Annotated in this window: 83 protein-coding genes and 1 pseudogene (1 of these 84 only partly in view); 38 read left to right on the top strand and 46 right to left on the bottom strand. The window is 64.6% G+C overall.

Translation table 11 applies throughout. The features are described 5' to 3' along the window. Positions 1–494: 494 nt before the first annotated feature. Genes CH294_RS16545 through CH294_RS16535 form a run of 3 tightly spaced genes read right to left on the bottom strand, consistent with a single transcriptional unit; the run spans position 495 to position 1987 of the window. Entirely contained in the window at positions 495–950 is a 456-nt protein-coding gene (locus CH294_RS16545) for a 6,7-dimethyl-8-ribityllumazine synthase (protein WP_037171563.1), read from the bottom strand. A 10-nt stretch (positions 951–960) separates the two neighbouring features. After that, on the bottom strand, positions 961–1392 hold the full coding sequence (locus CH294_RS16540) for a DUF1810 domain-containing protein (protein WP_032403008.1): 432 nt from the start codon (positions 1390–1392) through the stop codon (positions 961–963). 10 nt (positions 1393–1402) lie between these two features. Beyond that, the gene (locus tag CH294_RS16535) at positions 1403–1987 is read right to left on the bottom strand and encodes a TetR/AcrR family transcriptional regulator (protein ID WP_094738542.1); all 585 of its coding nucleotides are present in this window, start codon (positions 1985–1987) and stop codon (positions 1403–1405) included. Between the two features lie 61 nt (positions 1988–2048). On the opposite strand from CH294_RS16535, the gene CH294_RS16530 reads away from it, so the two are divergent. Next, a complete protein-coding gene (locus tag CH294_RS16530) occupies positions 2049–2810 on the top strand; it encodes an SDR family oxidoreductase (protein WP_249305334.1) in 762 nt (253 codons plus the stop codon). On the opposite strand, the gene CH294_RS16525 is transcribed toward CH294_RS16530, so the two are convergent. Next, on the bottom strand, positions 2785–3225 hold the full coding sequence (locus CH294_RS16525; protein ID WP_094738540.1) for a MarR family transcriptional regulator: 441 nt from the start codon (positions 3223–3225) through the stop codon (positions 2785–2787). The genes CH294_RS16530 and CH294_RS16525 overlap by 26 nt on opposite strands. A gap of 59 nt (positions 3226–3284) precedes the next feature. Between CH294_RS16525 and CH294_RS16520 the strand changes: the two genes are divergently transcribed. Then, entirely contained in the window at positions 3285–3986 is a 702-nt protein-coding gene (locus CH294_RS16520; protein WP_094738539.1) for an SDR family NAD(P)-dependent oxidoreductase, read from the top strand. 14 nt (positions 3987–4000) lie between these two features. Here CH294_RS16520 and CH294_RS16515 read toward each other — a convergent pair whose 3' ends face one another. From CH294_RS16515 to CH294_RS16495, 5 genes are all read right to left on the bottom strand, one after another. After that, positions 4001–4486 (bottom strand): CoA-binding protein, encoded by a 486-nt coding sequence (locus CH294_RS16515; protein ID WP_094738538.1) that lies wholly within the window; start codon positions 4484–4486, stop codon positions 4001–4003. Beyond that, the gene (locus CH294_RS16510; RefSeq protein WP_094738537.1) at positions 4483–5781 is read right to left on the bottom strand and encodes an O-acetylhomoserine aminocarboxypropyltransferase/cysteine synthase family protein; all 1299 of its coding nucleotides are present in this window, start codon (positions 5779–5781) and stop codon (positions 4483–4485) included. The genes CH294_RS16515 and CH294_RS16510 overlap by 4 nt, the downstream gene beginning before the upstream one ends. A 4-nt stretch (positions 5782–5785) precedes the next feature. After that, positions 5786–6298, bottom strand: coding sequence for an OsmC family protein (locus CH294_RS16505; protein ID WP_032380590.1), 513 nt, complete (start codon positions 6296–6298; stop codon positions 5786–5788). Positions 6299–6501: 203 nt separating this feature from the next. After that, complete coding sequence (locus CH294_RS16500; RefSeq protein ID WP_094609673.1) at positions 6502–7164, bottom strand: SDR family oxidoreductase; 663 nt, start codon at positions 7162–7164, stop codon at positions 6502–6504. A gap of 83 nt (positions 7165–7247) precedes the next feature. Then, complete coding sequence (locus tag CH294_RS16495; RefSeq protein ID WP_094738536.1) at positions 7248–8663, bottom strand: acyl-CoA synthetase; 1416 nt, start codon at positions 8661–8663, stop codon at positions 7248–7250. Positions 8664–8665: 2 nt separating this feature from the next. Here CH294_RS16495 and CH294_RS16490 point away from each other — a divergent pair, with 2 nt between their 5' ends. Next, positions 8666–9088 carry a hypothetical protein gene (locus tag CH294_RS16490; protein ID WP_032403001.1) on the top strand — a complete coding sequence of 141 codons (423 nt, stop codon included), beginning with the start codon at positions 8666–8668 and terminating at the stop codon, positions 9086–9088. A gap of 12 nt (positions 9089–9100) precedes the next feature. Here the strand turns inward: CH294_RS16490 and CH294_RS16485 are convergent, their stop codons facing one another. The 5 genes from CH294_RS16485 to CH294_RS16465 form a co-directional block, all read right to left on the bottom strand. Further along, a complete protein-coding gene (locus CH294_RS16485; RefSeq protein ID WP_032403000.1) occupies positions 9101–9718 on the bottom strand; it encodes a LysE family translocator in 618 nt (205 codons plus the stop codon). A gap of 125 nt (positions 9719–9843) precedes the next feature. After that, positions 9844–10947 carry a succinyldiaminopimelate transaminase gene (gene dapC / locus CH294_RS16480; protein WP_037153461.1) on the bottom strand — a complete coding sequence of 368 codons (1104 nt, stop codon included), beginning with the start codon at positions 10945–10947 and terminating at the stop codon, positions 9844–9846. A 4-nt stretch (positions 10948–10951) separates the two neighbouring features. Next, positions 10952–11275: a ferredoxin gene (gene fdxA / locus CH294_RS16475; RefSeq protein WP_008714223.1), complete on the bottom strand. Its 324-nt coding sequence runs from the start codon at positions 11273–11275 to the stop codon at positions 10952–10954. Between the two features lie 113 nt (positions 11276–11388). Next, the gene (locus tag CH294_RS16470) at positions 11389–12147 is read right to left on the bottom strand and encodes a hypothetical protein (protein WP_032402998.1); all 759 of its coding nucleotides are present in this window, start codon (positions 12145–12147) and stop codon (positions 11389–11391) included. A 37-nt stretch (positions 12148–12184) separates the two neighbouring features. Further along, the gene (locus CH294_RS16465; protein ID WP_170944749.1) at positions 12185–14725 is read right to left on the bottom strand and encodes a bifunctional FO biosynthesis protein CofGH; all 2541 of its coding nucleotides are present in this window, start codon (positions 14723–14725) and stop codon (positions 12185–12187) included. A gap of 122 nt (positions 14726–14847) precedes the next feature. On the opposite strand from CH294_RS16465, the gene CH294_RS16460 reads away from it, so the two are divergent. The 3 genes from CH294_RS16460 to CH294_RS16450 are packed head-to-tail and all read left to right on the top strand — an operon-like array spanning position 14848 to position 17543. Then, positions 14848–15327 (top strand): PH domain-containing protein, encoded by a 480-nt coding sequence (locus tag CH294_RS16460; protein ID WP_094738535.1) that lies wholly within the window; start codon positions 14848–14850, stop codon positions 15325–15327. A 59-nt stretch (positions 15328–15386) separates the two neighbouring features. Further along, positions 15387–16835 (top strand): PH domain-containing protein, encoded by a 1449-nt coding sequence (locus CH294_RS16455; protein ID WP_249305337.1) that lies wholly within the window; start codon positions 15387–15389, stop codon positions 16833–16835. A 6-nt stretch (positions 16836–16841) separates the two neighbouring features. Beyond that, positions 16842–17543 carry a uracil-DNA glycosylase gene (locus CH294_RS16450; protein WP_094738533.1) on the top strand — a complete coding sequence of 234 codons (702 nt, stop codon included), beginning with the start codon at positions 16842–16844 and terminating at the stop codon, positions 17541–17543. Here the strand turns inward: CH294_RS16450 and CH294_RS16445 are convergent. The 5 genes from CH294_RS16445 to typA all read right to left on the bottom strand — a co-directional run bounded on the left by CH294_RS16445 (position 17470) and on the right by typA (position 23011). Continuing rightward, the gene (locus CH294_RS16445) at positions 17470–17922 is read right to left on the bottom strand and encodes a hypothetical protein (RefSeq protein ID WP_032380580.1); all 453 of its coding nucleotides are present in this window, start codon (positions 17920–17922) and stop codon (positions 17470–17472) included. The genes CH294_RS16450 and CH294_RS16445 overlap by 74 nt on opposite strands. 66 nt (positions 17923–17988) lie before the next feature. Beyond that, positions 17989–18147: a hypothetical protein gene (locus CH294_RS27525; protein ID WP_008714214.1), complete on the bottom strand. Its 159-nt coding sequence runs from the start codon at positions 18145–18147 to the stop codon at positions 17989–17991. A 43-nt stretch (positions 18148–18190) separates the two neighbouring features. Next, positions 18191–19084, bottom strand: a complete 894-nt coding sequence (gene mshB, locus CH294_RS16440; RefSeq protein ID WP_037153827.1) for an N-acetyl-1-D-myo-inositol-2-amino-2-deoxy-alpha-D-glucopyranoside deacetylase — start codon at positions 19082–19084, stop codon at positions 18191–18193. Between the two features lie 77 nt (positions 19085–19161). Then, positions 19162–20970 (bottom strand): ABC transporter family substrate-binding protein, encoded by a 1809-nt coding sequence (locus CH294_RS16435; RefSeq protein WP_094738532.1) that lies wholly within the window; start codon positions 20968–20970, stop codon positions 19162–19164. A 103-nt stretch (positions 20971–21073) separates the two neighbouring features. Further along, positions 21074–23011 carry a translational GTPase TypA gene (typA, locus tag CH294_RS16430; protein WP_032365354.1) on the bottom strand — a complete coding sequence of 646 codons (1938 nt, stop codon included), beginning with the start codon at positions 23009–23011 and terminating at the stop codon, positions 21074–21076. A gap of 175 nt (positions 23012–23186) precedes the next feature. Between typA and CH294_RS27520 the strand changes: the two genes are divergently transcribed. Beyond that, complete coding sequence (locus CH294_RS27520; RefSeq protein ID WP_094609726.1) at positions 23187–23363, top strand: hypothetical protein; 177 nt, start codon at positions 23187–23189, stop codon at positions 23361–23363. On the opposite strand, the gene CH294_RS16420 is transcribed toward CH294_RS27520, so the two are convergent. Then, entirely contained in the window at positions 23329–23754 is a 426-nt protein-coding gene (locus CH294_RS16420) for a (deoxy)nucleoside triphosphate pyrophosphohydrolase (protein ID WP_032380578.1), read from the bottom strand. The two genes, CH294_RS27520 and CH294_RS16420, sit on opposite strands and share 35 nt — an antisense overlap. Before the next feature lie 14 nt (positions 23755–23768). Here CH294_RS16420 and CH294_RS16415 point away from each other — a divergent pair, with 14 nt between their 5' ends. Then, complete coding sequence (locus tag CH294_RS16415; protein WP_032402993.1) at positions 23769–24050, top strand: 4a-hydroxytetrahydrobiopterin dehydratase; 282 nt, start codon at positions 23769–23771, stop codon at positions 24048–24050. On the opposite strand, the gene CH294_RS16410 is transcribed toward CH294_RS16415, so the two are convergent. Continuing rightward, complete coding sequence (locus CH294_RS16410) at positions 23995–25173, bottom strand: mannosyltransferase (RefSeq protein ID WP_052077608.1); 1179 nt, start codon at positions 25171–25173, stop codon at positions 23995–23997. The genes CH294_RS16415 and CH294_RS16410 overlap by 56 nt on opposite strands. 339 nt (positions 25174–25512) lie before the next feature. Here CH294_RS16410 and CH294_RS16405 point away from each other — a divergent pair, with 339 nt between their 5' ends. After that, positions 25513–26373, top strand: coding sequence for a hypothetical protein (locus CH294_RS16405; RefSeq protein WP_094738566.1), 861 nt, complete (start codon positions 25513–25515; stop codon positions 26371–26373). A 128-nt stretch (positions 26374–26501) separates the two neighbouring features. On the opposite strand, the gene CH294_RS16400 is transcribed toward CH294_RS16405, so the two are convergent. Next, entirely contained in the window at positions 26502–27251 is a 750-nt protein-coding gene (locus tag CH294_RS16400) for a DUF1906 domain-containing protein (protein ID WP_094738531.1), read from the bottom strand. Between the two features lie 228 nt (positions 27252–27479). Between CH294_RS16400 and CH294_RS16395 the strand changes: the two genes are divergently transcribed. Continuing rightward, positions 27480–28058: a TerD family protein gene (locus tag CH294_RS16395; RefSeq protein ID WP_032380864.1), complete on the top strand. Its 579-nt coding sequence runs from the start codon at positions 27480–27482 to the stop codon at positions 28056–28058. A 133-nt stretch (positions 28059–28191) separates the two neighbouring features. Continuing rightward, positions 28192–29013, top strand: coding sequence for a hypothetical protein (locus CH294_RS16390; RefSeq protein ID WP_094738530.1), 822 nt, complete (start codon positions 28192–28194; stop codon positions 29011–29013). A 61-nt stretch (positions 29014–29074) separates the two neighbouring features. On the opposite strand, the gene CH294_RS16385 is transcribed toward CH294_RS16390, so the two are convergent. After that, entirely contained in the window at positions 29075–30427 is a 1353-nt protein-coding gene (locus CH294_RS16385) for a sialidase family protein (protein WP_141216515.1), read from the bottom strand. Between the two features lie 194 nt (positions 30428–30621). Here CH294_RS16385 and CH294_RS16380 point away from each other — a divergent pair, with 194 nt between their 5' ends. Together CH294_RS16380 and CH294_RS16375 are read left to right on the top strand one after the other, a co-directional pair. Next, positions 30622–31995 carry a WS/DGAT domain-containing protein gene (locus CH294_RS16380; protein WP_141216514.1) on the top strand — a complete coding sequence of 458 codons (1374 nt, stop codon included), beginning with the start codon at positions 30622–30624 and terminating at the stop codon, positions 31993–31995. Positions 31996–32070: 75 nt separating this feature from the next. Beyond that, on the top strand, positions 32071–32952 hold the full coding sequence (locus CH294_RS16375) for a PE-PPE domain-containing protein (protein WP_094738528.1): 882 nt from the start codon (positions 32071–32073) through the stop codon (positions 32950–32952). Here CH294_RS16375 and CH294_RS16370 read toward each other — a convergent pair. The 4 genes from CH294_RS16370 to CH294_RS16355 all read right to left on the bottom strand — a co-directional run bounded on the left by CH294_RS16370 (position 32918) and on the right by CH294_RS16355 (position 36721). Next, on the bottom strand, positions 32918–33391 hold the full coding sequence (locus CH294_RS16370) for an SRPBCC family protein (protein WP_094704128.1): 474 nt from the start codon (positions 33389–33391) through the stop codon (positions 32918–32920). The genes CH294_RS16375 and CH294_RS16370 overlap by 35 nt on opposite strands. 10 nt (positions 33392–33401) lie before the next feature. Further along, positions 33402–33761, bottom strand: coding sequence for a VOC family protein (locus CH294_RS16365; protein WP_037153490.1), 360 nt, complete (start codon positions 33759–33761; stop codon positions 33402–33404). A gap of 16 nt (positions 33762–33777) precedes the next feature. Further along, positions 33778–34734, bottom strand: coding sequence for an alpha/beta hydrolase family protein (locus CH294_RS16360; protein ID WP_037153491.1), 957 nt, complete (start codon positions 34732–34734; stop codon positions 33778–33780). Between the two features lie 73 nt (positions 34735–34807). Beyond that, positions 34808–36721: an alpha-amylase family protein gene (locus tag CH294_RS16355; protein WP_094738527.1), complete on the bottom strand. Its 1914-nt coding sequence runs from the start codon at positions 36719–36721 to the stop codon at positions 34808–34810. Between the two features lie 71 nt (positions 36722–36792). On the opposite strand from CH294_RS16355, the gene CH294_RS16350 reads away from it, so the two are divergent. After that, positions 36793–37782 (top strand): SDR family NAD(P)-dependent oxidoreductase, encoded by a 990-nt coding sequence (locus tag CH294_RS16350; protein ID WP_094738526.1) that lies wholly within the window; start codon positions 36793–36795, stop codon positions 37780–37782. Here the strand turns inward: CH294_RS16350 and CH294_RS16345 are convergent. Beyond that, the gene (locus tag CH294_RS16345; RefSeq protein ID WP_249305332.1) at positions 37768–39537 is read right to left on the bottom strand and encodes a helix-turn-helix domain-containing protein; all 1770 of its coding nucleotides are present in this window, start codon (positions 39535–39537) and stop codon (positions 37768–37770) included. The genes CH294_RS16350 and CH294_RS16345 overlap by 15 nt on opposite strands. Before the next feature lie 49 nt (positions 39538–39586). Here CH294_RS16345 and CH294_RS16340 point away from each other — a divergent pair, with 49 nt between their 5' ends. After that, entirely contained in the window at positions 39587–40960 is a 1374-nt protein-coding gene (locus CH294_RS16340; protein WP_094738525.1) for an FAD-linked oxidase C-terminal domain-containing protein, read from the top strand. Between the two features lie 13 nt (positions 40961–40973). Here the strand turns inward: CH294_RS16340 and CH294_RS16335 are convergent, their stop codons facing one another. Beyond that, a complete protein-coding gene (locus CH294_RS16335) occupies positions 40974–41198 on the bottom strand; it encodes a hypothetical protein (RefSeq protein ID WP_242640198.1) in 225 nt (74 codons plus the stop codon). A gap of 162 nt (positions 41199–41360) precedes the next feature. Between CH294_RS16335 and CH294_RS16330 the strand changes: the two genes are divergently transcribed. Together CH294_RS16330 and CH294_RS16325 are read left to right on the top strand one after the other, a co-directional pair. Beyond that, a complete protein-coding gene (locus CH294_RS16330; RefSeq protein WP_094738524.1) occupies positions 41361–41927 on the top strand; it encodes a DUF2716 domain-containing protein in 567 nt (188 codons plus the stop codon). A gap of 59 nt (positions 41928–41986) precedes the next feature. Then, a complete protein-coding gene (locus CH294_RS16325; protein WP_094738523.1) occupies positions 41987–42520 on the top strand; it encodes a hypothetical protein in 534 nt (177 codons plus the stop codon). A gap of 11 nt (positions 42521–42531) precedes the next feature. On the opposite strand, the gene CH294_RS27265 is transcribed toward CH294_RS16325, so the two are convergent. After that, entirely contained in the window at positions 42532–42789 is a 258-nt protein-coding gene (locus CH294_RS27265; protein WP_141216513.1) for a hypothetical protein, read from the bottom strand. A 332-nt stretch (positions 42790–43121) separates the two neighbouring features. Here CH294_RS27265 and CH294_RS16320 point away from each other — a divergent pair, with 332 nt between their 5' ends. Further along, positions 43122–43706: a hypothetical protein gene (locus tag CH294_RS16320; protein ID WP_094738522.1), complete on the top strand. Its 585-nt coding sequence runs from the start codon at positions 43122–43124 to the stop codon at positions 43704–43706. A gap of 288 nt (positions 43707–43994) precedes the next feature. Next, positions 43995–44405 carry an ABC transporter permease gene (locus tag CH294_RS16315; RefSeq protein WP_249305331.1) on the top strand — a complete coding sequence of 137 codons (411 nt, stop codon included), beginning with the start codon at positions 43995–43997 and terminating at the stop codon, positions 44403–44405. Positions 44406–44465: 60 nt separating this feature from the next. On the opposite strand, the gene CH294_RS27845 is transcribed toward CH294_RS16315, so the two are convergent. Together CH294_RS27845 and CH294_RS16305 are read right to left on the bottom strand one after the other, a co-directional pair. After that, positions 44466–45104 (bottom strand): hypothetical protein, encoded by a 639-nt coding sequence (locus tag CH294_RS27845; RefSeq protein WP_249305329.1) that lies wholly within the window; start codon positions 45102–45104, stop codon positions 44466–44468. Between the two features lie 83 nt (positions 45105–45187). Next, the gene (locus CH294_RS16305) at positions 45188–46531 is read right to left on the bottom strand and encodes an MFS transporter (protein WP_094738521.1); all 1344 of its coding nucleotides are present in this window, start codon (positions 46529–46531) and stop codon (positions 45188–45190) included. Between the two features lie 170 nt (positions 46532–46701). Between CH294_RS16305 and CH294_RS16300 the strand changes: the two genes are divergently transcribed. The 4 genes from CH294_RS16300 to CH294_RS16285 all read left to right on the top strand — a co-directional run bounded on the left by CH294_RS16300 (position 46702) and on the right by CH294_RS16285 (position 50094). Continuing rightward, positions 46702–47469, top strand: a complete 768-nt coding sequence (locus CH294_RS16300; RefSeq protein WP_094738562.1) for a metallophosphoesterase family protein — start codon at positions 46702–46704, stop codon at positions 47467–47469. 4 nt (positions 47470–47473) lie between these two features. Continuing rightward, the gene (locus CH294_RS16295; RefSeq protein WP_094738520.1) at positions 47474–48646 is read left to right on the top strand and encodes a winged helix DNA-binding domain-containing protein; all 1173 of its coding nucleotides are present in this window, start codon (positions 47474–47476) and stop codon (positions 48644–48646) included. Between the two features lie 300 nt (positions 48647–48946). Further along, positions 48947–49693, top strand: coding sequence for a hypothetical protein (locus CH294_RS16290; RefSeq protein ID WP_170944748.1), 747 nt, complete (start codon positions 48947–48949; stop codon positions 49691–49693). Beyond that, on the top strand, positions 49690–50094 hold the full coding sequence (locus tag CH294_RS16285; RefSeq protein WP_094738519.1) for a GNAT family N-acetyltransferase: 405 nt from the start codon (positions 49690–49692) through the stop codon (positions 50092–50094). Before CH294_RS16290 ends, CH294_RS16285 begins: the two co-directional genes overlap by 4 nt. A 45-nt stretch (positions 50095–50139) precedes the next feature. On the opposite strand, the gene CH294_RS16280 is transcribed toward CH294_RS16285, so the two are convergent. Next, entirely contained in the window at positions 50140–50757 is a 618-nt protein-coding gene (locus CH294_RS16280) for a class I SAM-dependent methyltransferase (RefSeq protein WP_094738518.1), read from the bottom strand. Between the two features lie 138 nt (positions 50758–50895). Between CH294_RS16280 and CH294_RS16275 the strand changes: the two genes are divergently transcribed. Beyond that, positions 50896–51525, top strand: coding sequence for a DUF4190 domain-containing protein (locus CH294_RS16275; protein ID WP_094738517.1), 630 nt, complete (start codon positions 50896–50898; stop codon positions 51523–51525). On the opposite strand, the pseudogene CH294_RS27260 reads toward CH294_RS16275, so the two are convergent. The 5 genes and pseudogenes from CH294_RS27260 to CH294_RS16255 form a co-directional block, all read right to left on the bottom strand. Then, a pseudogene (locus CH294_RS27260) lies at positions 51434–51721 on the bottom strand (hypothetical protein); the annotation flags it as partial. The gene CH294_RS16275 and the pseudogene CH294_RS27260 sit on opposite strands and share 92 nt — an antisense overlap. Before the next feature lie 116 nt (positions 51722–51837). Continuing rightward, positions 51838–52833, bottom strand: a complete 996-nt coding sequence (locus CH294_RS16270) for an alpha/beta hydrolase family protein (RefSeq protein ID WP_094738516.1) — start codon at positions 52831–52833, stop codon at positions 51838–51840. 226 nt (positions 52834–53059) lie between these two features. After that, the gene (gene ychF, locus CH294_RS16265) at positions 53060–54139 is read right to left on the bottom strand and encodes a redox-regulated ATPase YchF (protein ID WP_032380545.1); all 1080 of its coding nucleotides are present in this window, start codon (positions 54137–54139) and stop codon (positions 53060–53062) included. Positions 54140–54151: 12 nt separating this feature from the next. Further along, positions 54152–54946: a TIGR03620 family F420-dependent LLM class oxidoreductase gene (locus tag CH294_RS16260; RefSeq protein WP_094738515.1), complete on the bottom strand. Its 795-nt coding sequence runs from the start codon at positions 54944–54946 to the stop codon at positions 54152–54154. 34 nt (positions 54947–54980) lie between these two features. Continuing rightward, positions 54981–55817 carry a helix-turn-helix transcriptional regulator gene (locus CH294_RS16255; RefSeq protein ID WP_094738560.1) on the bottom strand — a complete coding sequence of 279 codons (837 nt, stop codon included), beginning with the start codon at positions 55815–55817 and terminating at the stop codon, positions 54981–54983. Between the two features lie 102 nt (positions 55818–55919). On the opposite strand from CH294_RS16255, the gene CH294_RS16250 reads away from it, so the two are divergent. Next, complete coding sequence (locus CH294_RS16250; protein WP_094738514.1) at positions 55920–56690, top strand: SDR family oxidoreductase; 771 nt, start codon at positions 55920–55922, stop codon at positions 56688–56690. Positions 56691–56712: 22 nt separating this feature from the next. Here CH294_RS16250 and CH294_RS16245 read toward each other — a convergent pair whose 3' ends face one another. The 3 genes from CH294_RS16245 to CH294_RS16235 all read right to left on the bottom strand — a co-directional run bounded on the left by CH294_RS16245 (position 56713) and on the right by CH294_RS16235 (position 59352). Next, positions 56713–57045, bottom strand: a complete 333-nt coding sequence (locus CH294_RS16245; protein ID WP_052077602.1) for a CD225/dispanin family protein — start codon at positions 57043–57045, stop codon at positions 56713–56715. 75 nt (positions 57046–57120) lie between these two features. Continuing rightward, entirely contained in the window at positions 57121–58200 is a 1080-nt protein-coding gene (gene ugpC, locus CH294_RS16240) for a sn-glycerol-3-phosphate ABC transporter ATP-binding protein UgpC (RefSeq protein WP_094738513.1), read from the bottom strand. Positions 58201–58278: 78 nt separating this feature from the next. Beyond that, entirely contained in the window at positions 58279–59352 is a 1074-nt protein-coding gene (locus CH294_RS16235; RefSeq protein WP_249305327.1) for a LacI family DNA-binding transcriptional regulator, read from the bottom strand. A 100-nt stretch (positions 59353–59452) separates the two neighbouring features. Here CH294_RS16235 and CH294_RS16230 point away from each other — a divergent pair, with 100 nt between their 5' ends. Genes CH294_RS16230 through CH294_RS16215 form a run of 4 tightly spaced genes read left to right on the top strand, consistent with a single transcriptional unit; the run spans position 59453 to position 64334 of the window. Next, positions 59453–60799 carry an extracellular solute-binding protein gene (locus CH294_RS16230; protein WP_094738511.1) on the top strand — a complete coding sequence of 449 codons (1347 nt, stop codon included), beginning with the start codon at positions 59453–59455 and terminating at the stop codon, positions 60797–60799. Then, entirely contained in the window at positions 60796–61743 is a 948-nt protein-coding gene (locus CH294_RS16225; protein ID WP_094738510.1) for a sugar ABC transporter permease, read from the top strand. The genes CH294_RS16230 and CH294_RS16225 overlap by 4 nt, the downstream gene beginning before the upstream one ends. A gap of 2 nt (positions 61744–61745) precedes the next feature. Then, the gene (locus CH294_RS16220; protein WP_094738559.1) at positions 61746–62570 is read left to right on the top strand and encodes a carbohydrate ABC transporter permease; all 825 of its coding nucleotides are present in this window, start codon (positions 61746–61748) and stop codon (positions 62568–62570) included. Positions 62571–62609: 39 nt separating this feature from the next. Next, positions 62610–64334, top strand: a complete 1725-nt coding sequence (locus tag CH294_RS16215; RefSeq protein WP_094738509.1) for a glycoside hydrolase family 13 protein — start codon at positions 62610–62612, stop codon at positions 64332–64334. Here the strand turns inward: CH294_RS16215 and eda are convergent. Both eda and edd read right to left on the bottom strand, forming a co-directional pair. Further along, complete coding sequence (gene eda, locus CH294_RS16210) at positions 64327–64953, bottom strand: bifunctional 4-hydroxy-2-oxoglutarate aldolase/2-dehydro-3-deoxy-phosphogluconate aldolase (RefSeq protein ID WP_094738508.1); 627 nt, start codon at positions 64951–64953, stop codon at positions 64327–64329. The genes CH294_RS16215 and eda overlap by 8 nt on opposite strands. A gap of 30 nt (positions 64954–64983) precedes the next feature. Continuing rightward, positions 64984–66807, bottom strand: a complete 1824-nt coding sequence (gene edd, locus CH294_RS16205) for a phosphogluconate dehydratase (RefSeq protein ID WP_094738558.1) — start codon at positions 66805–66807, stop codon at positions 64984–64986. Positions 66808–66949: 142 nt separating this feature from the next. Between edd and CH294_RS16200 the strand changes: the two genes are divergently transcribed. The 6 genes from CH294_RS16200 (at position 66950) to CH294_RS16175 (ending at position 74066) form a co-directional block, all read left to right on the top strand. Beyond that, entirely contained in the window at positions 66950–68131 is a 1182-nt protein-coding gene (locus CH294_RS16200; RefSeq protein WP_032380540.1) for an ROK family transcriptional regulator, read from the top strand. 134 nt (positions 68132–68265) lie between these two features. Then, a complete protein-coding gene (locus CH294_RS16195; protein WP_094738557.1) occupies positions 68266–70539 on the top strand; it encodes a carbon starvation CstA family protein in 2274 nt (757 codons plus the stop codon). Beyond that, complete coding sequence (locus tag CH294_RS16190; RefSeq protein ID WP_072692145.1) at positions 70540–70710, top strand: YbdD/YjiX family protein; 171 nt, start codon at positions 70540–70542, stop codon at positions 70708–70710. 57 nt (positions 70711–70767) lie between these two features. After that, positions 70768–72234, top strand: coding sequence for an AlkA N-terminal domain-containing protein (locus CH294_RS16185; RefSeq protein WP_094738507.1), 1467 nt, complete (start codon positions 70768–70770; stop codon positions 72232–72234). Continuing rightward, positions 72231–72728, top strand: coding sequence for a methylated-DNA--[protein]-cysteine S-methyltransferase (locus tag CH294_RS16180; protein WP_037153512.1), 498 nt, complete (start codon positions 72231–72233; stop codon positions 72726–72728). The genes CH294_RS16185 and CH294_RS16180 overlap by 4 nt, the downstream gene beginning before the upstream one ends. Positions 72729–72824: 96 nt before the next feature. Next, positions 72825–74066, top strand: a complete 1242-nt coding sequence (locus tag CH294_RS16175) for an AI-2E family transporter (RefSeq protein WP_032402970.1) — start codon at positions 72825–72827, stop codon at positions 74064–74066. Here CH294_RS16175 and CH294_RS16170 read toward each other — a convergent pair. Both CH294_RS16170 and CH294_RS16165 read right to left on the bottom strand, forming a co-directional pair. Beyond that, positions 74048–77056 carry an SMC family ATPase gene (locus CH294_RS16170; RefSeq protein ID WP_094738506.1) on the bottom strand — a complete coding sequence of 1003 codons (3009 nt, stop codon included), beginning with the start codon at positions 77054–77056 and terminating at the stop codon, positions 74048–74050. The genes CH294_RS16175 and CH294_RS16170 overlap by 19 nt on opposite strands. After that, positions 77053–78237 (bottom strand): exonuclease SbcCD subunit D, encoded by a 1185-nt coding sequence (locus CH294_RS16165; protein WP_094738505.1) that lies wholly within the window; start codon positions 78235–78237, stop codon positions 77053–77055. The genes CH294_RS16170 and CH294_RS16165 overlap by 4 nt, the downstream gene beginning before the upstream one ends. A 125-nt stretch (positions 78238–78362) precedes the next feature. On the opposite strand from CH294_RS16165, the gene CH294_RS16160 reads away from it, so the two are divergent. Both CH294_RS16160 and CH294_RS16155 read left to right on the top strand, forming a co-directional pair. Further along, positions 78363–79529 carry a DNA recombination protein RmuC gene (locus tag CH294_RS16160; RefSeq protein ID WP_032380535.1) on the top strand — a complete coding sequence of 389 codons (1167 nt, stop codon included), beginning with the start codon at positions 78363–78365 and terminating at the stop codon, positions 79527–79529. 20 nt (positions 79530–79549) lie between these two features. Next, positions 79550–80722, top strand: coding sequence for a DUF6542 domain-containing protein (locus CH294_RS16155; protein WP_212709806.1), 1173 nt, complete (start codon positions 79550–79552; stop codon positions 80720–80722). A 36-nt stretch (positions 80723–80758) separates the two neighbouring features. Here CH294_RS16155 and CH294_RS16150 read toward each other — a convergent pair whose 3' ends face one another. Then, positions 80759–81766: a 4-hydroxy-3-methylbut-2-enyl diphosphate reductase gene (locus CH294_RS16150; protein WP_032402967.1), complete on the bottom strand. Its 1008-nt coding sequence runs from the start codon at positions 81764–81766 to the stop codon at positions 80759–80761. Between the two features lie 88 nt (positions 81767–81854). On the opposite strand from CH294_RS16150, the gene CH294_RS16145 reads away from it, so the two are divergent. Further along, positions 81855–82318, top strand: the 5' portion of a protein-coding gene (locus CH294_RS16145; RefSeq protein ID WP_094738504.1) for a lipid droplet-associated protein. Its footprint extends 136 nt past the window's final position; only the first 464 of its 600 coding nucleotides appear in the window; the start codon lies at positions 81855–81857; its stop codon lies off the right edge, out of view.

Below are 82318 nucleotides of genomic sequence, written 5' to 3'. Positions count from 1 at the left end.
GTCGGGCTTCGAGCAATTGGATTCGGTGGGAGACATCGGCAGCGTCGGCGAGGAGTTCGCTTTCGCTCAGTTGCCAGATCTCCGTTGTCATGGGCCAAGTGTATCGAACATGTGTTCGACCGGCAATGTTAGTCGAATCGAAAACTATTGCCGTGCTTCACTATTCACGAAACGGAACCTGTCGGTAGCTCGTGGTAAAGGTCAACTCATCCGTCACACTCCATGATTCGTGTCGAGCCGACCGCTCGGGTCGGACGAGTACCGATGTTCGAGGACCGACCAGACGTGTTCGCGACTGTAGAGCCGACCCGAAGCTCCGATCTCCCAGAAACTTGGATCGGTGAGGCGCTCGAAGTCTTCCCGCGTGGTGCCGTACTCGCGGCGATGGAAGATCGGTTCTCGCCGTTCGAGTTCCGCGAGTACTTCGTGAAGCTCAGGCGCAGTGTGGCAATCGGGCCCGCGCACAGAATCGGCCACGACGTCGGCCCCCAGCGTCAGCCGATGGTTCCCAGCGACGCCAGAGTTTTGACGACAGCTCTCGCCGCCTCGGCACCTTTGGTTTCGAGATGCGCGGTGAAGAAGGCCTTGTGGTCGGCGTGCTCGTGGAAATGATGGGGAGTGAGCACCACCGAGAACACGGGGACGTCGGTATCCAGCTGCACCCGCATGAGACCGTCGATGACCGCCGTCTCGACGAAGTCGTGTCGATAGATTCCGCCGTCCACCACCAGTGCGGCGGCAACGATCGCCGAGTACTTCCCGGTCTTGGCCAGCCGCTGCGCATGCAGCGGGATCTCGAATGCTCCCGGGACCTCGAAGACGTCGATGGACGTCCCGGCCTGGCCGAGCCGCTCGAGTTCTGCTGCGAAACCCACTCGCGCGCGGTCGACGATGTCCAGGTGCCAGCTGGCGTGAACGAAGGCAATGGATCCGGCGAGTGGAGTCGTCATGGGTGCGATGCTAGCGGTATCGCTCGTCGAGCAAGTCGAGTGTTCCGCCATCGGATTCACCGTCGAAATACTTTTGCAACACTTCACCGAAAACGGACGTGCCCTTGGTAGCTTCGGCAAAAAGGGTCATGGACGAGTGCAGTTTCAGATTGTCCGGATAACCGAAGATCTCGTCGACCGTCCGGCCCTCGATTCCAACGGTCAGCCGAGCTGCCTTGCTCAGGCGCGGCCCCAACACCTCGTGAGACAAGTACAGTTCCGCCTCGGTCAGATCGGCGATGCCGAAGTGCTGAGCAGTCGCACTGCGGCCCAGCCCCGCCAACTGCGGGAACACGAACCACATCCAGTGCGTCTGCTTGCGTCCCGCTTTCAGTTCCTTCGTCACTGCATTCCAGACGGGATCCTGGGCGTCGACGAAGCGTTGCAGGTCGTATTCGGTCATGCCGTTCAACTTAGGTGAACCCGCGCATCAGGGTGTCGACGGTTGCGTCCAGTAGATCCTCGACGGGGACGCCGTCGAGGAGATCACCGGTGGCGAGCACCGCGAGGCCGTGCACGCTCGCGAACGCCACCCGCGCGAGTATCGCGGGGGGTGCCTCGGTGATCAGGCCGGCGCCAATGGCGTCCTTCAACAACGCTTCGGTTGCCGTCATGCTCTGGCCCGCAGCAGCTTTCAGGTCGTCGCTGGCATCGGGGTGATGTTTGGTGCTGTACATGACATCCAGTAGTTCCGGATGCTCGACGGCAAATCCGAGATACGCACGTGCGACGCCACGAAACCGCGACATCAGCTCGCCGGGACCGGTCGCGGCGGCGGCCATCCGGCGGTTCATCTCCTGAAAACCGTGTAGCGCCAGCGCATCCAGCAATGCCTGTTTGTCTCTGAAATGGCGGGCCGGGGCAGCGTGACTGACTCCGACGTCTCTGGCCAGCTGCCGCAGCGAGAGCGCGTCGACCCCACCTTGCGCAATGCTCCGTTCCGCCGCGTCGAGCAGTACCGCCCGCAAATCACCATGGTGGTAGCGCCGCGTTGCCATGCACTCACCCTAAGGGATGTTGGCATTGACAACAATGCTGACACTGCCTACATTTGCGTTCATGACTTCCACAGTGCTCATCACCGGAGCAAGCTCAGGCCTCGGCGAGGAATTCGCCACCCGATTCGCCGCACGCGGCGAGAACGTCGTCCTCGTGGCGCGGCGGGCCGACCGACTCGAGGCGCTCGCTCGCCGCATCGAGGCCGACCACGGCGTCACTGCCACCGTCGTGGCGATGGACCTGGGCGTACCTGGAGTCGGCGCAGCACTGCGAACCACGTTGGCCGAGAAGGGGATAACTCCCACTTCCCTGGTCAACAACGCTGGCTTCGGAACGCACGGCCGGTTCGCCGACGAGGATCCGGAGCGCGTGGCCGCAGAAATCGCCCTCAACGTCAGTGCGCTGGTCGACCTCACTCACGCATTCCTGCCGAACCTGACCGGTGCGCTGATCAACGTGGCGAGTACCGCTGCGTATCAACCGACGCCCAACATGGCCGTGTACGGGGCGACCAAAGCGTTCGTCTTGAACTTCACCGAAGCTCTGGCATTCGAGTACCGCACCTCGTCGCTGAAAGTCCTCGCACTCTCCCCCGGCCCGACGCGCACCGAGTTCTTCGACGTCGTGGGATCGAAAGACGCCGCGGTGGGCAACTTTCAGACATCCGAGCAAGTTGTCTCGACGGCATTGCGCGCGTTGGATTCTCGTCGCACTCCGGCCAGTGTCGTGTCCGGTCTGTCCAACAAGATCAGCGCGGGCAGCGTGCGCCTCGCCCCGCGCGGTCTGGCAACAGTGATCAGCGGTCGCCTGCTGAAAGCGTGAGGCCGACGAGGATGCGCTCGAATGCCGCTCGCTCGGAAGCCGGGATCGCGTCGAGCAGATGCCGTCTGACCGCCTCGGCGTGAACGGGCCGAGCGCGCACGACGGCATCGCGTCCCGCGGTGGTGAGAAATACCTCCACTCCCCCGTCGACCTGACGTCGAGCGATGAGTCCGCGGTCGGCCATTCGGGTCAGATGGTGCGACAGCCGGCTGCGATGCCACTCGAGCAACGCGGCCAAGGCGCTCTGCCGCAGCACCCCAGCCCCTATCTCGTGCACTCGGGTCAGAACCGCGAAATCCTGGTCCGACAAGCCAGTTTCGTCCGCAATCTCCGCGGTGACGCGAGTCCACACGGTGTCCTGCGCCCGCTTCCATACGTGCCACAGGGCCATCTCGGATTCGTTCAACAGCGTCATTGCGCAAGCCTATCCACCCACTGTTGACATGACAACACAACCGCGTGCATTGTGTTGACATGACAACACACACCGCTCTCGTCACGGGTGCCAACCGAGGCATCGGCCTCGCCATCGTCCGCGGCCTCGCCGCCCAGGGCTTTGTCGTTTATTTGGGCTCGCGAGATCTCGCCGGGGGCGTCACAGCGGCCACCGGGATCGACGGAGACATACGCCCGATTCGGCTCGACGTCACCTCGACCGACGACATCGACGAGGCCGTCCGACACATCGACACCGAAGTGGGCCACCTCGACGCTCTGATCAACAACGCCGGCGTCAACGTCGGGTATCACCGCCCTACCGAGGAGAATTCGTCGGATCTGCGAAAGGTGTATGGCGTCAATGTCTTTGCCGTCGTCGATGTGACCAACGCATTCCTGCCGCTACTGAGAAAGTCCCCGGCCGGTCGGATCGTCAACGTCACCAGCAAGCGCGGTTCCATCGGCGACGACGATGCATGGGTGGGCACGCCGTCGATGGCGTATTCGAGCTCGAAGACCGCTCTGAACGCCCTCACCGTTCACTACGCCCGAGACCTTGCCGATACCCCGATCAAGGTCAACGGAGCAGCCCCCGGGCACGTCGCCACCGACTTCAACGGATTCCGCGGAACACGATCGCCGGACGAGGGTGCGGCCGTCGCGATTCGGCTGGCCGCCCTCGACGCCGATGGACCCACCGGACTGGTATTCGAGGACAACGCCGTCCTGACGTGGTGAGGCGTGCGGCGCACCTACCCCCGTGTACGACGCGAATCGATCACTCCCGTATCGAATCCGGCCAGATGCAATCCACCGTGGAATCGCGCGTGTTCGATCTTGAGGCAACGGTCCATGACGACGTTCAATCCGGCGGCTTCGGCGTCGTGGGCCACCTGCTCGTGCCACAGCCCCAGCTGCAGCCAGATCGTCTTCGCCTGCACTGCAATGGTTTCGGTGAGAACCGCAGGAAGGTCGTCGTACTTGCGGAAGACGTCGACCAGATCCGGCGGCTTCGGCAGGTCTGCGAGCGTCGGATAAACCGTTGTTCCTTCGATCTCGGTGATCGTCGGATTGACGAGAAAGATCTCGTAGTTGCTCGTCGACGACAGATATCGGTTGACGAAATAGGATGCCCGCGAGGGGTTCTTGGACGCACCGACGATTGCCACCGTCCTGGTTTCCCGCAGAATGCGCTGGCGCTCTTGGGCGGATGGGCCCTGCCAGGTGCGTTCGGTCACGAGCGTGCCTTTCCGGTTGCCAGCGTCAGGGCCTGATCCAGATCCCAGAGGATGTCCTCGACGTCTTCGAGTCCGACGCTGATGCGGATCAATTCCGGGCCGACACCCGCTCCGCGAAGTTGATCGTCGGTCAGCTGCCGGTGGGTGGTGCTGGCCGGGTGAATCACGAGCGTACGCACGTCGCCGATGTTGGCGACATGGCTGGCAACTCGGACACTTTCGACGAACGTCTGACCGGCGTCGCGACCCCCGTCGATTCCGAAGGCGAACACCGCACCGGGTCCGGCGGGCAGATATTTCAAGGCGCGGTCGTGATGCGAATGACTTTCCAGCCCAGCCCATCTCACGTAGTCGATGCGCGGATCCTGTTCCAGCCACTCGGCGACCGCTCGGGCATTGGCAACATGTGCGTCCATACGCTGCGGCAACGTCTCGACACCCTGGATCAGGGTGAAGGCCGACTGTGGTGCCAACGCACCACCGATGTCGCGCAGTTGCTCGCTGCGCAGCTTGGTCAGAAAGCCGTACTCGCCGAAGTTTCCCCACCACGACAGGCCCCCGTACGAGGCCACCGGCTCGGTCATCTGCGGGAATTTGCCAGAGCCCCAGTCGAATCGACCGGATTCGACCACCACTCCACCCAGCGTCGAACCGTGCCCACCGAGAAACTTCGTCGCCGAGTGGATCACGATGTCGGCACCGAACTCGATGGGCCTGCTCAGCCACGGGGTCGCCATCGTCGCGTCGATCACCAACGGGATCCCGTGCTCGTGCGCAACGGCGGCTAGACCGTCGAGGTCGGCGATCTCCCCCGACGGGTTCCCGATGATCTCGGCGTACATGAGTTTGGTCGAATCCGTAACCGCAGCAGCGTAATCCGCCGGATCGGTGCCCGGAACGAACGTGGTCTCGACACCGAAGCGGCGGAGTGTGACGTCGAGTTGGGTCACCGTGCCGCCGTAGAGACCGGCCGCCGCGACGATGTGGTCCCCGGTGCCCGCGAGAGCAGCGAACACCGCGAACTCGGCCGCCAACCCACTGGCGAACGCGACCGCTCCGATGCCGCCTTCGAGGCTCGCGATGCGCTCCTCGAAGGCGGCGACGGTCGGATTGCCGATACGGCTGTAGACGTTGCCGTACTTCTGCAGAGCGAACAGATCGCCTGCGTCAGAAGAATTCTCGAACACGTAGCTCGCCGTCTGATAGATCGGCACAGCACGCGAACCGGTGGAAGGATCAGGCCTTGCTCCGGCGTGAATTGCTCTGGTACGTAGGCCGAATGTCCGTTCGCTCATGACCTCAGGCCGTTTCGAGAACGGTGTGGATCGGGGTGGGGTTGCGCGTCAGATCCAGCACGGGGCAGTGATCGTCGACGGCCTGTTGCAGCTCCTCGTACCGTTCCCGCGTCTCCGGCCCCGTGACCGTGACGACAACACGCACCTCACCGAACCCCGGGCGCACCGCGTCGTCGAACCCGAAGAATCCGCGCACGTCGAGATCTCCCTCGGCCTTTGCGCTGATGTCGTCGACGACGATGCCCAGCTTCTCGGCCCAGACACGATAGGTGACCACCTGGCAGGACAGCAGCGACGCGAGGTAGTACTCCACGGGATTGGCGGCCTTGTTCTCCCCGCCGAGGGCCGGCGGCTCGTCCACCTCGACGCTGTATTTGCCGAGTGTGACGGTGCTGGCGACGGCGTCGTGTGCGGTGGCCGAACCACGAAAGACGACCTGGGCGTTCTTCGCGTCGGCCTGTACGGCGTCATCGGTGGCAGCGATGACGCCGCCGAGATGAGAGACAGATGTGGTCATGAGAATTCCTGTTCGATTCGAGGGTTGCCGGAACTACCCGAGGAGCGCAAAAGCCCGTCGGGAATGGGTTCGATCGACTGTTACGAACAGGAGGAGGTGCAGACGAGACCGAAGTCGATGGTGCGACGACGAACGAGCCTTCTGGCTGCGTCGGTCACATGTGTCTCGGTCACGAAGCCGACAATAGCCTAGGAACGTCTCGCCTACGAGAACTGGTCCGCGCCGACGTCGGTCTCGTCGTCAGTGATGGCCGCGACGATGCGCGCTGCCACCGACTCCGGGGTCAGCCCCTGTGGCAGTTTCGGTGCCTGCCCGGCGATCGGCCTAGTGGCCAAGCCGGTCTCGGTGTGCGGTGGCCGCACATCGACGATCCTGATCTTCGACTTACGGGCTTCTGTGCGAACACTTTTCAGCAGCGCACTCACCGCGGCCTTGCTCGCAGAGTAGGCACCCATATTCGGCATCGGCTTGTCGGCCACCACCGCACTGATGTTGAGGACGAAGCCGCCCTGATCGAGTGTGGTCAACGCTTCGCGCATGATGCGCAGCGGCGCGAGGTAGTTGAGCAGCAGCAGTTCGTCGACGGTGTCGTCGTCCACTTCGGTCACCGGCCCGAACGCCACGACACCGGCGGCGATCACGATCCCGTCCAGACCGCCGTGGTGTTCGACGGCCTCTGCGATCACCGAGCGAGCCGAATCCGGAAGCGTCAGATCGGCATTCACCACGTGATGATCCGAGGACTCGAGGCTGCGACCGCTGACGGTCAACCGCGCACCGGCTTCTGCGAGCTGGTCGACTATCGGGGACCCCAGCCCACCACTGGCACCGAATACGAGAATGCGTGCGCCGTCGAGTGAGGTCATACCCCGAACTTAATCGCCGCCTCGTACCCCGCGCTGACGTTGAGCCATTTTGGGTCATTCCGCAGGCTCCACTCCCGCGACGACTAGCTCAACAACTTCTTCTGTACCTTGCCCATGGCATTGCGCGGCAGCGAGTCGACCACGCGAATCTCGCGGGGCCGCTTGTGAATCGACAGCTCGGTGGCCACCAGATCGATGAGCACCCGATCCTCGACATCGGTGCCCACGACGAAGGCCACGATGCGCTGGCCCAGGTCGTCGTCCGGCAAGCCGACGACAGCGACCTCGTCCACGCTCGGATGCCCCAGCAGCACCGTCTCGATCTCCCCCGCGCCGACGCGATAGCCGCCGGATTTGATCAGGTCCGTCGACGCGCGCCCGACGATGCGATGAAAGCCGTCCGGCTCGATCAGAGCGACATCTCCGGTGTCGAACCAGCCGTCCTCGGTGAAGGTCTTCGCTGTCGCCTCCGGGTTGTTCAGGTAGCCGTCGAACAGCATGGGGCAACGGATCTGGAGTGCTCCGATCGATTCACCGTCGTGGGGCAGGATTTCGCCCTGCTCGCCGCGCAGTCGGGTTTCGACGCCTGCGACCGGTAGTCCCACCGAGCCCGGGCGACGCTCACCGTCGGCGCGGGTGCTGATGGTGATGAGGGTTTCGCTCATGCCGTACCGCTCGATCGGGGCCTGGCCGGTGAGCTCGCGCAGCTTCTCGAACACCGGTACCGGAAGCGGCGCACTGCCGGAGACCAGCAACCGGGCTTCCGCGAGAGCTCGGGCGGACGTCTCGTCGGCGGCGACCCGCGACCACACCGTCGGCACCCCGAAGTAGAGGGAACCACGCGCTTCCGCGTAGAGCTCCGGAGTCGGCTTACCGGTGTGAATCAGTGGGCTGCCGACCCGCAGAGGACCGAGGACCCCGAGGATGAGACCGTGCACATGGAACAGCGGAAGCCCGTGCACCACAGTGTCTTTCCACGTCCAGCTCCACGCATCCGCCAATGCGTCGAGGCCGGCCGCGATGGCGCTGCGAGAGATCAGGACGCCCTTCGGCGGGCCGGTGGTACCGGAGGTGTAGAGCACGAACGCAACGGAAGACGGCTGCGGTTCGGCGTAGCTGTGCCACGACCGCGCGTGCTGACGCACCGGTAGAACCTCGAGCCCGGCGGTATCGGGCGGAGCTTCGCCGAGCCACGCCTGCGCACCCGAGTCCCGGAGGATGTGCTCGCGTTCGGCGACACCCGCGTCCGGCGGGACCGGCACCACGGTGACTCCGGCGATCAGGGCACCGACGACCGCGAGCACCGTCTTGACCGACGGCGTTGCGTAGATCGCGAGCCGATCTGCCCGCGCGATACGTTCGGCAACCGAGGTCGCAGCACCCAGGATGTCGGCGCGAGAAAGCGAGACTCCGTCGATGGTGATGGCGTCGGGAATATCGTCTCCCCGCGCAACGGCGAGTGGGTTCAGTGAACGAAGCAGCACATGGCTACCGTACATACATGGACGTGGACGGAATCGACACCGGCGATTACGCCGAGTACATGACGGTCGCCGCCGGTGACCTGCAGGCGGGCGTCTATCTCATCGGAACCGACGCCGAGCAGGACACCGATTCCGAGGACGACCTCGACCTGGATCTCGAAGACGAGGATTCGGACGACGACGCCATCGACATCGCGCACGTCACCGACGGCGCGCCGAGGCTGGTCTACTCGGTCCAATCGGACGATTTCTGGACGCGGGTGGAACTGGCCGATCTGCGAGCCACTCAGCTCTACGAGGAAGCCCACGCACGCAATCCCGAGGTCAACACCGAGCCGAAGCGCTTCACCACCGTCGAAGCGTTCGGCAGCAATGAACTGGTCTACATCCTGCGCATCAGACGCGGCGGCTGGGACGTGGGCGAGCCCGACCTCGATTGACCGCTGTCGCCGCTAGGCCGAGGACGCGACGGTTCCGACGCCGAGGGCGACCAGGAATCCGGCACTGATGCGGTCCAGCCAGTCGGTCACCGCGGGCTTGCGCAGCAACGCGACCGCGCGTGAGGCGACGACGGAGAACACTCCCATCACCAGGGCTGCCACCACCACCTCGACCAGACCGAGCGTCATTGCACCGGTGAACGTGACCACGGTGAGGAACTGCGGCACCACGGCCAGGTAGAACAGTCCGACCTTGGGATTGAGCGCGCACGAGAGAACTCCGGCACCGAACGCCGACCATGCGGCCGCCGCTACCGGCACCAGCGGCTCACCGGCCACCTTGTTCTTTCGGCGTGCCCGAAACGCCTTCACGCCCAGGTACAGCAGATACAGCCCGCCGAGGATCTTGACCACGCGATACGCCGTCGCCGACTGCTCGACGATCGCCGCCAGCCCAACAGCTACCAGCACGGCCCAGAACAGTCCGCCGATCGCGACGCCCATCGCCGCCGCGATCCCGGGCTTGAGGCCGCCGATGCTGTACCGCAGCACCAGAAACGAATCGGGCCCGGGCAGGATCGCCAACAGAAAACACACGCCGGCGAAGCTGAGCAGCAGGGTGACGGTCATGCGTACATGAGAACACCCAGGCGGAGCCGGAGCCAACTGACTCAAGTGTCCACAATTTGGGTCGAGAAACGGGATCCCGTGCGCCGAACCGAATTGTGGACGCTCAGCGCGCTGGAGAAACCCGACTACCCGCGCAGGCGAGTGGCCGCAGCCTCGATGCGCTCGTCCGTAGCCGTCAGTGCGATACGCACGTGCTGTCCGCCGTCCGGCCCGTAGAACTCTCCCGGAGCGGCGAGGATGCCGCGTTCGGCGAGCCAGTCGACGGTGTCGCGGCACGGTTCGCCCCGAGTGGCCCACAGGTAGAGCCCGGCCTCGGAGTGATCGACGGTGAATCCTGCTGCCTCGACGGCAGCTTTGAGCACCGTTCGCCGGGCCCGGTATCGCTCGCGTTGGATGCTCTCGTGCTCGTCGTCGGCCAGAGCCGCGGTCATGGCGGCCTGGATCGGCAGCGGCACCATCATTCCGGCGTGCTTGCGCACCTCGAGCAACTCGGCCACGAGGGACGCGTCGCCGGTGACGAAGCCGGCGCGATAACTCGCCAGGTTCGAGGTCTTCGAGAGTGAGTGCACGGCAAGCAGATTGGTGTGATCGCCGTCGCACACGCGAGGATCCAGCACCGACACGGCGTCAGCATCCCAGGTCAGTCCCAGATAGCACTCGTCGGAGACGACGATGGCATCGCGCTCGCGGGCCCAGTCGACGACCTTGCGCAGGTGATCGACGCCGAGCACCTTGCCCGTCGGGTTGGACGGAGAGTTGACGAAGACCAACGACGCCCGCTCCGGCCCGAGCCGCGACAGGCCGTCTGCCCGCAGAATACGCGCACCGGCAAGCAGAGCACCCACTTCGTAAGTGGGATAGGCCAATTCGGGGATGACGACCAGGTCGTCGGCACCCAGACCCAACAGAGTCGGCAACCAGGCGATCATTTCCTTGGTGCCGATGGCCGGCAGCACCGCGTCGACCCCGATGCCGGTGATGGAGTAGCGGCGCTCGAGCGCAGCCACCGCGGCCTCCCGCAGCGCAACGGTACCGACGGTCGTCGGGTATCCGGGTTCGTCCGCAACCGAATTCAGTGCGGTGCGGATGACCTCGTCAACCGGATCCACCGGCGTCCCGACCGACAGGTTGACGATGCCGTCCGGGTGCGCCGACGCCTTCTCCTTGGCAGCGGTCAACGAGTCCCAGGGAAAATCGGGCAGCGCCGCTGCCACCGCTCTACGTGCCAAGGCGTCAGTTCTCGCCCATGGGAGGCAGAGCCTTGATGAACGGCGGGTCGTAGTCGGTCTTGCCGAGCTTCGCGGCACCGCCGGGAGATCCCAGGTCGTCGAAGAAGTCGACATTGGCACCGACGTAGGCGCTCCACTGCTCGGGAACGTCGTCCTCGTAGAAAATGGCCTCGACGGGGCACACGGGCTCGCAGGCCCCGCAGTCGACGCATTCGTCGGGGTGGATGTACAGCATTCGGTTACCCTCGTAGATGCAATCCACCGGGCACTCTTCGATGCACGCTTTGTCCAGTACATCTACGCACGGTTCTGCAATCGAGTAGGTCACTGCTGCTCTCCCCTCCTGTATCGATCGTGGGCGCTCGCGCGCCCTGAGCATCCTAGTATCGCCGTCCGAACATGGGGCAAATCGACCAGGGTGGCCTCACCTGCCCCGAACGGCTATCGCCGCAGCTGCTTCGCGGGCACGTCTGCACCGCGTGCGGACGCCTTCTTGTGCGCCGCGAGCCACTTGCGGCCCTGCTTGGCGGCGCGCGAGAGCGCGCCCCGCTCACCGAGGTATCCGGCGACGCCGCCGACGAGCGGAATGGCTCCGAGTACGCGGTAGAACCCACGGGGGTGCGGGCGCTTCTCCAGTTCGCCGGCAACGTCGCGCAGCACGTTGGCGATCTGCCACATTCCGCGCAGCAGTGCGAACGGGCCGGATTTCGGCGATTCTTCCTTCTTCGCGGGAGCGCTGTCGGCCAAGGACGTCAGGTCGCGCTTGCACAGCACCGACCCGAGTAGCGCCACGTGCGTCTCGCGGTCGGTCACTCCGGATTCGCGGGCCACCGCCACGAGCACCATCGCCTGGTTGGCGAACCCGAGCAGATCCTGGATCGGCAGACGGTTGACCAGGATGCCGAACACACCGGGGAATGCGACGGCAACGGTGTTGAGAGCTCCGATCCGATTGACCCACCACTGCGAACGAGCGTCACTGTCGAGCTTTTCCCAGCCGGCGGTGCCCGGGAAGTCGGTGGTGTCGAAGGCTTTCGCGAGAAAGTCGATGACGTTGTCGAGGGTCGAATCGTCCGCAGAGGACTCGCGGAACGTCCGACCCTTGAGACCGATCGGGTCACGTGTGGCAAGGATGTCGAGCACAGGATGAATGATGGCGACGGCGCTGCTCAGCACCGCGGCGACTCGACGGTCGTCCATGTCAGACAAGCTCCATTTCGAAAATCAGGACCCAGGGTCAGATCAGGCCGGCGACCGACACCTCTGGTGCCGGGCCGTACGTGGTGGTGCGCTGACGAACCGGTCGTCCGATGCCGTCGGCGATCTCGTGCAGTTCCGCGACGGTCTTCTCCGAACCGTTCTGCGAACCCGCCATCCGCGAGATCGTCTCTTCCATCAGGGTCCCGCCCAGATCGTTCGCGCCTCCGTTCAGCATCGCCTGTGTACCCGTGATTCCCAATTTCACCCACGATGTCTGGATGTTGTCGATCCGGCCGTGCAGCATGATCCTGCCCAGAGCATGCACCGCGCGGTTGTCCCGGTTGGTCGGTCCGGGCCGCGACGCCCCGGCCAGATACAACGGTGAGGACTGGTGCACGAACGGCAGCGGCACGAACTCGGTGAATCCACCGGTCTTGTCCTGGATCTTCTTGAGCACGTTCAGGTGACCGACCCAGTGCGACGGGTTGTCGACGTGCCCGTACATCATCGTCGAGCTCGACCGCAGCCCCACCTCGTGCGCGGTGGTGATCACTTCGATCCACTCGGCGGCAGGAAGCTTGCCTTTGGTGAGCACCCACCGGACCTCGTCGTCGAGGATTTCCGCGGCGGTACCCGGAATCGAATCCAGGCCGGCGGCCCGGAGCTCGGTGAGCCACTCGCGGATCGACTGACCACCGCGCGAGGCCCCGTTGACGATCTCCATCGGCGAGAACGCATGCACGTGCATCGAGGGCACCTTGGCCTTGACCGCCCGTACCAGATCGGCATATCCCGTCACCGGCAGTTCGGGGTCGATTCCGCCCTGCATGCACACCTCGGTGGCTCCGACGACATGCGCTTCCCACGCCCGATCGGCTACCTCTGCGGTGGACAGGGTGAACGCGTCGGCGTCGCCCTTGCGCTGAGCGAACGCGCAGAAACGGCACCCGGTGTAGCAGATGTTGGTGAAGTTGATGTTCCGGTTCACCACGTAGGTGACGGTGTCCCCGTTGACCTGCTTGCGCAGATCGTCGGCGAGCGCAGCGACGGCATCCATGCCCGGGCCCTCGGCTGTGGCCAGCGCGAGGTACTGCTCGTCGGACAATCCGGCCGGGTCCTTCTCCGCTGCCGTGAGCGCTGAGACCAGGTCGCGGTCCACCCGCTCGAGCCCGGCGAGATCACGGACCTGCTCGCGGATCGATTCCCAGTCGCCGAACGCATTCGCCAGATCCGAGCGGGTCTCGGTGTTGCGGCCCTGGGTGTCGATCTCGGTGTTCAGATCCACCCGACCCGAGGACTCCCACTCCTCGTCCGGCTCCTGCCACGGCAGACCCGTCGGGTTCACACCCTCGCGAGCCATGCCGGTCTCCGGATCGGCCACCGCCCGCACGTGCGCCGAGATCCGCGGATCGATCCACGGCGCGCCGGCGAGAACGTACTGCGGCTGCGCGGCGGTGCGCTCGACCAACCGGTATCCGGCCGTTGCCGACAGCTCGGCGAGAGTGTCCAGGTTCGGCCACGGCCGCTCGGGATTGACGTGATCGGGCGTCAGGGGCGAGACCCCGCCCCAATCGTCGACGCCCGCCCCCAGCAACGCGGCAGTCTCTTCCGGTGCGACCAGATTCGGCGGAGCCTGAATCCGCATCGAGGGGCCCAGCACCATGCGCGTCACCGCGATGGTTGCCAGGAACTCTTCGAGACCGGCGTCGGGCACCGATCGCATCGCGGTATCGGACTTGGCCAGGAAGTTCTGCACGATAATTTCCTGAACGTGCCCGAAAGACTTGTGCACCTTGCGAATTGCCATGATCGACTCGGCGCGGTCGCGCAACGTCTCGCCGATGCCCACCAGAATGCCGGTGGTGAACGGGATATTGAGCCGGCCCGCGTCGGTCAGGGTGCGCAGCCGAACCTCGGGATCCTTGTCAGGGCTGCCGTAGTGCGCCTGCCCCTTCTCCTCGAACAACCGACGCGAGGTGGTCTCGAGCATCATGCCCATCGACGGGGCGACCGGCTTGAGTCGCGAAAGTTCCTGCCAGGACATCACTCCCGGGTTGAGGTGCGGCAGCAAGCCGGTCTCCTCGAGCACCCGGATCGACATGGCACGCACGTAGTCCAAGGTCGAATCGTAGCCGCGGGAATCGAGCCACGCCTTGGCCTCGGGCCACCGCTCCTCCGGTCGGTCGCCCAGAGTGAACAGCGCTTCCTTGCACCCGAGCGCGGCACCCTTGCGAGCGACGTCGATGATCTCGTCGGGATCCATGAACATCCCGTGCCCGGCGGCATTGAGCTTGCCCGGCACCGTGACGAACGTGCAGTAGTGGCACTTGTCGCGGCACAACCGCGTGATGGGTACGAATACCTTGCGGGAGTACGACACCGTCTTCGGCCGGCCCGCGGATTCGAGCCCGGCATCGCGTACCCGGGACGCCGACGCCATCAGATCGGTCAGATCGTCACCGCGGGCGTGCAGCAGTACCGTGGCCTCGTCGACGTTGAGAGACACTCCATCGCGGGCACGACGCAACACTCGTCGCATCGCAGAGGGGGCTGGTACGGGATCCGGTAGAGAAGTCACCCGTCGATCATGCGCCTTCCCGGTACGCCCGTGCCACTGCAGGGTCTTCGGGCTGCCGCCCCCACTCCGACTCGGGGTGGTGGATACCAAAAGACACCTCTAGGTTTGTAGCCGTGACAACGATGACCGACCCCCAGTGGCAACCGTCTCCACGTGCACGTCTTCTCTGGGCTCTGAGTGCCGGTCTGCTGTGGCTACCGGTCTTCGTCGCCCAGATCGTCTGGGCCGTCGTCGACTCGACGTGGACCTCGTGGCCGCATGTCGCCGTCCTTGTGGCATCGATAGTGCTGGCGGCCCTGCACATCACGATCGTTCCTCAGTGGCGGTACCGCGTCCATCGTTGGGAGATCAGCGACACGGCGGTCTACACCCGCACCGGCTGGCTCAGTCAGGAGCGCCGCATCGCGCCGATCTCGCGAGTGCAAACGGTCGACACCGAGCGTGGACCGCTCGATCGGTTGCTCGGATTGGCCACGGTCACCGTCACGACGGCGTCGTCGGCCGGAGCAGTGAAGATCACGGCACTCGATCGAGACGTCGCAGACAAGACAGTGGCCAGACTGACCGATATCGCCGGCCGCACCGTCGGAGACGCAACGTGACAGATCAGGAGCTCCTCGCCGTCGAGGAAGAGCAACCGTGGCTACGCCTGGACAAGCGAATGTTGTTGGTGCACCCGGTGAACGAGGGCATCAAGATCCTGCCGGTGCTGCTGATCTCGTTCTTCGTCGGCAGCCAGAGCGGTAACCACTACTGGAGTCTCGGCATCCTCGCGGTCGTGGTGGTGTTCGCAATTCTGCGCTGGTTCACCACCAGCTACCGGATCGGCCCGGTACATGTGCAACTGCGCACCGGAGTGCTGCAGAAGAAGGTTCTGTCCATCCCGCGCAACAGGATTCGGTCGGTCGACGTGGAAGCGAACGTGCTGCACCGGATGCTCGGATTGTCGATCCTGCGGATCGGAACCGGCCAGCAGGCGGGCAAGGGCGAGGCCTTCGAGCTCAACGCCCTCGACACCTCGCTGGTCCCCGCACTGCGTGTCGATCTGCTGCAGCGAGTGTCGGGACAGATTCCGGCAGCCGACGGTATCCCCACCGCAGCACCGAATCCCGAAGTGGAGATTGCCCACTGGCAGTTCTCGTGGGTGCGATTCGCCCCGTTCTCGATCACCGGCATCGTCACCATCGCCGCTGCCGTCGGCGTGCTGTTCCAGTACGGACTGGGGCAGACGCTGGCCGAGTCGTCGGTGGTCTCGAACAGCATCGACTCCGCCGAGCAGTTCGGAATCGCCGTGTTCGTCGTCGTAGCCCTCATCGCCCTGCTCGTCGTGTCGAGCATCTTCGCGTGTGTCCGCTACCTGTTGACCTACGCCAATCTCACTGTCACCGACCAGGGTCGCACCCTGCACGTCAGCCACGGACTGCTCCGTACCCGTCAGTCGACACTCGACCGCAAGCGGCTGCGCGGCACCTCCCTGTCCCAACCGCTGCTACTGCGTTCCGTCAGCGGTGCCCGCCTGGACGCCATCATGACCGGCGTCAGCGCCGAGAAGAAGGAATCGTCTCTGCTGCTCCCCCAGGCCCCGCAGGCCGAGGCTCTACGAATGATGACCACGGTGCTCGGCGACGCCGGTCTGCACGGCGGCGCCGACCGGCCACTGCTCGAGCACGGCCCCGCAGCGCGACGTCGCCGTTACACCCGGGCAGCGCTGCCGCTGCTGGTCATCGCCGCCGGCCTGGGCGTTGCACAGTATTTCGGCGCGCCGATTCCGATCCTCGCGTGGACAGCGATCGGGGTGTTGTTCGTCGCCGCGGTCGGCCTGGCTCACGATCGCTACCGAGGCCTCGGCCACGCAGTGCTGCCCGGCTGGCTCATCACCCAGCACGGCTCACTGGACAGAACTCGGCACAGCCTCGAGGCCGCGGGCATCATCGGCTGGACGGTGCGGCAGACGTTCTTCCAGCGCCGCGCCGGGGTGGCGACCATCGTCGCGGCAACTCCGGCAGGCGTCGGCCACTACGAGGTGATCGACATCCCGGTGGAGAACGCGTGGGCCATGATCGACGCCGTCACCCCGGGAGCCGGAGACATCTGGCTGCGACGCACCTGACCCGCTATGAAGAAGGCACGCCCGCAAACCATCGAACAACTCGACATCGCGGTATCGCAATGTCGCGCCTGCCCGCGCCTGGTGCGGTGGCGCGAACAGGTGGCCGCCGAGAAGCGTGCAGCATTCGCAGACGAAAGCTACTGGGGCAAGGCGGTTCCCGGATTCGGACCGGCCGATGCGGCGATGCTGATAGTGGGCCTCGCTCCGGCGGCACACGGGGCGAACCGCACCGGCCGAATGTTCACCGGCGATCGAAGTGGTGACGTGTTGTACCGAGCCATGCATGCCGTCGGGCTGGCAAGCCAACCCACCGCGACACATATCGGCGACGGGTTGACGCTCAACGGAGTTCGCATCACGGCCCCGGTGCATTGCGCGCCGCCGCAGAACAAGCCGACTCCGGCCGAACGAGACAGGTGCACACCGTGGTTGGAAGACGAACTGCGGTTGCCTCGTCCGACGTTGCGATCGGTGCTCGTTCTCGGCGCCTTCGGCTGGCAGTCCCTGCTTCCGATACTGGCCGCCAACGGATGGGAAATACCCAGGCCTGCTCCGAAATTCGGCCATGGAGTTCGACTGGAGCTGGGCTCGATCACGGTGTTCGCCAGCTACCACGTCAGTCAGCGAAACACCTTCACCGGACTGTTGACGCCGACGATGATCGAGGATGTCCTTCGGGATGCGGGTCGGCATGCACGCTTGCTGTGATCGCCTTCATCCGGAACGTGAACAGCAGAACACCGGCCGGGCCCGCCCCTGCAATGATGAGCAGCATCGTGCGCCAGTCGGCGAGCAGCAGCACATCGTTGCCCGGGCCGCCCAGCATGCACAGCACCACCGCGACGAACCAACCGATCAGGGGTGACGCCACCCAGATCGACCGCTCGGCTACCTTACGCGCGGCCAGGATCAGCGCGACGTTGGCGATGCCGCCGAGTAGTGCGCTGATGGGGAATTGCACCGAACCGAGGTAGGTCGGCAAGAAGAAAACCGACAGAATTCCGGAGAGAAAGCCGTCGAACACCAGTACTGCGACGGTCGCCCAGGACACCAGGGCGACAGTATTGGATGCGGCCTTCGAGATCATGCGCCCAATACTGCCTTGACCCGGGTTGTTTCAGTGCATCGCATTCGAAAAACCGGGCACCGGCACTCAGGAAACCGGCGGATAGCCCAGCGAGGTGAGCAAGTTGCTCGCACCCATGGCGATCTGACCCAGAACGTACTGGTACAGATCTGCCTGCGCGCCGAACTGCGGCTTGAGAGAATCGACGAACGCGACGATGGCGTCCTGCACTACCCAGTTGTACATATGTGTTCCGCCCCTGCTGTGATGAGATCGACCCTGTGGTCATTCAGTGATGCGAAGCACAGCCTAGTACGCCGGCGAACAGGTCGGTCTCCCTGCCCGTCCCATCGACGCCGAGTGTGCCCCGAACCAGCACGTACTGCTCGTCCAGCAGGATCGGCTGGGCGATGTCGTTGGAGAGTGCGTACTCGCGTCCCGACGGTGCGACGGTCACCTGAGTGGCGTGTGCGCGCAGCGCGTCCCGCTTGGCATCGAGCACACCGCGAATGTCGATGCTGGTCGTGATCGTGCTCTCGGGCACGCTGGGCAACTCACCGTCGAGGGGCAGTCGCCATCCGGCCGGAATGTCGTCGATCGCGGCGAGTCCCGACTGCAGTTGGTCCTGACCGGTGACGGTCCAGTAGAACTTCGACACCTCCCAGGGCGACCCGGCCCGGGGGTAGGAATCCGTTCCGCAGACCTCGACGGCCTCGGTCACCAACGAGTGCACCTGCTGATGATCGGGATGGCCGTAACCGCCCTCGGGGTCGTATCCGATGACGACCTGCGGCCGAAGCTCACGCATCACTGCCACGAGCGCTCCGAGAGCCTCGTCGCGGTCCGCGTTGACGAACGCACGCGGCTTGCGGGCAGCAGACGTCCCGGCCATTCCGGAATCCCGCCAGCGGCCGGCTCCGCCGAGAAAGCGCGGCGGATTGCAGCCCAGCGCCGCGAGAGCGCGGTGCAATTCCAGAATCCGATAGCCGCCCAGCTGATCGGCACGATCGACGACCAGATCGGCCCACGTCTCGCCGATCACCTCGCCCTCCTCGCCGAGCGAGCAGGTGAGTACCGTGACGTCGGCCCCGGCACGAACGTAGTGGGCAATGGTGCCGCCGGTGGTGATGGTCTCGTCGTCCGGATGCGCGTGCACGAGAAGAAGCCGCTGCGGCTCCGTCATCGCCTGCTCCGTCACTGCCTCTGTCATCGATCCAGTGCTCACTTCGTCATTGGTCGCGGTGTCGCCGCGGCGATCGGTCACGAGGGCGGCCGTATCCACTGCGCGGCGTCGGCGAAGATGCCGACCTCGATCGGGCCGGTCAAGGAGACGCCGGTGATGCCGGGAACTGCGGCCACCACCGACGAGTCCTGCATGATCGGCAACGTCGACGCCAGGGACCACAGCTTGGGCTCGACGTCGTTGGTGGCGACGGACGGATCGAGTCCGTTCACGAGAGCCCTGTCGATGGTCGGCCCGAGTTCGGGAACACACAGGCCGGACAGATTTCGCGGGGCCGCCGCGCGGTCGCCGCTGCCTGCTGCAGGCTCCTGGACACAGCCGAACCGTGATGCCAGCGCCGTCGCCGGGTCCACTCCTGCGCTGTTCCAGCCCACCACCGCATCGACGGTGCCCTCGGTCAACGCCGTCGAATACAACTCGTCGGCGGGCAGTGGGGTGACGGTCGCATCGATTCCTGCGCTGACGAGCTCGTCCGCAGCCGTCCCCGCGACAGCGAGCGCGATGTCGTCGTTCTCGACGGCACCGATCACGAACCGCAACGCGGTACCGGTCGCGTCGGCAAGACGGGGCACCCCCGGAACCGGAGCACTCGTGGTCGCCGGGTCGGCGGTCGGGGTACCGGTTGCCGGGGCGGTTGACGTCGGCGCGGTTGCAGTGGTCGGTGCGGTTGCATTCGGTGTCGATGTCACCACCGCGTCGGGCGTCGGAACGAAGCCCGCGCGTCGCAGCAGGTCGAGGGCCGCGGTTCTGCCGATGGGAGCGGGCGACGTCGCGGTGTATCCGGGGTCGGAGGGAGAGAGGAGCTGCGCTGCAGCTCGACGATCCGTCGCGCCACCACCTGCCCCGACGGTGGCGAGCAGATTGGGATCGAGCAAGCCGAAAATACCCTGGCGCACAATGGAATCCGACATATTGGCCGCTCGCCCGTTGACCGTCATCGACAGCACCCGAGATTGCCGGATCGTGTCGGTGCGGACGCCGGGAATTGCCGAGAGCTGCGCTCGCAAGGCCGCGTCACCACGAACCTGGGCGATCTGGGCGTCGGCCGACCGCAGAGAATCGGCCAGTTGCGCGGGGGTACCGCCGCGGCGGATCAGGATCTGATCGGGCGACGCGGGCTCGCCCCAGAAGCGGTCGTTGCGCTCGAGCAGAATCTCGTCACGACCCTGGTCGACGGTTTTGATGTTGAACCGGGATCCGGAGACCGGCACGTTGTCGGTGAGACCACCTTGGAAACCGCCGGGCGAGTCCTTGAGCAAGTGCGAGGGCACCAGGTCCGTGAACAAGCGCTGCCACGCCGGGTACGGCGATTCGAGAGTCACGTCGACCGTCTTGCCCCCGCCCGAGGACGCGATGTCGCTGATCAGGGCATACCCGGCGGAATCGACCACACCGGGTTGGGTGATCATCTGCTGCCACAGGTAGCGGAAGTCCTCGGCGGCGATCGGTGCGCTGTCGGACCACTGCGCCTCGTTGCGCAGCTGATAACGAATGGTGAACGGCGACTGCGAGGTCACCTCGGCCGAGATCATCAGCGACAGGTCGGGTTCCCAGGTGGTCACCCCGGTGTCGGCGTTGCGAATCGGCCGAAACGGGCTGGGTAGCACCAGGGAACTCACCGCGGCCGTTGCGGGCGATTGATCTGCCAGCAAGTGCGGGTTGAATCCGATCCCGACGTCGTCGATGGCGACGACCACCGGATCACCGGTCTTGGCCGGAACCATCGTCGTGCTGACCGGCGTCTCCACGCTCTCGATGGGAGGTGGCGGATCCGCGGTGCACGCAGTGAGTACCAGTGCGATGGCAGAAACCAGAACCGCCGGCATCAGCACGTTGCGCAACGAGGATCTCCTTCGTGATCGGCTACCGGTACAGGAGAAGCGACGCCCCACAAAAGTGACACGTCGCTTCTCCCGCACGAGATGAGTCTTACAGAGCAGCCTTGTCGCGAGTCTTGCTGCGTGAACGCTCACGGGCGCGCTCATTGGAATCGAGGTGCACCTTGCGGACGCGGACGACCTCGGGGGTCACCTCGACGCACTCGTCGCCTGCACAGAACTCCATGGCCATTTCCAGGTCCAGCTTCTTGGGCTTGGCCAGGGTCTCCATGACGTCTGCCGAGGACTGACGCATGTTGGTCAGCTTCTTCTCGCGGGTGACGTTGATGTCGAGGTCTTCCTGACGCGGGTTGATGCCCACGACCATGCCCTCGTAGGTGTCTGCGCCCGGCTCGACGAAGAACGTGCCGCGGTCGGCCAGCTGGATCATCGCGAACGGGGTGACGGTGCCGTGTCGGTCCGAGACGAGCGAACCGGTGTGGCGGGCGCGGATCTCGCCGGCCCACGGCGCGTAGCCGTGGAACACGGCGTTGGCGATGCCGGTACCGCGAGTGTCCGTGAGGAACTCGGTGCGGAAACCGATCAGGCCACGCGAGGGAACGATGAATTCCATACGAACCCAGCCTGCGCCGTGGTTCGTCATCTGGACCATCTTGCCCTTGCGTGCGGCGAGCAGCTGAGTGACCGCACCGAGGTACTCCTCCGGTGTGTCGACCATGAGCTCTTCGAAGGGCTCGTGCAGCTTGCCGTCGACCTGCTGGGTGACCACCTGGGGCTTGCCGACAGTGAGCTCGAAGCCTTCACGACGCATCTGCTCGACGAGGATGGCAAGTGCGAGCTCGCCACGACCCTGAACCTCCCAGGCATCGGGGCGACCGATGTCGAGGACCTTGAGCGAGACGTTGCCGATGAGCTCCTGATCGAGGCGGCTCTTGACCATGCGCGAGGTGAGCTTGTGGCCGCTGACGCGTCCGACGAGCGGGCTCGTGTTGGTGCCGATGGTGACCGAGATGGCGGGCTGGTCGACGGTGATACGCGGGAGAGCGACCGGGTTCTCCAGGTCGGCGAGCGTGTCACCGATCATGATGTCCGGGAAGCCCGCGACGGCGACGATGTCTCCTGCGACACCCTTCTCGCCGGGAACGCGCTCGACGCCGATCGTGTTGAGCAGCTCGGTGATCTTGGCCTTCTGGACGACGGGCTCGCCGTCGACCTCACGCATCCAGCTCACGGTCTGGCCCTTGGAGAGCTGACCGTTGTGGATGCGGACCAGGGCGAGACGGCCGAGGAACGCAGATGCGTCGAGGTTGGTGACGTGCGCCTGCAGTGGCGCGTCGACGTTGCCCTTGGGCGCTGGAACGTAGCTGAGCAGAACCTCGAACAGCTCGTCGAGGTTCTCGGCGTCGGGAGCGTGTCCGTTCTGGGGCTGGACCTTCGAGGCCTTGCCCTCACGACCGGAGGCGTAGAGGACGGGGAGGTCGAGTGCGAGCTCGGCTGCCTCGGACGCTTCGTCGTCGAGATCGGACGCCAGATCGAGCAGCAGGTCGTGGCTCTCCGAGACGACCTCTTCGATACGCGCGTCGGGACGGTCGGTCTTGTTCACGACCAGGATCACCGGCAACGACGCGGCGAGCGCCTTGCGCAGCACGAAACGGGTCTGCGGCAGCGGGCCCTCCGATGCGTCGACGAGAAGGACGACGCCGTCGACCATGGACAGGCCGCGCTCGACCTCTCCGCCGAAGTCGGCGTGGCCGGGGGTGTCGATCACGTTGATGACGGTGATGGTGCCGTCGGCATTGCGCTTGTGAACGGCCGTGTTCTTGGCCAGGATCGTGATGCCTTTTTCTTTTTCGAGGTCACCCGAGTCCATGACGCGGTCGATCGCTTCGGCACGTTCCTCGAACGCGCCGGACTGCCGAAGCATGGCGTCGACCAGGGTGGTCTTGCCATGGTCGACGTGTGCAACGATGGCGACGTTGCGAAATGTAGTGGTGCTGTCGATGTTGTCTGCACTGCTTGGGGCGCTCACGCGAAAAATTCTCCTGGAGTCGAATGCGGGCTCTTGTTCGCTAGCGGGCTTATGTCGCTAGAGAAGCGCGCTGCACCGCGAGGTTCTCGCGACTGATCGAGTTTACCCGTAGTTCGACAGTGCCCCGCGCCACCCTCAGGTCTGTGACCTGCGCCACCCATTAGTCTTGGTGCTCATGGGCAAGATAAAGGCCGCAGATGTCTCGGGGATGAAGCCCAAGAAAAAATGCTGCCGCAAGAAGGTTCGGTGCATCAAATGCCCGGTCGTCATCATGCGAATGAAGAAGCTCGAATCGGCGGGTGCAACCAAGAAAGACCTCAAGAAGGGCCTGAAGACCGCTCGGGCGAAGTGAGCAGGATGTCCAGGAGCTCGGGTAGCCAGAGTCGGTCGGCATCGACCAGATCCATCGTCGGCAGCGTCTCGGCGTCCACCCACCGCAGAGCCGAATGTTCCAGCGCCGCAGGGGTTCCCGAGACGAGCGCCGCGCGGTAGGTGCGAAGCACCAGTCCGCCGGGGAGATCGACATCGCCGTTCAGCGCGGCACCGATGGAGCACTCGACTCCCAATTCCTCGCGAAGCTCACGCGCGAGCGCTGCGTCCTCGGACTCCCCCGGCTCCACCTTGCCGCCCGGCAGTTCCCAGCGGCCGGCCAGCTCCGGCGGACGGGTTCGTTGCGCGAGCAGGAGTCGGCCGTTCTCGATCAACGCGGCAGCGACAACCACGGCGGTAGGGGTACCGGACATGCCACCATCTTTCTATGACCGAACTGCTGACCGACCGCGACATCGAGGACGCCCGGCTCACCGACTGGACGGTGGTGGAAAAATCCCTGACGCGAACCGTCGAACTGGGCTCGTTCCCAGCAGCCATCGAGGCGGTGAACCGCGTGGCCGACGCCGCGGAGGAGGCGGACCATCACCCCGATATCGACATCAGGTGGCGGACGCTCACCTTCACGCTCTCGACGCACTCTGCCGGCGGTCTCACGCAGAAGGATGTGGATCTGGCGCGTCGGATCGACGAGCTGATCGCGCACTGATGCGTCCCGCACAGACGACCCAGCCGAGGAAGAGAGCAGAGCCGATCACGTCGACGGCCCCCGCCCATGCCTCGAACCCGGGGCGAGGGATGGTCCAGATCGATTCCTGGAAGAAGCTCAGCAACCACGGCACCCCCACCGTGACCGTCACCAGCCAGTATCCCGCGACGAGTCTGGCACCGGCGATGTTGCGCAGTGGACCGTGCACCAGCCAGATCACCATCGGAATCACCCAGATCCAGTGGTGCGACCACGAGATGGGCGACACCAACAGGCCGAGGAGTTGGACGATGACAAGGGTTCCCAGGTAGTCGCGGCGATCGAGTGCTCGCCATGCCGACACGGCAAGGACCGTGGCGATCACTGCGGCGGCGATCCACAGCGGCCCCTGGCCGACGTCCTCGCCCACGATCCGGCTCAGCGCTCCGCGCAGAGACTGATTCCAGACCGAACCGACGGGCCCGATGCGGTCGGCGTCGCCGAGCAACGTGGTGAAGTAGGTGGCGGCCTGATGCCCGAGCACCGCGTAACTGACCGCCACCGTCAGCGCGAAGGCCACGGCCGAGAATGCTGCGGCCTTCCACCTGCGCGTGGCCAGGAAGTACAGGCCGGTGATGGCCGGGGTCAGCTTGATTCCCGCGGCGAAGCCGACCAGGCCGCCTGCGACCCACCACCGCGAGCTGCGTACGGCCAGTAGCGCCAGCAGCACCAGAAAAACGTTGACCTGGCCGTAGTCGAGAGTTGTCCGTACGGGTTCGGACCACAGCCCCAGGGCGGTCCACAGCATCGCGATCCGCACCCAGCGCGGTTCTGCGGCACGCCCGTCACCCAGCACCATCGACAGCGCCAGCCGAACCACCGCGAACAACGCGGCCATGGTCGCGGCCTGCCAGACAACGCCGACCACCGTGAACGGCAGGTAATGCAGTGGGAAGAACACCAGGGCTGCGAACGGTGGGTACGTGAACGGAAGCGGAAAGTCCGGGGTCTGCACCGAGTAGGTGTAGTCGTACAGGTTGTCGCCCAGCAGCGCCGCCGAGCCCTCTACATACACGTGCAGATCGACGAGGTTCATGCCGTTCGGTGTCACGAAGGCCCAGACGAAGCGGCTGATCACCGACATCGCCAACAGAACGGGGGCCAGCCGAACGAGTCGGTTCACTGTGCGTGCGGTTCCGTTCGGTATCGGTGCTGTATATCGATAACGAAGCTTATAGGTCGTCACAGGCCTTCCCTAACCACGTGGGTAGACGAGTAACATTTGCATCACCTTTAACACTGATAACTCCAGTAACAGGCTATTGTTTGTCCCTGCGGAGAATTCGCAGCGTGGACCACATAGACTGCCCTGGCACAGTTGCGACGGGGAGGGTTCGACGTCAACGGCTGTACATCGGGGATCGCGCTACATAGAGTGACCCCTCGAGCACCGGCTGTCGCCGGGGCCCGCGTCATGATCAGAATGGGGATTATCACCGTGCTTCGTACCCGCGGAACGCGTCGCGTAGTGACGGCATTTGCCGTTGCAGCAGCCGCCGCACTCGTCGTGCCGACCAGCGCATCCGCACAGCCTCTGGTGCCCATGGCGCCCGCCGATCTGCCTGCTGCACCGGCCGATCCCGCCGCGTTGATCGCTCAGTTCCTTCCCGCTCCCGGTGAGCCCATGCCCAACCTGGCCGACATCGAGGCGCTCGCCTCGTTCGCGCCCGCGATCGTCGGTGCTGCCGCTGGACCCGCCGATGTCGGAGCCGCTCCGGCCGCAGATCTGTTGAGCCAGGCTCGCGCTCTGCTCGAAACGGCGCAGCTGCCAGAGCAAGTCAAGTCGCTGCTCGAGTCCGTCATCACCTTCCTGGACGGATCCGGCGGCGGTGGTCCGGAACTGCCCGCCGACGGACCGGCCATCGCTCAATTCCTCTACCCGACGCTCGGCAAGGGGTGCATCTCCGACACCGCCGATTCCGTCGGAACTGCTCTCGCCGTACCGGGCCCGGCCACGTTGCCTCCTCCCGGACCGGCCGCGGGCCAGGCCGGTTTCGTGTTCACTGCGCTCGGCACCGCCCCCATCGCCGCCGAGCAGCCGGCTCCGCTCACCGTCACCTGGCTCAACATCGACAACCGCCGCTCGGGAACACAGGACCTGACCGGCGCGGCGAAGATCAACGCCGACGGCCCGGCTACGTTGTCGGCCATTGCCGATACCGGTCCCGGACGCGTTCTGTCGGTGGTCTCCGGCTCGATCACCACGCAGTCGAAGGAAGATCCCGCGGCCGCTCCCCGCAGCTGCACCTTCCTGCCTACCATCGGAACGGTCTACGTTCCGTAGTTCCTGCGCACGACGCATTTCGCCCCCGGCTGTTCGTCAGCCGGGGGCGAAATCCTTTCGAAGATGTTTCGGACAGTCGACTTACATAATGGAATGCAACAAACACCGTGGAATTACATCGATGTAATTCAGGTGATATCGGCGGCGGATTTCGACCACTGCCCGTAATCGGTTTTGAGAATATTGTTGATGTCCACTTTGACTCCGCCGACAGAATCCTTGTCGATCCGGATCTGATGAATATGCGCCGCCGGGTGAACGAAGCCCTTCGGGGTCCCCCAATTGTGCTGCCAATACCACTGGCCGAGACCGGCTACCGAGGCCAATTCGATAGTAGGCGAATTGGCATAGATGCCGGTGTTCTCGGCCCCGATCACCGACTGCCAACCCAGGATGTACGGCGCGATCAGAGTCGCGAACTCCACCGCGGAGGGATTGTCGTCGATCGACGCGTAGATCGGGCGGTCCGCGGGACCTCCGGCAGCCGTGTGGAGTTCGAGGCCGCGCTTGGCATGCTTCACCCCCGCTGCGTACCCACCGCGCCAATCCGACGTCGCTCCTTTTCCGAACTGGTAGTTCGAGACCACCTCCAGTCCGGCTGAGGTCAGCGAGTCGGCCTCGGACTTACGCATCGGCTTGCCGATCATCCAGTTCGCGTCGGGTCTGCGATCGGAGACGTACCGCACCGCCCCGAGGTGACCGGCCTGCTTGATCGCCGAGGCCGACGGCACCCCGCCCGAATAGTCGACGAGTGTTCCCAGTCCGGCGTCCGCGTGCGCGGTCGCCGTCCCCAGCGCAACCAGACCGACGGCGGCAGCGGACCCTGCGGCGGCGTATTTGAACAGTTCACGTCGCGAAACCTGCACTGAAATCTCCATCGTTCGATCGATCGCCGCGGCGCGCCTACTCACAGAACTGCACCACCACTGATAATTTGTGATCTTTTGTCGTATCCCACCACAAACCCATCGGTACCGCCAGCCCCACTGTTCACACCCCTCACACTCCTCCCGTGGTTCACACCGGCAACTCGGGCACCGCGACGGCAGGCATGAATAGGGTGGGTACGACGATGCACGGACGAACCTGCGAAGGAGTGGATGGACATGGGCGTAACTCTCGCCAAGGGTGGAAATGTCTCACTGACGAAGGAAGCACCGAACCTGACCGCTGTCTCCGTCGGACTGGGCTGGGACGTCCGTGCAACCACGGGCGGCGACTTCGATCTCGATGCCAGCGCCATCGGCCTCGGCACCACCAAGAAGGCGCTGAGCGACCTCTACTTCGTCTTCTACAACAACCTGCGCTCCCCCGACGGTGCCATCGAGCACACCGGCGACAACCGCACCGGTGAAGGCGAGGGCGACGACGAGAGCATCGATGTGGACCTGGTGGCCCTGACCCCGGAGGTCGACTCCATCGTCTTTCCGGTGTCCATTCACAACGCAGACGCGCTGGGGCAGAACTTCGGTCAGGTCGTCAACGCCTTCATCCGCGTCGTCGACAAGTCCGACGGACGCGAACTCGCCCGCTTCGACCTCAGCGAGGATGCCTCCACCGAAACCGCCATGGTGTTCGGTGAGCTCTACCGCCGCGGTGCCGAATGGAAATTCCGCGCCATCGGCCAGGGCTACGCATCGGGCCTGGAAGGAATCGTTCGGGACTTCGGCATCGACGTGGGCTGAACTGTTCGTGGACCGTCTCGATCGGACCGTCTCGATTGAACAACGGATTCCGGCAGAACTTGTGAGGTCGAGATGATGTGTGGTGATATCAGCGCAACCGCAACATAAGCCACATCAGTCACAGGAGTCACACATGTCTCGACGCCTCAGCCGTCTGGCGGGCGCGCTCGCGCTCTCCTGCGCAGCATTGCTCGCAGTCCCCGCTACCGCGACAGCGGAGCCGGCACCGGTAGATCCGCTGGCTCAGGCAATTGCCGCACTGCAGGGTCAGGGCGGTGCATCTCTCGAGGCCGCGAATGCCATCGCCGACTCACGCACCCCGGTCGCCGAGGATGCGAGCACCGATCCGTTCGCCGCGCTGAACGCAGCCAACAAGGCGTTGACCGATTTCGGCATCACCCCGTTCTTCTACCCGACTGCGGCCGTCAACTGCGCGGCGACGGGTGCCTCACCCCTCGGCATCGTCCCGGGCGTCGCCGGTGGCGCCGGCGGACCGTGGCCCCAGCTGACCGTGCCGCCGATCGCCACTCTGCCCGGCCTGCCCTCCATCGCCGTGCCCGAACTCAACGCGGTGAACAAGGGCGAGACGATGTTCGCATTCGTTCCGGCCGGCATCGTGAACGACTCGGCCGACAAGTCCGGCATGCAGGTGGCGTGGTTCAACGTCAACACCCTGCAGGGCGGCTTCGCCGACTTCGGTGGGCTGGCCACCACTCTCGCCCAGTCGATCCTCGACAACTCCGGCATCCCGGCAGAGTTGAAGGAATTGGCCCGGCCTCTCGTGGTCAACGCACTCAATGCATTGCCCGCTGCCGGTGCGCGCGCCGTGCCCGTGGAAACCGGATCGGGAACCGTCCTTGCGGCGGTGTTCGGCACGGTGAACCACAAGGGAATCGACGGCACCGACAAGAGCTGCTTCTTCTTCCCCACCGTGGGTCTGGTCAACGTCGCCTGATCAACGTCGACTGATATCGAAAGCGAAGGCCCTGCAGCGCGCGCTGCAGGGCCTTCGCTGCTCATGCTCCGACTGCTCGGCCCAGCCTCCCCACTACTGCCTGCATCTCGGTGCGTTCCGAGCGCACCGCCCAGGGACGCTGCCGGTTCCTTCCTCGCATCTGCATCGCGGCTCCCGTGAGCAGGTCACCGTTGGGGGCGAAGTGCACCCGAACGATGTCGTCGAGTGAGCGTCCCAACGCGAAATCCTTGACGCCACCGCGGAAGCCATGCGGAAACAGTGGTGCGTCGGGTTCGTTGTACTTGCCGCCGACGAACACCGGGCGGCCGGTGCGAAAGTCACGACACTGTGCGATGAAACCGTGGAATGCGCGCCCTCGCTCACGCCCGTAATAGGCGATGCCCACTCGCCCGGACCCGGTGGCGGTGATGGCGGCGAGGCGGGCATCGCGCACTCCGGGCGCGGAGACGACCACCGGCCTCGACCAGGTCACCGTTCCGTCGAAGGACCAGGCGGCATGGAGCACTCCGTCGCGGTCCGGCCACACCACGTAGACGTTGCCCTCGTCGTCGACGGCCGTCGACTCCGGCAGCCGATAGCGCGAACCGCGCAGCAGAAAATGCAGTGGGTTGTGGTACCGCGCCAGTGCCGACCCGGGGACCATGCGGACATCCCAGGTCAGACCCTCGTCGTGACTGACTGCCACGGCGAACCGTCGACCGTAACGGCCGCCGATGTAGACCGTTCCATCCGGGCCGACGACGCCCTTGCCGAACGTGACGTACTCGCGGCTCGGTAGACCGGGGATGTTCTTCGGATCGATGTCGAATCCGCCGGCCACTTCCCACTTCACGCCGCCGTCGTAGGACCGCCAGATCACCTGACGGGTCACGTTGATCAGCGGTCGTACACGTAGCACGAACGGCGTCGGAGCAGACAGGTACGTCACCCTCGCACTGCTCGAATTACGTGGTCCAGCAAAGATTTTCGCGTTCGTTCTGGCTTTGGACGCCACCTTGCGGATGCGCCAGGTTTCACCTCGGTCGTCACTGACCCCGAGAGCGAATCCCGTCCGAAACAGGCGCTGCGGTGCCGCGCCGAATGTGCCGGCATGGAGAAACAGTCGGTCGTCGACATCGTCGAAGTACAGGTACGGCCGACGTCCACCGTTCTGCATGCCCTCCGGAACCGATGCGCGCCATGACTTTCCGAAGTCCGACGACCGCAACACACCGATCCCGTCGACGGTGAAGGCAGGGGCGAGAAAAACGGTGTTGTCCGACGCGACCCCGAGGGTGCAGGCCGCCGAGCCGTACTCCGTGTAGGAGATGTCGGTGACGTAGTCGGCCGAGGCGGCAGCGTTGGTCGAGGAACGCAGACCCGCCCGATAGCCCGAAGCAACTCTGGGCGTCACGACACCGACCATGCCGGTTCGCGGCGTTGCGTACGGAGGGCGAGGCGATGCATCGACCCAGGCTAACGGGGATTCGGCGAGTAATCGCCGAGGCAATCGAAGAAGTCCTCGGCCCGTGGTGGTGAGAGTTCACAGAACCGAACTGGTCAGTTCGTAACCGGTCCGGTCCGGCCGCGGCGCTTAGGCTCTACCGTGTGCCCCGCGATCGCCCCGACGCCAATCGCCCCGGGCCGATGCGTCTGCACCCGGCCGATGCACGGGCGTACTGGATGGCGTCGAAGATCCCCAGCGACCAGTTTCTGCTGTACTGCTTCGACACCGGGCCCGACGACCTCGATGCCGAGGTGGTCCGACTGCTCGAACGTAGCGCTCGCATCGACGTACTGAGCCGACACGTCACCGATGCGCCTCTCGGCCTCGACCATCCCCGGTGGACGTCCGCGAATCCGTGCACCGACGCGATCATCGTGCACCGGGCACCGCGCACCTGGTCGGAATGCCTCGATGCGATCTCGTCGTCGTTCGAGCATCAGGTGGACCCCCGAGTATCGGTGTGGTGTCTGCAGCTGCATTCGCAGGTCTCCGACGCTCCTGGCGGAGCAGGACCGGCTATCGTTGCTGTACTTCAACTTTCGCACGCAGCGGCCGACGGGGCCCTGGCATCGAAGACCGCCCGCGACCTCTTCGGCACACATCGACTCCCGCCCGCAACCGAGAGCACCTCGCGTTCCACCGGGACCGAACTGGCCTCCGCAGTGCGTGCCGCTGCAGTCCTTCCGCTGCGCATGGCGCTGATGGTCCGCGGCGGTCTACGCGCTCGACGGGACGCGCTGGCCCTCGGGCGAGCCACCGACTCGGGTTCGATCCCGCCGCCTGCTCGGTCGCGGGCCCTGACAACCCTCGACGTACCGCCCACCGGCCGGACGTCCGTGCGGACCATCGTTCTTCCGAAGTCCGATCTGCACGCCGAGGGCACCACGGTCACCGCGTTCGCACTCACCGCCATATCGATTGCACTGCAAGCCTTTCTCGACACTCCAGGCGATCTGGCCGCAGAGGTGACTCTCGCGCGACAGACGCGTGGATCCGCGCGCAACAACTTCGGCAACGTGGGAGTCGGGCTGTTCACCGCAGAGCCGGATATTCGCACACGCATGCGCCTCATCTCGGACGACTTGGCCGCACGGAGAGTTCGCGCCAGTCATCCACTGACGGAGGCGGCCCGCGCCTCCCAAGACGAGGTCGAAGTACACGTGCCGGCGTTTCTGGCCGAATGGGGAGTCGCGCAGTTCGATCCGACCGCGACGCCACCGACGGTCACCGGCAACACCGTCGTGTCCAGCGTCTCGCGTGGTGCCGCGGATCTGACGCTCTGCGGCGGTGCCGTCCGGTTCACCACAGGCTTTCCCGCCCTCTCCCCCGCCATGAGCCTGACCCACGGAATACACGGCATCGGCACTACCGTCACCATCGGAATCACGTCCAACAGCGCCGCCGTACCCGACCCGGACCGCTACGAGGCGCTGCTACGCGACGCCCTCGAACAGGTGCGCGCTGCCTTGACCTGATCGGGACCGAACTGCCAGACAGTTCTCAGCATTTGCCGGGCGACGAGCTCAGGTTCGACCGCCAGACTCGACACCATGAACCACGATCAGGTCACCGTCCTCGCAGTCGGGGGTACCGGAGAATCGCATCCGTCCGACCACCGGACGTCGGTGACCGGACTGCTCGCCTGTGTGGTCGGTGAACTCGACGACCGTTTCGTCGGCCGATGGGTCGGCTACCCGGCGTCGTACGGTCCCGTCTCACTCGGCGGACTGTGCTTCCGGCACAGTGCCGACATCGGCGTCCGACGCCTCCGTCGCGCAGTCGAAGGCACCACCGGGCCGATCGCACTGATCGGCTATTCCCAAGGTGCGACCGTTGTGCGCGAGGTGCTCGGACTCGTCGCCGACGGAACGATCGACGGCACCCGAATCGTCGCTGCGGGCTTGGTGTCCGATCCCCAGCAACCGGCCGGCGCGGTGAGCGGATGCGCTGGACGAGGGGTCGCAGGCACGGGTCCGGCTCTGCCCGAGTCGATTCCGGTTCGGTGGATCGGCCTCGAGACCGACATGATCTGTAACGCCAGCGACGACAGCCTGATTCGCGACATCGCCGACCTCACCCGCTGGATGTCGTTTCGCACCCCGAGAATCTGGCTTCGCGAACTGTGGACCTTGCTGCGCAGCAACAGTTTCCAGAATGCGACCCGAACTCGCCTGCGACCCTCCCAGTGGGTGAAGGATGTTCGACGCCTCCGCACCGCGGCCACCGAGGTGGCCGGCTATCTGCCGCAGTCGATGCGCTGGCACCGATTCGAATGGGCCAACCCCGGCGGCGGCCGCCACATCGCGTACGCGCGTGAACCGTACGACGGCGAACTCACCGGATGCCAGGTACTCGCGCGCTGGCTGAGCGAGCGGGCAGACCGCCTCGAGGACCGATTCAGCCCTTCTCGGCCACAGCCGCGAGCTGCCTGAGGCCCTTCTCGAAATCCGGTCCGACGAGCTTGTCCATCGAGAACACTTTTCCGATCAGAGCGAAGAGCTTGTTCTGTTTTCCCGACATTCGCCAGGTCACTCGGGTTCCCTCGGCGTCAGGCTCGAGCAGGAACGCCGTGACGTTCCGGTTCTCGAACGGCTTGGTGAACGCAAGATCGAGCACCACTCGTTCAGCCGGAATCGACTCGGTGATGGTCATCGTCCCGGCACCGGCCTTGCGGTTACCCGACCACGAGTACGACGCCCCCACCCCAGCGTCGGGACCGGTGTAGGTGCGCTGTAGACCAGGGTCGAGTCCCTCGTAGGGCGACCACTTCACCCACTCGTGAAAGTTGTCGATCAGTCCGTGCACGGTTGCGGCGTCGGCCCGGACGAGGGCCGATCGCTCGACGAGTACCGGGTGGGTTTCGCTGGCCATGACGGTTCCTTCATTTTCTTTTGCACAAGCAGAAGATGTGCCCCGCGGGATCGCGGTACACCCAGAACGAGGACTGCGCGTGGTCGATGAGTGTCGCCCCCGCGTCGACGACGAAGTCCCGTGCTTGTTCCATGTCGTCGACCACCAGGTCGAGATGGATCTTGATGCCCTCGCTCGGCCAGTCGATCGGGGTGAAGTCCGGTGCCCGCTGAAACGCCAGGCGGAGTTCACCGGGACCATGGACGACCACCCAGTCGCCGTCGTCGTCCACCGATCCCCAGCCGAGGATGGTGCTGTAGAAGCGAGCCAGCTCAGCGGGTTCCGGGCAGTCCAGCACCGTGTAGTCGACGGTGATTCTCGGGGGCGTCATGGCGACAGAGTAGCTATCAGCCGCCGAGCGCAGGGGCAATTGTCTCGAACCATGCCTCGTGCAGATGCTGCTCCCAGTGGTTCCACCAGTGCACACCGGTACCGGTGATCTTCACGTTGGGTCGCCCGCCTGCGGCCTGCAGCAACGGAACGAATGCACGGCTGCTCATGCCGGCGGCGGTCTCCAGCGGAACCATCTGCGCGAACTTGACCGGGTCGAAGCTGCTGCTGGCCGGGTTGAACACAGGGTCCGTAGCCGGTGAGCCGCTCCCCGAAGAGACGAAGACTGCCGTGTTGCGCAACGCGCCGACGTTGAGGGACGGGTCGTTGCGGATCCAGTCCGCGGACGGCCAGCTGCCCCACATGTTGCGAGCGTTGCCGCCCATTTCGCCGACGGCCACCGAGATGCCCTGCGCAAATCCGGGGCTGCTCGCGGTCGGATAGCCACTGAACGATGCCACCGCCTTGTAGAAATCCGGACGATGCGCGGCCAGGTTGAGCGCGGAGGTTCCGCTCATCGACAGTCCTGCGACGGCATTGTTGACGTTGTCACTGCCGAAACGATCGGCCATGACGGGCGGCAGTTCCTGAGTGAGGAAGGTTTCCCACTTCACTCGTCCGAGCTTGGGGTCGTCGCGCTGCCAGTCGGAGTAGAAGGTTCCGCCGCCACCGAACGGAATGACCACGTTGACGTGCTTGTCGGCGAAGAAGCTCTCGACGTCGGTCTCGATCAGCCAACCGCTGTTGTCCTCGGGCGCGCGCAGCCCGTCGAGCAGATACAGGGTGGGCGCGGGTCCCCCACCGGCAGCTTTGAGCACCTTGATCGGGATGTCCTTGTCCATCGACGGCGAGTAGACGTAGACGAGCTCGGAATCGGCCTTTGCCACACCGGTCCCCATCAGCACCGTTGCCATCGTGGCTACCAATACCGCCACCACAGCGAGCACCAGACTTCGTATCCGAGCATGCAGCATGGAGATTGTCCCCTTGTTCGTATCGACCGACCGTCTCGGGGAGGGTAACAGCCCGGTCACGGTAACGCTCCTTCTAGCGCAGCGGGCTGTCGACGATCCACCACGCCGCGTACGGGGGCAACCACACCGATCCGGAGTCGTCGACGTGCAGATCGTGTTGCGAGAGCACCTCGGTCGGAGCCGGGATGCCGAGCTCGATCAGCTGCGCGTGGGGAAACGGTCGATGGTCGGCCGTCACGTTGTAGAGGCCGACCAGGGTGCCGCTCGGATGACGCCTGCGCACGACGAGCAGACCGTCGTCCGACTCGGTCTGCACGTCCACCGGTGCCTCGGCGTGCAGCATCGGCAGACCGGCGCGTACCTTCGCGATTCGAGCGATACCGTCGAACACCCGCTGCGCGTCGCTTCCCTGCTCGAACCGACCGGCGCGGTCGGCGTCGGTGACGCGGGGGCGATGCACCCACCTGTTGTCCTCGGCATGAGCCGGTTCGTCTGCCCATTTCGGGTCTCCCGGGGAGCCGAGCTCGTCCCCGCTCCACACGACGGGAATACCGCCCCAACCGGCAATGATGGCGTGCGACAGAAAGATTCGCCCGAACGCGCCGTCGGGATCCAGGCGGGACGGGCCAAGGCCGGTGAGCGCGGCCGCGGTTCCGCTGATCCGGCGGTCCCCGGTGTCCGGGTTGTACTGGAACACGAGACCTTCGGCCCAGGAGCCCTCGAATTCACCGGAGTACCAGTCGGCCAGAAAGTGCCGATGCCCTGCGCCCGAAAGTCCGAGTGACGCTGCGTCGCCGTCGTCGATGGCCCAGCCGATGTCGTCGTGGCAGCGAACGTAGGTCACCCAGGTGCCACTCGGCGGCGTCGGGGGCAGCGACGCCAACGCGTGACGCGCCAAAGCCGTACTGCCCGTAGCCAACATCGACCAGACCTGCACCATCAACGAGTTGTGGTAGGCGATGTCCGAGACTCGTCCGGTGTGCCGCCCCTGACCCAGGTACGGCAGCAGATCGCGGGGTCCGACGATTGCCTCGGCCTTGAACAACGTGGCCGGAGCAGCCAGTCGAGCGGTGGCGCGCAGGGCCTGGGTGACCGCATGCACCTCGGGTTGATTCTGGCAGTTGGTGCCGAGCCGCTTCCAGAGGAACGCGATCGCGTCGAGGCGCAGCACCTCCACCCCCAGGTTGGCCAGATGCAGCACTACGCTCGCGAACTCTTGCAGCACAGCAGGATTGGCCCAGTTCAGATCCCACTGCCATTCGTTGAACGTCGTCCACACCCATTCGCCGAGCTCGTCGTCGAACGTGAAGCTGCCGGGAGCGAAGTCGGGAAATACCTCGGGGAGAGTGCGCTCGTACGAGTCCGGAGTGGTCCGATCGGGATAGATCAGGAAGTAGTCACGGTATTTCGGATCACCGGCACGCGCCTTGGCTGCCCACTCGTGCTCGCGAGCAACGTGATTGAGAACCAGGTCGACCACCAGGCTGATACCGCGTCGACGCAGCGTCTGCGCGAGGGTGCGCAGATCCTCGTTGGTTCCCAAGTCTTCTCGCACGGCGCGGTAGTCCATCACCGCGTATCCGCCGTCGTTGTCGCCGGGCCTTGGCTGCAGCAACGGCATCAGGTGCAGGTAGGTGACACCGAGGTCGGTCAGATGGTCGAGCCGCTCGCCGACCCCGCGCAGCGTCTGTCCGTACCGGTCGACGTAACAGGCGTAGCCGAACATGTCGGGCTGCTGAAACCAGTCGGGCTCGAGCAGTCGACGCTGATCGAGCCTGTGCAGATCCTCGGCTCGGGCGGCATAGGCGCGAGCGGCGATGTCCACCAGTCCGGCCGCCACGGCGTCGGGATCGGGATAGACGGCGGTGACCGCGTCGTGCAGATCGGGAAACCACTGCTCGAGACGCAACTCGAACGTCTCGCGTCGGTGTGCGGGAAGTTCGGCGAGTATCTCGCGGGTGACGTCGGAGACGGCGGGGTGAACCATGGACTCATTCTGGCATCGACCCCAGCGTGCGGACGCGCATACATCCGGTTACCGCGGGGTATCAGAGCGGCATGTCATTGCTGAGCCGCACGGTCGACACGATCCTCGACAGAGCAATCGTTCCCGGATACTCCCGCATCGGTGCCACGGTGCGTCGACGATTCTGGGCCGCGGATCCGACGCCGTTCCCCTCCCCCATCGACATGGTGGTGACCGGCGCGTCGTCCGGTTTGGGAGCCGCCACCGCGAAAGAACTCGCGCGGCTCGGGGCTCGGGTGCACATGGTCGGCCGATCCGCCGACCGACTCGAGTCCGCCGCCGCGGCCATCAGAACCGAGGTGCCCGACGCCTCTCTCGTAGTGCACGAGTGCGACATCAGCGATCTCGATTCCGTGGCGGCGTTGATCGCGACGTTGGCCTCCGAGCTCACGGCCGTGCACGCGCTCGTACATTGCGCCGGGGTGATGCCGGATGGACGGCAACTCTCTGCGCAGGGACACGAATCCGCTTTCGCTACCCACGTTCTCGGGCCGGTCGCGTTGACCGTGGGATTGCGCGAGCTCTTCGACGCCGGATCGCGAGTTGTGTTCGTCTCGAGCGGCGGCATGTATGCGGTGCCGCTGCAGAACTCGGACTTCGAGTACGAGAACGGCAAGTACTCCGGCATGACGGCGTACGCGCGCACGAAGCGCATGCAGGTGGTGGTGGCCGAGCAACTGGCCGAACGCTTTTCACTCGAGAACGACCCGGTGGTGCACAGCATGCACCCCGGCTGGGCGGCCACTCCCGGCGTCACCGGATCGATGCCACTGTTCGGTTCGGTGATGAAGCCGATTCTACGCAGCGCCGACGACGGGGCCGATACCATCGTCTGGCTCGTGGCAGCCGATCCCGCGTTGACCAGCACCGGCACATTTTGGCACGACCGTGCGCCGCGCCCGACTCATTACCCTTCCTGGCGTGGAGATTCACCTCGCGTGCGAGATGCTTTGTGGGCCGGCGTGGTCGAGGCAACGGGAATCGAGATCGAACCCGCGGCCGGTGACTCACAGACCGAGTAGGTCGGCCGATCTGCGCAACCGCATCAGCACCTGAAGATCGAGGGCGTCGTCCGGGTCGCGCCACTGCGTACCGATCAGCCGATCGATCGCCTCGAGTCGTTGGTAGAGCGTGTTGACGTGCACACCCAGGTTCGACGCCGTAGCCGAATGGTGCCGTCCGTGTGCGAGATACACCGACAGCGTCTCCATCAGCGGAACCCCGCGCTTGTTCTGCTCCGCCATCAAGGGGCCGAGCAGTTCCTCGGTGAGCTCGTCCAAGTGCTCACGGGCCATGTGGCTGAGCAGGATTCGATAGATCCCCAGACCGCGGGCCGAGGACACTTCACCGTCCCTGCCCAGGGTCGTCAGAACATCGACGGTTTGTTGCGCCTCGCGGAATGCCGTTGCCAGGGCGTCGGCACCTCGCGCGGGCTCGGAAATTCCTACCGTCGCACGGGTGTTGATCATGCGGCGAACGGCAGCGGATTCTCGGGCAGGCACGACCAGCAGAACCCTCGAACCCTGCTCCGCCACGACTGATCCCGGAGGTAGTGCAATGGCTTCGAACTCGGCTCTCGACGCATTCCCTTGCCCCACTGCCACGCAGTACGTCACGTCCGGCGTCAGTCCGGCACGGTGGAACTGCCTGCGTTCGTCATCGGGTGACGAGATGGGATGAAGAAGCAGATCCACCAGAAAGGCGTCCTGCGCGCGGCGTGCAGATTCCGCTGCTGCACGCTCCTCGGCCAGCGACAGCGCAATGGCCGGCGCGGCCCGATCGAGAAGCAAACGGGTTTGATGGTCCTCGGGTCCGACGGAGATCAGCACCCCCAGAAAGTGACCCGCTGCTACCACCCGGTGAGCGGTCATCGCGTCGTCGACGGCCGTATCCGCGCCCTCCCTACAGCGGTCGACGAGGGTTTCGACCGTGGTTGCCGTGTACTCCAGCGCAGCCGGCACGGACGCGACATCCGCCACGAAGTACGCCGGGCGTTCGGTGGCCGCAGCTACCTCCCGAACCAGGCTTCGCACCCCACCCCCTTGGAGCACGACCTGGGTCAACGTGCGGTCCCACTGCAGCGTTTGTTCCAATTCCGCCGTGCGAAGGGATAACTCGGCGTTGAGAGTTTCGAGTTTGTCGATCGCCCGAACGTTCTCGATGGCGATGGCCGCGTGTGCGGCCAGTGCCGACAGCAGAGCGATCTCACTGTCTGCGAAATCCCGCTCCGACCGTTTGCACGCGAACAATGCGCCGATCACACGGTCGCCCACCCGCAGCGGTACGCCCAACAAACCGCGCATGTTCTCCGATCGCGCTGCGCTGTCTGCGCCGGTGATGTGCCGAAAGGCAGGTTCGTTCTGATAGTCGGGAGTCCACGACGGTGAGGCTCCGCGCACGATGAGGCCGACCAGCCCCTCGTCCTGCGCGAGCCTGATGCCCACGAGCTTCGGCGTCAGTGCACCGCTGGTGACCTCGATGACGAACTCGTTCCCGTACACCGAACCCATGTAGGCCAGATCCACGCCCAGAAGTGTGCGCGCCTGGTCCACCACCTCCTGCAGCAGAATCCGGTTGTCTCGCACGGTCGTCAGGCGCACCGCGATGTCGTTCAGCGCCGACAGTTCGGTGCTGCGCTGTTTGCGCTGATCGAGCAATGCGCGCAGCCGCGAGGCCGCGTGCGCCTCGGCACCTGGATGTGTTCGACGGTGGGCTTCCAGTTCGTCGATGGACGCATCGGCCAGCAGCAATTCCATCCATGACTTCACGGGCGACATAGAGAAAACCTACATTGGCCGAGACCCAGGTCACAGCTAGAGTCGAGATATGTCGCTCGTCGAACAGTTGTCGAATTCTCTCCCCGCGGACCGCGTCGTCGTCGATCCCGACGTCATCGCGTCGTACCAGCACGACGAGGCGGAATGGGCACCGTTTGCGGTGCCTGTTGCCGTCGTGCGGCCCCGTAGCGCCGAAGAAGTGCAGGCTGTCGTTCGCGCCTGCCTGGCCCATGGCGCACCCGTCGTCACTCGCGGGGCGGGCACCGGACTGTCCGGCGGAGCGAACGCCACCGAGGGATGCGTTGTACTCGCCCTCGACGGCATGGATGCGATCAAGGAAATCGACCAGCTCGAGCGATACGCCGTCGTGGAGCCGGGAGTGGTCAACGATCACCTGCGAGCGGCGGTCGCCGAGCAGGGTCTCTGGTACCCACCGGATCCCGCCAGCGCACCGTGGTCGACCATCGGCGGCAACGTCGCCACCAACGCAGGCGGACTGTGTTGCGTGAAGTACGGCGTCACCCGCGATTACGTCATGGGAATGCAGGTGGTCACCGGAACCGGAGAACTGGTGAGGCTCGGCCGTAAAACCGCCAAGGGCGTTGCCGGATACGACCTTGCGGGTCTGATGGTCGGATCGGAAGGCACGCTGGGCATCATCACCGAGGTGACCCTCAAGCTGCGCCCGCTCCAGGATCCGCAGCGGACCGTTGCCGGCTATTTCGATTCGATCGTCGACGCCGGCCGTGCCGTGGCCGCGGTCGCCGCCGCCGGATTGACTCCCTCCGCGTTGGAACTGATCGACAAGCAATGCCTCATCGCCGTCGACGCCTGGAAGAACATGGGTCTGTCGGTCGAGGCAAATGTGGTGTTGCTCGGGCGGATCGACGATCCAGGGCTCATCGGTGACCAGGAAGCCGAGAAGATGCTCTCGTGCTTCGACGAGGCCGGGGCCACGTGGTCTGCGGTCTCGACCGATCAGGAGGAGGCCGATGCGCTGTTCTCGGCTCGCCGGTTGGCGTATCCGGCGATGGAGCGCCTGGGTCCGGTGTTGACCGAGGACGTGTGTGTGCCGAAGAAGCATGTGCCCGAGATGCTTTCGCGCATCGAGCAGATCGGCCTGCGGTACGAGACTACGATCGCCAACATCGCACACGCCGGTGACGGAAACCTACATCCGTTGCTGATCACGCCGCACGACGACCTTCCGGCCCGCGAGCGCGCTCAGGCCGCCTTCGCCGAGATCATCGACGCTGCATTGGAACTCGGCGGCACGGTGACCGGCGAACACGGAGTGGGGCTACTCAAGATGGACGGCTTGGTACAAGAACTGGATCCGGTGGTGTTGGACATGCACCGCGCGGTGAAAAAGGCACTGGATCCGCACGGAATCCTGAACCCAGGCAAAGTGTTCGCGTCCTGACAGCGCTGAGATCCTACGGTTGAGTGCGCAGATTGCCGTTGTGCAGCGCGGTCACCAGCAGACTCGGCAGGCCGTTGACCAACAAGAGAACGGCCACCACGAGGCCAGTCGCCAACCACGGCTCGGTCAGCCAGAAATGATTGCCGAGCTGTAGCGCACCGAAGATACTCAGTATCCATCCGGCAGCCTGGGCACGTCGGGCGCGCTGGGCAGGTCTGACCGGATACGAGCCGTTCACGGCTGGCAACCTACGGCCATAATTTTCACGAGATGCGATTCGAGCCGCCACGACGTGGAGCAGTACAGCGAACGTAATGGCACACAACGCAAGCGACATACAGTCATCTCCCCTTCCGACTGCTGTCTACGCGCAGTCTCACGGGACTGGAACGATAGACCGATGACGACCAAGCTGACCATGGACTTCGGATCTACGCTACCCATCGGGTGGACCGAACTCGACCGAACTGCGCAAACGCAGCACTGGTCGGTGTTCAACAGTAAGTTCGGGTTTCGGCCCGGGACCACACCTGAGTCGTGGCCGGCCATTGCCGAGCCTGCACCCTCCATGACATTCGACCTGGACGCCCATACCGTCCGCACGACGGCCTCGTGGTCTGCCCGGGTCGACGCCGTCAACGCGGAAGCTTTGCGCTGCTTCGTCACCGAGTTTTCGGACAACCCGACCTTCGTCGTCCTGGACTGGCAACACCCCGGCTACAGCTTCGACGCGGAAGCGCACGCCGACGCGGCCGAGAACGGCGAGTGGCGGGTCCCCGTGTACCCGGACGGCGATTACTACATCTTCGCCCGCGACGGATTCACCGAAGGGACCTTCGGCCACCCGTGGGAACGCACCTTGTGTGTCTTCGGACCGCGTATGGTCGCCACGCTAGGTCGCACCTTGGCAACGTGGCTTCCCACGATCCGCGTCGACGGTGAACAGGTTGCGGCTCGACGAATGTAACCGAGCCCACCAGCCGACAACAGGCCAACCGAGCGAAACAGAATCCGTATGGTTGCACGATGGACGACAACGACGCGTCGGAAGCGATCGAGCTGGCCTTGACGAAGCTGGAGGGGCAGCGCGCCTCTCATGTCGACATGATGGGTACTACGCCGTTCGCACCCTTGGCTCAGGTGCAGCGCCCCGGCGTGGTCGCCGTCGTGCTGCAGAACAACGCCATGCGAATCACGGTCGTCGTCGACTACCACGAAGGTGGTTGGCGTGTCCCGACGATGCTGACAGGCTCTCGTCGTAACACCGCTGCCCGGGCGCTGGAAACCGGCCCGATGGGACTCCAAGCAAAGAGCATGAAAAAGGTGCGCTGGCCGTCGACCGACCCGAAACGTTCTACACCGGAGCATTACTGGTTCACGCTGACCGGCCAAGCCGCAGTCGATGTCGATCACGTCGTCGTCACCAGCGATGTCGATACATTTCGTGCAGTTCCAGACAGTGACGGGGTGGTGTTGGCACTCGTCGAGGCCACCGACACGAGCAACCCGGCCATCGTCGTCCACACAAGAGACGGTCGCGAAGTGCTTGCTGGGCCGTGAAGGGACAGGCGCTACCGCCCTGTCGACCCCGAAGATTCAGACGAGATTTCGGGGCCGTGTTTCTCGAGCGCAACCACAGCAGCCACCAAGATCAGCGCGGCGCTAGCGATACCCGGTAACCACATCGGATCCGGGGCGTAAAAAAACAGCAGCGCATAGTGCAGCTGAAAGATCGCCACTGGCAACAAAATTAGTGCCCTTTTTCGACGCATCCGGCCGTTCGAGAAAAGTATCTCGCTGATCGAACCAACAAGGATCAGCGCAACCAACGGTGGCCCCTGATGCCATTGCAGTAGTACTTCCCAGTGACTTTGGCCAGTAGAACTGGATCGCCCGAAGACGGCGAACGCAGCCGATACGAGTGCACAGACTATCCAGCTGATCGGATGGCGAAAAAGCTGGCGGACTCTTCTCAAAAACGCTTCCTTACAACATGAACAGCGACGACCTCGAACTGAACCAATGAGCAGCTCGCTTCTCTTCGAGCTGAGCACGTCAACAACTTACATTCCACGTCGTGGCCGGAGGCCTCGAATCACATGCAGAGGGACCTTATCGTTCACTTGTCCGGGATCGCTCCGGCCTGTGAAACCATCGCCTCATGACCGTTCGACCGTGCACCGATGCTTCCCCAGCTCAGTGGTTACTCACCGCGGACCGCGATTGGTCGGACCTCGCTGTTCGTGGGCCACTCGGATACGAGGCATACGCGCGCATACGGTTCATTCCCGACCCCACCTATCCTGGTCAGCGCGAAGGGGACGCAGACGTCGACGGTGAAATAATGCCAGAGATCAAGCAACTGGCGATTGCGACCTCACACCTCTCCAGCCACACCTCCACACCCGACGACTGCTACTTCGCAATCTGGGAAGGATGGGGTGGACTCGAACTCGTCGGAGCAGTGCAAGTACCGTTCGTCAATCGCGAAGCTGTTCTGTTCATCGGTGCCACCAGTGATCTCTCGACATGGGTCGACTCTCGCGATGACACCAGCCCCGACAACTTGCCGATCCCGTCATTCGTCTGGCCAGCCGACCGCGCCTGGTGCATCGCCAACGACGTCGACCCCCACTTCGCCACCATCGGAGCAAGTTTCACTGCGATCCAAGAACTACTGGAGACCACCACCATCGACGTCGCCGCGGACGATCCCGACCTTCCGCAGCCTTGGTACAGCGTCTAGAGAACGAGTCACCGGTGCACGGCTGGCAAGCAAATCCACGGCCGGTTCGATTCACCACGCGAATGTGGTGGTGGCCGTTGCCCCTGCTCGCGCCCCGTTACGTCGTAGCCGAGTGGAAAGCCATCGGCATGAATGCGACGCCGGTTCGCTTGGACGGCGGCACGATCGTTGAATCATGCTTATATTCAGGTAAACACCAGGAAGTCCCCACCTTTCGACCAGTGCAGGGTTCGTACGAACTGGCGTTGACATTGCCGTCCGTCCACGTACGCACGCTAAGCTGCGGGCATGGTGCGGTCGGTGTGGTGGGCCCTCGCCGTAGCCGCGTTGGCTTTCACCGCATGGAACGGGTTGTCGCTGACTATGTTCGACGTGTCGATGGCGTGCTCCAAGATCGGCGAGGGCGGTTCCTACCACTGCGATGACAGAGCCATCGACGTGCTTGGGGTGTGGCCTCTAGTTGTCGTGGGGCTGTTGCTGGCCACGCCATCTGCGGTGGCAGCAATAGCAATGCGTCAGTGGGTTTCCTGGTTCGCCGTCGCCACCCTCGTTGTTCTGCTCATCGCCGGAATCGCGTCCGTGACTCATGACTCCTACTGGAACTTGCTTGTTCTCGCTCTTCCTATGGCGGTCATCGGATCCATTACCGCGATGTTCCAGCGAACCGCCCCAGGCTGCGGAGCCAGAAAGTTCTCGTGACCCATCGAAGCGGGCGATGACATCGCCCCTCGACCAACCGCCCGTGCGGGTGGGAGCCGCTCAGCCTTCGAATCGCTCGACCCGCCACGGCGGAATCTCGCGACGCGGTCGGACCTTGATCGCACGAAACCGATACCCGTCCTGATCGATAGCGGGCTCCCACTCGAAGTCGACCTGTTCGCCTACGTCGAGGTCGGAGACACCTCCACCGATGCTGAAACCTCCCACCGATCGAGAGTCGATGACTTCGTCTGGATGAAGGGCACTGAAGAAAGTCCAGCACCCACCTGGAGTGTGCTCGGAATCGATGACGCCCCAACTCTCTTCGCCGTTCCACACGGACACCACGCCGACAGACCACGTTCCAACCCGAATCGGTTCTTCCCAATCCAGATCTGTCACTTCGGTGACGGTGCCGTCAGGGGCAATATTCCAAGCACCGGATGTCGGACGGTCCGACTGTGCGACCGGCTCGGTACCCAGGGGCCACGCGCGAACTGTGAAGTAGCTGTGCCCGTACAGAGGTTCTGCCTGGTGCTGCCACTCGAACTCCACCTCCTCGCCTGGAGTCAGAACAGGAGGTCCGTGAACAGCAACCGATACAAACGGCGTCCAACTTCCGCCCGGTGTGTCGTCGGAATCGATCACGCCCTCCATGCCGAGAATCTCCCAGCTCCGGACCCGCCCGCGACTCGTCATCTGTCGAGTATGTCCGGTGTTCGGTGGAAGAGCTGGATCCGGTTGCGTGGAGATACACCGCTCCGTGAATGCGCAGCCGTTCGTCAGTGCGCCACCGGCACTTCTGTGTTGCTCTCGGAGCGGACTCCCATTCGACTACGCAGAGCGATCACCAGCACCACCGCCATGAGCATGACACCGCCGACTACCCACAAACCGGCCTTGGCGTTGCCGGTGGCGTCGAGCAGCCACCCCGTCACGTACGGGGCACCGAAGCCCGAGGAGTTGCCGACCGAGTTGATGATCGCGATTCCAGCCGCTGCACCCGCTCCGGTGAGGAACGTACTGGGCAGGTACCAGAACACGGGGAGTGCGCAGAACACGCCCACTGCGTTGACCGTCACCGCGATCATGGTGGTGAACGGTGAATCCATATACAGCGCAAACGGAATGGAGATCGCACCGATCAGGGTGGGGATCGCGACGTGCCAGGTTCGCTCGCCCGTCCGGTCCGAGTGTCGACTCCAGAGCACCATCGCCACTGCGCCCACTGCGAACGGCACGGCCACGATGAGACCCGTCGTCACGAGCGAGAAGTCGGTGTCGAACGTCTGCTTGAATCCCGCGACAATGCTGGGCAGGAAAAAACTCAGGGAGTAGAGACCGTAGGTGATGCCGAAGTAGATCAGGCCGAGCATCCAGACCCGGACGTCACCGAGAGCGCGCTTGACCGAGCCGCTGATGTGCCCGTCCTTCACAGCGTTCTCGGACTCCAATTCGATGGTGAGCCAGTCTTTCTCGTCTACAGTGAGCCACTTCGCCTGTGACGGTCGATCCGTGAGATAGAACCAGGTGACCACTCCGAGCAGTATCGCCGGAATACCCTCGAGGAGGAACATCACCCGCCAACCCGACAGTCCGAACAGCCCGTCCATGTACTGAATGATCGCACTGGACAGGGGCGCACCGAGCGCCGACGACACCGGTAGTGCCAGCATGAACAGGCCCATCAGACGGACTCGGTAGGCACGCGGAAACCACATCGTCATGTACAGCAGCACACCGGGGAAGAAGCCGGCCTCGGCGATGCCGAGCAGAATCCGTAGCCCGTACAGCCACCCTGCTGTCGGTACGAATGTCATGGCGGCGGCCACAATTCCCCACGACACCATGATGCGGGCGATCCACCGTCGGGCACCGAATTTGTGCAGCGCCAAATTGCTGGGCACCTCGAACAGCAGATACCCGATGAAGAACAGTCCCGACGCCAGACCGAACATCGTTTCGGTGAGGCCCAATTCGTCGCTCATGGTCAGCTTGGCGAGACCGATGTTGGTGCGATCGAGATAGTTGACGAAGTAGGCCAACCCGAGAAACGGGATGATGCGTCGGGCGACCTTCTTGACCACCCTCGTTTCGATCTCGGGCTTCGAAATGACTGCAGGCATGGGCTCGGCTTTCCCTAGAGCGAAAGTGACCTGGACCACACTATGGACCTATCGGGCACGGGTCTATGGAGATATCACCCACCCAAGGCGGAGATTCGAGGGCGAAGTCTCCAACGCTCGCCGAGGTCTGCCGTGTTGCAGTCGTGTGCCCACGCTGGAATCCTGTGGTTGTGCGAGTAGCTCTCATTGCCGATATTCACGGCAACATCGCGGCGCTCGACGCCGTCCTCGACGACATCGACCGGCAACGCGTCGACTCGGTGGTGAACCTCGGCGATCTACTGTCCGGCGGACTGCATCCGCGTCGGACTGCGGACCGGCTGATGGCGCTGGGCTTTCCCACTATCGCCGGAAATCACGATCGCTATCTGCTCGAGCAGGATCGCGAGTCCATGGGTAATTGGGATCGGCACGCCCATGATCGACTCTACGACGAGCATCGACAGTGGCTGGGCTCGTTGCCGTTCTCACTCGAGTTGGGTCACGGAATCCTGGCTGTGCACGGCACTCCCACCGATGATCAGCAATATTTCCTGCACTCGGTGGACGCCAACGGCTCTCGCGAGGCAACCGGGGCCGAAATCCTAGACCGGGCAGCAGATTTCATGGACCGCTCTGTCATCGCCTGCGGGCACACCCACCTGCAGCGCCAATGGACGCTTCCCAGCGGCACACTCGTGGTGAACCCGGGCAGCGTCGGAACCCCAGCGTACGACGACGATCAGCCCTACCCGCACGTCATGGAATCCGGGTCGCCGCATGCGCGTTACGCAGTACTCGACGATCGCGGCACAGGCAGCTGGTCTGTGTCTTTCGAGCTGGTCGACTACGACCACATCGGTGCTTCCGCCGATGCCCGCGCGCACGGCATGAACGCCATCGCCGACGCCCTCCTCACCGGTTTCGTCGGCCCTGCGCCACAAATGCCGTCACACTGATCGCGTGAAGATCACCGACGCCCAGCGGCGACACCGGCTCGTCGCGCAACACTTTTCCGACCCTTCGAGCGTCGAAGCCGTGGTGTCGTCCCTGCTCGCGTTGCACGCGACCGACCCGGCGACTGTGTATCTCTCGGTGTTGGCGCGTGCTCGATCGCTGGGACTGTCCGATGTTCGTGACGCGATGTACGAGCGTCGAAGTCTCATCCGGCTGATGGCGATGCGTCGCACGATGTTCGTCGTTGCGCACGACGACGTTCCGATGATTCATGCTGCCGCGAGTCTCGGGGTTGCGCGCACCATGCGGGCACGCTTGGTCAAACAGGTCTCGACTTTGCCCACCGAACCGGTGATCGACGATGTCGAATCCTGGCTTGCTGCAACGGAACAAGATACCGAGACGGCGCTGCGCTCGATGGGTACAGCGACCGGAGCGGAGCTCTCGGCCGCGGTCCCCGGCCTCAAGACTGCGCTGCTACCGACCACCGACAAGGTATACGACGTCCGGAGATACGTCACCTCCGAGGTGCTGGTGATGATGGCCGCCGAAGGAAAATTGGTGCGGGTCGAGCCACGGGGAGCATGGACTTCTCGGCGGCATGCGTGGGCACCGATCGACCACTGGTGGCCGGACGGGATTCCCGATCTCGATGAAACCGAGGCACGCGCCGAACTTGCCCGACGCTGGCTCGAAGTATTCGGACCGGCGACGCTCGACGACCTGCAATGGTGGACGGGGTGGAACAAGACGCAGACTCGTGGTGCAGTTTCCGGCCTGGACACAGTGGCGGTCGAACTGACCGAAGGCGACGGAATCATGTTGACCGGCACTACCTTCGACAAGCCCGCCGGCACGAGCGTCATGCTGCTGCCCGCACTCGATCCCACGCCGATGGGCTGGAAGCACCGCGCCTGGTATCTCGGCGAACACAAGGCCCCGCTGTTCGATACCTTCGGCAACATTGGCCCGACCATTTGGTCCGGGGGTCGCATCGTCGGAGGTTGGGCTGTGACCGGATCCGGAGAAGTGGCGACCGAGTTGCTCGAAGACGTCGGCTCGACGGTGTCGAAAGCCGTTGTTGCCGAAGCCGAACGACTCACCACCCTGCTCGACGGCACCGCGGTGGTCCCGTCCTTCCCGACGCCGTTGGAGAAAGAATTGAGAGGCAAGAAGTAACCGGTGTTCGTCTACGGATTGTGCATCTGCAGCCGCAGCCGGGCCTGAGATCATCTGCGACGAACGCCGTGAGATGGTCTCGAACCGACACTGTCCTCGACCAACAAATCCGGTTGCACTTGATCAGCGATGTGCTTTACTGACCGCGTGATGACCCGTGCGCAGTTCTGGTGGCCGCTCTGACAGCGGCGTGCAAAAATTGTGCATTCGGCCGCCTGTCGTGCGGCCTGACAACTCCCTTCGCGGGATCTCACACGGGTCTCACGTTCAGGTGGCTGCCTACCGAGGAGGCCGACCACCTTGTTCGACGAAAACGAATTCAACCGAACCGCTCCGAGACTGGGCGAGATACTCGTCAGCTCTCGATCACTCGCCGAATACCGAGCAATGTTCTCACTCACCGAGGATGACCTGAACAGTCGAATCCTCGATTGCCCCAGTGGTGCAGCATCGTTCACCGGCGAAACGAACGGGCTCGGCGGTATAGCCACAGCGTGCGACAGCGCATATTTCGATGCCACCCCTGCCGACCTCGCCGCGATCGCGATCAACGAGGCGGGGCGAGGCAACGCATTCGTCCACACTCACCGTGACGGCTACGCGTGGACATACTTCGCCGACCCGGATCACCATGGACGAATCCGCGAAGATGCAGCCGGCCGGTTCTCCGCCGATATCAACGATCACCCAGAGCAGTACGTGCCAGGCCGGCTACCGTCACTGCCATTCGGCGATAACACCTTCGACCTCGTGCTCAGTTCCCACCTGCTGTTCAGCTACTCCGATGTTCTCGATCATCAGTTCCACATCGACTCCATCACCGAACTGGCCCGCATCAGCCGCGGTGAGGTGCGCATCTTCCCTCTGGTCGCCGTCGGCGAGCCCACACCGTATCCGCGTCTCGGCGAACTACTCGAGGAACTCGCAGCCCGCGGGATCAACGGTCGGATCGTGAAGGTGAACTACGAGTTTCAGCGAGGTGCAGATGAGATGCTGGTCTGCACACAGCCGAATATCTACGACCCAGAGGAGTGGATCCATCGGTGAGCGAATCTCTCGACTACCGGGTCAACTTTTCCGTCGACGACGCCGCACTGTCACAGCTTCATCAACGAGCATTCGGCGGAGAGTACGAACTCACTCCGTGGCGGGCCCGACTGGACACGCACAGTAAATCGTGGGTGGGCGCGTTCGCCGACGGCCAGCTGTGCGGGTTCGTACACGCGGTCTGGGACGGAGGCCGACACGCCTTCCTCCTCGACACCGCCGTCGACCCCTCATTGCAACGGCGCGGCATCGGAACAACCCTCGTAGCGCGCATCGTCGCGGATCTGCGAGGGTCAGGGATCGAGTGGGTGCACGTGGATTACGAACCACACCTACACGAGTTCTACTCTGCAGGATGCGGATTCAGAGAGACAACCGCGGGGTTGCTCCGGCTCGAATGAGCGATGCGTGACTGCAGTCCTGAGGTTCTTGCCCACACCGTTGCGTCAGAACCGGTAGCGGCCTTCGGCCCAGGCACGGGCTGCCGGCGGGGTCACCGTGTCGACAGGTTCACCGTCGCGAAAGTAGCTGGTGTGCAGAATCCAACCCGCGTCGACTGCTTCCTGCCACGCCTGGGTCGGGCCTTCACCGAACCACAGCCACGGGGTGATGTCGTCCATGATCACGATCGTGTCCGGGGTAGCGAATGCGCGTAGGTCGTCGAGGTCCGCGCGAGCACCTTCCACCGAATGGTCGCCGTCGACGAAGATGACATCGAACCGCACGTCCGGGTGTTCTTTCGCGTATGCGGCGATGGTGGTGTGCGAATCACCCTGGATCAGGGTGTGGCGGCCCGGAAAGTGTTGGTCGATATGGGCTTTCGCGGCGGCACTGTAGGTGTACGCGGCTAGGTCGAAGGACACGACGGTCACGTCGGGTGACGCGGACAGAAAAGCCCAACTCGAGAAGCCTGCATTGAACCCGACCTCACAGATCAGCTTCGTACCCGGCTGGGCGGCGAGCGAAGACAAGTATGTCTGCTCCGCCTCATCGGCTCCACGCTCGAAAGGTTCCCCAGCAGTGGCCGTTTGGTGTACCAATGCCTCGAGTTCCTGCAGACCCATCCACGTTCTCCTATCGTCTGATTCGGAGCGTAGCCAAGTTCGATGCTCCATGCAGACGACGGCTGATTGGTGCCCGCAGGCGATGCCTGTAGCGTTCGCACCGAATGACTTTCCGCACCGTGAACGGGGAACGAGTCGATGACCGTAGATCTCACCAAAGGCGATGACCGCGCCGCCGGGCCGGTCAACCCGTACGCAGTGATCTCGCTGGTGGCGGCTCTCCTGGGACTGTTTCCTGTCGCGATAGTGTTCGGGATCCTGGCCTTCTGGCGACCTGCTGGTCGAGGAATTGCCATCGCTGGCTTGGCAATCGGGGTGATCGAACTGCTCGTTGTCGCGACTTTCCTGTACGGGTTCGGATCTCTCACACCGAACAATTCGGCATCCAGCGACACATTGACGCCTTACTCGGTACCGGCAACCGCGATGTTGACGGTTCCGTCCACCACGACCTCTCTGCCTCCGGTGGAGACAACGCTCGACGCGACCGAGGTACCGATCGCGTCGAGTCCTGAGGTGGACGACCCGTGCGATCCGAGCACCGACAATCACGAAACCTCCGCCGATGGCACATTCCTCAAATGCACCTATGCAGGGTCGACCAGCGCGCGGTGGGTGCAGTCCGCACCGATCATCGACAGCAACGCGGAGGCAGGATCGGTATGCGATCCGACTGTCAGCGGCATCGCAGTGTCGCCGGACGGAATCGACTTGTTCTGCGTCTCCGACGGCGCAAATGGTGGGGGCTATTGGTCGCCCGGCCCGTAGGCGGTTGATTCGTTAAGCCTTGGGTTCGCATTGCTCTCTCGAAGCGACGTCTCATCGACCAGGGCCCGAGAGTGAACGCCCGATCCCATCGTCGACAGCGATAGACATCCCGCCGATGAGCAATTGAGATCACTCGCACGACAACTCGGTCTTCGTAGATCTGATACACGAGCCTGAACTCGCCTCGTCGACAAGCTTCGACAGGTTCGCTCGAACTTCGGCAAGCGGCAGAGTGGTCATGTACAGAATCCCAGCGCGAAAAACTTCCACTCCGCGTGAACCTGCTGGGTTACTACCGCTCCGCGAGCAAGCTCACGGCTCGAGCCCCGCAGCCAGTGTCGGCCAGCTCTTTGCAAGCTGGTCGGCCCAGTACGGCCACGAGTGCGTACCAGGGCTGCCCAGATCGAACGTGGCCGGGATGTTCAGCTCGACGAGTTTGTCGCGCAGCAAGCGCGTGCAGAAATCGGTGCCTACTTCGATCGCCCCGCCGATCACCAGCGTGTCGAGGTCTTCGAGCGTCTCGTACCGCTCGTGCGGACCGGGGAGGCCACTGGCGGAGAAGAGGTAGATGGACATTCCGCGCAGCGCTTCTGCGTTCACCAGCAGATCGTGGGCGGCCCAGCCAGCGTTGAGGGGGCCACCGAGCATATTGTTCGCGTTGCCGCCGTAACCGGCGACGATGGTTCGCATGAGGGTTTGCCCGAGTATGCCCTCGGATAGAAAGCACCCGCTGTACGCCGCGACGGCCGAGTACCTGTCCGGGTTCCGGGCGGCCAGCATCATCGCCGACTGAGCGCCCATCGACAGGCCCGCCACACCGTCATTGCCGTTGCCCTCGAACTCCGCGTCGATCAACGGCGGAAGCTCCTGCGTCAGAAAGGTTTCGAAGCGGTAGCGGCCGAGGCGGGGGTCGTCGTTCTCCCAGTCGGTGTAGAAGCTCGCTGGACCGGCAAGCGGGAGAACCACGTTGACGTTCTTGTCACGAAAGAACTCCGCCGCGTTGCCCTTGCGAAGCCAGATGCTGCTCGACGGTTCGTTCTCCCCGGATCCGCTGAGCATGTACAACGTCGGGCGCGGGCCTTTACGCTCCGCGGGGGTCAGAACCTGCACCTCGATGGTCCGATCCATGCTCGGCGAGTACACCGACAGCCACGTCAGCGTCGGGCCGGTATCGATTCGGTTCTCGATCCGCGCCGTCTGGCTCGGTGCAGGATTTTCAGTGTCGATGTCTTGAGCAGCGACGGGCACGCCCGCCACGAAGGTGAGTAGAACCGCGATCACCACCAGAACCGGCCGCACGCCGAACATAGGACCCCCACTGCCCGCGGCGCTGTGCGACCGCTGTTGTCGGGGCAGTTTTGCACGAAGGAGGGGCACGAATCGGACTGATCGTCAGCAACTTGTGAAAAATCCGGCATTCAGCCTGTTTTGTGCCTCACCGATGGGAACAGTTCAGAACGTACCGAGGCCGCGAGCAGCCAGTGGGCTGCCGACAAGTGACATGCCGGGACACCTACTGATGTCGCGCGTCAAGCTAGACGTTGAAGCGGAACTCCACCACGTCGCCGTCGGACATGATGTAGTCCTTGCCCTCGATGCGCACCTTGCCGGCGGCCTTGGCCGAGGCCATAGAACCTGCGGCAACCAGGTCGTCGAAGGAGACGATTTCGGCCTTGATGAAGCCGCGCTCGAAGTCGGTATGAATGACTCCCGCAGCCTGCGGAGCCGTGTCGCCTCGATGAATCGTCCACGCGCGGGCCTCTTTCGGGCCTGCGGTGAGGTAAGTCTGCAAGCCCAGGGTGTGGAAGCCGGCGCGAGCCAACGCGTCAAGACCAGGTTCGGTCTGTCCGACGGATTCGAGCAGTTCCGCTGCCGATTCCTTGTCGAGTTCGAGCAACTCGGATTCGATCTTTGCGTCGAGGAACACCGCGTCGGCGGGAGCGACGAGGCGAGCGAGTTCGCCGATCTTCGCGTCATCGGTCAGCACCGACTCGTCGGCGTTGAAGACGTAGAGGAAGGGCTTGGTGGTGAGCAGCTGGAATTCACCGAGAAGCTCGAAGTCCAACTTCGCCTTCGCCGAGAACAACGTCTTGCCGTCGTTCAGAACCGCCTGTGCTGCCAGCGCCGCGTCGAGCGCGGGCTTGCGATCCTTCTTGATCCGCACCTCTTTCTCGAGGCGCGGGATGGCCTTCTCGAGAGTCTGCAGATCGGCGATCGCGAGCTCGGTTTCGATGACCTCGATGTCTGCGGTCGGGTCGACGCGACCATCGACGTGCACCACGTCGTCGTCGGCGAAGACGCGAACGACCTGGCAGATGGCGTCGGCCTCACGAATGTTGGCGAGGAACTTGTTGCCCAGGCCTGCGCCCTCGGACGCTCCCTTGACGATGCCGGCGATGTCGACGAACGACACCAGCGCGGGCACGAGCTTCTCCGAACCGAACACCTCGGCCAGCTTCTCGAGCCGGGGATCCGGCAGCGCGACCACACCGACGTTGGGCTCGATGGTGGCGAACGGATAGTTCGCGGCCAGCACATCGTTGTTGGTCAGTGCATTGAAGAGGGTGGACTTGCCGACGTTGGGCAGTCCGACGATTCCGAGGGTGAGGCTCACGGTCTATGGAGTCTACTTTGACGACACCACCAGCTCGGACAGTGCCCGGCCAGCGTCGATACTCGACGCACCCAGCGGCGCCAGAACGACGTGATCTGCGCCGGCAGCGTGGTGCGCAGCCACTCGCTCGGCGATGTCGTCGACACTCCCCCACACCGCCAAGCCGTCGACCAGACGGTCGCTGAGATCGTCGACATCCGCCTCGGTGAACCCCATGCGCAGGAAGTTCTGCCGATACCCAGGAACCGTGGCGAGAAAGCTCAGCGGTTCCCGAGCTGCAGCACGCGCCCGATCCGGATCGGACTCGACCACGACGAACTGGTCGACCACCAACGTCGCCCCACCGAGTGCACCGCGCGCCTGCGCCGTCCACTCCGGCGTCACCAGCAATCCGATTGCGCCGGCAGCGCGGTCCCGCGCCATCTCCAACTTCTTCGGACCGAGCGCCGCGAGCAGAAGGTGATCGGCAGGCACTTCGAGCTCGTCGAGGTACTTCCTCAACCCGGCCAAAGGCCGAGCACTCTGCGGCCCGCCGAGGCCGAGGACGAATCGACCGGTGCCCGAGAGCTCGTCGAACAGCTCATCGGTCTGTGCAGGCGAGTACACATCGACCGGCACGATCCCCGGAACGATGGTCGCAGTCTCGGTTGCGTGGACCAGATCGGCCAGCCTGCCGAGTCGATCGAGCTGCCCTCCCGGCAACCAGACCGAGGTGAATCCGAGTGATTCCAATTCCCGTGCGTCGTCGAGGTACGACGGTGACACGTTGATAGAAATGCCGATGGTGCCGAGACCGAGTGTGTCCATGGCTACGACGCTAAAACCTCGAGCGTTGTTCAGGTCAAGAGGTGATCGCCGAACTCGGGTCCCAGCTCGCCAGAATCGGCAGGACATTCGCCGTGCTCGACCCTTCCTCGACTGTGTAGACGATCAAACTTTGATCCGGCGCGCTCGGCGACGTCAGAAACTCGATCCCGAATTGGAGGGTGCCTGCCGCCGGGTGCTGAATGATCTTGGTGGCACCTGCGAATTCGGCGACCTCGTGATCGCTCCACCATTGCTCGAAACAGGGCTCCGATGATCGCAATTCGTCGATCAACGCACCCAGGGTCGGGTCTCCCGGTCGACGAGCAAGATCGCGGCGCAGCGCCGCGACCGAGGCCGCCGCGAACTGCGACCAGTTGACGATTCGCTCGCGGGCGATGGGACTGCGAAACAGATAGTGGAACAACGAGTGATCAGCGGACGGTTGAAGACTCAGTACGGATCGAACCAGCGAGTTGCTGGCCAGGACTTCCCCACTGCGCCCGAGCAGGATCACCGGCACATGGTCGAGCGCCTTCATGACCTGGAGCAGACCTGAATTCGGTAGCTGCGCAACATCCTCGGTGGGCGCCGCCGGGGACGCGAGATCGAGTAGATGCGCGGACTCGACCTCATCGAGCTTCAACGCGCCGGCGATTGCCCGCAGCACCTCGGTCGACACGTTGGCCTGGCGACCCTGTTCGAGTTTGCTGTAGTAATCCGGACTCACTCCGGCCAGAGCCGCCAGCTCTTCGCGCCGCAGCCCCGGCACCCGTCGGGCACCGGGATACGTACGAATCCCGGCCTCGACCGGAGTCATGCGGTCGCGCCGATCACGCAGAAACGCGCTGAGGGCGGACCTGTCCTTGTTCACGAATTCCACAGTAGCGACATGGGCGATTGCCAACCTGGTCATGACAGACCTAGGCAGAACGACGCCTGGTTGACTGCCTCGACCGACCGTAGACATGGCGTCATGACTTCTTCTACTTCTCCTCAGCTCCTCGGACGCACCGCCGTCGTCACCGGATCGACCAGTGGGATCGGTGCTGCCATCGCGCTCACCCTCGCCGCCCACGGGGCATCGGTGGTCGTCAGCGGCCGCGACGCCGAGCGCGGCAAGGCCCTGGCACACAGCATTTCCGAGACAGGCGGCACTGCGGCCTTCATCGACGTCGATCTCTCGGGCAGCTACCAGGAGCTCCGCGAATTCGCCGCCCGCAGCACCGACGCTCTAGGCGGCCGCGTCGACATTCTCGTCAACAACGCCGGCATCTATCCGGCCACCGCCACCGCCGACCTGCCCGATGATCAGCTCGACGCGATGCTTGCCGTCAACGTCCGAGCTCCACATGTGCTCGTCGGCGCGCTGGCCCCGGCCATGGCCGAGCGCGGTAGCGGAGTCATCGTGAACATCGGGTCGTGGATGGCCACGATGGGCAGCCCCTTTGCCGCTATGTATTCCGCCACCAAGGCCGCCGACGAACAGCTCACGCGCAGTTGGGCAGCCGAGTTCGGACCGCGCGGCGTGCGAGTGAACGCCCTCGCACCCGGAGCGACTCTGACCCCGGGCAACGAGGACGCTCGTCAAGTACTCGACGCCATGACGGCCGGCACGCCCGCAGGCACGGTGCTCTCGCCTCAGGACATCGCCGACGGCGTTCTGTTCCTGGTATCGGACAACGCCGCGATGGTCCACGGAACAACCCTCTACGTCGACGGCGGCATCTCGGTCACGCGCGGGTGAGCAGTGAACCGCCGTCGACCGGTCACATGGTCGAGACGACCAAGCCGATGAACGCAAGGTAGAGAACGATGAAGGCACCGAAGATGATCAGCGACAGCTTCCCGAAGAACCCGGCCCGATTCGACGAATACTCTGCTCCCTGAACGTCTCCCATCATCCACAGCGGGTGCACTTTCAGTGCGTGGTTGAACGCTGGAATGGCCAGCGGCCAGAAGAAGATGACGGCCACAACGGCCCAGCCTGCATTGGAGGACGGCAGAGCAGCTGGCTGCGAATACGGCTGCGCGGCCGGAAAAGACTGCCCCGCTGGAAACGACTGTGCGGCTGGGAACGGTTGCTCGTACGGACCTGACATGAGAATTTCCCCCGATTGTTCGATGACGGACAACCAGTAGGACGCCGCATCGTCACATTCGGTTCCATCGGTCCCCTACGTCAGGCGTTCGCCACCGGGGGTGGTGGCGAAGATGTGGGCATGCGCCTCGTCGATCCGAACGTGGACGACCTGCCCCTTCTCTGGCGGGCTGCGCCAGTCGACGCGGGCGACCAGATGCTGGATGTCGCCGTCGATGGTGGTGTTGCCGAACACGAATGCCTCGGATCCGAGTTCCTCGACGACGTCGATGGTCAGTTCCAGACCTCCCGAATCGGCGATCTGGACGTGCTCGGGTCGAATTCCGAACACAACTTCGCGCCCCCGCGCGGCGGCGAGAACGTCGCGAGAAACGGGAACCAGTTGCTCGCCGATCTGCACGCCGCCGTCGGCGATGGGCACCGTGAACAGGTTCATCGACGGTGAGCCCATGAACCCGGCAACGAAGACGTTCACGGGGCTTCGGTAGAGCTCGCGAGGAGACGCGCACTGTTGCAGAACACCGGATTTCAGCACGGCCACCCTGTCGCCCATCGTCATGGCCTCGACCTGATCATGGGTGACGTAGACGGTGGTGGTTCCGAGCCTGCGTTGCAGCTGAGCGATCTGAGTGCGAGTCTGCACTCGCAGTTTCGCGTCGAGGTTGGACAGCGGTTCGTCCATGAGGAACACCTGCGGCTGACGAACGATGGCTCGCCCCATGGCAACTCGCTGGCGCTGCCCACCCGAGAGCGCCTTGGGTTTGCGGTCGAGATAGTCGCCGAGGTCGAGCATGTCGGCGGCGTCCCCGACGCGCTTGCGGATCTCGGCCTTGTCGGTACCCGCGAGTTTGAGTGCGAAGCCCATGTTCTCGGCCACGCTCATGTGCGGGTACAGCGCGTAGTTCTGAAAGACCATCGCGATGTCGCGGTCCTTGGGCTCGGAGTGCGTGACGTCGGTGCCGCCGATCATGATGCGTCCGCCGTCGACCTCCTCGAGACCGGCGAGCATCCGTAACGAGGTGGATTTACCGCAGCCGGACGGGCCGACGAGGACGAGGAATTCGCCGTCCTCGATCTGCAGGTCGAGTGCATCGACGGCAGGCGTGGACGATCCGGGGAAAAGCCTGGTCGCGCGGTCGTACGAGATTGTTGCCATGAGATTGAAATCCCTCCACCGGCAGGAACGTGCCGGACGATCCGAGTGGTTTGAGCGGGGGTGAGCGCGTCGTCTCTCCTAGTCGTGTCGGTTGGCCTGCGCTGGCGGCCGCGTCCGGCTGGGCACCGGTCCGGTGCTGGCTCGAACGGTCAAGGTGATCGGGGCAGTGACAGCGCGGGGTGCGCCCTCGTCGGCGTCGGGGCTCAACGCGTCGAGAATGAGGCGGGCAGCGATTTCGCCTTGCTCGCGTACGGATTGGCGAACGGTGGTCAGGTCTGTCAGCGCGGCGACGGGATGATCGTCGATCCCGACGACCGAAATGTCTTCGGGGAAGCGCATACCGCGTCGACGCAGAGTTCGCATGACCCCGAGTGCGAGTTCATCGCTGTGTGCGAAGACTGCGGTCGGGGGATCGTCCTGGGCGGCGTCGAAGATCTCGTCCATTGCGGCCGCGGCGTTGATTCCACCCCAGTCGACGTCGCGGACGAGCGAATTATCCACGGCGACACCGCCGGCCGCCAGAGCGTCGACGTATCCTTCCGAGCGGCCCGAGCGCGTCGGCCAGCCTGGCTGGTCGGGATCGTGCGCGGCGATCATCGCGATGCGTCGGTGCCCGAGCTCGACAAGATGGTCGACGGCCAGCCTGCCGGCCTGATAGTCGTCTATGCAGACGTAGGGGTAAGCGGCACTTTGGCCGCCTGCCGCGACGATGCCGACGCCCATCAGCTCCAGCCTTTCCTGCTCGGCGCGATCGACCGGAAAGGCAACCACCACAACGGCATCGACTTTGCGGCGCGCGGGCAACCTACTGAAGAAGTCCTGTCGATCGTCGGTTCCCCCAACCTGATAGAGCAACAGATCGACGTTCGCCGCGGCCAACACCGTCTCGATCCCGTTGACCATCTCACCGAAGAACCAGCGTTCGATGTGCGGAACGACCAACGCCACTCGCTGCGTCCGGCCCCCACTCGCCAAGCGCACCGCGTCCGGTGACACCACGTAGTCGAGGCGTCGGGCGGTAGCGAGAACTTTGTCTCTCGTCGCCGCCGACACGCCGTAGGAATTGTTCAGGGCGCGCGAGGCAGTGGTGAGGGAAACGCCGGCTTCGCGAGCGATATCGCTCAAGCTCAGGGATCCACGTTGGTCGGTCACGAGGCGAGCGTAACCCCAACCACTTGATTTCGGAAGCGCTTCCGACATATGCTGCGGAAGCGCTTCCGAACTGTGATGCGCATCTCATTGCGGAGGTTCGATGAATTCACATCACACAGCTCGATCGAGGTGGATGCGGCACCTCGCGGTTGCCGCGTGTGCCGCCCTTCTCCCCACAGTGGCAGCCTGCGCACCACCCGGCAGCGGCGGTTCCGCCAGCGGTCCTGCGGCTCCCGTCGAGGTCAGCACCGATCTAGGCGCCGATCCGATAGAGCTCACCCTGTACGACGGGGCAGGCCTGAAGAAGATCGACGAAGCCCTGATCGCGGCGTTCACCGAGATCCACCCGAATGTGACCATCACCGCCCGCTACGACCCGGACGACGTTCAGGCCGTCAATGCGCCCCGCGTGATCAGCTCTGCGAATCCGCCCGACATCGCGCGCATCATCGCGCTGCCTGCGGCGGTGAACAACGATCAACTCACATCACTCGACCCGTGGGCGCAGGCATACGGATGGAACGACCTGCCCGCGGGGCAGCTGGCGATGTATCGCGTCGACGAGAACGGTGTGCGAGGCAGCGGTCAGCAGTACACGATGGCCAGCGGGTTCACCGTGACCGGGTTGTACTACAACAAGGAACTCGCCCGCCGGATCGGAATGACCGAGCCGCCGAAGACACTCTCGGAATTCGAGACCGCGCTCGCATCGGCGAAGGCCGCAGGAATCCTCCCCATCATGGCCGGAAACAAGAACGCTCAGGTCACCTTCGCCGTCCAGATGATGCTCAACACCTCCCTGGGGCGAGATGCAATGAACGACTGGGTCTTCAACGCTCCCGGCGCAACCCTGGACACTCCGACCGCAGTGGACGCTGCCTCGGTGGTCGCCGACTGGGCGCAGCAGGGCTACTACCCCGAGGACACCAACGGAACCGACGCTACAACTGCCGCAGGCAGATTCGCCGAGGGCGAGGGACTCTTCTATGCATCGGGCAACTGGGACTCCTCGACGCTGCAGACCAAGTTGGGCGACAACGTCGGCTTCATGTTGCCTCCCACGCGAGATGGAAGTGTGCTGGCGATGTCGGATCCGGTCTCGAATTTCGCGATCCCGTCCGGTTCCGACAACAAGAACGCCGCCGCTGCGTTTCTCGACTTCCTCAGCTCGAACGCCGGTCGGCAGGTTGCCGTCGATGCCGGGTTCGCACCGTCAGGCAACGGCGATGTCCCCGCCACCGAGCCCGGATCCCTCGGCGCAGAAGTGCAGGACGCATTCAGCCGACTCGTCGACGGCAACGGCCAAGTTCAGTTCGTGCAGAACGCCACCAACGGCATGACCGGAACATGGCTGCCGCAGGTCCAGATGCTCGTCGCGGACAGAACCACGCCCGCCGAGATGATGAGCGCCATCCAATCCGCCTACGAGCAGGACCTTCTGAAATGACCGTCACCACACACCGAGCCCAGTCCCCCACGGCCGCAACGATGCCGAGACGCGCCGCGGGGCGAGTGGAACGAACCACCCGCGTGCGACGCGCACTCACCGGCTGGCTGTTCGTCCTCCCCGCGGCGCTGGTCTACGCGTTGTTCGTCCTGCGACCGCTGCTGACAACCATGTGGTACTCCTTCTACAACTGGGACGGCATTTCGGTCGGTAGCTGGGTAGGACTCGACAATTACGGCCGCGTGCTCACCGACCCGCAGCTGCTCTCGTCGATCGGCCACGCGTTCTTCCTCATCCTGTTCTTCACCGTCTTCCCGGTCATCGGCGGCCTTCTCGTCGCTGCCCTGTTGCAGGAGATCCGGATACGTGGCCTCGGAACTGCGGCCCGCACGCTGTTGTTCCTGCCGCAGATCATTCCCGGCGCAGCAGCGGCAGTGGCCTGGGTGTGGATGTTCTCCAGCAACGGAACCGTCAACCAGGCGCTCTCGGCGATCGGCCTGGACAGCATCACCCGCTCGTGGCTCGGCGACTTCGACTGGGCCCTGCCCGCCGTCGGAATCATCGGGACCTGGCTGGGATTGGGATTCTGCACCATTTTGCTGATCTCCGGGATCGGAAAAATCGACACCTCCATCTACGAGGCTGCACGCATCGACGGTGCCGGGTTCTTCCACACCTTTCGCTACGTCACCGTCCCGGCACTGCGAGCGGAAATCGGTGTGTGCGTCACCGTCACCGTCATCGCCGCCCTCGCCAGTTTCGACATCGTGTTCATGTCCACCCAGGGCGGCCCGGGATACTCGACCACCGTCCCCGGCGTACAGATCTACCAACTCGGATTCACCGAATCCCGGGTCGGGCTCGCCAGCGCACTCGCCGTCGTCCTCACCGCGTTGATCCTGGTGGTCATCGTGCCCCTCCAGCGCGTCTTCAGGGAGAAATGACCATGAAAACCTCCGTACGTCAACGCGTTCCAGGACTAGTACTTCTGATCGGCACGATGATCTTCTCCATACTGCCGCTACTGAGCATGCTCTCGGCCGCGCTGCAGCCGCAGGGCACCGTCCCGCTCGGCCTGTCCTGGCCGTCGGACCCCCAGTGGCACAACTTCGTCGACGCATGGCGGGTGGCCGAGGTGACACCGCTGCTGATCTCGAGCATCATCCTCGTCGCCGGAGTGGTACCGGTCGCGGCCCTGTTCGCCGCTATGGCCGGCTACGGACTCGGTCAGCTGAAAGTCCCCGGCGGCACCGTGGTGTTCCTACTTCTGCTCCTGGGCTTGACCCTGCCCAGGGAAGCGACGATCGTGCCCCTCTACTACCAGCTTCGCGACATGAACTTGCTCAACACTCGGCTGGGGTTGATCCTGGTACTCATCGGAACATTCATGCCGTTTGCCGTCTTCTGGATGCGCGCGCATTTTCTGTCGATGCCCAAGGAACTCACCGAGGCAGCATCACTCGACGGCGCAGGAGCATGGAAAGCGTTCCGCCACATCCAGATCCCGTTGGCCGTGCCGGCACTGGCGTCGATGTGCCTGCTGCTGTTCCTGTGGACCTGGAGCACGTTTCTTCAGGCCATCGTCCTGATCGACGACCCGGCCAAACGGACGATGGCGGGAGCGCTGCAGAACTTCGTGGGTCAATACTCCACCGACGTGGTTCTGCTCAACGCCGGATCGTTGTTGATCATGGCTCCCACCATTGTCGTGTTCCTCATCTTCCAACGACACTTCGTGAAAGCAATGATCTCCGGTGCCGTCAAAGGCTGACCTGCCGATCACCGAACCTGCACTCCCAGAAAGAATGTGATGACCGACATCCAGAATTCAGTCCCGTCCGTACCGACGAGCGAGATCGACGCCGACTGGTGGCGTCAGGCAGTGGTCTACCAGATCTACCCGCGTAGCTTCGCCGATTCCAACGGCGACGGGATCGGTGACCTGCGCGGAATCACGAGCAAGGTTGCGTACCTGAGCGATCTCGGGATCGACGCGGTGTGGCTCAGCCCCTTCTACCCATCGGCGCTGGCCGACGGGGGATACGACGTGGACGACTATCGCAACGTCGATCCCAGCATCGGCACGCTCGACGATTTCGACGTACTGGTCGCGGCCCTGCACAACGTTGGAATCAGGATCATCGTCGATATCGTCCCCAACCACACCTCGAATCGACACGCCTGGTTCGAGGAGGCTCTCGCATCACCGCGGGACTCGAAGGCCCGTGCACGCTACATCTTTCACGACGGTCGCGGCCAGAACGGTGAACTCCCGCCCACCGACTGGACGTCGATGTTCGGCGGCAGCGCCTGGGAGCGCATCACCGAACCCGACGGCACGCCCGGCCAGTGGTACCTGCACCTGTTCGCCCCGGAGCAGCCGGACCTGAACTGGGACAACCCCGAAGTCAACGAAGACTTCCTGACGACCCTGCGATTCTGGTCCGACCGAGGTGTCGACGGCTTTCGCGTCGATGTGGCGCACGCACTCAAGAAAGACATGACTGCGGCTGTGCACGGCAACTGGACCACCGATCCCGACGAGGTCTTCGCCCGCAGTGACCATCCCCTGTGGGACCGCGACGACGTCCATTCCGTCTACGCCGCATGGCGAACGGTGTTCGACGAATACACCCCGCCCCGCATGGCAGTCGCGGAGGTGTGGGTACCGCCCCATCGAGTGACCAGGTACGCGTCACCGGAAGGCCTCGGGCAGGCGTTCAATTTCGATCTCCTCAAGGCGGATTTCGACGCCGAACAGTTCCGCCGGATCATCGAGACCAACCTGCAGTACGCAGCACAGTCCGGTGCGTCGTCGACCTGGGTGTTCTCCAACCACGATGTGGTCCGCCACGCCACGCGATACGGCCTGCCCAAGGGCACGGGCGGCAAGGATCAGCACGGAAACAACAAGGGCACCGACGGTATCGATTGGCTGTTCGGTGGCGGCGATCCGGCCGAGGTCGACACCGAACGTGGCCTGCGTCGAGCAAAGGCCGCGACCCTGTTGATGCTCGCTCTTCCCGGCTCTGCATACATATATCAAGGAGAAGAGCTCGGCCTACCCGAGGTGGGCCAAATTCCCGACGCCGATCGCCAAGATCCGATCTTCTTCCGCAACGGAAGCGAGGTCGGCCGCGACGGTTGCCGAGTTCCGTTGCCGTGGCAGTCCGACGGCCCGTCCTTCGGATTCGGTTCCGGCGATGCACATCTGCCGCAACCCGAGTGGTTCGCCGGCTACGCTGCGAACGCGCAACTGTCCGAATCGGATTCGACTCTCGGCTTGTACCGCGCCGCACTTGCGTTGCGTCGCTGTCTGCAAGGCGAGGAAGCGCTCGAATGGATCGAGGCCCAGGACGAGGCTCTGCACTTCGTCCGGCCCGGCGGCTGGCACGTCGTGACCAACTTCGGCACCTCGCCGGTAGAGCTTCCCGGTGGGGACGTCCTCGTCTCGACCGTTCCGCTCGAGGGCGGCGAGCTTCCCGCCGAGGCGACGGCGTGGGTCGCGGGCGCACACCTGAAGGTCGTCAGGTAGATCGGACCAATTCGGCTGTGGCTGCCGCAAGAGCGACGATTGCATCCCAATCTTGTTCTGCGACAGCCGCGGCCGGAGTGAGCCACGATCCCCCGACGCATCCGACGTTCGGCAGCGCCAGGTACGTCGACGCATTGGCGGTGGAGATTCCACCCGTCGGGCAGAAGCGTGCGGCCGGGATCGGCGAGTGGATCGACTTCAAGAAATTCGCACCACCGGATGCTTCGGCCGGGAAGAACTTGAGCTCGGTGTAACCGGCTTCGAGCAAGGTCAGCACCTCGGATACCGTTGCAGCACCGGGCAGATGCGGTAGTCCGGTATCACGCATGGCCTTCGTCAGTGAAGCCGTGCAGCCGGGCGAGACCAGGAACTGAGCACCCGCGTCGGCGGCCTGCTTGGCCTGGCCGGGCGTGACGATCGTGCCCGCACCGACGAGGATCTCGGGGACCTCCGCCGCGATGCGCTCGATGGCGTCGAGTGCCACCGGAGTCCGCAACGTCAGCTCGATGACGGGCACTCCGCCCGCCACCAGGGCACGTGCGATCGGAACAGCATGATCGAGGTTCTCGATGACGACGACGGGGATGACGGGTACGCGGTCGAGCAGAGATGCAGTCACGTTCTTACCTTCTTGTGGAGTTACAGGGACTCAGCGCATGACGAACATTGCGCCCTCGTCGGCCGGGCCGACGAGCGCACGCATGCCCGAGAACAGGTCACGACCGGTGCTGGACCATTCGTCGTTGTCCAGGACTCGTCCGGTGACCGGTCGAGCCTCGAACTCGTCGAGCGGAACATCGATCGACAACGTGCCGTCGAGAGAGTCGAGGGTGATGATGTCACCGTCGAGAATTTTCGCAATCGGCCCACCGCTCGCGGCCTCGGGCGTCAGGTGGATTGCTGCAGCCACTTTTCCGGAGGCCCCCGACATCCGGCCGTCCGTGATCAGCGCTACGGACCGCCCCTTGTCCTGCAGGATTCCCAGAGCCGGAGTGAGCTTGTGCAACTCCGGCATGCCGTTCGCCTTCGGGCCCTGATAACGCAGTACCGCAACGAAGTCGCCGTCGAGGAGCCCTGCATCGAATGCCTCGAGGAAGTCCGCTTGGTCGTCGAACACTCGCGCCGGTCCGGTGACCACCCGATGTTCGGGTGCCAATGCAGAAGTCTTGATGACACACTTTCCGATCGGCCCGATCAGCATCTTCAGTCCGCCGTCGGCGCTGAACGGCTCGTTCGCGCCACGTAACACGGTGTCGTCGTGGCTCATCCGAGTACCGTCCTGCCACATCACCCCGTCGCCGTCGAGCTTCGGTTCCTGCGTGTAGCGCCGCAGGCCCTGCCCGGCAACGGTTTTCACATCCTCGTGCATCAATCCGGCGTCGAGCAGAGACCCGATGACGAACCCGAGTCCACCGGCCGCGTGGAAGTGGTTGACGTCGGCTTTGCCGTTGGGGTAGATCCTGGCCATCAGCGGCACCACGGCCGACAGATCGGACAGGTCCTGCCACGTCAGCGTGATGCCGGCGGCTTTCGCGATGGCGACGAGGTGCATCGTGTGGTTGGTCGAGCCGCCGGTGGCCAGCAGTGCGACGCAGCCGTTGACGATCGACTTGACGTCGACGACCTCCCCCACCGGGGTGTAGTTGTCTCCGAGGGACGTCAGACCGGTGACGACGTGCGCGGCCTCGCGGGTGAGCGCGTCGCGCATCGCGGTTCCGGGGTTGACGAACGAAGAGCCCGGCAAATGCAGACCCATGACCTCCATGAGCAGCTGGTTGGAATTGGCCGTTCCGAAGAACGTGCACGTGCCACTGCCGTGATACGACGCGGCCTCGGCGTCCAGCAGTGCCTCACGGCCCACCTTGCCCTCGGCATACAACTGACGAGCTTTTGCCTTCTCGCCGTTGGGAAGTCCGGATGTCATCGGGCCCGCGGGCACGAACACCGCAGGCAGATGGCCGAAACTCAGTGCGCCGATGAGCATTCCGGGGACGATCTTGTCGCACACGCCGAGCATCAGGGTGGCGTCGAACATGTCGTGGGACAACGCAATTGCCGTCGACATCGCGATGATGTCCCGACTGAACAGGGACAGCTGCATGCCGTCGCGGCCCTGCGTGATGCCGTCGCACATCGCTGGGACGCCACCGGCGAACTGCGCGATGCCACCGGCGTCGATGACCGACTTCTTCAGTACGGCCGGGTATGTCTCGAACGGCTTGTGCGCCGAGAGCATGTCGTTGTAGGCGGAGACGATCGCGATGTTGGGCTTGACCATGCCGCGCAGCGCTTGCTTGTCGGCCTTCCCTGAGGCCGCGAATCCGTGGGCGATATTGGCGCAGGCGAGTCGGCCACGCGCCGGGCCCTGATCCCCGGCAGCAGCGATTCGAGCGAGATATTTCGTGCGGTCGGACTGGCTGCGGTCTGCGATGCGGTCGGTGACCTGACGCAGAACCGGATGAAGTGTGTCCATGAGCATCTCCGATGTTCGGTCTCTCACGACTCAGCCTAGAGCCGGTTAAGTCGATCAGCAACCCAACTTATGTTTTTCAAAGTTCTAAGTAGCAATTCTTAGGGTGTTGCCGTAAAAGTTGCCAGTTGGTTGAATGGCGTATATGTCGATGCCGCGCCTGAGCGCTCCACCTGCGACCGCAGGTGAGATCTTTGCTCTGGTTCGCGACGGCGAAGCCGACACCCGCGCCGAATTGGGCCGGATCACCGGACTGTCTCGCTCGGCCGTCGCCTCCCGGGTCGCCGCACTCGCCGGACTCGGCTTGATCATCGAAACCGAGGACACTCAGTCCACGGGTGGACGCCCCCCTGCGCGCTTGTCCTTCGACGTCGACGCGGGTGTCGTACTCGCGGCCGCGATCGGACGAAGCCGCTCGCAACTGGGCGTCTTCACTCTCGGTGGGGAGTTCCTCGCCGGCGATACCGTCGATCAGGAAATCGGCATCGGGCCGGACGAGCTGATGCCGCAGATCACCAAGCGATTGCAGGCATTGCTCGACGAATCGCACCGAACCGAACATCGCATTCTCGGCGTCGGCCTGTCCATCCCCGGCACCGCCGACACCGCGCGCGGGTGCAGCCTGGACTCACCGATCATGCACGGCTGGGACGGAGTGCCACTGGCCCCGTTCTTCGCCGACACCACATCTGCTCCGGTCTTTCTCGACAACGACGCCAACGCGATGGTCCTCGCCGAACGCCGGGACAATCGAGATCGCTTCCAGAACGCCCTCTTGGTCAAGGCCTCGACGGGTCTCGGTGCCGGGATCGTCGCGGGCGGCGCACTACAGCGTGGATCACTGGGCGCAGCAGGCGAATTCGGCCACACCAAGACCGCAGCCGCAGCGGGTGTCGCGTGCCGGTGCGGCGACAGTGGTTGCCTCGAGGCCATTGCCGGCGGCTGGGCATTGGTGCGCGCGTTGAACGAGCAGGGCCGAGAAGTGGGCCACATCCGCGGTGTTGTCGACCTCGCGGTCAGCGGTGACCCCGAAGCACGCAGACTCATCCGCGACAGTGGACGCCACATCGGCGAAACCCTGGCCGGAGCCGTCAATCTGCTCAACCCCGAGGTCCTCATCGTCGGCGGCGACATGGCCAATGCGTACGACATCTTCGTCGCAGGACTGCGCGAGACCGTCTACGGAAACGCGACTGCGCTGGCCACCAAGGCTCTCACCATCCAGGCCACCACCCACGGCGACCTCTCCGGGGTCATCGGTAGCGCAGCACTGGTGCTGGATCAGGTACTCAGTGCCCGGGCCGTCGACGACGCTCTCGGTAGCTGACGGCCCCGGAGACATTTCCGTTCGTCGCACTCCAGCGACCGCCGGGCGCAACGCGATGCGTCGATTCGAGGACGAGCACCGGCTGCCCACATAGGGTGATCGCAGTCACACCTGCGATCCTGGAGACCCCACACATGTCACTGAAAGCACCCGACGATCCACACGTCGAACTGCTGAAGACAGATCCCGACCTACCACCCGTCGGCGTCGTCGAGTCACATCCGATGACGCCGATCAAGCGTCTGATGCTCGTCGCGATCGGCCTACTCGGCGGTGTCGCCTGGACGATCATCGCCATCGTGCGCGGGGAGAACCCCAACGCCGTCTGGTTCGTCATCGCCGCCGTCTGCACCTACATCTTCGCGTTTCGCTTCTACGCCAGGTTGATCGAACGCAAGATCGTCTTTCCTCGAGACGACAGAGCCACACCGGCCGAGATTCTGGAAAACGGCAAGGACTACATGCCGACCGATCGTCGGGTGCTGTTCGGCCACCACTTCGCCGCGATCGCCGGAGCCGGCCCCCTCGTCGGACCCGTTCTCGCCGCCCAGATGGGCTACCTACCCGGCACGATGTGGATCATCATCGGCGTCGTGTTCGCCGGTGCCGTCCAGGACTTCCTGGTGCTGTGGATCTCGACGCGCCGCAACGGCCGCAGCCTCGGCCAGATGGCCCGCGACGAACTCGGCGTCGTCGGTGGTACCGCGGCGCTGATCGCGGTGTTCGTCATCATGATCATCCTGATCGCGGTGCTGGCACTCGTCGTCGTCAACGCGCTCGCCGAAAGCCCATGGGGCGTCTTCTCCATCGCGCTGACCATCCCGATCGCACTGTTCATGGGCGTGTACCTGCGCTACCTGCGACCGGGCAACGTCACCGAGGTCTCGCTCATCGGTGTCGTCCTGCTGCTGTTCGCCATCGTCGCCGGCGGCTGGGTTGCCGAAACAGAGTGGGGCACCGACTGGTTCACCCTCTCCAAGGTGACCGTCGCCTGGTTGCTGATCGGCTACGGCCTGCTCGCCTGCATCCTGCCGGTGTGGCTGTTGCTCGCACCGCGCGATTACCTGTCGACGTTCATGAAGGTCGGCACCATCGCGCTGCTGGCCGTCGGTATTCTCATCGCTCGTCCCGAGATCCAGATGCCCGCCATGACGAGCTTCGCCACCGAGGGCAACGGCCCGGCATTCGCGGGATCGCTGTTCCCGTTCCTGTTCATCACCATCGCCTGCGGTGCACTCTCCGGTTTCCACGCTCTGATCTCCTCCGGCACCACGCCGAAGTTGCTCGAGAAGGAAAAGCAGATGCGGATGATCGGCTACGGCGGCATGCTCACCGAGTCGTTCGTCGCCATCATGGCGCTCATCACCGCCTGCGTTCTCGATCAGCACATCTACTTCGCATTGAACGCACCGGCAACGTTGACCGGCGGCACGCCCGAGACAGCGGCGGATTACGTCAACAACCTCCCGCTGAGTGGCGGCGACATCACCCCGGCCGAATTGAGCCAGGCGGCAGCCGATGTGGGCGAGGAATCGATCATTTCCCGCACCGGCGGCGCACCGACACTCGCGTTCGGTATGTCCGAGGTACTGCACCAGGTGTTCGGCGGCGAATCGCTCAAGTCGTTCTGGTACCACTTCGCGATCATGTTCGAGGCCCTGTTCATCCTCACCACGGTCGATGCAGGCACCCGCGTCGCGCGCTTCATGCTCTCCGACAGCATCGGCAACCTGCCCGGAGCCTCGGCCAAGAAGTTCAAGGACCCGTCCTGGCGTCCCGGAGCCTGGATCTGCTCGCTGATCGTCGTCGCAGCCTGGGGCGCAATCCTTCTCATGGGCGTCACCGATCCACTGGGCGGCATCAACACCCTGTTCCCGCTGTTCGGTATCGCCAACCAGTTGCTCGCGGCGATCGCGTTGACAGTGGTGATGGTCATCGTCGTCAAGCGTGGCCTCTACAAGTGGGCCTGGATTCCCGGGGTCCCGCTGGCCTGGGACCTCATCGTCACCATGACGGCGTCGTACCAGAAGATCTTCTCCTCGACCCCGGCCATCGGCTACTGGACTCAGCACTCGCAGTTCCGCGACGCCAAGGCGCAGGGTCTGAGCGAGTTCGGCAGCGCCAAGACACCCGAGGCCATCGACGCCGTCATCCGTAACACCTTCATCCAGGGCACGCTGTCGATCGTCTTCGCGGTACTCGTCCTGGTGGTCGTGATCGCCGGAGTGTGGGTGTGTATCAAGGCCGTTCGCGGAGCTGATCTGCCCGACAACGAAGAGCCGGAGGTGCCGTCGAAGATCTTCGGTCCCAGCGGCTTCGTGCTCACTCCGGCCGAGAAGCAAGTGCAGGCCGAGTGGGACGAGCTGATCGACGCGGGCACCGTCCGTAGACCCGGATCGGCGCACTAGATGCGCGGGCTGTGGTGGTGGATCACCTCGGTAATGGGCGACCACGATTACGACCGGTACGTCGCCCACCTGGCTCGGCACCACCCGGGTCAGGAACCGCCGACCGTGCGTCAGTACTGGAAGGACCGGCACGCGGAAGCGGACCGAAATCCAGGGGCACGGTGCTGCTGACACGGTGCTGTCCGATTTCCGCTAGCACTGGCGGGATCGCGCTGACACAGTAGGTACATGAGCAGCGAACGGCAGGTGCAAGAACTGGACTTCGATCGGTGTTATCGCGCGGTCTCCTCGCGTGACGCACGGTTCGACGGCCAGTTCTTCACCGCCGTTCGCACCACCGGCATCTACTGCCGCCCGTCCTGCCCGGCGCGCACACCCAAGCCGGGCAACGTCTCGTTCCTGGCCACGGCCGCCGCAGCTCAACAATCCGGCTATCGTGCGTGCCGCCGCTGCCAGCCCGACGCCACCCCCGGTTCCCCGCGGTGGAACATCCACTCCGACCTCAGCTCTCGCGCTATGCGACTGATCTCCGACGGGGCCGTCGAGCGTGGCGGCGTCGACGGCCTCGCCAGCACCCTCGGTTACTCGAGCCGGCAACTGACTCGGGTGTTGACCGCCGAGGTCGGTGCAGGCCCGCTGGCATTGGCCCGCGCACACCGAGCACACACCGCCCGCACACTGATTCAGACCACGGACATGTCGATGTCCGACATCGCCTTCGCAGCAGGCTTTTCCAGCGTTCGGCAGTTCAACGACACCGTCAAGGAAGTGTTCGCCGTCGATCCATCGACGCTGCGGCGGGAGGCACACCGCACCGCGGTGACAACCGCGGGTGGAACGGTCACGTTGCGACTGCCCTACCGCCAGCCGTTGGACCCCGGCTGGATCGAGTGGTTCCTTCGTGGTCACGTGGTCGAGGGCATCGAATCGTTCTCCGAGGACGGAGAATACGTCCGATCACTGCGCCTGCCGCACGCCGGCGGACTGGTGGCTCTGCGGGTGATGGACGGATTCGTCAGTGCAGCCGTGACATTGCAGGACATGCGCGACCTCGCTCCCGCCGTCGCCCGAATCCGACATCTCCTCGACCTCGACGCCGATCCACTTGCCGTCGACGACGCCCTGCACGCCGACCCGCAGTTGGCACCGAGTGTCGAGGCCCATCCAGGAATTCGGGCCCTCGGGGTGGTCGACGGCGCAGAGATGTTGCTGCGCACCGTGATCGGACAACAGATCTCCCTGAAGGCGGCGGCCACCCACACTGCCCGGCTCGTCGACGCGCTCGGCGCACCACTCGACCTCGGCAACAACACCGTCACCAGGTTGTTTCCCGAGGCCGCCGTCATCGCCGAACGGGGCCACGAGGTTCTCACCGGCCCTGCGGCCCGCGTCCAGACCGTCATCCGCGTCGCCGACGCCATCGCGTCGGGAACCGTCGAACTGCATCCCGCGCGCGAGGGTCCCGAACTGGAGCGAGAACTGCTGGCGCTCAAGGGCATCGGACCGTGGACCGCTCGTTATGTCGTGATGCGTCTGCTCGGCGACCCCGACGTTCTCCTCGACACCGACCTGGTCGTCCGCCAGGGTGCGCAAGCCCTGGACATCTCGCTGAAGAACTCAGCCCGCTGGGCACCGTGGCGCTCGTACGTCTCGATGCACCTGTGGATCACCGCACTGGAAAGAAGACAAGCATGACTGCCACAGCCGCCACCCGGGACACCCCGATCGGCCCGTTCACCACCATCGTCGACGCCGATCAGCGCGTACTCGCGTCGGGCTGGACCGATGACATCGAGGAGCTGCGAATCCTGATTCACCCGACGATGCGACCCGACACCGTTCGCAGTGCCGCCGACCTCGGCACGGTCACCGACGCCGTCGACGCCTACCACCGCGGCGAACTCGATCGGATCGACGATGTGCCCGTCGCGCAACGGTCCGGTGAATTCCTGATGCACGCCTGGGATGTGCTGCGCACCGTCGAACCCGGCGCTCCGGTGACCTACTCCCGATTCGCGGAGCTGTCGGGCCGACCCACAGCCATCCGCGGTGCGGCGTCCGCCTGTGCGCGCAATGCGGCTGCGCTGTTCGTGCCGTGTCACCGGGTAGTCCGTATCGGCGGTGCCCTCGGCGGATTCCGTTGGGGGCTGCCCGCCAAGAAATGGCTGTTGGCACACGAGAGCGCCTGACCGCTGCCGCGTCGGGTGGCGGTGGCCCGCGGCCTAACGGTCCCGGGCGTTATGGTTCTTCACGATCCGCCATCCGCCGAATGTGAGGAAGCCCCAGTGACCGAATCGGCAGTGCCAGGAAAATCCACGGCATCCGCCAAGCCCGACAAGGACCGCGGGGACCTCATCGGGGTCGGCGGCCTGTGGCTCGCCAAGTGGTCGCTCATCCTGGTGTCGATCGCGGCCGGAGCCTGGGTGTTCGGTTGGCTGATCGGTCATCTGTGGGTGATCCTGTTGCCGGTCCTGCTCGCAGTCATCGTCGCGACGGTGTTGTGGCCGCCGGCGAAACTGATGATGCGGCTCGGATTTCCTCCCGCGCTGGCCGCGTCGGTCTCGCTCGTGGTGTTCTTCGTCGTCATCGGCGGCGTCATCACCCTGATCATTCCGTCGGTGGCCGAGCAGGCTCCCGAGTTGGTGGACCAGGCGTCGGGCGGAATCGCGCAGGTTCAGGACTGGCTGAAGGGCCCCCCGCTGAACATCGGCGACGACCAGATCGACTCGGCCGTGTCGGCGATCGTGTCGCGTCTACAGGACAGCGGCGAGGTCATCGCCACCGGCGTGTTCACCGGCGTCTCCGCCGCCGGCTCGCTGCTGGTCACTCTTGCGTTGGTGCTGGTTCTGTCGTTCTTCTTCGTCAAGGACGGTCCAAAGTTCTTGCCGTGGCTGCACGGGTTCTCCGGTGGCCGCGCCGGACGCCATCTGGGCGAGGTGCTCTCGCGGATGTGGGCGACGCTGGGCGGATTCATCCGAACTCAGGCCATCGTCAGTTTCATCGACGCCTTCTTCATCGGCCTCGGACTCGTCATTCTCGGCGTTCCGCTGGCGCTGGTACTCGCAACGCTGACATTCCTCGGTGGGTTCATCCCGATTGTCGGTGCTTTCGTCGCGGGTGCGCTCGCAGTTCTCGTGGCCCTGGTGGCGAACGGGCTGACCACGGCGTTGATCGTGCTCGCCATCATCGTCGCGGTGCAGCAGTTGGAAGGCAATGTGCTGCAGCCGATTCTGCAGAGTCGAAGCATGAACCTGCATCCGGCGATCGTGCTCCTCGCGGTGACGGGCGGCAGCTCGTTGTTCGGCATCATCGGTGCATTCCTCGCAGTTCCGGCCGCTGCTGTTGCCGCAGTGCTGATCCGATACCTGTCCGAACAGATCGACGCACGCTCGAACGAACCGGACCAGGACGAACTGGAAGACGAGATCCCGCCGCCCGAGGGACTGACCGACGAGCAGGCCGGTCTGGACGACGAGGGCGAGTCGAAGCCCGACAAGACTGCGTCAGGTCAGGACGCGACGACCTGAAGCGTCGAACCGGTGCGCTCCCGTTTGACGTAGAGGCGACTGGGAATGCGCTGGCGCATCTCGTCGACGTGACTGACGACGCCGACGACGCGTCCGCCTGCGCGTAGTTCGTCGAGGACGGCCATCACCTGCTCGAGAGTGTCGGCATCGAGCGTGCCGAACCCCTCGTCGATGAACATGGTGTCGAGTACGACGCCACCGGATTCGGCGGCCACCACATCTGCGAGTCCGAGAGCGAGGGCGAGCGAGGCGAGGAACGCCTCCCCGCCGGAGAGAGTCTTCGCCGAGCGCACGACACCGGTGTAATCGTCACGGATGTCGAGGCCGAGACCACCGCGCTTGCCCCTCGCACCCGCCTCGTCGGAATGAACGAATTCGTATCGCCCCGAGGACATCCGACGCAGTCGCGCAGAGGCCGACTCGGCGACGTCCTCGAGCCGGGACGCAAGAACGTAGGACCGCAGCGACATCTTCCTGGCATTCTGACCGCGCCCGGCCACCACGTCCGCCAGGTTGGCGAGCTCGTCGAACTCCGCGCGTTGCGGCGCGATGGCCTCGGCCGCAGTCGACAGCTCTGCGATCAGTCGTTCCAGATCGTCTGCCCGCCTTCGGTATTCCGCTACCGTGGCGGCGGCAGATCTGACCTGCCGGTCGAGCTCGGTACAGGTTTCTCGCAGCGGATCCAGGTCCACCGGCGCGTGCCCGGCGACGGCGACGATGGTGGGCTCACGGAGTACATGTTCGGCATGCGCCCGACGCTCGTCGGCGGCGCGGAGTTCGGCCTCGATTCGCTCGACGCGATCGGCGGTCAGAACGGCCCCGGCAGCGGCCTCGACGGAAGCGAAATTCGATGCGGTAACTCGTCGGTCCAGCTCGGCGCGCAGCGCATCGGACTGTGCGGTGGCGTCGAGCCAGACGATCCGTGCCTCCTGGATTCGCCGCGCACCGTCGATCAGGGCCTCACGTTCGGCAATTCGATCGATCAGCGACTCGCCCTCGCCCACTTCCTGCGACACCGACGCACGCATCTGCGTCAGCGATTCCTCGGTGGCCGATATTCGCTCGTCCACGGCCACGCGGGACGCGACGAGGCTGTTGAGTGTGACCGTCAGTTCGTCCGTCTCACGGCGCAGTCGGCTCAGTTCCGCCCGCGCCGGATCGGCATCCGCGGCGCTCACACGGGCATCCTGCACCGAACTCGTTGCGGTATCGAGGGCCTGGGTCAGCTCCGCAAGAGTCGCTCCCCCGGTGCGATCGTGCAGCAGGTCCACTGCGAGTCTGGCCTCCGCGACAGCCCCGACCGCCTGATCGAGGGCGGCAGCTGCCTTACGTTCGGCAGCGGCTGCCTTGTCTTCCTGCGCCTTGGTCACCGTCGACGTCGAGGCCGCAGCGGGGTGAGGATGCGCGGCCGATCCACACACCTGGCACGGCTCGCCGGCTTTCAAGCGGGCCGCCAGCTCTGCTGCCATCCCGTCGATGCGGCGCTCACGAAGATCGAGCAGGTGCTCCCACGCGGTGTTGTGTGCGGCGGCGGCAGTGTCGCGGGAACGTTCGCTCTCGAGAAGCGCGGCGCGCTTGCGTACCAATTCGATGGCGGATTCGGCGGCCACGCGAGCCCGTTCGCAGCGCTCGTCGAGGCCCGGAAGCTGTGTCGCGGCGGCATCGGCTCGCGCTACCCGAGATTCGGCGGCCGCGATCTTCTCGGGCATCGACGCCTGCCGCTGCTCGGTGCGCTCGATCTGCGCTGCAATGCTGCGTTGTTGTGCTCGATAGTCGACCAGGGCACCGTCGAGCTTGTCTGCTTCGTGTACGACCCCGAGCAACGACTGCATCCGTGCGACGTCGGTGGTCCAGTCGCGCACGAACTGCGCGACGACGGTGCGCTCGTCCGCAGGATCGCCCGGCGCGGGTGGCCGATGCAGGGCATCGTGAAACCGCTGCCCCTCCAGCGACGTCGGTAGCTCGCGTTCGGCTGAGGCCAGCGCGGCGGTCGCCGCCTCGCCCGCCGCACGTGCCAGAGACAGATCCGCAGCGGCGTCGGCGATCGGTCCTGCGGCCGCGGAATCTGCCAGTTCGGTTCTGCGCGCTGCTCGTGCCACCTCCCCGTCGTGGTGCTGTGCGAGTTGCTCCTCGGCGAGAGCACGCCTGCGCTGCAGATCCAGAACGATCGTGGCCTGAGCCAGCGCCTCGGACGCCCGCCGAGCTGCCGCGTCGACCAGCACCGCGCGCCCCTGAGCAAGGGTCCGATTCTGGCGAGCGTCGGTCAGGACGTCGGCCGCCCAGTCGAGCGGGTCCTGTTGTTGGCGGTCGACGGTGACGGGCTCGGGCACTCCCGATGCCTGCGACACCCGCCCGAGCATGATGTCGATGTTGTGGTGGGCATCGGCGAGATCGGCGGCCAACTCTCGGCGGCGCTGCGCGAACCACTCTTCGACGTCACCGAATCGGCCTGTGTCGAAGAGCCTTTCGAGCAGGCTCCCGCGCTCGTCACTGTCGGCTCGCAGGAATCGCGCGAATTCGCCCTGCGGTAACAGCACCACCTGGAAGAACTGGTCGGCGCTCATTCCCAGCAACGCGTTGACGGCGTCGCCGATCTCGCTCAGCCGGGTGAGGTTCTGCCCGCGACCGTCGAGCCAGGTGAGACTGGCTTTGGCGTGTTGCTTGGTGGTTCCGGTGCTTCTGAGCTTGGGGCGCAGGAACTCCGGACTGCGCACGATTCGGATGCGCCGTCCGCCGAGGGTCGCCTCGAGGGTCACCTTCGGTACCGCTCCCACGGCCGCGTGGTCGGACAGCAGTCGCTTACCCTCGCGGCGCGCCCCTGGCACGGTTCCGTACAGGGCAAACGCCACGGCGTCGAGAACCGTCGTCTTGCCGGCCCCCGTGTGCCCGTGCAACAAGAAGAGCCCGTCGGCTCCGAGCGCATCGAAATCGACCGTCTCGGTACCCGCGAAGGGTCCGAAGGCGGTGATCTCGAGCGAGTGCAGCCTCATGCAGCACCGCGGTCTGCAGCAGCGCCGTCGGTGACCTCGTCCTCGCGCTGTACCGACGCCAGAGCGCGGGCCAGCAATGCCGACTCCGCTGCGGTGGGCTCGCTACGCATGTCCGTCAGGAACGAGGTGGCGATGGCGAGATCACTGCGACCGCGCACCCGGTCGCGGTAGCGAAGCTCTCCCGACCCCTCGGGGCGACGCCACTCGAGGTGTATCGCATACCGAAACCGCTGCTGCAGCAACCGCATTGCGTCCACCGGACGGACGTCGTCGGTGAGCACGGCAGAGACGTAGTGGTCCTCGACATCGGAATAGGTTGCGTCCGAGAGCAATTCCTCGACCGTGCCTTCGACGCGGGCGAGCCCGCGCACCACCGGCAGGTCCACTCGCTCGACGCTGCCGAGTCCGTTCGCGTCGAGTTCGAGAATCCACACGGCCTTGCGGTGCGATCGCTCGCCGAACGAATACGGCAGAGGAGACCCGGAGTACCGCACTCGGTCGGTGAGAATCTGCGGAGAATGCAGATGACCGAGCGCCACGTAGTCGACTCCGTCGAACGCCGACGCCGGTGCGGTTTCGATGCCGCCGGAGGAAATGGACCGCTCCGATCCGGTCGCCTCACCACCGACGATGAACGCATGCGCGAGCACGACCGACCGAACATGTTGTCCTGCAGCGGCTCTCGCATCGAGGTCGCCGCGAACACGATCCATCGCGGCTCCGAGCACCTCGGCGTGGGTACGCGCTGCAGGAACATCGAGTTCCAGGCGGGTGGTCTCCGGCTCGAGATACGGAATTCCGTAGAACGCAACGCCGCCGTGCTCGTCGTCGACGACGACCGGTGTGGCGACATCGCCCACCCGAGTCATCAGGTGCAGGCCTCCCGCCGCAGCGAACGCAGCACCGGCTCCCAGCCGAGCCGGGGAGTCGTGGTTGCCCGACGTCGCGACGATGACGGCACCCGCTGCTCGAATTGCTTCCAGCCCGCGATTGCAGACCAGCACGGCGTCGGCGCTGGGCACAGCACGATCGTAGATATCGCCCGGTACCACCACCACATCGATCGATCGTGCCGCAACCAGTTCCGCGATGGACCCCAGCACAGCGCCTTGATCGGCCAACAGGTCGACACCGTGAAAGGTGCGACCCATGTGCCAGTCCGAGGTGTGCAGGATTCTCATGCGTTCGACGCTATCGGCAAGCACCGACAAACTATTCGAGGCGCGTCGGCCTGTCGGGAACCGAGGACGGTCAACGAACTCCGCGCAACGAAGTCTGTCGGTACCTTCCTGCATCATCTGTTTCCATGAACATTCTCACGGCGTTCGGCCTGCTCGTGGCCCTCGGCATCGGTGCGGTGGTGGGCTGGTTGCTGCACGCCTCGCGGATGGGCGACAGAGCTGTGCGGGCCGAGGCGCAACTGGCTGCGCTGCGCGAGCACGAAGGCATGCTTCGGCAGTCGCTGAGCGCGGTCAACGAGGATTCCGCTCGGCGACACTCCACCGTGATCGGGCAACAGGTCTCGCACCTGGTCGAGCCGTTGCACGACGCCGTCGATGCACTGTCCGAGCACGTCCGGCAAGTCGAACACAATCGAATCAGGGCCTACGCAGGATTGTCCGAGCAGGTCACCGGCATGCATCGAGCGTCGATGCATCTGTCCACCCAGACCAGCCAGTTGGTGACGGCGCTGCGCGCCCCGCAGATCAGAGGACGGTGGGGAGAGATCCAGCTCGAGCGGGTCGTCGAGCTCGCGGGCATGCTCAAGCACTGCGATTTCGACACTCAGGTCAGCAAGGACGGCATCAGACCGGACATGATCGTCCGTCTCGCCGGCGGTCGTCAGATCGTCGTCGACGCCAAGGTGCCGTTCGCGGCCTACCTCGATGCTGCTCAGGACGATGCCCCGGGCGCTCGCGAGAAGAACCTGCGACGTCACGCCAAACAGCTGCGGACCCACATCGATCAGTTGGCCGACAAGGCGTACTGGGAGGCGTTCGAGCCGACGCCGGAATTCGTCGTGCTGTTCGTTCCCGGCGACCCGTTTCTGGATGCAGCACTGACGTCCGATACCGGCCTGCTCGAGTACGCCTTCGGAAGGAACGTGATCCTGGCCACCCCCACCACCCTGGTCGCGCTGTTGCGCACGGTGGCATACACCTGGAAGCAGGAGTCGTTGGCCGAGGACGCGGCGCGCATCCAGCAGTTGGGGCGCGAGTTGTACACCCGCATCGGCGTCGTGTCGACGCACTTGGACAAGCTCGGGGCCAATCTGGGCAAGGCCGTGGACTCCTTCAACTCCACCGTCGGATCGGTGGACTCCAGGGTGAGCGTGACGGCGAGAAAACTGCACGAACTCGAACTGTTCGACGCCGAGCCGGTATCGATCGGCCGGGTGGACGGGCGCCCCACACTGTCCGATTCGTCCCGCTACCGGCACGACTTCGGTCATGTCGACGATGCAGTCGGCTGAACTACGGCTAACCTCGAGGGGTGTCTACCTCCCAACGTGCCCGATCCGGGGTACCGCTGGATCACCGATCCATCCTCGCGACTCTGCCCGGTGTGCCCGCGTGGGGTGCCGTCGCGATCGCCGCAGGCCTGACTTTCCTCGGGTTTCTCATCGATGCCGCCCGCGGCACCGAGCTGACCGGCGCGTTCGCGTTCTTCTACATCCTCGGCTGCATCGCTGCCGTGGTGCTCGTTCGTTACCGCGGGCTGTTCACCGCGATGGTGCAAGCTCCGCTGATCCTGTTCGTCGCCGTACCGCTGTCGTACCAGTACTTCACCGACAACGCAGGTACCAGCCTCAAGGACATCATTCTCAACGTCGCGATTCCGCTGGTCAACCGCTTTCCGTTGATGCTGCTCGGTACCGTCGTGGCCGTCGGACTCGGAGCACTGCGCATCGTGCTCAAGCGGCAGAACACACATGCCCCCGCCGTTCGGCGAAGCCAGAAGGCCGAGGGCACCGCTCGTCGAAGCTCGAAGTCCGAGAGTGCAGTACGCCGCACTCCGAAGACCGGTGACGACAAGCCCACCCGTGCGCAGCGACGTGCGCAGGAAGAGCGTCCCGAACGCACCCGCAGACGGGCTAACCCGTCGGCCGATCGCAGCGCCGTCTCCGCGACGGAGGCCACCGATATCGTGTCCGAGCCGTACGTCGGCCGAAGAGCATCCGACTCCCGTTCCAATCCGGCCCCGCGCACGTCACGGGTCGTGGATCCGAGCGCGAGCCCACGCCGCTCGTCCGGGGCGGTACCAGCGCCGCAGAACCGACACTCGGGAACCGACGCATCTCGGCAGGATCACGCCAGGTCGGAGCACCAGAAGCCCAATTACCAGCGTCCGCAGTACCCACAGGCTCAGCCTCAGCAGCCTCAGGCCCGGCAATCACCGCGGCCGCAGTCGGGCGAACCTCGGTACTCGACGGAGCCTCGCCGCCAGCGGTCGACCCAGGTGCAGCCTCCCCGTGAGGTCCCCGGCCCGTACGCCACCGGCTCCCGGCCCGTCGTGACTCCACAGACCACCTCGTCGAGCCAGACCAGCTCGTCGACCGACGCGAATCAGGCTCCCGGCAACCACTCGCTGCCCGGCGCTCATCGGGACGACATTCCGCCGCATCCGGTGCCGCAGGTTCGCTACCGCGACCGCCACACGGACTGAACGAGTTCCGTGGGCGTCGGCGATCGGGTCGAAGACCTACCGAGCCGGACGAAGTTCGCGGGGAAGTGAGAACACCAACGTCTCGTTCGCCGTGGTGACCGGCTGCACGTCTGCGTAGCCGTGCTCGGCGAACAGGTCGATGACACCCTGCACCAGGATCTCCGGCACCGACGCACCCGAGGTGATTCCGATGGTCTCGACCCCGTCGAGCCACGCGAGGTCGATCTCCTTGGCGTAGTCGACGAGGTAGCTGGCCCGCGCACCGGCGTTCAGCGCAACCTCGACCAGACGCACCGAGTTCGACGAGTTCTTCGAGCCGACGACGATCACCAGATCGCATTCCGGAGCCATTGCTTTCACCGCGACCTGACGGTTCTGGGTGGCGTAGCAGATGTCGTCGCTCGGCGGGTCCTGCAGCGTCGGGAATCGCTCGCGGAGCTTGGCGACCGTCATCATCGTCTCGTCGACGCTCAGAGTGGTCTGCGACAACCAGATCACCTTGTTCTCGTCGCGGACGGTGACGTTGTCGACCGACTCGGGGCCGTCCACCAGCTGAATGTGCTCGGGAGCCTCACCTGCGGTGCCCTCGACCTCCTCGTGACCCTCGTGACCGATCAGGAGAATGTCGTAGTCGTCGCGAGCGAACCGCTTCGCTTCCTGGTGCACCTTGGTCACCAACGGGCAGGTGGCGTCGATGGTGCGCAGGTTCCGCTCCGCGGCGGAGGTGTGCACGGCCGGGGATACGCCGTGCGCCGAGAACACGAGCAAGGAACCCTCGGGCACCTCGTCGGTCTCCTCGACGAACACTGCGCCGCGATCGGACAGCGTCTCGACGACGTGCCGGTTGTGCACGATCTCCTTGCGCACGTAGACCGGCGCACCGTGCTGTTCCAATGCTTTCTCGACGGTCTCGACCGCACGATCGACACCTGCGCAGTAGCCACGGGGCTCCGCGAGCAGCACTCGCTTACCCCCGGCGTACGCGGACTTACCCGCGCCGGCTGATTGTGCGATACCAAGATTCAGAGGAACGGCCGAAGACATACCTCCAGGATACGTGTAGGTCGGAACCACGCTGCGTCTCCAGCCTGTCGGCTACCCAAAGTTCACGACTTCGGGCAGTCTGGTGGGCATGACTCGAGTCCCCTTTGCAGCTCGCGTGGCCGCTGGCGTCGCCGTGACCGTGGTAGAAGAGGCTCGCAAGCTTCCCGGTTCCGCCCTGATGCTGCCGATGACGGTTGTCAGTGAAGCGCTGGCGCGCGGTATGCGATTCCAGCAGCAGGTGACGGCGTTGGCCATCAAGGGCGATCTGATCATCGCGACCTTGCCGGTCGTCGGCACTCCGCGCGAGGAGCAGCCCGCGTGGGCCGAGTTCGACGAAGACGAGGACGACGCCTTCGAGACCCCTGTCATCACCGACGACGTCGACGTACCCGATGCGCCGGTGGCCGAGCCGGTCGCCGCCAACGGCCGCTTCGCGCTGTACTCGACGCCTCCGCTGGACGAGCCCGTCCAGGACACCTCGGCCAAGCGGGCTCCGTCCGTCGACAAGCCCGAGATCGTCGAGATGATCGACTTCGACACCCTCGCGCTGGC

Source organism: Rhodococcus sp. 14-2483-1-1, from assembly GCF_002259335.1.
Taxonomy (GTDB): Bacteria; Actinomycetota; Actinomycetes; order Mycobacteriales; family Mycobacteriaceae; genus Rhodococcoides.
Note: the sequence above shows the minus strand (reverse complement) of the source record. Positions and strands in the feature narration are given on the sequence as shown.

Bases quoted from the DNA above. Each gene is read 5' to 3' on its own strand.
- CH294_RS16545 (WP_037171563.1), bottom strand. From the start codon at position 950: ATGACGACTCCACTCGCCGGATCCATTGCCTTCGTTCACGCCAGCTGG.
- CH294_RS16540 (WP_032403008.1), bottom strand. From the start codon at position 1,392: ATGACCGAATACGACCTGCAACGCTTCGTCGACGCCCAGGATCCCGTC.
- CH294_RS16535 (WP_094738542.1), bottom strand. From the start codon at position 1,987: ATGGCAACGCGGCGCTACCACCATGGTGATTTGCGGGCGGTACTGCTC.
- CH294_RS16530 (WP_249305334.1), top strand. From the start codon at position 2,049: ATGACTTCCACAGTGCTCATCACCGGAGCAAGCTCAGGCCTCGGCGAG.
- CH294_RS16525 (WP_094738540.1), bottom strand. From the start codon at position 3,225: ATGACGCTGTTGAACGAATCCGAGATGGCCCTGTGGCACGTATGGAAG.
- CH294_RS16520 (WP_094738539.1), top strand. From the start codon at position 3,285: ATGACAACACACACCGCTCTCGTCACGGGTGCCAACCGAGGCATCGGC.
- CH294_RS16510 (WP_094738537.1), bottom strand. From the start codon at position 5,781: ATGAGCGAACGGACATTCGGCCTACGTACCAGAGCAATTCACGCCGGA.
- CH294_RS16505 (WP_032380590.1), bottom strand. From the start codon at position 6,298: ATGACCACATCTGTCTCTCATCTCGGCGGCGTCATCGCTGCCACCGAT.
- CH294_RS16500 (WP_094609673.1), bottom strand. From the start codon at position 7,164: ATGACCTCACTCGACGGCGCACGCATTCTCGTATTCGGTGCCAGTGGT.
- CH294_RS16495 (WP_094738536.1), bottom strand. From the start codon at position 8,663: ATGTACGGTAGCCATGTGCTGCTTCGTTCACTGAACCCACTCGCCGTT.
- CH294_RS16490 (WP_032403001.1), top strand. From the start codon at position 8,666: ATGGACGTGGACGGAATCGACACCGGCGATTACGCCGAGTACATGACG.
- CH294_RS16485 (WP_032403000.1), bottom strand. From the start codon at position 9,718: ATGACCGTCACCCTGCTGCTCAGCTTCGCCGGCGTGTGTTTTCTGTTG.
- CH294_RS16470 (WP_032402998.1), bottom strand. From the start codon at position 12,147: ATGGACGACCGTCGAGTCGCCGCGGTGCTGAGCAGCGCCGTCGCCATC.
- CH294_RS16460 (WP_094738535.1), top strand. From the start codon at position 14,848: ATGACCGACCCCCAGTGGCAACCGTCTCCACGTGCACGTCTTCTCTGG.
- CH294_RS16455 (WP_249305337.1), top strand. From the start codon at position 15,387: ATGTTGTTGGTGCACCCGGTGAACGAGGGCATCAAGATCCTGCCGGTG.
- CH294_RS16450 (WP_094738533.1), top strand. From the start codon at position 16,842: ATGAAGAAGGCACGCCCGCAAACCATCGAACAACTCGACATCGCGGTA.
- CH294_RS16445 (WP_032380580.1), bottom strand. From the start codon at position 17,922: ATGATCTCGAAGGCCGCATCCAATACTGTCGCCCTGGTGTCCTGGGCG.
- CH294_RS27525 (WP_008714214.1), bottom strand. From the start codon at position 18,147: ATGTACAACTGGGTAGTGCAGGACGCCATCGTCGCGTTCGTCGATTCT.
- mshB (WP_037153827.1), bottom strand. From the start codon at position 19,084: ATGACGGAGCCGCAGCGGCTTCTTCTCGTGCACGCGCATCCGGACGAC.
- CH294_RS16435 (WP_094738532.1), bottom strand. From the start codon at position 20,970: ATGCCGGCGGTTCTGGTTTCTGCCATCGCACTGGTACTCACTGCGTGC.
- CH294_RS27520 (WP_094609726.1), top strand. From the start codon at position 23,187: ATGGGCAAGATAAAGGCCGCAGATGTCTCGGGGATGAAGCCCAAGAAA.
- CH294_RS16420 (WP_032380578.1), bottom strand. From the start codon at position 23,754: ATGTCCGGTACCCCTACCGCCGTGGTTGTCGCTGCCGCGTTGATCGAG.
- CH294_RS16415 (WP_032402993.1), top strand. From the start codon at position 23,769: ATGACCGAACTGCTGACCGACCGCGACATCGAGGACGCCCGGCTCACC.
- CH294_RS16410 (WP_052077608.1), bottom strand. From the start codon at position 25,173: ATGTCGGTGATCAGCCGCTTCGTCTGGGCCTTCGTGACACCGAACGGC.
- CH294_RS16405 (WP_094738566.1), top strand. From the start codon at position 25,513: ATGGGGATTATCACCGTGCTTCGTACCCGCGGAACGCGTCGCGTAGTG.
- CH294_RS16400 (WP_094738531.1), bottom strand. From the start codon at position 27,251: ATGGAGATTTCAGTGCAGGTTTCGCGACGTGAACTGTTCAAATACGCC.
- CH294_RS16395 (WP_032380864.1), top strand. From the start codon at position 27,480: ATGGGCGTAACTCTCGCCAAGGGTGGAAATGTCTCACTGACGAAGGAA.
- CH294_RS16390 (WP_094738530.1), top strand. From the start codon at position 28,192: ATGTCTCGACGCCTCAGCCGTCTGGCGGGCGCGCTCGCGCTCTCCTGC.
- CH294_RS16375 (WP_094738528.1), top strand. From the start codon at position 32,071: ATGAACCACGATCAGGTCACCGTCCTCGCAGTCGGGGGTACCGGAGAA.
- CH294_RS16370 (WP_094704128.1), bottom strand. From the start codon at position 33,391: ATGGCCAGCGAAACCCACCCGGTACTCGTCGAGCGATCGGCCCTCGTC.
- CH294_RS16365 (WP_037153490.1), bottom strand. From the start codon at position 33,761: ATGACGCCCCCGAGAATCACCGTCGACTACACGGTGCTGGACTGCCCG.
- CH294_RS16360 (WP_037153491.1), bottom strand. From the start codon at position 34,734: ATGCTGCATGCTCGGATACGAAGTCTGGTGCTCGCTGTGGTGGCGGTA.
- CH294_RS16355 (WP_094738527.1), bottom strand. From the start codon at position 36,721: ATGGTTCACCCCGCCGTCTCCGACGTCACCCGCGAGATACTCGCCGAA.
- CH294_RS16350 (WP_094738526.1), top strand. From the start codon at position 36,793: ATGTCATTGCTGAGCCGCACGGTCGACACGATCCTCGACAGAGCAATC.
- CH294_RS16345 (WP_249305332.1), bottom strand. From the start codon at position 39,537: ATGTCGCCCGTGAAGTCATGGATGGAATTGCTGCTGGCCGATGCGTCC.
- CH294_RS16340 (WP_094738525.1), top strand. From the start codon at position 39,587: ATGTCGCTCGTCGAACAGTTGTCGAATTCTCTCCCCGCGGACCGCGTC.
- CH294_RS16330 (WP_094738524.1), top strand. From the start codon at position 41,361: ATGACGACCAAGCTGACCATGGACTTCGGATCTACGCTACCCATCGGG.
- CH294_RS16325 (WP_094738523.1), top strand. From the start codon at position 41,987: ATGGACGACAACGACGCGTCGGAAGCGATCGAGCTGGCCTTGACGAAG.
- CH294_RS16320 (WP_094738522.1), top strand. From the start codon at position 43,122: ATGACCGTTCGACCGTGCACCGATGCTTCCCCAGCTCAGTGGTTACTC.
- CH294_RS16315 (WP_249305331.1), top strand. From the start codon at position 43,995: ATGGTGCGGTCGGTGTGGTGGGCCCTCGCCGTAGCCGCGTTGGCTTTC.
- CH294_RS27845 (WP_249305329.1), bottom strand. From the start codon at position 45,104: ATGACGAGTCGCGGGCGGGTCCGGAGCTGGGAGATTCTCGGCATGGAG.
- CH294_RS16305 (WP_094738521.1), bottom strand. From the start codon at position 46,531: ATGCCTGCAGTCATTTCGAAGCCCGAGATCGAAACGAGGGTGGTCAAG.
- CH294_RS16280 (WP_094738518.1), bottom strand. From the start codon at position 50,757: ATGGGTCTGCAGGAACTCGAGGCATTGGTACACCAAACGGCCACTGCT.
- CH294_RS16275 (WP_094738517.1), top strand. From the start codon at position 50,896: ATGACCGTAGATCTCACCAAAGGCGATGACCGCGCCGCCGGGCCGGTC.
- CH294_RS16270 (WP_094738516.1), bottom strand. From the start codon at position 52,833: ATGTTCGGCGTGCGGCCGGTTCTGGTGGTGATCGCGGTTCTACTCACC.
- CH294_RS16260 (WP_094738515.1), bottom strand. From the start codon at position 54,946: ATGGACACACTCGGTCTCGGCACCATCGGCATTTCTATCAACGTGTCA.
- CH294_RS16250 (WP_094738514.1), top strand. From the start codon at position 55,920: ATGACTTCTTCTACTTCTCCTCAGCTCCTCGGACGCACCGCCGTCGTC.
- CH294_RS16245 (WP_052077602.1), bottom strand. From the start codon at position 57,045: ATGTCAGGTCCGTACGAGCAACCGTTCCCAGCCGCACAGTCGTTTCCA.
- ugpC (WP_094738513.1), bottom strand. From the start codon at position 58,200: ATGGCAACAATCTCGTACGACCGCGCGACCAGGCTTTTCCCCGGATCG.
- CH294_RS16230 (WP_094738511.1), top strand. From the start codon at position 59,453: ATGAATTCACATCACACAGCTCGATCGAGGTGGATGCGGCACCTCGCG.
- CH294_RS16225 (WP_094738510.1), top strand. From the start codon at position 60,796: ATGACCGTCACCACACACCGAGCCCAGTCCCCCACGGCCGCAACGATG.
- CH294_RS16220 (WP_094738559.1), top strand. From the start codon at position 61,746: ATGAAAACCTCCGTACGTCAACGCGTTCCAGGACTAGTACTTCTGATC.
- CH294_RS16215 (WP_094738509.1), top strand. From the start codon at position 62,610: ATGACCGACATCCAGAATTCAGTCCCGTCCGTACCGACGAGCGAGATC.
- edd (WP_094738558.1), bottom strand. From the start codon at position 66,807: ATGGACACACTTCATCCGGTTCTGCGTCAGGTCACCGACCGCATCGCA.
- CH294_RS16200 (WP_032380540.1), top strand. From the start codon at position 66,950: ATGTCGATGCCGCGCCTGAGCGCTCCACCTGCGACCGCAGGTGAGATC.
- CH294_RS16195 (WP_094738557.1), top strand. From the start codon at position 68,266: ATGTCACTGAAAGCACCCGACGATCCACACGTCGAACTGCTGAAGACA.
- CH294_RS16190 (WP_072692145.1), top strand. From the start codon at position 70,540: ATGCGCGGGCTGTGGTGGTGGATCACCTCGGTAATGGGCGACCACGAT.
- CH294_RS16185 (WP_094738507.1), top strand. From the start codon at position 70,768: ATGAGCAGCGAACGGCAGGTGCAAGAACTGGACTTCGATCGGTGTTAT.
- CH294_RS16180 (WP_037153512.1), top strand. From the start codon at position 72,231: ATGACTGCCACAGCCGCCACCCGGGACACCCCGATCGGCCCGTTCACC.
- CH294_RS16170 (WP_094738506.1), bottom strand. From the start codon at position 77,056: ATGAGGCTGCACTCGCTCGAGATCACCGCCTTCGGACCCTTCGCGGGT.
- CH294_RS16165 (WP_094738505.1), bottom strand. From the start codon at position 78,237: ATGAGAATCCTGCACACCTCGGACTGGCACATGGGTCGCACCTTTCAC.
- CH294_RS16160 (WP_032380535.1), top strand. From the start codon at position 78,363: ATGAACATTCTCACGGCGTTCGGCCTGCTCGTGGCCCTCGGCATCGGT.
- CH294_RS16150 (WP_032402967.1), bottom strand. From the start codon at position 81,766: ATGTCTTCGGCCGTTCCTCTGAATCTTGGTATCGCACAATCAGCCGGC.